We start from the raw sequence: 114,691 nt of genomic DNA on the forward strand, positions 1-114,691 counted from the left end.
GCAGGCAGCGTGTCCGAATGACAGACCTGGCACCGAATTTTAGCCACGCTTGCGCCATTCGATCAGCTCGGCAATCGTCAGGATCGGCATGCTGTGCAGCTGGGCAAATCGTTCAATCGCTTCGCCGCGCATCATGGTGCCGTCGGGGTTCATCAGCTCGCACAGCACGGCGGACGGGGACAGGCCTGCCATCCTTGCCAGGTCGACCGAGCCTTCCGTGTGGCCGGCTCGCATCAATACGCCGCCAGGCGTGGCGCGCAGCGGGAAGACGTGGCCGGGACGCACCACGTCTTCCGGACTTGCGCCATGCGCGGCTGCGGCGCGGATCGTCGTGACGCGGTCTGCGGCCGATACACCGGTTGTGACACCATGCCGCGCTTCGATCGATACCGTGAACGGCGTGCCGTACTTGCTGCCATTTTCCGCGGCCATCGGCGGCAATTCGAGTTCGCGCACCTTTTCCGCGGTGAGGCACAGGCACACGATGCCGCTGCATTCGCGGATCATCAGGGCCATGGTTTCAACTGTCAGGCGGTCGGTGGCGACGATCAGGTCGGCCTCGTTCTCACGGTCGAAATCATCCAGCAGGATAACGGGAACACCGGCGCGCATGGCGTCCAGCGCCGCGTGCATGCGGGCTTCGAGGTCGGTACTTTGAAGGATAAATTCAGGGGACAACATAGGAAACGCTCCTCGCTAAAAGTTAACGAAAAACGCTCCAGGGCAAGCGAATAGGCGCGGCTACCCTTACCGCCAAGGCTGGCAGGGAATACGCGCGACAGCGCACATCTTCTTTCATCCGGACTATACCGTCGGCCCTGGAATCTCACCAGGTCTGCTGACCCTGCCCGTTGCTGCCAGGCAGGCGCTCGCGGGCTCGAACGTTGCCGCTCTTACCGCCGGTGGGGAATCGCACCCCGCCCCGAAGACGTAATTATTTTGCCTGCACGGTGCAGGCGGCGGGATTTTAGCAGTGTTTTTGAAAACCGGTAAAGCCGGGTACGGGCAACATCGCACAACCGCAATCCGCAGCCCGGAAACCGTGCCGGGTTTAGCCGACTGTGCCGATGATCGACACTTCGCGATTCTCGGGCACTTCGTTATACGACAGCACATGCAGCCCCGGCGCGAACAAACGGGCGTAACGCGCCAGCAGGGGGCGGATCTGCGGCAGTACCAGCAGCAGCGGCGGTGTGGCCTGCTGCTTCATCTGCTCGCGCGCCACCGGCATATTCACCTGCAGCTGCGCCAGCAAATGCGGGTCGATCGGGTAGTTATCCAGCACCACCTTGCCGGTCTGGCGAGCCTGGTTCAGGGAACCAAGCAGCATGTTTTCCAGTTCGCCGCCCAGGTTAAACGCCAGCATCTCGGTCTTCTGCCCGAACAAGCCGGACACAATCTGGCGCCGCAAGGCGCAACGCACTTCAGCTGCCAGGAGGATCGGGTCTTTGGTAGTTTCCGAGGAATCGAGCAAGGTCGTGGCAATCGGCACGATATCCTTCAGCGATACCGACTCCAGCAGCAAGACGCGGAATACGCGCAGCAATTGGGTATGGGTCAGCGCTTTGTCGAGCGAGCCCGCCAGCTTGGGCGAGAGCGCGGTCAGGCGATCCATCAGCGCGGCCACGTCTTCATGGCGGAACAACTCGGGCAGGTATTCGCGAATCAGTTTCGACACATGGGTGGCGATGGCGCTCGGCGCTTCCACCACCTGGTAACCCAGGCCCAGCGCATGCGCCTTGTCCTTGGTTTCGATCCAGGTCACCGGCATGCCGTAAGCTGGCTCCACGCCAGGGATCCCGTCGATCTGGCCGTACACATTGGGCGAGGGAATGGCCATCAGGCGGTCGGCAAACACTTCGGACAGCGCGATCGTGGAGCCGCCCAGTACCACCGCGTACTGGGTTGGCTTCAGCGCCAGGTCATCGCGCACATTAACCTGGGGCAGCACCATGCCCATCGCTTCGGACAGGCTTTGGCGCACTCCGCGCAGGCGCTTGGTCAGTACTTCGCCATGCGCCTTGTCGATCATGCCCACCAGCTTGTACCCCAGCGAAACCTGCAGCGGCTGCACCACGGGCAGCGATTGCCATTCCAGTTCCGGCACCTTTTCTTCACGCAGCGCCGCTTCGATGGCGGCGATATTGTCGACCACCGGCGCGCCCTGCCGCAGGTACAGGCGCCAACCGACATAGGCCAGCACCGCCGCGAAGGTAAGGAAACTCAGCTTCGGCATGCCCGGCACCAGGCCGAGGATCACCATCACCGCCGCTGCGCTGAACAGCACGTTGGGCGATGCCAGCAGCTGCTGGCCCACCTGGACTTCGAAATCGGCACCTTCGGTCTCCGACACGCGGGTGACGATGATCGCCGCGGCGGCTGACAGCAGCAGCGCCGGGATCTGGGCCACCAGGCCGTCACCGATGGTCAGCAGCGCGTACTGCTTGAACGCGTCGCCGAAGCTCATGTCCTGCATCACGGTACCGATGGCGACGCCGCCGACGATATTGATGATCAGGATCAGGATCGACGCGATCGCGTCGCCGCGCACGAACTTGGCGGCACCGTCCATGGCGCCGTAGAAGTCCGCCTCGGTCGACACTTCCCTGCGGCGCTGGATTGCCTTTTCCTGGTTGATCAAGCCGGCATTCAGGTCGGCGTCGATCGCCATCTGCTTGCCCGGCAAGGCGTCCAGGGTGAAGCGGGCCGATACTTCCGAGATGCGCTCGGCGCCCTTGGTCACCACGGCGAAGTTGATGATCATCAGGATCACGAACACCACCATGCCGACCACGTAGTTGCCGCCGATGACCACCTGGCCGAACGCCTCGATCACCTTACCGGCAGCGTCCGTGCCTTCGTGGCCGTGCAGCAGCACCACGCGGGTCGAGGCCACGTTCAGCGTCAGGCGCAGCAGCGTGGTGGCCAGGATCACCGTCGGGAACACCGAGAAATCCAGCGGCCGCCTGGCGTTCACGCTGACCAGGATCACGATCAGCGCCAGCACGATATTGAAGGTGAACAGGACATCCAGCAGGATAGGCGGCAATGGCAGGATGATCATCGCCAGGATCGCCAGCAGGAAGACCGGCGTGGCGAATTTGTGGCGTCCCGCTTCTGCGAACAAGCCCTTCAGGAAATTCATGTCGTTGCTGCCTCACTCATGGAAGTTGGAACCGGTACCTGCCCCGCTTCCAGCGGATTTGGCTGCGATGGACGGCGCCCCTCACGGAACGCCTTCAACTGCAGCACATAATGCAGGACCATGGAAACAGCCTGGTACAACTGCACGGGAATCTGCTGGTTGACCTGGCTGGTATTGTAAATTGCGCGCGCCAAGGGCGGCAGCGAAAGCACGTCGACCCCGTGCTCCTGCGCCAGGCGCTTGATGTATAGCGCCATTTCATCGACGCCTTTGGCCAGCACGTACGGCGCCTCGGCGCGCTTGTCGTCGTATTTCAGCGCCACCGCGTAATGCTCCGGGTTGACGATCACCACGTCGGCGCCCGGCACGATCTTGCGCGCTGAGCGTTCGGCCATGGCGCGCTGCAACTGGCGGATGCGCTGGCGCACTTCAGGGCGGCCCTCCTGCGTCTTGTATTCTTCCTTCAGCTCCTGCTTGGACATCTTCTGCTGCTCGCTGAAGAAGTAGGCCTGGGCCGGTACGTCGATGATGGCAAAGATGATGAACACGGCCACCATGGCCATGATCCCGTTCAGCATCTGGTTGGCGCCGGAAGTCAGGGCCTCGCTCAGCCCCAGCCCCTGCAGGCGCGTATATTCATTGATGGTGCTGGTGCCGATGTGCACCAGCACCCAGCCCAGCACAGCTGCCTTGCCGATCGAGACCAGCAGCTCAAAACCGTGCTTCTTCGAGAACAGGCGCCCCAGGTTGGTCACCGGGTTGAAGCGCTCGAACTTGGGCTCGAGGTTTTTGCTGCTCATCACCCAGCCGCCCGGCACCATGGCGCCCAGCACGATAGACAGCGGCACCACGAACAGCGGCACCAGCATCTTCACCAGCAGCAGCGCGGAACTGAGCCAGACGGTGCTCATGACGTTGTCCAAAGCGCCCTCGCCTTCCAGTGGCGCAAACGCCTGGTGGAAGATCTCGCGAAAGTCCAGCAAATAGGTCGGCAGCATGTACACGAACAGCTTGAGCGACACCAGGATGCCGATCGCGGTCGCCAGGTCGCGCGAACGCACCACCTGGCCTTCCTGGCGGGATTTCTTCAGCTTCTGCGCTGAAGCCTTCTCTGACTTGTCGCCGCCGCTGTCGTCAGCCATGTGGCACCATCTGTTGCTGGATCATGTCGAGCACGCGCGCCGACATGCGAATGTAATGCTGCGGGATGAAACGCACCACCTGGCCCAGCATCAGCAGGCCGAAAATGGTAATCACCGAAAAGCCCAGCGCAAACAGGTTCAGCGTCGGCGCCACGCGATTCAGGAAACCGAAGCCAAGCTGCACCACCAGCGCCGAAAACACCACCGGTATCGCTAACAGCATGGCGGCCGAAAAGATCCAGGCCACGTTCCAGGCCACCGTCTGCAGCAGCAGCGCCGAATAGCCGCCGCCCAGCGGCCAGGCCTTGAAGCTTTGCCCGATCACGCCCGCCAGCACCAGGTGGCCGTCGATCGAAAAGAAGATCACGATGGCCAACATGGACAGCAGCGCCGACACCACGTCGGACGAAGTGCCGTTCAGCGGGTCGTTCATCACCGCCATCGAAAAGCCGACCTGGCTCGAGACCAGGTAACCAAGAACGCCAATTACCGACATCGAAAAGTGGAACGCCAGCCCGATCGCGCCGCCGATCACCGCCTGCTCCAGCGTGACCGCAATGCCCTGCACCGAAATCGGGTCGATGCCCTGCACCACCTGGCCCTGGGTCAGCGGCAGCAGGATGACCGCCAGCACCAGCGACACCAGCAGCCGCACCGTGACCGGCACCATCATCTCGCCCAGCACCGGCGCCGCGCTCAGCATGGCCATGCAGCGCACGAAGGGCCACCAGATTGCCGTCAGCCACAGCAGCAGGTTTGCCAGGACCTGTTCCATGGCTCGCTACCCGACCAGTGTTGCCGCGCGCTGGAAAATCGAGACGCAATAATCCATCAGGTAGCTGGACATCCAGCGCCCGGTCAGGACAATGGCCAGCAGCGTGACCAGCAGGCGCGGCAGGAAGCTCAGCGTCTGCTCGTTGATTTGCGTCGCGGCCTGCACCAGCGCCACCAGCAAGCCCGCCACCAGCCCTGGCACCACCAGCACCATGACCATGATCATTACGATATGCAGGGCCTCGACGATCAGGTCGACGGCCACGTCGGGCGTCAGCATCGCATCACCTAAAAGGCCTGTATGCTCGTCACGAGCGTATTGACAGTCAATGTCCAGCCGTCCACCAGCACGAACAGCAGCAATTTGAACGGCAGCGAAATCACCAGCGGCGACAGCATCATCATACCCATTGCCATCAGCACCGACGATACCACCAGGTCGATGATCAGGAAGGGAATGAACAGCAGGCAGCCGATCTGGAATGCGGTCTTCAATTCGGAAAGCACGAAGGCCGCCAGCTTGACGGTGAAAGCATGGCCGGCCGGATCGGTAATTGCGTCCTCACCTGCCAGGTGGGCGATCTGCTTGAGCGATGCCTTGCTGGTCTGGGCCAGCATGAAGCGCGAAATCGGCTTCTCGGCAATCTTCAGCGCATCCTGCAGGCCGATCTTGTCCTGGTCGTAAGGCAGGAACGCGTCGCGCCACACGGCGTCGCCGATCGGCTTCATGACCAGCAGGGTCAGGATCAGGGCTACGCCGGTGATGATACGGTTGGGCAAGCCTTGCTGCAGGCCCAGGGCCTGGCGCAGCAGCGACAGCACGATGACGAAACGGGTAAAGCTGGTCATCATCATCACCATGATGGGCAGCAAGCCCAGCAGGGTCATGATAACCAGGATCTGCATCTTGACCGACAGCTCGGTCTTCGCGCCGGGGACTACGCCCCCCAGCAAGTCCTGCGCCCACGCGGGCGCGCAGGCACATAACAGCACTGCCCCGGCCGCGAGGCCAGGCACCAGGCGGCGCACGGTCATGGCGCCATCATGTCGAGGTTCAACCCGTCCAGATCGATAACCTTCAAGCCGTAATTTTCACCGGCCACCACCACCTCGGCGCGGCCGATTGCGGTGCCGTTGACCTTGATGGTCAGCGGTTCGCCGGCCAGCATGTCAAGTTCCACCACGCTGTCCGGGCCGATCTGCATCAGGTCTTGCAGCGACAGGCGCGCCGAGCCTACTTCCAGCGTCAGCGTGACGGGAATCTTGCGCATCATGGCCGGCAGGTCGCGCCGGCCGGCACGCGGTGCCGGCACGTCGCCCAGATCCTGCGCCACCTGGTCGATGATCATTTCTTCCGACATATCGTCCAGCATGGAGTCGTTGGAACCGTTCGGGTTATTCATCATGGTCATTCGATATCTTCAAAAGAGGTTAAGCAGAGTTTGCCCTTGTGCTCAGTTACCGCGGCTGTAAACAGGCGGGATTCTTCAAGCATAACGTCTGCCCTGTGCAGGCTGACCGGGATGACATCGCCCACACGCAAGTCGAACATGGCGCCCAGCGTGGTTTCCTTGGAAACCAGCCGGCCGCTCAGGCCAACCTGGAGCCGCGCCGCCAGCGGCCCTGGATTCTTGCTGCCCTTCTTGCCGGCATCGCGCTCGGGCATCAGGCCGCCCAGCACATTGCCCATGACCTGCTTGTCGAGTGCAAACCAGGCCTTGCCCTGCAGCTCGCCATCGCTCAGCGAAACGGTGACCACCCAGCTTCCCTTGCCGGGCTGGGTGGCGCTGTTGGCTTTGATGCTTTCTTCTTCGCCAAGTTCGCGGCCGCCAGCGGGCAGGTTACTTTCAATCCGCGCGGCCAGGATGCTGACCAGTTGTTGCCCGAGAACCACAGCCAGGCGCTCTTCGGTAGCGGTAACTCGAACTGCCTGTTCGTCAACATTGGCATCGGCGCGGGTGGCGCGCCCATAACGGTAATTCAATACCCCGAGCAGGATTTTACGCTCCAGCGCGAAAGCGAGTTGTCCGGAAGGCGCGGCAAAACCGAGCCAGCGCTGGCGCGCTTCGCTGCCTTCAAGGCGGCTGAAGGCAACATCGTCCACCTGGAATGTGCCCCAATAGCGGCGATGTACGTTCAGGCGCATGGCCTGGGCCAGGTCTTCGCGCAGCTGCGCGGCAAACTCAGGCAGCCGGTGCACCGGCCGCCCCAGCAAGCAAGGGTCAAGTACTTCGTATCGCACTGTGCTTTGAGAGGTAGTCATATTGGCCATCCGTCTGCTGCAATCCTATCGCAAAGTTATACGCTCAGGATGATCTTGGAAGCGTAGAATAACTCAAATCCCTCAGTATTGCCATGAATCAAGTACCCCGTTGGTCAAAAAGTCTTTACATAAAAGTTTCCAAACGGTAAGCTTAATTATTGTAAGGTAACATCAGTTGGTTGCAAAAACGATCCTTAGTGCATGATTTATAAGATGTTTTGCAATTTGTAAGCGGTTGTTACGATCCCGAAATCGGGTTACTATGCATGTTCCCGTACGGCACCATTTAACATTTAGTCCAGCTTGTTGGTTAGTAACTGGAAGTTAATCTTGTTGTTGTATTGGTAACGACAGTGCGCCGCCTCGGCGCACCCAACCTGAGGTGATTTATGGCAAATGAATTCGCTGGCCTGATCAAGGCCGACCTGGCATCCCTGAATAACGCGGCCGCCGAGCTCGCGCAGCACGCCAACCTCATTGCGCCTGCCGCCCAGTTCAATGCGGCGCAGCCTGGCGCCACCTTTTCCTTTGCCCAAACGATGCAGGACGCCGTTGCCGGCGTCAATGCGCAAGACCTCGATGCCGGTCAAAAAATGGCCGATGTCGATGCCGGCCGCAGCGACGACCTGGTGGGCGCCATGCTGGCCAGCCAGGAGGCCAGCCTGTCGTTCCAGATGCTGATGCAGGTGCGCAACAAGGTAATGGGTGCGGTCGATGAATTGATCAAGCTTCCGCTGTAAGCTGTTGTTTCCGCCTTCCCTCTCGAAAGACCTGACGTGATTGCTAACCTCAAGTCCGCCCTCGGACGCTGGCGCGGCGCTGCGGCACCAACCATGCCGCCTGCTGTCCTGAAGAACCTGTATCCCATGCTGCTGCTGGCCGTCGGCGTCACCGCGCTGGTGCTGATGGTCCTGTGGAAGGACCAGAGCGGCTACAAGCCCATCTTCGGCCAGCGCGAAAAAGTCGCAACGGCCGACATGATGAGCGTGCTCGACACGGAAAAAATTTCCTACCGCATTCATCCGGAAACCGGCCAGGTGCTGGTACCGGAGGGCAAGCTGGGCCAGGTGCGCATGCTGCTTGCGGCCAAGGGCGTGACCGCGCAATTGCCGGCCGGCCTGGAATTGATGGACAAGAGCGACCCGCTGGGCGTCTCGCAATTCGTGCAGGACGTACGCTTCCGCCGCGGCCTGGAAGGCGAGCTGGCGCAATCGATCATGACGCTCGATGCGATTGCGCATGCGCGCGTGCACCTGTCGATCGCCAAGTCGACCTCCTTCGTCGCGAGCGATGGCGAAAAGTCGTCGGCTTCTGTAGTTATCGCTACCAAAGCAGGACGCACGCTGGCGCCTGAACACATCGCCGCCATCGTCAACATGGTGGCCGGCAGCGTTGCCTCGCTCAACCCGGCGCGCGTGAGCCTGGTGGACCAGTCCGGCAACCTGCTGTCTTCGCACGTCGACCTGAGCGAAGCGTTCGACGCATCGACTTCCAGCAACGAGAACGCCAAGCGGCAGCAGGACGAAATCCGCAGCAACATCAAAGGCCTGCTGGGCCCGATCGTCGGCGACAGCAATTTCCGGGTCAGCGTGACGGCCGATGTCGACAACGACAAGGTCGAAGAAACCGTTGAAAAATATGGCGCCGATCCCAAGGTAACCAGCGAGGCCATGCGCGAGGAGCAGGACCGCAACCGCATCGCGATGGGCGTGCCGGGCACCCTGTCCAACCGTCCGCCGCAACAGCAGGCGGCCGATGCCGCGGCGGCCCAAGGCGGCGCTGCGGCGCCGGGCCAGGCCCCGGAAGGCACGGCGCGCAAGAACGCCACCACGCGCCAGTACGCTTACGACCGCAGCATCACCCAGACCAGGCGCGCCCGCGGCCGCCTGGTGCGGCAGAACGTGGCGGTGGTGCTGGCGCAAGCTGCAGCCCCGTTCCCCAAGACTGGCTGGAGCGCGCCCGAAATCGCCAACATCGACAAGGTGCTGCGCAGCGGCCTGGGCATCAACGAAGAGCGCGGCGACAAGCTGGTGGTCAGCGCCATGAATTTCCCGGCCAGGACGGCCGAGCTGCCGTGGTGGCAGGAACGCGATACGGTGGTCGACTCCGCCAACTGGCTCGGTTATGCGGTGGCACTGCTGCTGGCTTACCTGCTGCTGGCGCGTCCGCTGCTGCGCCTGCTGACCGCGCGCTTTGCGCCCGCCGCGCCGGCCCAGGCAGGCAAGCCGGCGCTGGCAGGCGCTGCCGCACGCCAGGCCGAAGCAACGCCGGTGCCGGGCACTGGCGGCGCCGTGCCGGGCGCCGCTGCGCCGGCAGCTGCACTAGGCTCTCCGGAAGCGCCGCCAGCTGCCGCCGCCAAGCCGGGCGCGCTGGAAGGCAGCCAGATGCCGGTGGTGCCGCTGCTGGAAAACTACGATTTGCCGCCGGCCGGTTCGCCGGTGGACGTGATGGTGGACCACCTCAAGGTACTGGCGGAGAAAGAGCCGGAGCGCGTAGCCGAAGTCGTCAAACAATGGATGCAGAAAAATGGCCGACATCAACAATAACCTGGACCAGGAACAGGGCTTGAGCCCGGTCGAGCAAGCCGCCATCGTGCTGCTGTCGATCGGCGAAGAACCGGCTGCCGCCGTGCTGCGCTGCCTGTCGCGCGAAGAACTGCTGGAAGTGACCCAGGTCATGTCGCGCATGAGCGGCATCAAGGTGGAAGAAGTGAAGACTGCGATGCAGACCTTCTTCGACGATTACCGCCAGCAATCGGGCGTGCACGGCGCCTCGCGCTCCTTCCTCAAGCGCTCGCTCGACCTGGCGCTGGGCGGCGATATCGCAAACACCGTGCTCAACAGCATTTACGGCGACGAGCTGCGGCCGAAGATGGCGCGCCTGCAGTGGGCGTCGCCCAAATGGCTGGCCGACTATATCGCCAACGAGCACGTGCAGATGCAGGCGGTGTTCCTGGCCTTCCTGCCGCCGGCGCTGGCCGGCCAGATCCTCGACGCGCTGCCGCTGGAGGGGCGCGACCTGGTGCTGCTGAACATGGCGCGCCTGGACGAGATCGACCGCGACCTGCTGCTGGAACTCGATGAGCTGGTGAACCGCTGCCTGTCCTCGTTCGACTCGCAGTCGACCAGCGTGGAAGGGGTGCGCCAGGTGGCTGAGATCCTGAACCGACTGCCCAGCAACCGGGCCCAGATCGTCGAACTGCTGCGCGCCCACGATCCGGAGGTGGTGCAGCAGATCGAGATGCAGATGTACGACTTCCTGATCCTGTCGACCCAGACCGAAGTCACCCTCACCCGCATCATCGAAGAAGTGCCGCTCGAGCAGTGGGCCATCGCGCTCAAGGGCGCCGAGCAGGCGATCCGCGACGCGGTGCTGAAGACCATGCCGAAACGCCAGGCGCAGGCCTTCGAGGACATGATGCGGCGCGCCGGTCCGGTGCCGATGTCGCGCATCGAAGCGACGCGCCAGGAAATCATGGCCACCGTCAAAGCGCTGGCCGATGCCGGCGAAGTCGAAGTGCAGCTGTTCGCCGAGACGGTGGTGGAATGATGAAACAGTTCCGCCCCTACCGCTTCCCGCCCTTGCAGCAGTACGTGCATTCGCACGGCGCCAACGGCCAGCGCGTTACCGGGCAGGGCCACATGGCCGACGCCGCCCAGTGGCAGGCTTCGGTCAGCGAAGGCTTCGAGCAGGGCCAGCGCGACGGTTATGAAATCGGCTTGCAGCGCGGCCAGGAGGACGGCTTCGAAGCCGGCCGCCAGCAGGGCGTTGAACTGGGCCGTGAAGAAGGCCGCCAGGAAACCCTGGTCGGCTTCGACCACCTGGCGCGCCCGGTCGACGGCATGCTGAAATCGCTGAAGAAGCTGCGCACCGACTACCGCGCGGCGCAGCGCAAGGAAGTGGTGGACCTGGTGGCAAAAGTGGCGCGCAACGTGATCCGCGCCGAACTGGCGCTGCAGCCGGTGCAGATCATGGCCCTGGTCGACGAGACCCTGGCCTCGATGCCGCCGACGCGCGACGAGATCGATGTCTTCCTCAACCCGGAAGAAGTCAAGCGCATCATGGAAGTCGATCCCAAGCGCGCCAAGCGCTGGAACCTGATCGGCGACGCCCGCCTCGACCTGGGCGAATGCCGCATCCGTGCCGGCGACAGCGAAGTCGATGCCGGCTGCCATCAGCGTCTTGCTGCTGTCATGGAACAGGTCGATAATCAGTTGCAGGCCGCCGATGGCGGTGACGACGCCGAGAGTGAAGAATGATTGCCGACGCACTGCGCAAACTGGAACTCGATGACGTACCGCTGGCCACCCCGACCGGGCGGCTGGTGGGCGCATCCGGCCTGCTGCTGGAGGCCACGGGTTGCAAGCTGCATACCGGCCAGCGTTGCCAGATCGAGACAGTCGATGGCGAATGGCTCGACGCGCAAGTGGTGGGCTTCCGCGAAAAGCTGACTTTCCTGATGCCGTTCAAGAAAGCGGCCGGCTTGACCACCGGCGCGCGCGTGCTGCCGTCGGCCGAAAAGTCGAGCCTGCAGATCGGCGACAGCTGGCTGGGACGCATGGTGAATGGCATCGGCGAAGCCATCGATGGCCTGGGCAAGCTGGGCGGCGATTACCCGCTCGACACCCAGCCGCCGCGCATCAACCCGCTCAAGAAGCAACCGGTGGTCGATGCCCTCGACGTCGGCGTACGCGCCATCAATTCCATGCTGACGCTGGGCAAGGGCCAGCGCGTCGGCCTGATGGCCGGCTCCGGCGTTGGCAAGTCCGTGCTGCTGGGCCTGATCACGCGCCAGACCGTGGCCGACGTGGTTGTGGTCGGACTGATCGGCGAACGTTCGCGCGAAGTGCGCGAGTTCATCGAAATGTCGCTGGGACCGGAAGGCTTGAAGAAGGCCGTGCTGGTGATCGCGCCGGCCGATGAGTCGCCGCTGATGCGCATCATGGCCACCGAACTGTGCCATTCGATCGCGGCCCATTACCGCGACCAGGGCAAGAACGTGCTGCTGCTGGTGGACTCGCTGACCCGCTATGCGATGGCGCTGCGCGAAGTGGCGCTGGCACTGGGCGAACCGCCGGCCACCAAAGGCTATCCGCCATCGGTGTTTTCCGCCCTGCCCCAGCTGGTCGAATCGGCCGGCAATGGCGAGAATCCTTACGGCAGCATGAGTGCGATCTACACCGTGCTGGCCGAAGGCGACGACCAGCAGGACCCGGTGGTCGACACCGCGCGTGCGATCCTGGACGGCCACATCGTGCTGACGCGCGAACTGGCCGAACGCGGCCACTACCCGGCGATCAATATTGCCGCTTCGATCAGCCGCTGCATGAACCACGTGATCACGCGCGAGCACATGCTGGCATCGCGCGCCTTGAAAGCGTCGATGGCGCGCCACGAAAGGGTGCGCGACCTGATCCCGCTGGGCGCCTACGTGCCCGGCGCCGACCCGGTCACCGACAAGGCAGTCAACCTGCATCCGCATATCGAAGAATTCCTGTGCCAGGGAACCAAGGAACCGGCCCCCTACGCCAATTGCATAGACCAACTTGAAAGGTTGATGGCATGACGACTACCACGATTCGCAGCCTGTCGACCCTGGTCGACATGCGCAGCAACGAAGTCGACAAACTGCAGTCGGAAATGGCCGCCAAGGAAAGCGTGCGCGAGCGCTACCAGAAGACCCTCGACAAGCTGACCAGCCTGTACGAGAGCAGCGGCCCGTCCGGCCGGCTGCCGATGGCCCTGGCGCTCAATTGCGGCGACTACAAGCAGGGCGTGATGGCCATGGCCGACAGCCAGCGCCTCAACCTGCACATGCATGAAGCCGACATGGCCGTGTCGCAGCGCGCCCTGACCGCCGCCTTCGTCAAGCGCGAGGTGCTGGGCCAGGTGCTGGAGCGCCACCAGGATGCGGCAGCCACGGCGCAGCGGGCGCAAGAGCGCAAGCGGCATGACGAACTGGCAACCCAACTGTGGTACCGCGGACATAAATGAAAGGCTGAACCGAATATTTCATGAAGTCATTACTTTGGTCGCCTCTTACCTTGGTACACTTCATTTTAATTTCTTCGGAGCATGAGAAATGGCAACTTCCGTCCCCACCTACGATCCCAAGACCACGGCCGCCCAACTGGCGCAGATGTATATCCAGGGCCGCCAGTCGATGCTCGACAGCCAGTCCGCCAGCGCGACGGCGATCGACAAGGCGCTGAGCAAACTCAGCTCGGCCCTGGGCACCTTCCGCAGCGCCCTGTCGGGCACCACCGCGTCCGGCTCGGTTGTGGCCAATAAAGCAAGCTTCAGCTCCGATGTCGGCACTGCCACCGCGAATGCCTCGGCTGTTGCCGGCAACTACCAGTTCTACGTCGAACAGCTGGCCACCGTGGGCCAGGTCTCGTACAGCGGCATGACCGATTCCGGCGTGACCGGCGCGGGAGCCGGTAGCCTGGCCGTGAAACTGGCCGACGGCAGCAGCTTCACCGTCAGCCTGGCCAATGGCGACAAGGACCTGAACAACGCACTGAGCGCGAAAGAGATTGCCGCTGCCATCAATATGGAGGCGACCAACAACTCGCGCGTGACCGCCTCCACCCTGACCGTCAACGGCCAGACCCGCCTGGTGCTGACCTCGAACGTGACTGGCCAGGCCAATGGCGTGGCCGGCATCGACACCACCGGCCTGGGCGACCCGGCGCTGCAGGCCCAGCTGGCCGATGCCAACCGCGTACTGCAGAACGGCAGCGATGCCGTGGTCTGGGTCGGCGCCCCGGGCGGCGATCCGAGCAACAAGATCACGCAAGCCTCGAACACCTTCAACGTGGTCGATGGCGTCGCGATGACATTTACCAAAGCCCAGACCGGCGGCGTGCCGGTGACGCTGAGCGTGGCGCGCGACAGCAGCGCCACCGCCACCAATGTGCAGAATTTTGTCGACCAGTGGAACAAGATGCTGGCCTCGATCGGCGAACTGACGGCCGCCGGCAACGTCGCCAAGGGCACGGCCAGCGGCATCTATGCCTCCGACGCCGGCCTCGCTACGCTGAAATCGCGCATGCAATCGCTGCTGCGCACTGCGGTCGGCGGCGTCAGCCTGGTCAACTATGGCGTCAGCGCCCAGCGCGACGGCACCCTGGCGCTGGACAAGACGCGCCTGGAGAAGACCCTGGCCACCAACCCGACCGGCCTGGACGCGATCCTGGGCAAGACCGGCACCATGCCAAGCGGCGTGCTGGGCAACCTCGACACCCTGGTCAGCAGCTGGACCAAGGCCGGTACCGGGCAGCTTGCCACGCGCAAGGATGCCAACACCAAACTGCAGTCCCAGCTGGTGGCCCGCCAGGCCGTGCTGGAAACCCAATATGACAACGCCTACAAGCGCTACCTGAACCAGTTCACCCAGCTGCAATCCCTGCAGTCCCAGATGAGCGGAACCAGCAGCATGTTTGAAGCGATGTTCAGCAACTCCGATTCCTGAAAGCCCTGAACAATGGATCATGACGCCTACGGCAGCTATCACGCCACCAACCTGGAAGCACAGACGGCCCGCGCCACGCCGATCGAACTGGTGCTGGTGCTGACCGACGGCCTGCTGGAAGAGCTGGCCCGGGCGCGCGCCCACATCCTTGGCAAGCGCTACGAACAAAAGGCGGTCAGCCTCGACAAGTGCACCGAAATCATCAACGGCCTGGCCAGTTCGCTTGACTTCGAGCAGGGTGGCGAGGTGGTGGCCAACCTGGGCCGCCTGTACGATTATTGCGCTGCCCGCCTGTACCGCGCCGGCGTCGACATGGACCCTGCCGTCATCGACGAAGTGGTGGGCTTGCTGACCACGATCCGCGCCGGCTGGCAGGGAGTGCAAGACAAACATGGATAGGCAACAGGCGCTGCTGCAACTCGCGCAGCAGCTGAGCGCCGCCACTGCCGCCAGCGACTGGACGGCACTGGCGGCGATGAATACTTTGATGGCCGCCACCCTGCCGGCGCTGGCAGCGCAGGGGGCGTGGACGGCGCCCGAGCGTGCAGCGCTGGCGGCGCTGCATGATTTGCACGTCGCGGCAGTGGCAAAAGTCGATGGCGCCGCCATCGAGACCGGCCAGCACCTGAGCGATATGACCAACAACAGAGAGGGCTGGCTCGCCTATGCCCTCGACAGCGATAGCGCTGCAACCGGAACCTGAGCATGATCAACCTGCCTGCGGCGCCTGCCGCCCCCGCCCAACCTGCAGCCGGCAACGCCGGCCTGCCGCCTCCGGCCGCGAATGGCGCCGCGGTGGCCGATGCCGCCCGTCCCGCTGCCACGGCGGACAGCGCCGCCCCGGCCAGCGGCCTGGCCGCTGTCTTGCAGGAGGTCGGCGTTGCCATCGTGCCGGCGCCGTTCGGGGCCCTGCTGGGCGCCATGACCGGCAGCGCCAGCGACGAAGCAGGCGCGCCAGCCCAGGCCGACGACAAGCTGGCTGCTGCGCAAGCTGTGGCAACCATGCTGCCTGCCATGGGCAGCCTGCCACTGGCCGGCGGCACGCCGGGCGCCACGCCGCACAGCGTGGCCGCGGTGGCCGCGGCCCTGACTGCGCCGGCCGCCAAAGCCCCGGCCAGCGACAGCGCCTTGCTGCTGCGCCAGCAGGCCCAGGCCAGCGCCCTGACCGCCCGTGAAGCCGGTGCCGGCGCCCGGGCCGAAGCGTCCAAAGCGCCGCAAACGAGCCTGCTCGATGCCCGTGCCGCCATGCTGGCCGTGGCCAGCCGCGCGGCAGCCCCGGCAACGCCGGCGGCCAGCCCTGCGCCAGGCCCACGCAGCAGCAGCGAAGCCCTGACGGCCGCCCTCGGCGCCCTGCAGGGCCAGGCCGCCGACAGCACGGCCGCCCCGCTGGCGGCCAAGGACAGCGCCAGCCTGCTGGCCGACAGCCAGCACCAGCCAGCCGATGCCGGCGCCCTGCCTGGTTTTCGCAGCGTGCTGGCCAATGCCGCAGCCGGCGCCCAGGCTTCCGATACGCTGCAACTGAGCGGCAGCCCGGAGCAATGGCAGCAGCCGCTGCGCGCCGCCCTCGGCGACCGCCTGCAATTGCAACTGGCGCGCAACGATGAGCGCGCCGTGATCCGCCTTGAACCGCCCAATATGGGCAGCGTGGAAATTTCCGTGCGCCACAGCGGCGGCACGCTGCAGGTGAATATTGCCGCCAGCCACAGCGAAGTGCTGCGCCAGCTCAACACCATTGGCGACACCGTGCGCCAGGACTTGTCGCAGCGCCAGTTCGGCGAGGTGGCCGTCACCGTTTCTTCAAGCAGCGCGCGCAACCTGGCCGATGGCGGCCAACAACAGCGTCAACAGCAGTCCGAGCATCAGCGCCAGCCAGGCCGCGCCCTGGAAGACACTGATGGCGGCACCACCACATTTGCCATGCTGGGCGAACGGGAGTAAGCGATAGATGAATAAGAAACTGGTTCTGATCGTGGCAGCCGTGCTGCTGGTAGGCGCAGGCGCCGCCGGCGGCGCGGTCTGGTTCATGAAAGGCAAGAGTGCCGAGCCAGCCAAGGCGGCTGCCGAGGAGAAAAAACCGGGCGAGCCGCTGAAGTACCTGACCATCGAAAAAGTCATAGTCATGCTGCGCCGCCAGCCGGGCGACACGGTGCCGCACTATATGTCGGCCGACCTCGTCATCGCGACCACGGCCAAGCAGGAGAAGGAAGCCAAGGAAGCGCTGCCGCTGCTGCGCAGCGTGGCCGTGCGCTCGCTGTCGGCCCTGCCGATGGAAAAAGCGTCCATGATGACCATTGACCAGTTTGTCGAACAATTGAACAAGGCTTACGATGAAGCCTACGCCAAGGAAGTGCGCGAACGCCCGTTCGAACAGGTAATGATCGGCAAGTTGATCCTGGAGTAATGGCCATGGGCTTGGTGGATACGGTTGCAGCGCCATATGCCGAAAGCTACGCGGCAGTCAGCATAGCCGACGAGCAGAAGCACCTGCTCGCCTATGCGCCGCTGGTCAAGCGCATCGTGCGCCAGCTGAACTCGCAGGTGCAGGGCGCGATCGACCGCGACGATATGGAGCAGATCGGCCTGATGGGCCTGCTCGAAGCGCTGCGCCGCTACGGCGAACCCGATACCGGTTTCGGCAGCTATGCCGCGCTGCGCGTGCGCGGCGCCATCCTCGACGAATTGCGCCGCCAGGACTGGCGCCCGCGCGCGGTGCGCCAGCAAAGTCACAAGATGCGCGATGCCGTGCGCGAGCTGACGCGCAAGCTGGGCCGCGAACCGAGCGAGCAGGAAACCATGAACGCGCTCGGCCTCGATACTGACAGCTACCAGGCCTACCTGCTGGACGAGAATGCGGAAACCATTGCCAGCTTCGATGAAATCCTGCAGGACACGCTGGCCGACACCGGCAGCGTGGCCGGCCCGGAAGAGCAGTTGATGATACGGCGCAGCCTGGAGCAGGCGCTGACCGGCCTGGACGAACGCGAGCAGCGCGTGATCCAGATGTATTACGAATTCGAGCTCAGCTACAAAGAAATCGCTGCCGTGCTGGACCTGACCGACGCCCGCGTCTGCCAGTTGAACAAGCAGGCCTTGAACAAGATGAAAGCGGTGCTGGCGGCCTGAGCCGCGGCCCACCTCAAAGACCTATCGAAAGGCATAAACCATGCAGCAACTATTCGGCATCATGATCGTGTTTGGCTCGGTATTTGGCGGCTACGCCATGATGGGCGGCCATTTCACCGCGATCTGGCAGCCGCTGGAACTGCTGGTCATTGCCGGCGCCGGCATTGGCGCCTTCGTCATCGGCAATCCGCGCCACGTGCTGGCCGAGACCATGACCCAGTGCAAGCACCTGATGTCGCGCAAGAAGTACGACTCGGAATTCCAGCGCCAGCTGCTGCTGCTGATGTATGAACTGCTGCAACTGGCGGCCGGCGGCCTGAAGGCCCTGGACGCGCACGTCGAGGCGCCGCGCGAATCGCCGCTGTTCCAGCGCTACCGGCTGATCCTGGACGAACCCAAGCTGCTGGCCTTCATCGTCGACAACTTCCGCCTGATGGCGATGGGCAAGATCAACGCCCACGAACTGGAAGGCGTGCTGGAGCAGGAACTGGAGGCCATCCATGAAGAACTGACCCAGCCGGCCAAGTCGCTGGGCAAAATCGGCGAAGCCATGCCGGGCTTCGGTATCCTGGCCGCGGTGCTGGGCATCGTGATCACCATGGGCACGGTGGGCGAAGGCGCCACGTCGGCCGAGATTGCCGAGCACGTCGGCGCGGCCATGGTCGGCACTTTCATCGGTATCTTCTTCTGCTACGGCGTGCTGGACCCGATTTCGAACATGCTCAAGCAGCTGGTCAGCCAGGAAGCGTCCACCATGGAATGCGTGAAAGTGGTGCTGGTGACCCATGTCGCCGGCAAGCCGCCGCTACTGGCGATCGACGCCGGGCGCCGCCTGGTGCAGCTGAACATCAAGCCAAGCTTCGCCCAGCTGGAAGGCTGGATCAATGCGATGGAGGGCGGCGACGAGCCGGAGACCAACTCGCGCCGGGGAGGTGGCCGTGCTAAAGCCGCATGACAAGCACCATGAGCAGACCATCGTCAAGCGCGGCGGTGGCAAGCACAAGCACGATGAACATGGCGGCGCCTGGAAGGTTGCGTTTGCGGACTTCTGCCTGGCCCTGATGTGCCTGTTCCTGGTGCTGTGGCTGATGGCCGTGCGCAACCAGGAATCGCTGGAACACGTGCTGACCCAGGCCGACGGCAGCAAGACCGACGTCGGCAAGGGCGTGATGCCGGAACAGGTGGGCGGCCCGCGCGGCAGCCTGATCGAACGCTTCCCGATGCCGCGCACCGGCAATACCGATGTCGACGGCAATGCCACCCAGGGCTTCAACAAGAGCCCCACCAATACCGCGGAAAACCGGGTGCGCTACGAGTCGCCGGAAGACCTCAAGCTGCTGGCCAGGACGCTCACCAAAATGAGCGAGGAAACTGGCCTGGCCAGCAACCTTGAATCAGTGATCACGCCATACGGCTTGCGCGTGATGTTGCACGATACCGACAGCCAGGGCATGTTCGTGCGCGGCGCGGCGATCCCGACCGACAAGTTCGCGCGCCTGCTGCAGAGCATGGGCCCGCTGTTTGCGAAGATGGAAAACCAGATGCTGATCGTTGGCCACACCGACTCTTCGCAATACGCCGACACCAGCTACAAGGCTTTCTCCAACTGGAACCTGTCCAGCAACCGCGCCATGGCGGCGCGCTCGCAGCTGCTGGCCGGCAGCATGCCGCAGGACAGCGTGCTGCAGGTGGTGGGCATGGCGGACCGTGCGCCGCTCGATGCCAAACGGGCCGATGCTGGTGTCAACCGCCGCATCGAATTGCTGATCCTGACCACTACGCAGGCGAAAGCCATTGCCGATATGTTTGGCATGCCAAGCAGCAAGACTGCTATCATCCGGGAATCGGATTTGCCCGAACCCGGCCTGTTGCAGCAATTAAGACAACAACTGCTGCCTGGCAAGGGGAAGAGCAATGGCAATTAATGTTAAGTCAAGAGGAAACCGTATGAGGATTTCCGGTTCCACCCCAGGCGCCCCGGTACAGAGCGTGGCCGACAGCGCGCCGGCCGCAGCGGCGCACGCAAGCGCCGCCCCGGCAGCCCAGCGCGAGCTGGAGTCGGCTGTGTTGCAGCCTGCCATGAAAGCCATGCAAGAGATGGGCGACATCGACCACGAGCGCGTCGCCCAGTTGCGCGACGCCCTGGCCAAGGGCGAGCTGCCCTTTGATGCCGGCAAGCTGGCCGGCCTGATCCAGAAGTTCCACCGGGGCGAACAGTGAAAGAGCTGTCCAGGCAAGACGCCATGAAGATGCTGCTCGACGGCATCCAGGCGGACTTGCAAAGTTACCAGCAGATGCTGGACCTGATTGCCCAGCAGTTTGAAGCGGCGATCCGCCACCAGAGCGAACGGCTGGGAGACATCGCGAAAGAAATCGCGGCCTTGGTCGATGTGCTGGAAGCGCGGCGTGCCCAGCGGGTCGATCTGGCGACCCGCCTGGTCGGCTCCCAGCCGTCCATGGAACAAGTATTTACCTTGCTCAAGCCCGAAGCGCGTGCGCGCCTCGAAGCCGACTGGGCGCAATTGGAAGGCATGGTGCAGACGGCGCGCGAAATGGGCCGCCGCAATGCCGACCTGCTGGCGGAACAATACACCATCATGCAGCGCGTGCTGCATGGCGACGATCAAACTTATGAGCCGGTCTGAATTTACGCCTTTCCGGGCCTTTACAGCCGCCACAGCGCCGACCCGGGCCACTGCGGCCACCGTGAGCAATATGAGCGCCACGCGCCCCGTGCTGCCGGCGCCGTTCACCCCTGCCCTGGCCGCGAATGCGGGCATGGCTGGCGCCGGCAGCGCCACTTTCCGCCAGGTCCACGCCGAAGTCGCACGCTACATCTCCGCTGCCGACACCCCGCCGGCCGGCGCATCGGGCGCCGGCAGCGCGCTCACTGCCGACGGCGCTGCCTTGCGCGCCCGCCTTGCCGCGCGCGCCGTGGACGGCGAGGCGGGCGGCGAAGCCAGCGTACCCAACGCAGCCCAGCACGCCTTCCTGGAAGCGATTCGCCCCCATGCGGAAGCCGCTGCCGCCCGCCTTGGCGTGGCGCCGGAACTGGTGGCCGCCCACGCGGCATTGGAATCAGGCTGGGGCCGACACGCTCCAGGCAACAATATGTTCGGCATCAAGGCCGGCGGCAACTGGCAAGGCGCGGTGCAGGCGCTGGCGACGATGGAAGTGGAAGATGGCGTGGCGCAAACCCGCAACGAGCGTTTCCGCGGCTACGGCGATATGGCCGGCTCCTTCGAGGATTACGCCGGCATGCTGCTCGACAATCCGCGCTACCGCCGCGCCCTCCACACCGGCAGCGATGCGCAAGCCTTTGCGCAAGCGCTGCAGGCGGGCGGCTACGCCACCGATCCGGACTATGCCGACAAGCTGGGCCGGGTGGCGGCCAGCATCAGGGCAAGTCAGCAGGCTCAACAGTCCCAGCATCAATAACGCGCGCCCGGATCAGGGTGCCGCTGCTGTTTTTTACGCGGATGGTGGCGCCGCGCGTGCCATTGTCCAGCGCTTCCCCCGCCATCGACACTTCGATCTGCTCGCGCCTGGCGACGATGCGCACCTGGTCGCCGCGCCTGACCAGTTGTGGTGCTGCCAACATATTGGCCCGGATCACATCACCGGCGCGGATGGTACGCCGCGCAGCCATCCCTTCCAGCTCGGCGAAGTCGGAAAAAGCATCAGGAATCAAGGTGATATCGTGGCGCTCCCGCAACAAGTCTAAAGGCGACAGAATTTTTCCGGAAATTAAATCGGTGGCTGCAACAGCAACGTTTGCCGACACCTTGCCCTTGGCAATGAACTCATAACGCCAACCTTGCAAGCTTGGGCAAATCACCACGAAGCGCATGCGCGCAATGCCGCGCCGGTCCAGGCTCTCGACCCGCGCTTCAGAGGGACAGTCCGGGATCACGCGATTGATCCTTACGACTTCGACATCGAACTTCGGCTCCAGCCAGCGTTGACTTTCTGCATTATTTTTCAATTGATTTTCTGCAGCTAGTTTCACTTTGCTTAGCAGTTCTTCCATTGTTGAAGCAGTTGCAACATGGAAATTTAAAATTCCCAAAAGCAATAATCCACCGAAAACCTGTACAATGGGATTGTTGGACATGGGCAATACCTTTAGTATGTAAATTCGCTGGGACATTACCAGAGGAGAGTAACAATGGCCATTAATTTCAAGGACGCGGTAGGTTTGCATGCGGATGCATTGCAGCTGCGTGCGCAACGTACGCGCATCCTGGCATCGAACATCGCCAACGAGAATACGCCGGGCTACTCAGCACAGGATATCGACTTCAAGGAGTCGCTGGCGCGCGTCGAAGCGGAGCTCTCCGGCGAGCCAATCCTCGACGGAGACGGCGAAACCAAGTTCCGCGTGCCCTACCACCCGAGCGGCGACGGCAACACCGTCGAGATTGGCGTGGAGCAAGCAGCTTTCTCGCAAAATGCAACTGACTTCGCAACCAGTTTGACCTTCATTAACATGAAATTGCGTGGCCTTGCCAAAGCCATCAACGGTCAATAAAGGGATTTCCCATGAGCTTTAAAGATATTGCGCAAATTGCCGGATCGGCGATGGCGGCGCAGACAGTGCGCCTGAATACCGTCGCCTCCAACCTGGCCAATGCCGACTCCGTAGCCGGCAGCGAAGCCGAGACCTACCGCGCCCGCAAGCCGGTATTCGCCACCGTCATGGACGACAACCTAGACGCCGCCGCCGGCGGCCGGGTGCAGGTGCTGGACGTGGTCGAGTCGTCCGAGCCGCTACGCAAGGTCTATGAGCCGGGCAATCCGCTGGCCAATGCCGACGGCATGGTGTTCTACCCGAATGTCAACCAGGTGGCCGAGATGACCGACATGATGTCGGCGTCGCGCGCTTTTGAAACCAATGTGGAAGTGCTGGGCCGCATCCGCGGCATGCAGGCTTCCCTGCTCAAACTCGGTGAGTCCTGATGGAAACCAACCTGTTCACTAACGCGGCTGCCCAGGGCAGCAACCCGACCGGCGTGGCGCTGAACGGCGCCTCCAACGAAGGGCGCGACATGTTCACCAAGCTGCTGGTGGCCCAGATCAAGAACCAGGACCCGCTGTCGCCGCAAGACCCGTCCCAGTTCGTTCAGCAGTTGACCCAGCTGTCGCAGACTGAAGCGCTGCAGAACCTGGCCAGCCTGACCACCGCCAACGCTTCCGTGCTGCAGTCGATGCAGGTGCTGGCGATGGGCGCCCAGGTCGGCTCCGACGTGATGGTGCAGTCCAGCCAGGTTACGCTCGACGGCCACAAGGTGGTGGGCGAAGCGACCCTGGGCAGCAGCTCGGCCAAGACCAGCCTGGTCCTGACCGGCAGCAACGGCCAGCAATACGAGATCGTGATGGGCACCCTGCCGGCAGGCACCCACCAGTTCAGCATCGACCCGGTCGCGCTCGGCCTGCCCGCAGGCAGCTATTCGATGCGCATCGCCAGCGAGAGCAACCCGAACGCGCCGCTGGCCGTGCTGGGCCGCCTCGACAGCGTTCAGGTCGGCGCCGCCGGTAGCGTTACCGTCAAGATTGATACCGTGGGCGAAGTGTCGCCTTCCGCCATTACCGCATTCCGGGGCAAAACCCCGACTACCGCTATTTAACGAAAGGTCCTCGCCATGAGTTTCGATATCGCTTTGTCCGGCATCCAGGCCATCAATGAGCAACTGGGTACGATTTCCAACAATATCGCCAACGCCGGGACCTACGGTTTCAAGTCCAGCCGCGCCAACTTCGCCTCGCTGCACGCGGGTACCCAGCCGACCGGGGTGCACGTCGGTTCGACCACCCAGTCGATCGGCCAGAACGGCGGCATCCAGGCCACCAACCGCGGCCTCGATGCGCTGATCAATGGCCGCGGCTTCTTCGTGGCCAAGGATTCCACCGGCCAGACCAACTACACCCGCGTCGGCATCTTCACCAAGGACGCCACCGACTTCCTGGTCAACAGTGCCGGCGGCAAAGTACAGGGCTTCCAGCTGACCCCGCCAAGCCTGGTGGCCGGCCCGATGGGCGACATCAAGGTACCGACCAACCTGCTGACCGCCAAGGCCACCACCAATATCGATTTCGTCGCCAATATGTCGGCCGACTGGACCGTACCGACCGGCAATATCACCACCAAGCTGCCGAATGCCGCAGCCGTGCCGCCGGTGGTGCCGGACGCGAACATGTACAACATGTCCAAGGTAACCGTGGTGCACGACTCGCTCGGCAATGAACACACGGTGACCCAGTATTTCGTGAAAGACGTTGCCGCGCGCACCGTCAAGGTGTATTCGGCAGTGGACGGTACCGACCTGGGCGCCGCCGGCGGTTCCCCCTACACCCTGACCTTCGACACCAATGGCCAGCTCGACCTGACGGCCAATGGCGGCGCGTCCTACGCCCACAACCTGAGCTTCGCCGCAGCCCCGGCCGCTGCCATGACCGTCGAGATCGACTATACCGGCACCACGTTCCAGAAAGGCGAGTCGACCACCTCGACCAATTCCGCCGACGGCTATGCAGCCGGCAGCTACGTGGGCGTGGAACTGGACCAGGCGGGCAATGTGGTGGCCAAATATTCCAACGGCGAAAAGCAAGCGATTGCCCGCCTGGCAATTGCCACCTTCCCGGACGAAGATGCACTGAACCCGGTCAACGATACGTCCTGGACCGCGAACGTCCAGTCCGGTAACGCCAACCTGTCCGAAGCCGGACAAGGCATCGCCGGCGCACTGACCGTCGCCTCGCTGGAAACCTCCAACGTCGACGTGACGTCGGAGCTGGTCAGCCTGATGACGTCGCAGCGCAACTACCAGGCCAACTCCAAGGTCATCACCGCGGAGAACGAGATGCTGCAGTCGCTGATGCAGGCACTGTAAAGGCAAACCGAATGGACGCGCTGATCTACACCGCGATGAGCGGCGCCGAGCGGGCCATGCGTGGCCAGCAGGTGCACGCCAACAACCTCGCCAACCTCGACACCAACGGCTTCCGCGCCAACCTCGAGCTGGCGCAGGCTGCCAAGCTGCCCGGCTACGGCTACGACGACCGCCACATGTCGCAGATGCAGTCGAATGCCGTGACCGACCGCCAGGGCGCACTGCGCCAGACCGGCCGCGACCTGGACGTCGCCATTTCCGGCCCCGGCTACTTTGCCGTGCAGGGCCCGGGCGGCGAAGGCTACACCCGCGCCGGCGCCATCACGCTCGACGCCGACGGCACCTTGACGGTCAACGGCATGCAGCTGCTGGGTGAAGGCGGCCCGATCACCCTGCCGATCCACCGCAAGGTGGAAATCGGCCAGGACGGCACCGTCTCCATCCTGGGCCCGACCGCCAATGCCGAAATGCAGGTGATCGACAAGCTCAAGCTGGTGCGCGCCGAAGCGTCCGAGCTGACCAAGAATGAAGCGGGCTTGCTGGTGGCGCGCGACGGCCAGCTGTTGGCCACCGACCCGGCCGTGCAAGTGAAGGCCGGCCACCTGGAAGGCGCCAATGTCACGGCCGTGGAAGAAATGGTGGCCACCATGAGCCTGAATCGCACCTTCGAAATCCAGATGAAATTGTTCAAGGCCGCCGACGACATGACTTCGGTGGGCAATAAACTGATTAGCGGCTAACAGGAGAATCCCGATGAATCCAGCAATGTGGATCAGCAAGACCGGCGTGCAGGCGCAAGACGCCAAGCTGCAAGCCATCGCCAACAACCTGGCCAACGCCAATACCGTCGGCTTCAAGCGCGACCGCGTGGTGTTCGAAGACCTGTTCTACTCGATCGACCAGCAGCCGGGCGCCCAGCGGGCCGACAACAACACCCTGAACCCGTCCGGCGTACAGATGGGTAACGGTACCCACCTGGTCGGCACCCAGAAGATCTTCACCAATGGCAATGTGCAAACCACCAATAACGCGCTCGACGTGGCCGTGATGGGTAATGGTTTCCTGCAGGTGCGCCGCCCGAACGGCGAACCGGCCTACACCCGCGCCGGCCAGCTGCAAGTGGACAAGGACGGGGTACTGGTGAATGCTTCCGGCCTGCCGCTGGTGCCGCAAATCACCGTGCCGGCCAACGCCACCGCCATCACCATCGGCGAAAACGGCACCGTCTCGGCCACCGTGCCGGGCAATACCACGCCGACCGAACTGGGCCAGCTGACCCTGACCTCCTTCATCAACCCGACCGGCCTGCAAGCGCTGGGCGAAAACCTGTTCGCCGAAACCCCGGCCTCCGGCGCCCCGACCGAAGGCCGCGCGGGCGACGCCCAGTTCGGCAAGCTCAAGCAGGGCGCGCTGGAAGGCTCCAATGTGCAGGTGGTGGAAGAGATGGTGGACATGATCGCTGCCCAGCGCACCTACGAAATGAACACCAAAGTTTTGACAGCGGCGGATAATATGCTGCAGTACCTGGCACAGGCCGCACGCTGATGAAATCCGCCCTGCCCGCGCTGGCCCTGCTCCTGCTGGCTGGTTGCTCCAGCCTGGAGCCGACCGTACGCCCGGCGCCCCACGACGAGGCGCCCGCCCTGACCCGTTCCGCGCCGCCGCGCGGCAGTTCGGGCGGCGTCTTTAATCCGGACAGCAGCATCTCGCTGGTGTCGGACAGCCGCGCCTTCCGCGTCGGCGATATCGTCACCGTGATCCTGCAGGAAACGACGCAGGCATCGAAGAGTGCCGGCACCACCCTGGCCAAGGATTCCAGCGTCGGCATCGCCGCGCCTGGCCTGCTCGGCAAGACGTTCCCGAAAGCCGGCGTCGATATCTCGGCGGAGCGCGGCTTCAAGGGCGATGCCCAGAGCACCCAGCAAAATGCCCTGAGCGGGGCGATTACGGTGATCGTGCAGGAAGTGATGCCGAACGGCTTGCTGAAAGTGGCCGGCGAAAAAGTGCTGACCCTGAACCAGGGCGAAGAATTCGTGCGCCTGCGCGGCTTCCTGCGCGCGGCCGATATCGATGCCAACAATATGGTGTCGTCGCAGCGCATCGCCAACGCGCGTATTGCCTACGGCGCCCAGGGCACGCTGGCCGATACCAACCGTCCGGGCTGGCTGACGCGCTTCTTCCTTGGCCCTTTGATGCCTTTCTGAGGTGACGCGAATGTTCAAAGTCTTTGCAGCATTATTGCTGGCGATCGCGATTCCGGCCTCGGCCGCGCCCCAGCTGCGCAACCTGGTTGCCATTGAAGGCGTGCGCGACAATCCGCTGGTCGGCTACGGCCTGGTGGTCGGCCTGAATGGCTCGGGCGACTCGACCCAGGTCAAGTTCGCCAGCCAGTCGGTGGTCAATATGCTCAAGCAGTTCGGCGTGAAAATGCCGGACGGCGCCGACGCCAAGTCCAAGAACGTGGCCGCCGTGATGGTGTCCGCCGTCTTCCCGCCGGGCTACCGCCGCGGCCAGCCGATCGACGTCACGGTTTCCTCGCTGGGCGACGCGAAAAGCCTGCGCGGCGGCTCACTGCTGCTGACGCCCCTGAAAGCAGCCGACAATGAAGTCTACGCGCTGGCCCAGGGCAATGTGGTGGTGGGCGGCCTGGCGGCCTCCGGCAAGAGCGGCTCCTCGGTCACCGTGAACACCCCGACCGCCGGCCGCATCCCGAACGGCGCCATGATCGAACGCGAAATCGCCACCGACTTCGCCACCAAACCGCTGGTCCACCTGTCGCTGAAGCAGCCGAACTTCGAAACCGCCACCAATATCGTGGAAGCCATCAACCGCAAGTTCGGCGACGTTGCCAGCACGGCCGACGGCACCGGCATCGACGTGCTGGCGCCGGAGAACCCAACCCAGCGCGTCGCCTTCCTGGCCAAGCTGGAAGCGCTGCCGATCGAAGTCGGCCAGGACGTGCCGAAAGTGGTGTTCAATTCGCGCACCGGCACCGTGGTGATTGCCGACGGCCTGCGCGTAAAAGCCGCCGCCGTCACCCACGGTTCGCTCAAGGTTGTTATTTCGGAAAGCTCGAAAGTGAGCCAGCCGGCGCCGTTCAGCCAGGGCCAGACGGCCGTCACGCCGCAATCGAACGTGGCGGTGAACGAAGCCAAGCCGCAAATGTTCAAATGGCCGGCCGGCGCCAAGCTGCAAGCCATCATCGACGTGGTCAACAGCCTGGGCGCAACGCCGGACGACATCATGGCAATCTTGCAAGCCCTCGACCAGGCCGGCGCCATCGAAGGCGAACTGGTGGTGATCTGATGGACAGCCGCTTCCTCCCCCTGCCGGTGCGCAAGCTGGACCTCGGGCAGCCCGAACAACCGAAAATCGGCCAGCCCGCGCCTGCCCCGCAGACCGAGGAAGCGCACTACCGCGACAAGGCAACCAACGCCGCCGTCAAGTTCGAGAGCTTCTTTATCGCCCAGACGCTGCACAAGATGCGTGACGCCACCAAGGCCATGGCCGACGACGACAGCATCTATAAGGACTCGATCAACAGCGACATGCTCGACATGGCCGACAATATGGTGGCCGACCAGCTGGCCGGGCGCCGCGCCTTCGGCGTTGCCGACGCCATCCTGCGCCAGCTGCTGCCGGCCACCCCGGCCGCATCAGCTTCCCCGCAAGAAATTTCAGTTTTACCCAAGAAAAATCCGACCGACGCTTAATCTCCCCACCGGCGCGGTCGCCTTTACTCGTTAACGGGGCAAAGATGCCATTGAGCAACGGCCCAGCCTAAGGGAAGAAAGCACCATGTCGATTATCAACAATGCACTGTCGGGATCGTTGGCTGCCCAGGCCGCCATCAATACGACCAGCCAGAACATTGCCAACTTGCAAACGAAGGGTTATACCCGCCAGGGCGTGCTGCTGTCGGCAGTTGCCCCTGCGTCCGGTTCCGGCGGTCCCGGTTTCGGCGTCGAAGTCAGCAAGCTGATCCGCTTCTCCGACTCCTACAAGAGCCAGCAATTGTGGCGCGCCAATTCCGAACTCGGTTCGCGCACCCAGTCCCAGCCCTACTTCACCCAGCTCGAACGGGTGATGGGCGACGAAAAGACCAGCCTGTCGAATGGCGTCGACCAGTTCTTCCGCGCCCTGAATGCGGCCGGCGTCGACCCGGTATCGACCCCGCTGCGCCAGCAGGTGCTGACGGCTGCCAACGCCATGGCGCAATCGTTCAACAGCATTTACAACGTCACGCGCCAGCAGCAAGTGTCGATCACGCAGCAGCGCGACGCCATGCTGCCGCAGCTAAATACCCTGAGCGCCAATATTGCAGCCCTGAACAACCGCATCACCCAGGCCGGTTCGCTCGGCACCAACACCTCGGCCCTGGTCGACGAGCGCGACCGCGCCATCGATTCGCTGGCCAACCTGGTATCGGTGGAAGTGCTGGAACAGCCGGACGGCACCCGCAGCGTTTCCCTGCGCAGCGGCCAGCCGCTGGTGGTGGGCAACCTGGCCGGCAGCATGTCGATGAATCCATCGACCACGCCCGCCACGCTCGAGCTGAAATTTGCCGGCACCACCTTCGGCCTGGACGACACCAAGGTCGGTGGCCAGCTCGGCGGTATTGGCGACTTCGAAAAGAACACCCTGCAGCCGCTGCAGCAGTCGCTGCTCGACATGGCCAACCAGCTGGCGACTAAGGTGAATAACACCATGGCGCTGGGCTACAAACCGGACGGCCTGCCGGGCCCGCCGATCACCGCCACGCCCGGCAGCGCCCTGTTTGCCTTCAACGCCACCGGCGCCGGCGGCATCCTGGGACTGGTCCCGGGCATCCAGGCCCAGGACCTGGCATTCTCGTCCAATGGCGCGCCTGGCGACAGCAAGAACCTGCAAGACCTGATCGCCATCAAGGGCCAGCCCATTACCCTGGCTTCGGTCGGCACGGTACTGATCGGCGACGCCGACACCCAATTGGTGGGCAAGCTCGGCATCGATAGCGGCCAGAACCAGTCGCTGCTGGACACCGCCAACACCATCCGCCAGCAATCGGAAGACGATTGGGCCGCGACCAGCTCGGTCAATAAAGACGAAGAAGCCATCAACCTGGTCGAGTTCCAGAATATGTACCAGGCGAACATGAAAGTGATCGCCGTTGCCAACACCCTGTTTGACGCCACCTTGGCGCTGTTCTGAGGAATTCGAAATGCGTATCGCTTCCAGCCAGTTCCAGGCATCCATGAACCGCTCGCTGCAGATCAACCAATCGGTGATCTCCAAGCTGACCGAGCAAATGGCCACTGGCAACAAGATCCAGGTGCCGTCCGACGAGCCGATCGCCAATGTCCGCTTGTCGCGCCTGCGCCGCGAAGAGAACATCGTCAGCCAATACGTCGACAACATCAGCGCGGTAAAAATCCGCCTGTCCAAGAACGAAACCTACCTCGGCTCGATGGTCGACGACATGGGCGCGGCGCGCGACCTGTTCGTCTGGGCTTCGGACGGCTCGAACACGCCGGCCGACCTGAACTCCATGGTCAACAGCCTGGTGGCGCTGCGCGACTCGCTGTACTTCAATGGCAATACCAAAGACCAGGAAGGCAAGTTCATTTTCTCCGGCACGCTGACCTCGACCGCCGCCCTGTCGTACGACGCGACCCAGCCACTGGGCGCGCGCTACAGCTATACCGGCAATAACGGCACCCAGGAAGTGGTGGTGGGCAATGGCATCACCCAGCCCGCCAATGTCACCGTGCAAGGCATCGACACTTACCTGAACCAGCTGGACCAGGCGATCAGCATGCTCGGCAGCCCAACCGTCAGCGCCAGCGACCCGGCCCTGCAAGCCGTGTTGAAAACCGCGCTGGATGGCACCGACACCGCGCTGAACCAGGTTTCCAGCAAGATTGCCCAATTCGGCGGCGCGCAGAACGTCATGGAAACCCTGGCCAACAACCACGGCAACGTCAGCCTGTCGAACAAGATCGCGATCACCGATATCGCACAATTGGATTACGGCCTCGCGGCCACCCAGCTGTCTGGTTACAATAGCGCCTTACAAGCGACCTACCAGGCCTATTCGAAGGTCAGCGGCCTGTCGCTGTTTAACGTACTGTAAACATCATGGAAATCGCCCAGCGCTCCAGTACTACCGGCCTCTCCGCCCGCGCCACCGCCAATCCGGCGGCAGGCCAGGCCGAGGCGCCGCTGGCAGATGCGGCCGCGGCGATCGACCAGGCGGCGCCGAGCAAGGCGCCAGCGCCCCTGCGCCGCGGCTTGAGCAATATGGACGCGCCGCTGCAGAATGATGTATCGGGCGCCCAGCAAGCGATTGATTTCCTCGAACAAAGCGCCGCCCAGCTGCGCGCGCTGAAAAGCGACATCGCCGCCAAGCTGGCCACGCGCACCATGCGCGACGGCCAGGTGGAACAGCGCGTGCGCCAGTTCAGCGAAACCTGGCGCGCACGCACGCAAGCCTCCGGCGGCACGCTTGACGCACAACTGAACTACTCCAACCAGCCATCGACCCAGCGCTTCACCGTACGCGGCATGACGCTGGCCAACCTGCGCAACGGCGCCCGCGAGACGCTGGCCATCTCGGTCGGCGGCGGCACAGCCGGCCTGCGCTCGGTGCATCTGGCGCCCAGCCTGTCCGATGCCGAGATTGTTTCCCGCTTCGACCAGGCCATGGCGCCGGCCGGGGTACGCGTGTCGCTCAACAAGGATGGCGAGCTGGTGTTCACCGCACCGGAAAGCGCCTGGCCCGCCATTCGCGATTCGCTGGCCGTACAAGGCTCGGGCATCCGCTTCCCGGCAGGCCAGCTCAACCGCATCAAGGCCGATGCCGAAGCACCGGTGGTGATGCCTGAAGGCTGGGGCACCGGCGACCTTGAAGCCATGCGTGCCACGCTGCAGCAAGTGACGCAGGCGCTGGCCCACGTCGAAGCCGCGTTGTCCAAGGTCCGCCAGGAACTGGCCGCCGCCGCCCAGCGCGTGCAAAGCGAACTGCCGGAGATCGAAGTGGCCGGCATGGGCCAGATGGCCGAAGTGTTCGCCAATGTCGCCCACGAGCCCGGCTACTCAGCCCTGGTCTCCCTCACCTCCGCCCTGGTCGGCATCAACCGCGACCGCGTCGTCTCCCTGTTACGACTAAGTTAAAAGTCGGGGTCAGCTCCGGCAATCAGACATTTCTTGCGCGGACGCAAACCTTGCTTCGCTGCCTGGACCTAAGCTTGGTCCATGAACCGACCTTTGCGAATCGAGCACGACAATGCCTGTTACCACGTGACGTCGCGTGGCGACAGGCGCTCAACCATCTTTCGCACCGATAGCGATCGCCTGACCTGGCTCGCACTGCTCGCAGAAACTTGCGAGCGCTTCAACTTTACCGTGCTTGCGTACTGCCAAATGGGAAATCACTATCATCTCGTTGTGAAAACCCGGCAAGGCAAGTTATCTCGCGGCATGCGCTACCTGAACGGCAACTACTCCCAGTACTTCAACCGGCAGCATCAATTGGCTGGGCACGTTTTCCAGGGGCGCTACCACGCCATACTTTGCCAGGAGAGCGCATACCTGAGGGAACTGTCTCGCTACACCGTGTTGAACCCGGTGCGTGCTGGGCTGGTGAAGCATCCGGGCCACTGGCTCTGGAGCAGCTATGGTGCGTTAATCGGCACAGTCGATGCGCCTGCGTGGCTCGAGCGCAATACCGTCCTCGCCCAGTTCAGCAATAATCGCGCGGATGCCATTCGTGCATTCGAAGATTTTGTCCTGGCGGGAATTGGACAGGAGAGTCCTTTCCGAGCCGTGCGCAACCAGCTATTCCTGGGCAGCGACGAGTTTTGCGAGCAGGCCGCCCACGGCGAAACCCGCGGCAACCTGCTGGAAATCAAGCGCACGCAGCGACGTGCACTTGTACCGCCGCTGGCAGACTACTTCCTCCTTTGTCCGGACCGGCATGCAGCGATGGCGCAAGCTTACCTTTCAAATAATTACACGATGGCCGAGATCGCCGGTTTCTGCGACGTTTCGTCGCGAACGGTCGGCCGCGCAGTGAAAGCCTATCGCAAAATGTCTGATTGCCGGAGCTGACCCCGACTTTTATTCACGAAGCCAATTGGGCGGGGCCGCGGGCCATGGCGGTCATTTGGGCCGGGGGCATGGGGCGGGCGTAGACGAAGCCTTGGGCGTAGTCGCAGCCGGCGGCTTTCAGGAGGTTGAGCTGGGCTTCGGTTTCGACGCCTTCGGCGACTACCTTCAGGCCCAGCTTGTGGGCCATCACGATAATGCCTTCGCATAGCGCGAGGTCGCCGGAATCGCCAGCCAGGTCCATCACGAAACTGCGGTCGATCTTCAGGTAGTCGATGTCGAAGTTCTTCAGGTGCGACAGCACGGAGTGGCCGGTGCCGAAATCGTCGAGCGCGACCTGCAAGCCCATCGACTTGAACTGGCGCAAGCGCTCGACCACGGGAGCGCTGTCGTCCAGCAGCAGGCGCTCGGTAATCTCGATCACGATGCTGCGCGGCGCCAGGTGCAGCTGGTCGACGTAGCGCATCCATTTTTCGAAGCACTCGGGGCCGGTGCGGAATTGTACCGGTGACTGGTTGACGCTGATCTGGAATGGCCGCCCCAGTTCCCCCTGCCAGCGCTTGGCCTGGTCGGCGGCGTTGCGGAATACCCAGTCGCCAATTTCCAGGATGACGCCACTGGCTTCGGCACTGCCGATGAAGTCGACCGGGTTCAGCATGCCACGCTCCGGGTGGCGCCAGCGCAGCAGCGCTTCGGCGCGTTCGATGATGCCGCTGTGCAGGTTGACGATGGGCTGGTAGTGCAGTTCGAACTGTTCGTTGGCGACGGCCATCTGCAAATCGCGCGTGATGCGCAGTCGCAGCTGGGCGGCCGCCTGCATGTCCGGCGTGAAGTAGCTGTAGCGGTTGCGGCCGGCGTTCTTGGCGGCATACATGGCCTGGTCGGCGTTGCGCAGCAATTGCTCGGGGTCGTTGGCGTCCGAGGGATGCAGGGCGATGCCAATGCTGGCCGATACCGATCCGGAACTGTCGCCCAGGAGGAAGGGCCGGTTCAGGCTGGCTATGATTTGCTGGGCGACGCGCTCGGCGCTGGTGACATGGTCAAGGCCGGGCAGGATCACGACGAATTCGTCGCCGCCCAGCCGCGCCAGCGTGTCGGAGGCGCGCACGCAGGCGCCAATGCGCCTTGCCGCTTCCACCAGCAGGGCGTCGCCCATTTCATGGCCGAGGCGGTCGTTGATTTCCTTGAACTGGTCGAGATCGATGAACAGCAGCGCCAGGAACAGCCCGTCGCGCCGGGCTTTCTTCATTTCCTGCGAAAGCCGGTCCTGGAACATATTGCGGTTCGGCAGGGCCGTCAGCGAATCGTAATTGGCCTGGTGCCAGATCAGCTCGGTCGACAGCTTGCGCTCGGTGATGTCGCTGACCAGCGCCAGCGCGCCGAGATAGCTGCCGTCGGAATCGAAGATCGGGTTGGTAGCCAGCGTGGCCCACATATCGCTGCCATCGCGGCGCAGGAATTTGAATTCGTGGCGCTCGGCCATGCCTTGCTGGCGGCGCGCGATATTGCGCTCCAGCAGGGCGCGCCCTTCATCATCCATGAAGTTGACCAGCGGCTGCTCGAGCATTTCCTCGATCGTGTAGCCGAGCATGGCGGCCATCTTGGGATTGACGAAGCTGGTGCGCGCCGCGGCGTCGATTTCCCAGATGCCCTCTTCGGCGCTGTGCACGATGCGGCGGAAGCGTTCCTCGCTCTTTTCCAGCGCTGCCAGCTTGCCCTCGGCCATCTCCAGCACCACGCGCAATTGCGACATGCCCGGCATGCCGCCGCCCAGCAGCGTGACGGCAAAGCCGCGGTCGCCGCGCCCACGGGTCATTTGCAGCGACAGGCGCTGCGGCTCTTCGCTGGCCAGGCTGTTACTGACGAAGGCGTCGAAATCCGCCACGAAGCGCTGCGCGACATAGTTGCGGAACGGGATACCGTCGGGATTCTGGCGCGGCAGGCCGAGCAGGTCGGCGCCGACCAGGTTCATTTGCAGGATGGTGGTGTCGCTGGCGAGGACGAAATAGCCGACTGGGGCCAGGAGGTAGAGGTCGTTGAAGTAGTCCTGGTCGTTGGCCAGTTGCAGCCCGCCGGTGGCGCGCTGCAGGCCGCTGTAGGCGGCGGCCGGGGTGCCGCCCATGGCTGCCAGCACGGCTTCGCCAGGCAACAGTGCATCGAGCCCAGCCAGTCCAGGGACGGCGGGCCGTATGGCGGTCACCTGCTCCGCCTGCCTGGCATGCTGGTCTTTATCCATATGGGTTCCAGCCTAGCATGACCTTGTGACAATGTCGAGCAGCTAACTTTGCCGGTGCGCGCGGTTCAGGCGTTGCTCGGCAAAGCGTTGTAATTGCTCGAATGCCAGGCTGAGAATCCAGTAAATCACGGCTGCCGCGAGGTAGAGCGGCAAGGGACGGAAGGTGGTGGCAATCACTTCCTTGGTGGAGAGCATCAGTTCGGTCATGGTAATCACCGACACCAGCGAAGTATCCTTGATCAGGCTGATCAAGGTGTTGCTCATCGATGGCACGGCAATACGCAGGGCCTGCGGCATGATCACATGGCGCAAGGTCTGGCTATAGCCCAGCCCCAGGCTGTAGCTGGCCGACCACTGGCCCTTATGGATTGAGAGGATGGCGCCGCGCAGGCTTTCCGACAGGTAGGCGCCGGCGTTCAGGCTCAGCGCCAGGATGCCGGCGGTCACCGGCGTGAATTCGATGCCGACCGATGGCAGGCCGTAATAGATGACAAACATCTGCACCAGCAGCGGGGTGCCGCGCATCAGGCTGACGTACACATTGGCCGGCCAGCGCAGCACTTTCCAGGGCAGGATGCGCATCACGGCGGTGGGGAAGCCAAGCACCAGACCGCCCACCATCGCCGCTACCGCGAACACCAGGGTGTAGCCGGCACCCTTCAGCATCACGGGCGCGGCTTCGTGCAGCAGCTCCAGCCACTCCATGCTTAAGGCGCCTTGCTGACGTCGGTGCCGAACCATTTCATGGAAATGGCCTTCAGGCTGCCGTCGGCGGCAGCATCGGCCAGCACCTTGTTGAGCGCAGCCTTGAATTCGGGATTGCCCTTCTGGAAGGGAATACCCATGCGTTCGATGGCGCCGACGCGGGCGCCGGCCTTGATCGGCAGCTTGGTGGTTTTCAACAGGTAGGCCGTCATCAGGCTGTCGTTGAGGGCGGCGTCGATGCGGCCCAGGGCCAGGTCGGTCAGGTTTTCCGGCGCTGCCGGGTAGCCTTTGACGTCGATGCCGGGCACCGCCTTCAGCTGCATCTCGTACACGCTGCCCTGCCCTGCGCCGACGCGCTTGCCTTTCAGCTGCTCGAGCGCGGTCCAGTTGTTCTTGTCATCCTTGCGCACGATCAGCATCGGCGAGGAATAGATGTAGGGCGTACTGAAATCGAAGGCCTGCTCGCGCTTGGGGTTGATGCCGACCTGCGAGATGATCACATCGTATTTCTTGCTGGCCAGGCCGGCCAGGATCGACGCCCACTCGGTGGTCACAAATTCCGGTTTCAGCCCCAGTTTGCCGGCGACCAGGCGCGCCACGTCGACGTCGTAACCTGCCAGCTCGCCATTCTTTTCCTTGAAATTGAAGGGCGGGTAGACGCCTTCCATCGCCACTTTCAGCGTGCCGCGCGCCTTGACGGTTTGCAGCAGGTCAGCGGCATTGGCCTGCAGCGCGGCGGCGGCCAGCAGGAGGGCGATCAAGGGTTTGCGCATCAGGAATCCTTCAGTAAGAACGGCGGCGGCCGAAATGATGACCTACTACGAGGGTGGTGCTGGCAATCAGCACGGACAGGCCAAGGATGAGCTGCACCAGCTTGTCCTCGGGCAGGGTCCAGAGGCTGCCTTTGGGTGGTTCGCAGCCGGCGATGGCGCACAGCAAGGGCTCCACCCAATCGGCTTCAGGAGTAACATCGAGGATAACGGCGCCCTCGGTGGTCTGCATGTAAATCTCGCCGCCTTCGGCCAGGCTGAAACACACGCCGTAACCGGTTTCCTGCTTGCCGACGTGTTCCTTCAGCGCGAGGTCGTGCTCGGCGATCCACAGCTCCACGTCCTGCGGCGTTTCCAGTGCGGTCCACGGCACCGGGCGAAAGCGCGGCTTGGCCGCTTCGTCATCGTGATTAAACATGGGTCAGGAGTGTAACCGAAACGTCAGGAGGCGGTATGAAAGTAAACGAATATGTATCTGAGTTTGATGCGTTCTTCGGCAAGCTGTTGGATGAGCATCCGGAGATGGTGGCAGACCAGCGGGTTGGCTGGAATATCTGGTGGGATCATCAGGTCGACCTGGAGGCGGAGCGGGTAGCCAGGACGGATGCGGTGCCGACGCCGGCGTATTACTACCACTGACACCGATACGCGGCAGCCGCCTGCCCGGTCCTAGCCTTTCCAGCTGCGCTGCAGCCCCGTATCGGCATGAATCCATCCGCCACGCGGCCCCTGGCGGTAGTAGAAGCCTACCCCGCCCTGGCGGAAACTCTGCACCAGGCTCCCCAGCACTTCCGCATTCAAATTCGGAATCCGGATATCGGCCGCCTTCCCGCTCATGTGCAGCGACTGCCGCGCCGCCGGAATCCCCTGTTCGATCAGCTTCTTGTTGGAAGCCGGCGTGCGATATCCCGACAGGATCTCCAGCGGACTCTCGATCCCGAAGCGCTGCACGAAGGCCTGCGCACCCCACAGCGTCTCAAACAGTTTCGGATCAATCGCCGCCGTCTCCTTGCCATTCACATCGCGCAGCAAATGGCACAGTTCCTGGTAGGCCGCGTCGTTAATCTCGCCATCCTTCCAGTAAGTCAACCGGGCCTTCTCACCGCTCTGCGGGCGGATCACGCTGATGGTGCGCGGCTTGAGCCAGAATTCCAGGTCCAGCGTCTGGGCGTCGAAAATATCCGGCGGCGGTTCCGGTTCCGATTGCGGGCCGGCCCGGCCAACCAGCGGCAAGCCCGCCAGTGCGGTACCCGCCATCATGTGGAGGAAGTCTCTGCGTGTTGCCATGGTGATTCCATCTATTGCAATAACGATTACTATAGCAATAGAGAATGAGTTGAGAAACCCCTTTAACAATTTGTCGTAAACTTGGCACCAGGCGCCACGATGACCAGGTCGGACGTTGCAACCGCCACACAGGGCAGGATATAGCCCTGGCGCTTCTCCTCCAGGCTCAGTCCCGGCCATTCAATCAGGTGGCGCGCGGTGCCGTTTTGCACCTGGCAGATGCAGCTGCGGCAAGTGCCATTGCGGCAGGAACTGGGCAGCACTACACCGGCGCGGGCAGCCGACAGCAACAGGCTGGCTTCGCCATCCGTTTCGAACGATAATCCCTTCGGCTCAACTCTTATCTGAAACACAATGCCTCGCTATATTGCCCTGCTCCGCGGCGTCAGCCCGATGAACTGCAAGATGCCGGAACTGAAAGCCGCCTTTGAAAGTGCCGGATTTTCCAACGTCAAGACGCTTCTATCAAGCGGCAATGTAGCATTCGATGCCCGCTCCGCCTCGGAAGCGGCACTCGAGCGCAAGGCTGAAGCTGCTATGGAAAAGGCGCTTGGCCGCAGTTTTTACACCATCATCCGCGCGCAGAAGCAGCTGCAGGATTTGCTGGCCGAAGACCCCTATCCCGGCCTTGGTGCCGATCCGGCCGCGAAGCGCGTGGTCAGCTTTATGCGCGGCACGCCGCCCAAGACCGTCCTGCCACCGCCCGTCAGCGGGGCGCAGATGCTGGGCGTGATCGGAAACCAGGTGTTTTCGACCTATTTGCCCAGCAGCGACGGTCCAGTCTTCATGCGCCTGATTGAAAAGACCTTCGGCAAGGACATCACTACCCGCACCTGGGACACGGTGCGCAAATGCGCCGCAGCCTGATGCCAGTCCAGCTTTGGTCGGGGAGTGCCCTGCTGTCGGCCGGCTTCGGCGCATTCCGCGGCACGGTCGGGGATAACGCGCTGCACGCACATTACGCGCACCAGCTGGTGATTGCGCTGAATGGAGAAGTCGGCGTGGCGCTCCCTTCCGGACCCTTGCGTGCGCCCGGCATTGCCATCCCGGCAGGGCTGGCGCACTGTGTCTGCGCGGAACAGGCCTTGCTGGTCTACCTGGACCCGCTGACGCCGGAAGGCGCGGCTTTGTTCCCGCCGCGCGCCGCCACGGCGTTGCCCCTCGCCGCCGACCTTTGCAGCCAGCTGCTGGCGGCAGCCGATGAAGGCCAGTCCTTGCGTGCCACGCTGCGAGCTGCATGCGGCCTGTCACGCCCGTCAGTACCGGATCCACGCATGGCTGCCGTGGCAGGCGCATTGCGCGCAGGCGTTGCAATGGGCCGCGTAGCGCGCGACGATCTGGCAAGCCTGGCAAACCTGTCGCCCAGCCGCTTTTCCCATTGGTTCGTCGAGCAGACCGGCCTTCCCTTGCGCAGCTACCGCAAATGGCTGCGCCTCGAACTCGCGCTGCACCGGCTGGCGCACGGCGGCAACCTGACCGACGCCGCCCATGCAGCCGGGTTCGCCGACTCGGCCCACCTTTCACGCACTTTCCGTGAGATGTTCGGCCTCAACCCAGCGGCCCTGCTGCAGGGCATTGTGCTGGATAGCTCTTTCGTTCAAGCCGCCTGACGCAGGCGCCTTTACGCTGGCCTCCATTCACACAAGGAGGTCATGATGAAGCAATGGGCAATTCGATACCTGAGCTACCCGCTCGTTTTCGGCGGCGCCGCCGCGGCAATTCTATGGGCCGCCACGCACGGCCTGCCTTACTGGCCAACCATACCGCTGATGGCGCTGGCGGCCATCGCCTGCGTCGCCCTGCTCGAGCGATGGCAACCGTATGAAAAGGCCTGGCTGGCCGACCACGGTGACACAGCGACCGACAGCCTGCACTTCCTGCTCAACGCGAGCGTCCTGTACGGCAGCATCGAGATCCTGTCCTGGGCGCGCGGCCTGCTGCCTGCGCCGGCCGCCTGGCCCATGCACTGGCCAATGCACTGGCCAGTATGGATGCAAGTCGGCGCCGCCATGATCGTGCTCGACTTCGGCTTGTTTTTTATGCATTGGCTAAGCCATCGCCACTACCGCCTCTGGTTGTTCCACGAGGCGCATCACAGCAGCGAGCGCCTGTATTGGCTGAACAGCGAGCGGCGCCACCCACTGCACGCCATGATGATGGGTGCGCCGGGCTTGGCCGTCCTGCTGGTCCTGGGCGCGCCGGCAGCAACGATTGCCAGCGGCCTGGCCATCCTGTCCGTCCACCTGGCCTTCCAGCACGCCAATCTCGACTATTCGCTGGGCCCGCTGCGCCATGCGTTCGGCGTCGCCCAGACCCACCGCTGGCACCATAAGCGGGACTACGCGGACGCCCAGGTCAACTTCGGTGAATGGCTGATGCTGTGGGACCACCTGTTCCGCACCTACCGCCAGCCGCCGGGCAGGATCGGGCGCGACGATGTCGGCCTGGACAGCCCGGACGCCCCGGCTACGTATCATCGCCAATTGTTACGGCCATTCCTGTGAGCTACAATGTCAAGCTTGTCCGGTAGGCCATCGCCACCCGCCATCCACCCCGAGCCGGTCGAATCCGTCCGGCCCAGGCAAGAACATCCAGCGGAAACCATCCGTATTTGAGGGAATAAACATGTCTCAAAAGTCTAAAATCATCTACACCCTTACCGACGAGGCGCCACTGCTGGCGACTTATTCCCTGCTGCCGATCGTGCAGAAATTCGCAGCACCGGCCGGCGTTGACGTCGTGACCAGCGATATTTCGGTCGCCGCCCGCGTGCTGGCCGCCTTCCCGGAATGCCTGAGCGACGCGCAAAAAGTGCCGGACAACCTGTCCGAACTGGGCGCCCTGACCCAGAATCCAGACACCAACATCATCAAGCTGCCTAATATTTCGGCATCGGTATCCCAGCTGATCGCCTGCGTGCGCGAACTGCAGGCCGCCGGCTACAAGCTGCCGGACTACCCGGAAGATGCCAAGACCGAAGAAGAAAAGGCACTCAAAGCCCGCTACGGCAAATGCATCGGCTCCGCCGTGAACCCTGTGCTGCGCGAAGGTAACTCCGATCGCCGCGCACCGAAGGCAGTGAAAGAATTCGCACGCAAGAACCCGCACTCCATGGGCGAATGGAGCCAGGCGTCGCGCACCCACGTGTCGCACATGCACGGCGGCGACTTCTACCACGGCGAAAAGTCCATGACCCTGGACCAGGCGCGTGAAGTGAAGATGGAACTGATCACCAAGTCCGGCAAGACCATCGTGCTGAAACCGAAGGTCGCACTGCAAGCCGGCGAGATCATCGACTCCATGTTCATGTCGAAGAAAGCCCTGCTGGAATTCTACGAGCGCGAAATCGACGACGCCTACAAGACCGGCGTCATGTTCTCGCTGCACGTCAAGGCGACCATGATGAAGGTATCGCACCCGATCGTGTTCGGCCACTGCGTACGCATCTTCTACAAGCAAGCGTTTGAAAAACATGCCAAGCTGTTCGACGAACTGGGCGTGAACGTCAACAACGGCATGGCCAACCTGTACGAGAAGATCGAAAAGCTGCCGGCGTCGCAGAAGGACGAGATCCTGAAAGACCTGCACGCCTGCCTGGAAAACCGTCCGAAGCTGGCCATGGTCGATTCGGCCAAGGGCATCACCAACTTCCACTCGCCGAACGACGTGATCGTCGACGCATCGATGCCAGCCATGATCCGTATCGGCGGCAAGATGTGGGGCGCCGACGGCCGCACTGCGGACGTCAAGGCAGTCATGCCTGAATCGACCTTCGCCCGCATTTACCAGGAGATGATCAACTTCTGCAAATGGCATGGCAACTTCGATCCGAAGACCATGGGCACCGTGCCTAACGTGGGCCTGATGGCGCAGCAAGCCGAAGAATACGGTTCGCACGACAAGACCTTCGAAGTGCCGGAAGCCGGCGTTGCCAACATCACCGACCTGGCCACCGGCGAAGTGCTGCTGACCCAGAACGTGGAAGAAGGCGACATCTGGCGCATGTGCCAGGTGAAGGACGCCCCGATCCGCGACTGGGTCAAGCTGGCCGTCACCCGCGCCCGCAATTCCGGCATGCCTGCCGTGTTCTGGCTCGACACCTACCGTCCGCACGAAGCGGAAGTGATCAAGAAGGTGGAGACCTACCTGAAAGAGCACGACACCAGCGGCCTGGATATCGAAATCATGTCGCAGACCCGCGCCATGCGCTACACCCTGGAGCGCGTATCGCGCGGCCTGGACACCATCTCGGTGACCGGCAACATCCTGCGCGACTACCTGACCGACCTGTTCCCGATCCTGGAACTGGGCACCTCGGCCAAGATGCTGTCGATCGTCCCGCTGATGGCCGGCGGCGGCATGTACGAAACCGGCGCCGGCGGCTCGGCACCGAAGCACGTCAAGCAGCTGGTGGAAGAAAACCACCTGCGCTGGGATTCGCTGGGCGAGTTCCTGGCCCTGGCCGTATCGCTGGAAGAACTGGGCATCAAGTCCGGCAACGCCAAAGCCAAGATCCTGGCCAAGACCCTGGATGAAGCCACCGGCAAGCTGCTGGACAACAACAAGTCGCCATCGACCCGCACCGGCGAGCTGGACAACCGCGGCAGCCACTTCTACCTGTCGATGTACTGGGCCCAGGCCCTGGCAGCGCAGAACGACGACGCCGAACTGAAAGCCAAGTTCGCACCGCTGGCCAAGTCGCTGGCCGAGAACGAAGCCAAGATCGTGGAAGAGCTGAACTCGGTGCAAGGCGTCGCCACGGACATCGGCGGCTACTACAAGCCTGACGCAGCCAAGACCGCCGCCGTGATGCGTCCAAGCGCAACCTTCAACGCAGCCCTGGCAGCCCTGTAAGCCGCCCTCCGCTTCGTAATTAAAAGTCGGGGTCAGGTCTGGCAATCGGACATTCGCGCAGCGAATGTCCGATTGCCAGACCTGACCCCGACTTTCATTTTGCTTGGCTGAAGCTGGCGATGAAGGCGTCGCGGGCGGCGTGGTGGGGGATGTCGCGGCGCCAGACGAGCATCGTTTCGACCTCGGCTACTTCGGGCGGCAGGGTGTGGCATTGGACAGTGCGGCCGAGGCCGCGCTGGCGCAGCACTTCGCGCGGCATCATGGCGACGCCCATGCCGGCGGCCACGCAGCCGATGATGGCTTCGAAGGTGCCGAATTCGGCGACGCGGGTGTGGGCCACGCCGGCGTCGGCAAACCACCATTCCAGCCGGCGCCGGTAGGAGCAGCCGCTGCGGAAGCCAAGCAGTGTGCGCCGTGCAACATCGGCCGGGCCGCTCACGGGGCCGTGCAGCGCGTCCGTCAACAACACCAGTTCTTCGACGAATACCGGCACCTGTTCCAGTTCCGGACGGTCGATCGGCGCAGACACCAGCGCTACGTCGACCTTGTGGTTGGCCACGGCCTGCAGCAGATAGTCGGTCGGTCCGGTATCGAGTACCAGGTCGACTTGCGGGTACTTGCGATGGAAGGCGCCCAGTACGCGCGGCAGGCGCGCCGCGGCGGTGGTTTCAATCGAGCCAATACGCAACTGGCCCGATGGCGCCTGGCCGCCGCGCACCGACATTTGCGCTTCGTCCGCCAGCCGCAGCAAGCGCTCGGCGTATTCCAGCAAACGCGTTCCTTCGGCCGTGATCAGCATGCGCCGCCCCGAGCGGTTGAACAGGGTGACGCCCAGCGATTCCTCGAGCTGGTTGAGGCGCGCCGAGACGTTCGATTGCACCCGGTGCAGCCGGAGCGCTGCCTGGGTCACGCTGCCTTCCTCGGCAACGGTCTTGAATATCCTGAGCGAGGAGAGCTCCATTTGATTCTCCATTTGAGATGGCTAGATTCATTATTATTCATTTTTATTGATGCGTGAAGACATTTATAGTTCAAGCCATACACAGGAGCTTCACCATGAACAAGCCGTCGCCCGCCGTTCTGCTGGCTGCCAGTTTTGCCTTCATCATCGTCCAGCTTGATGTCACCATCGTCAATGTGGCCTTGCCCGGTATCGGCCGCGAACTTGGCGCCAGCGTCAGCGCGCTGCAGTGGGTGGTTGATGCCTATACGCTGGGATTTGCCGTTTTCCTGCTCTCGGCCGGCGTGCTGGGCGACCGCTTTGGCGCGCGCCGCGTTTTCCTGTCGGGCTTTGCACTGTTCACGCTTGCTTCGCTGGCCTGCGCGATGGCGCCGGGTGCGCTGGCGCTGAACCTGGCGCGCGCCGTACAAGGCGTGGGTGCCGCGCTGCTGGTGCCGAGTTCACTGGCAATCCTGAACGCGACCTACGCCCACGACCGCGCGCAGCTGGCCAAAGCCATCGCCTGGTGGACGGCTGCCGGCGGCGTGTCGATTGCGGCTGGCCCGGTACTGGGCGGCTTGCTGATGAGCCTGGCCGGCTGGCGCAGCATCTTCTGGGTCAATATCCCGCTCTGCGTACTCGGTTTCTGGCTGACGCTGCGTGTGCTCCCCGCCCTGCGCGGCAAGGATCCGGCACGCAGTTTCGACCTCGTTGGCCAGCTGCTGGCCATCGTCGGCTTGAGCGCCTTCATCGGCGCCGTAATCGAGTTCAATGCATTGGGCGCCTCGAGCCGCCTGGTGCAGGGCGCGTTGCTGGCGGCCCTGGTGTCGGCCGTGCTGTTCGTGCGCAGCCAGCAGCGCAGCGCGGCGCCGATGCTGCCGCTCGGCCTGTTCCGGGACATCGGCTTCTCCGGCGCGGTACTGTTTGGCGTCCTGGTCAACTTTGCCTATTACGGTGTAATCTTCGTTCTCAGCTTCCACCTGCAGAAGGTGCGCGGCTTCTCCGTGCTGCATGCGGGCCTGGTATTCCTGCCGCTGACCGGCACTTTCATCATCTCGAATATCGCCAGCGGCCGCATGCAGGCGCGCCTGGGCTCTCGCACGCCGATGATTGCCGGTGGATTGATTGCTGCCGCAGGCTATGCCATGCTCGGACTCTTTGGTGTCGCCAGCGATGCCACTTTCTTCGAGATGCTGCCCGGCCTGGCGCTGATCCCCGCCGGCATGGGGCTGGCGGTACCGGCGATGACGACTTCGATCCTTTCGGCCGTCGAGCGCAGCCAGGCCGGCACCGCCTCCGCAGTATTGAATACCGCGCGCCAGGTCGGCGGCGCGATGGGGGTTGCCATCTTCGGCGCCATGCAGGACATCGCGTTTTCCCTTTCCGTTTCAACCACCTTGCTGTTGCTGGGCGCGCTGCTGGCCTGGTACTGCATCAAACACCCACTTCCAAGCAAAGGAGCTTCACTATGCCATACGTAAATTTCCGCATCACTAAAGAAGGCGCAACCGCAGAACAGAAACTGGAGCTGATCAAGGGCGCAACCGAGCTGCTGCAGCGCGTGCTGAACAAGAACCCGGCCACGACTTTCGTCATCATCGACGAAGTGGAGACCGATAACTGGGGCATCGGCTACGACAATGTGACGACACTGCGCGCCAAGGCCGCAGCGGCCAAGTCCAGGGAAGGCTGACTATTCCGGCGCCGGGCCCATGCCCGTAGCGGCCCAGTAAATGCCGCCGTACAGGTGATGGCGAAACAGCGGGTCGGCATACGTCCCCGCCAGGTGGCCGAGCGCAGTGTAAAACGCGCGGCCGCCATCGTAATGCTGGTACCAGCTGACCGGGTGGAATGCGCCCATGCCCTTGGGGCCGGGCTTGTAAGTCGACTCGTCGACTGTCAGCAGGTAGGTGACTTTACTGGTTGCCGGCTTGAAGGCATACCATTCTTCCGTTACCAGGTTGCGCGCAGCGAAACGCTCCATCCCTGGGAAATCGCGCTTCTCCACCTTCAGGATCGCGCTCTGTACCGCCGGATGATGGTCGAACATATGCCCCACCAGCCTGGTGTACCACGGCCAGCCGTATTCAGTATCCGCGGCGCTGTGCACACCGACGTAACCGCCGCCGGAACGGATGTAGCGCTCGAACACCCCCTTCTGTTTCGCATCGAGTATCTCTCCCGTCGTCTGCAGGAAGATCACGGCTTGGTACTTGGCCAGTTCCTGGTCGCTGAAACCGCGATTGGCGTCCTCGGTCCAGAACACACTGAAATCGTGCAGCTTGCCCAGCTCCTGAATTGCCGCAACGCCTGCCGGGATCGAGTCGTGATGCCAGCCAGCTGTTTTCGAGAACACCAGCACGTTGAATTGGGCGCCTTGCGCACAGCAGCCCACCAGTAAAATGATGGCGGCAAACAGGGCTTTCACCAGGTCCGGCCTTAATTGCAGCCGCAGAAGCGCTTCGGCCTGTTGACGTCGCATACGGTGCCGTCAAGCTGCTTCCAGAAGAAGACGGTGTCGACGCCGTAGGGGGAGCGGACATTGCCCGCGCGCAGATAGCCCTGGCGGGCAAAGAATTCCTCGCCGGTGGCGGTGCTGTGAAGTTGCAGGGCTTTGACGCCCCAGCTGCAGGCTTGCTGTTCGACGCAGGCCAGCAGCGCCTTGCCCGCGCCGCGCTGGCGCACTTCCGGCAGCAGGTAGCACAGGGCCAGCTTGCCGGCGGCCGTCAGCAAGGCGACGCCCACCACCGCGCCCTCTTCGACTGCGACCAGCGAATAATTGGTGGGCGAGGCGAACCACGACGCCACCGTCTCGGGCGTCTTGTTTCCTAGCCAGGCGCCAAGGACGGCGGGATCATTTTTATGGTCAAGCACACAACATTCGGCGATTGAGCGTCGCAGCACCTCACAGGCGGCCGTGGCGTCATTCGCTTCCGCGCGGCGAATTTCAAAACTCATGCGTGCTCACAGGTATTCAATAACCGGAATATACACCAGCAGCCAAAACCCCGTACGAGGCCGCGTGCGCACAGCCTTAGCCGGGGCCGATACTAAGCTTATAACGAATAAGTAGTTTCCTTTCGGCGCGAGATTCTAGACCATGCATATCTGTTTTCACAATAGAGATTGCCATGACTTATAACAAATTCGCATTTGCACTCAGCGCCACCCTGGCAGCGGCTTCCATCGGTTTTGCCCCGCTGGCAGCGGCCAATGAAGTGACGCTGCTGAACGTGTCCTATGACGTGGCACGTGAGCTGTATAAGGACATCAATCCCGCCTTCGCCGCCGCTTACAAGAAAGGCACCGGCGTCGACGTCACCGTCAAGCAGTCGCACGGCGGCTCCTCCAAGCAGGCACGCGCCGTCGCCGACGGCCTGGAAGCGTCGGTGGTGACCATGAACCAGGCCAATGACATCGACATGCTGGCCGACCGCGGCCTGGTGGCGCAGGACTGGGCCAGGAAATTCCCGAACAATGCGGCTCCAGCCTATTCCACCATGGTCTACCTGGTGCGCAAGGGGAATCCGAAAGCGATCAAGGACTGGAGCGACCTGGCAAAGCCGGGCGTGGCCGTCGTGATCCCGAATCCGAAAACCGCGGGCAATGGCCGCTACACCTACCTGGCAGCCTGGGGTTCGGTGCTGAAAAAAGGCGGCAATGAAGCACAGGCGCGCGAACTGGTGGGCAAGATCTTCAAGAACGTGCCGGTGCTGGATGCTGGCGGGCGCGCGGCCACCACCACCTTCACCCAGCGCCAGATCGGCGACGTGCTGGTGACGTTCGAGAATGAAGTGAACCTGGTGCGCGCTGAATTCGGCGACAACTTCGAAGTGGTGTATCCATCGTCCTCGATCCTGGCAGAGTCGCCGGTGGCCGTGGTTGACAAGGTGGTCGACAAGAAAGGCATCCGCAAGGAAGCCACCGCCTACCTGAACTTCCTGTACTCCGATGCCGGGCAGGAGATCATCGCCAAGCACTACCTGCGCCCGCGCTCGGACGCAGTGTTCAAGAAGTACGCTGCCACCTTCAAGCCGATCTCGCTGTTCACCGTGGATGAAGTGTTTGGCGGCTGGCGCGCAGCGCAGAAGAAGCACTTCGATGACGGCGGCGAATTCGACAAGATCTACACTTCGAAGTAAGCATCACGCTTTCGTCAGGCGCTCAATCTGCGCCTTCTTCTCGGCCATGTCATGGTCGGAATCATGGAACCGCGCCGCAATGGCGCGGAACTCCTCCTGCAACCCGATGAATGCATCAATCATGTCGGGATCGAAGTGCTTCCCCTTGCCTTCAATGATGATCTGCACCGCCTTCTCGTGCGGCATGCCGTCCTTGTAGACGCGGCGGCTGATCAGGGCGTCGTACACGTCCGCCACCGCCATCAGGCGCGCCGAGACGGGAATCGCTTCGCCGGCCAGGCCTTCCGGATAACCTGAACCATCCCACTTTTCCTGGTGTGAACAGGCGATCTCCTTGGCGATGGACAGGAAAGCCATCGGCGTGCCAAGGGACCGTTCGGCATGCTCGATGGCGGCGCGGCCCAGCGTGGTGTGCGTCTTCATGATCTCGAATTCGTGCGGTTCGAACCTGCCTGGCTTGAGCAGGATGCGGTCGGGAATGCCGACCTTGCCGATATCGTGCAGCGGGGCCGATTTGAACAGCAGGTTGATAAAGCTGTCGGTCAGCACGGCGCTGAAGCGCGGGTGCCCTTTCAGGCGTTCCGCCAGCGCCTTGACGTAGAACTGGGTGCGGCGGATATGGTTGCCGGTTTCGGAATCGCGGGTTTCGGCCATCGAGGCCATGGCGAGGATGGTGACGTCCTGGATCGCCACCACTTCACGCGTGCGTTCCCGCACTTCCTGCTCCAAAAATTCGTTCTGGTCGCGCAGGAAGTCGGCGTGCTCTTTCAGCATCAAGTGGTTGCGCACGCGGGCCAGCGTGATGGGCGGGCTGATCGGCTTGGTGATGTAATCGACGGCGCCCAGGTCGAGGCCCAGTTCCTCGTCTTCCACCTCCGATTTCGCGGTAAGGAAAATAACGGGGATGTCGCGCGTGGCAGGATCGGCCTTCAGGCGGCGGCATACTTCGTAACCGTCCATCTCGGGCATCATCACATCGAGCAGGACCACGTCGGGCGGCTGGCCGGTGGTGGCGATGCGCAGGGCCTTCTCGCCGCTGTTGGCGACCTTGACCTTGTACAGGTCTTTCAAGAGGTCGTTCATCAGCACCAGGTTGTCGGGCGAGTCGTCGACCAGCAGCACGGTTTTCTTTGCGATCAGTTCCAGTTCCATCTCACTTTCCCTCCAGGCTTACCATTGCTTCCTCCAGCGCCGCCAGCGCGGCTTCAAGGTCCAGGTTACCAATTCCATTTGCAATACGGCGCCAGTGCTCGGGCAAGGCAGCTTTGAATTGCGCCAGTTCCGCATCCCACAGCTCGGCTGCCTGCGAGTCGCTATCGGCCAGCAGGTGGCGCAGGCGGTCAAGCGGCGGCGCAACGGCCGGGACGACGGGCGCCAGCGCAGGGTGCACGGCACCGCCGCGCGTCTCCGCATTAACCGCCCGCAGCGCGGCCAGCAGCGGGTCCAGTTCCACCAGCACCATCGCCAGCAGGCGTTCCAGGTCCGCCCGTGGAACGCCTTGCTGGCAAGCCTGCTCCAGTGCCTGCGCGGCCTCCTGAACGCTGCGCGCACCGATATTGCCTGCCACGCCCTTCAAAGTATGCGCCAGGCGCTCGGGCGCCGTCGCATCGCCGCCCATCAGCGCTTGCACGAACATTGCGGCAAAGTCCTGCTGGCCATCGCGGAACTTGACCAGCAAGCGTCGGTAAAGCTTTTCGTCGCCCATGGAGGTGGCGAGACCTGCCCGCACGTCGACCGTCGGCAACGCGGGAAGCGGAGCAGGCTTGTCGCCCGCTGCAGCGGCGGAGGCAGCGTAAGCCTTTTGCACGGCCGCCACCGCGGCGGCCTGCCCCCCATCCGGCTCCGGCCGCAGCCAACGCGCCAGCGTGGCGTACATTTCGGCCACGTTGACCGGCTTGGCGATGTGGTCCTGCATGCCGCTGGCCAGCACCTTTTCCCGGTCGCCCGCCATGGCGTTGGCCGTCATGGCGATAATCGGCAATTTGTCGAAGACAGGATTGGCGCGAATCGCGCGCGAGGCCTGGAAACCATCCATCACGGGCATCTGGCAGTCCATCAGCACGCCGTCGAAACGCGCATCCTGCGCCAGGATATCCAGCGCTTGCTGACCGTGGCAAGCCAGCACCGCTTCCATACCCGCCTTGCCCAGCAGGTCGATTGCCAGTTCCTGGTTCATCTCGTTGTCTTCAACCAGCAGGACGCGCGTGCCGGCCAGGCGCGCCATGATTTCGCCCTGGTGCAGGTCGCGCTCAGCAAAGCGGCGGCCTTCGACCAGCACGCCCTTGCCTAGCGCCTCGCCGACCGCTTCCAGCAAAGCGGACGGCGTCACCGGCTTGGTCAGCACGGACTTGAGCTGGACCCGGCGTTCTTCTGCGCTGGTCAAGGCTTCTTCGCGGCCATAAGCGGTCACCATGATGACGGCAGGCAGGCGGCCGGCCGGCGCTGACTGCAGGCGACGCACGGTTTCAACGCCGTCCATCGAAGGCATTTTCCAGTCCATCAGGATCAGGTCGTAAGGCATAGCCTGTTCTTCCGAGCGCGCCGCCATGTCCAGCGCCTGCTGTCCGCTCAGCGCCACATCCACCGCCAGCCCGAAGGATCGTGCAACGGTGGAAAGTATTTCGCGCGCCGAGGCATTGTCGTCCACCACCAGCACGCGCACGCCGAGCAGCTCGTCGGCGCGGAACATGCGGCGCGGTTTGGGATTGGCCTGCAGCCCGAAGCGTGCCGTGAAATGGAAGGTGGAGCCCTTGCCTTCCACGCTCTCGACCCAAATGCGCCCGCCCATCAGCTCCAGCAGGTTTTTGCTGATCACCAGGCCAAGCCCGGTGCCGCCGTACTTGCGCGTGGTCGAAGCATCGGCCTGGCTGAAAGACTGGAACAATTTGGCGCTTTGCGCTTCGCTCATGCCGATTCCGGAGTCGCGCACCCAGAAATGCAGTTCGACACCCTCTTCGTCCCGGCCCGACTGTTCAATACCGACCACCACTTCGCCATCGGCGGTGAACTTGACCGCATTGTTGGCAAGGTTGACCAGTACCTGGCCAATGCGCAGCGGATCGCCAACCAGGCCGGTCGGCAGCTCCGGTGCCACCTGGAACAGCAGTTCCAGGCCCTTGTCCTCGGCCTTGAAGGCGATCAGGTTGGCCAGGTTGTCGAGCACGTCGTCGAGGTCGAACTCGACCCGCTCCACTGTCATCTTGCCGGCCTCGATCTTCGAAAAGTCGAGGATATCGTTGATGATGCCGAGCAGGTTTTCGCCGGCGCGCTGCACCTTCTCGACGTAGTTGCGCTGGCGCTTATCGAGGTTGGTCTGCAAGGCCAGGTGCGACATGCCGATGATGGCATTCATCGGCGTGCGGATTTCATGGCTCATATTGGCCAGGAAATCGCTCTTGGCCCGCGTTGCGGCCAGCGCCTGCTCCTTGGCAATGCGCAGTTCGTCCTCGGCGGCTTTTTGCGCGGTGACGTCCTGGTACACGCCATACATGAAGCGCGGCGCGCCGCTCTCCTCGTCGCGCACCACGGTGCCGACCGCGTGCAGCCAGATGATGCGCCCGTCCAGCGGGCGCCTGTAGGCATACACGGCATCGAACTTGTCGCAGCTGCCATCGAGTGCTCCCTGCACCCTGGCGGCAACCCGCAGCGCGCCTTCGGGATCGGCTTCCACCACGCGCGCAAACCATTCGTCCTGCAGGTGGTAGCGGCCATCGGTGCGCGGCGGTTCGCCCAGCAGGCGCGCGGCGCGCTCGGACTGCGTATAGTATTCGGGATCGCTGTAGTCGACCACCCAGTAGCCGCAGTCGGTCATTTCCAGCGCGATATCGCCCAGGAAGTTGCTGCGCTTGATTTCCTCCTCCAGCACCTTGCGCTCGGTGATGTCGCGGAACACCACCACCGATCCGACTTGCGCGCCGTCCTTGTACATGGGCCGGTCCATGCAATCGACAGGGAAGGTGCTGCCGTCCTTGCGCTTCAATTGCTCGCTGTCCTGCTGCCATTCGGCGCCCACCATTTCACCTTCCGCGTAGCCCAGCAAGGCCAGCGCCGCCGGGTTGACGAAGGTGATGCGGCCGCCCAGGTCAAGGCCGACGATGCCGTCGCTGACCGTACCCAGCACCAGCCGGCTGCGCTCTTCCAGCACCCTGGTGCGTTCATTGCGCTCCAGTATTTCCATGTTCATGGCGACCACCGGCAGTGCGCCATCCAGCAGCGACTGGGCCTGGTCGCCGTAAGGCTCCAGTGTCGCCAGTTCCAGCACGCCCAGCAAGCGCTCATTGCGCACCACCGGCACGATGGCGATACTGGCCGGGTCGGCTTCGCCCAGCGCGGAGCCGATGCGGACGTAGCCGGCCGGCGCCTGGCGCAGGATAATCGGCTTGCGCTGCGCCGCGCATTGTCCCACCAGGCCTTCGCCAAGCAGGAAACGCTGCTGCGCCGCGGACCTGCCGCGCATGGCGTAGCCGGCCAGCAGCGCCAGGCTGCCCTCCTCCGCCTCATGCCGGTAGAAGGCTGCGTGGCCGGCCTGCACCAGCGGCGCCAGTGCCGCCAGCGTGCGCGCGGCCAGGTCTTGCGCGCTATCAGCCGATTGCAGGTCGTTGCCGATTGCCGCCAGGTGGGTCTTGAGCCAGCGCTGCGCCTCCATCTTGCAGGCTTCTTCCTGCAGCACCTTGATCGAGCGCGCCAGGCTGCCCATCTCGTTGGGAAAATCCGTCAGCGGCACTTCGGCGCTGAGCCTGCCCTTCGCCAGTTGCTGCACGGCGCTGCGCAAGCGCTCCGAAGGCAGGCGCACCGAGCGCCCCACCAGGTAGCTGAAAAGCACGCCCAGCACCAGGCTCAGTCCCAGCAAAGCGTAGGTGAGCTGCTTCTCATAGCGCGACAGCGCCTGCATTTCTTCGATCTGGCGGCGCGCGCTGTCTTCCTTGATTTCGGCAATGCGCGTCAAGGCGTTGTTGGCGCGCAGGGCGTGCTCCTGGAATTTTGGATCCGCCACCACGGCTGCCGCCTGCTCCGTCTGGCCGGCGCGCAGCAGGCGCACCGTTTCGTCAACGCGCAGGTGATAGCCGGCGTAGGCTGTTTCGAACTCGGCCAGGTTCTTGCGGTTCTCCTCGCGGATGATGCGCGGGCGCAGCTCCTCCAGCGCACGGTCTTGCCGGCGCTGCGCCTCGTCGACCATGGACAGGGCATAATCGCGGCCGGCCCTGTCGCGCGCCAGCAGGGCTTGCTGCAAGGCGCGGCCGCGCTGGGCAAACTGGATCAACGCGTCCTTGGCGTCGGAAATGCCCAGCAGGTCGTTCTTGTAGATGCCGAGAATCTCGTCGTGCAGGCGGGCCTGGGTGGTGACGTTGTGCAGACCGAACGCCAGCGTGATCAGCAGGCTGCCGCCGAAACCCAGCGCGAGTTTCCACGTCAGGCCGAGTTTTTCAAGTCGAGTCAGTAAGCCTGCCACGCTCCCCCCCTACTCAGTCATATTGATCGCCAGCAGGTCAAGCGCTGACAGGAATTGTTCATACGCCGCGGCGTCAGGCGCCTGCAGCAGCGCCAGTTCCACCGCGCCCAGCAGGCGTCCCCGCAACTGGACTGGCGCCAGCAGCAGGGCGCCCGGGTTTGCGCCGCCCAGGCCGGAGCGGATGCTCCATGCGGCGCCCGCGGCGCCGGCGCCGACGATGCGCGCCTGGCGTTCCAGTGCGCATTGGCCAAGCAAGCCCTCGCCCAGCGCCAGGTGTTGCGGCGGCGCCGTGCTGGCATAGCTGGCGGCCAGCGCCAGGCCGTTCGCATCGGCGCCGTAGATGGCGCCCTGCATGGCGCCAAACAGCCGATGGCATTGATCGAGGAAGGCTGCAAGGCGGGCTTGGCGATCCTCAGCCTGCTGCATCTGCAGCGCCACCTGGGCCAGCTGCATCTTGCGTTCGGCGCGCAGCTCCTGCTCCTGCGCCACGCGTTCCAGTTCGACATGGGCGCGCTGCTGCGCCGCCTGGCTGCGCACGGCGCGCAAGCCGGCCGCCCCGAGCAGGACCACCACGGCCGCCGCCATGGCCGCGGCCGGCACGCCGCTGCCCGCAGGCACGCTCTGGCCCAGGTCTTCCAGCACCACCAGTTGCCAGCTGCCGGATGGATCGTGCCAGTCGACGGTAGCCGAAGCCACCGCATAATGCCGGCCCTCAGCCGTCACCATGCCCGGCGCGATATCGAGCGGCAGCCGGCGCGGCTCCCTCTCTTCGAACAGCTTGCCGAACTGGCGCACGGCGCGGATTTGCGCCACCCTGGCCAGCGTCACCTCGCCCGCCAGCATGCCGCGCCATTCGCGGCGGCTGCTGGCGAACACCACGCCCTGCGGCGACAGCAGGATGGCGGCCTGGCCGCTGCGCGCCAGCAGGCGCTCGAGCTTTTCCATGTCGGTGCGCGCCACCACCACCCCAACCGGATCGCCGCTGCGCGCCATGCCGGCATACACTGGCGCGGCAAAATACAGGGCATGGTCGCCGCGCGCCAGGCTGACGGCGGCGTAGATATTGTTGCGCCCGGCCATCGACTCCTTGTAATAGGGACGGAAGCGCACGTCGATGCCGGTCGACGGTCTTCCGCTTTCGTCCCAGGACGATTTGACGAAGCCATCCCGGCCCACCACGAATAAACCCTGGATTTTCTGGCTGCGGGCGACGTTTTCCAATAAGGCCAATATATTCGGCTGGTTGGGGGGAATTGGCTCGGTGCTTTCCTTCTTGATATCCGGCTCAATCAATCCGAGCAGGGAAATCGCCCCCATCAAATTACTGTCCAGCGTTAATGACATGGCAGAAATTGCATCGCGCTGGACATCGATATTCAATAATTCCAGCCGTCCCCGTTCCAGGTTATCGCGGTAGCGGCTGCCGGCCAGCGAGGCCGCCGCCATGGCCAGCAGCGTGACCACGGCCCAGGCGCGCAAGGGATGTTTTGCAATTCTCTCAATTACCAACATGGCAAATTTCAAGAAGGAAATATTATCGAATAACAATACCAGTATTCCCGCCGTGCGTGCCGCACGCCATGGTTTTTATTGTTCAGTTGCGCATGATTGACGTTTGCTGGACGAGTTAACCCGATAGTGATATTGTCCATATTTAGAATATTGCTCTTGATCCAGCATTATTCCGCCCCGAACGAACGCACCAATCCGACCATGTTCAAGAAAATAACCGCAGCCCTGCTGATGTCGATCTCCGCAGCCGCGTTTGCCGTGCCTTTGGGCTCGCAAGCCGTGCTTGTCGTCGAGGATGAGACCGGCAAAGTGCTGGTCGAGAAGAACGCCACCGCCGTTGTTCCGATCGCCTCCCTCACCAAACTGATGACCGCAATGGTCGTGCTCGACTCCAAGCTTGATATGGAGGAGCAGATCAGCATCGACAAAGACGACGTCGATACGCTCAAGCACAGCACCTCGCGCGTGCCGGTCGGCGCCACCATTTCGCGCGGCGAATTGCTGCAGCTGGCGCTGATGTCCTCCGATAACCGCGCCGCTGCCGCGCTGGCGCGCACCTTCCCGGGCGGCCCGGCCGCCTTTACCGCCGCCGTCCATGCCAAGATCCAGCAGCTTGGCATGAGCAGCACACAGATCGATGAACCGACCGGCCTGTCGCCTAACAATACATCGAATGCAGCCGACCTGGTGAAAATGGCCGCGGCCGCCGCCCAGTACCCCGAGATCCGCCGCATCACCACCGATACCGAGGAAGTGATCAATATGAAAGGGCGCATGGTGCAGTACCACAACACCAATCGCCTGGTCGGCGCCAAAGGCTGGGATATCGGCCTGTCCAAGACCGGCTATACCGAAGAAGCGGGCCGCTGCCTGATCATGCGCATCACCGAAGCCGGCCGCGCCGCCACCCTGGTCCTGCTGAACGCCGGGGGCAATTCGGCGCGCCTGATGGATGCGCTGAACATCCGCCGCCTGCTGGCCGGCGACAACGCACCCAAAGTGATGAAAGCATCGAGCCCGCGCAAGAAAGCAGTGCGCACAACGGAACGCCGTCGCCGCCGCATGTAAAACACCTGACGGGGTTCGCTGCCGAGAGGCACCATGGACCTGCTGCGCAACCTGCGCTTCGCACGCCGCCTGGCGATCCTGGTGGGGATCTTTGCCGGCGGCTTCCTGCTGTACGGGTTCTGGTCCTTCCGTACCCTCGATGAACTGCGCGTCAACGGCCCGCTGTATGGCGACGTGATACAGGGCAAGGACCTGATTGCGGACGTGCTGCCGCCGCCGCTGTACATCATCGAGTCCTTCCTGGTGGCGCAGCAATTGGCGGCGGCCAGCAGCCAGGTGGAGCGCGAGCAGCTGGCGCAGCGCCTGCGCACCCTGCACGCGCAGCAGGTGGCGCGCGTACATTACTGGCAGAGCCGCCAGCTTGACGGCAGCCTGGCGGAATCGCTCAAGCAGGCGAATATACAGGCAACGGCCTTCTATAACGAAGCCTTCGGCCAGCTGGTGCCGGCGCTGGAGCTGGGCGAGCGGCCGCGCGCCGAACATGCGCTGGCGAAAATGCAGCGCCATTATGAACTGCACCGGCAGGTGGTGGACGACCTGGTCGACCTGGCGGCGAGCCGCGCCCGTTTCACCGAGGTCAAGGCGGCCGACCGCATCCGCTCCGACAGCGCCCTGCTGCTGGCGATCCTGGCCGGTTCGCTGGCCCTGGCAACCGGCATGGCATGGCTGGTCAGCCGCAGCATCACGCAGCCGCTGGCGCAGGCCCTGGCCATAGCGCAGCGGGTTCGCAGCGGCGAGCTGTCGTCGCCGGCCCCGCAGCCCTTCGAAGATGAAACCGGCGAGCTGCTGTCGTCCCTGCATGCGCTGCAGGAGAGCCTTGCCGCCGCCGCCGCCGCCCGCAGTGAATCGGAGCGCAAGCTGCGCTGCACGCGCCAGCTGCTGGAGCGCCTGTTGAACAGCGCCGATTTGCTGGTGCTCGGGCTTGGGCATGAAGGCGAGGTGCTGATTTTCAATGAAACGGCAGCCCGGGTTACCGGATGCAGCCGCGACAGCGTGCTGGGACGCGTGTGGCGCGACTTGCCGCTGCTGCCCATGTCGGCCGTCTCGCAATGGCCGGAAGGCGGACAGCTGGAACAGTTCCGCGCCATGCCGGCCGGCCAGGAACACTTGCTGCATACGGCATCAGGCGATGAACGCCGCATCGCCTGGCATCACAGCGCACTGGAAGAAGGCGAAATCGCCTTGCTCAGTTTCGGTATCGACGTGACCGAATTGCGCCAGGCCGAGCGCGCCATTGCGACCGCCCACGAAGCTGCGGACCATGCCAACCGCAGCAAGAGCGCCTTCCTGGCCAATATGGGCCATGAACTGCGCACGCCGCTGAATGCCATCATCGGCCTGACCGAGCTGGCCCTGCGCGGGCCGCTCGATGCGCGCCAGCGCAGCTACCTGGAGCAAGTCGACGGCGCGGCTGCCAGCCTGATGGCAATGTTCAACGACATCCTCGACTTTTCGCGCATCGAGGCGGGCAAATTCCGCATGGAGGAATGCGTGTTCAGCGTGCGCCACGCCGCCGCACAGGCTTGCGCCGAATGGCAGGCGGCGGCACAAGGCAAGGGTTTGCAGCTCGAATGTACGGTGGAGGCATCGCTGCCGGAAGAACTGGTGGGCGACGCGGCGCGCCTGCAGCAACTGCTGCAGCACCTGCTGGCGCATTCGGTCAAGTTCACGGAACGGGGCAAGGTGCAGCTGCTGCTGCGCCGCGAAGACGCCGGCAGCGCGGAAGGTACGGTGCTGCGCTGGGAAGTGCGCGACAGCGGCGCGGCGCGCGACGCGGCAGTCCAGCTATATGAACCGGTCGGCCCCGGCGACTCGGCGGCAGGCCTGGGCCTGTCGGTGGCGCGCCAGCTGGCGGCCATGATGGGCGGCCATTTGCTGCTGGAGAGCGACCCGGCCGAAGGCAACCGCTTCGTCTTCACCGCCCTGTTCCGCCACCCGCTGCCGGGCGCCGTCGCATGCGCCGAAGCGCAGGCGACGGCGCAAACCCTCTTCCCCGCCCTATGCGCCCTCGGCGTGGATATGGCCGGGGCGATGGTGCGCCTGCAGGGCAACCGCACGCAGCTGCGCAAGATGCTGTGCCAGTTCCTGCAAGGCCAGGCCGCGCTGCATGCCGCCATTGGCGATGCGGTGGCGCAGGGCGACCGCCAGCGCGCGCAGCGCATGGCCCATACGCTGGCCGGACTATCGGCACAACTGGGCATGGAAGATTTGCGGCAGGCCGCGGCAGGCGTGATCAATGCGCTGCGCGCCGGCGGCCCGCTGGCAGCCGAGCTGGCGCAGCTGGCGCCGGCACTGGACGCGGTGCTGCAGGCGATCCACGCCGACCTGCAAGGCGCCGGCGAATCAGGCGAGCAGGCTGCGTAGGCCGCTGGTGCGTTCGGTGCGGCGGCGGATTGCGTCCGGCAGCACGCCGGGATTCGGCGTCAGCAGCGTAAAGCGCTGGCGGGCACGGGTGATGCCGGTGTAGACCAGTTCACGCGCCAGCACGCTGAACGCTTCGCGCGGCAGCACCAGCACGGTATGGCTGAACTCCGAACCTTGCGATTTGTGCACCGTCATGGCGAATGCGGTTTCCACATTGCGCAGGCGGGTTGCCAGCACGCTGCGCACCTGGCCGCCGTCCGAGAAGTACACACGCAGCGAGCCGCTGCGCGCAGGATCGGGCAGCACCAGGCCGATATCGCCGTTATAGACCCCCGTGGCGTAGTCGTTGCGCGTCACCATGACCGGGCGGCCCACATACCAGTCGCCGCGCCGCTTCAGCAAATCCTGCTCTTCAAGGCGCTGCGCGATGCTGTCGTTCAGGCCCGAGACGCCCCATTCCCCTTCGCGCACGGCGCATAGCAGGCGGAAGCCCTCGAAAGCCGCCAGCACGCCGGCAGCCCAGGCGTCGTGGCCTGCCGTGCCGGCGCCTTGCTTGACCATTTGCAGGAAAGGCCGGTAGCCCTCGGCTGCCAGCTGCAACATGTCCTCCTGCTGCGCCGCCTCGTTCCAGTGCAGCTGCCCGCCGCTGTCGGAGCGCAGCACGGCGCGCGCAGCGTCGGCATCGCCGTCGTTGACGGCAACGGCCAGCTGGCCGATCGGGCCGCCGAAGCGGCGGCTCTGGCGCAGCATGACCGTTTGCTGCGCCAACGCGCCTGCATTGCCAAGGAATTCCGGCGGGATGCGCTGGCCGGACGCCGCTTCCACGAAGGCCGCCGTCGCAGCGCCGTAGCCGCCGGCTTGCGCGTCGTAGCACAAGTCGCCCAGCACCGAGCCCGCCTCCACCGACGCCAGCTGGTCCTTGTCGCCCAAAAGGACCAGGCGTGCGCCGTCCGGCAGTGCATCGAGCAGGGCCGCCATCATTTCCAGGTGCACCATCGAGGCTTCGTCCACGATCAGCACGTCCACGTCGAGCGGATTGCCGGCGTTGTGGCGGAAAGCGCGGGTATCCGGGCGCGCACCAAGCAGGGAATGCAGGGTACGGGCGCCACCCATGCGCTGCGCCAGTTCGCGCAGCGGCAAGGCGCCTCCCAGGCTTTGCTCCAGGTCTTCCAGGGCGCCGTCAATGGCTTGCTTCAGGCGCGCGGCAGCCTTGCCGGTCGGCGCCGCCAGCGCCACGCGCAGCTGGCCGGCATTCTCGCCTGCCAGCGCGAAAAGCAGGGCCAGCAAACGGGCCACGGTATAGGTCTTGCCGGTGCCGGGACCGCCGGTAATGACTGCCAGCTCGCCGCGCGCGGCGACCGCGCAGGCGATCTTTTGCCAGTCCGCCCCGCCCTCGCGCGTCGCATGGGTGAACAGGCGGTCCAGCCATTGGCGCACCAGCGCCGGCGACGGCCCCGGATTGCCCCGGGCTGCCTCGCCAGTACCTGTCCTTGAACGCACAGCATCGGCTACGGTATTTTCGTCCGACCAGTAGCGGCGCAGGTACAGGTGGCCGCCGGCCAGTACCAGCGGCTGGCCCCGATCGGCGCCGCCCGGCCAGGCCAGCACTTGCGGGCAAGCCTGCAGGAATTCGTGCCACGCCGCCAGCCCTTGCGGCAATTCGCCGGCTTCCGTGCACAGCCCTTGCCAATCGTCCTCGCCCCAACCCAGCATGGCCGAAGGATCGCCGGCCAGCGCCGACAATTGCAGGCAACTGTGGCCGCGGCCCTCGAGCTCGGACAGCAGCAGGCAGGCCAGGGCCAGCGGGTTACCCGCCGCCGCGCTGCCGCTTGCTGCAAGCGACGTTGCGAAGCGTGCAAAGACGGGGCCCAGGCGGCGCAGCATGCCGCCTTCGGCCAGCATGTCGATATGTTCGTAAAAACTCATTGGCAAAGCCCGTCCAGTCCATCCAGCAGTTCCGGGTCAGGCGGCAGCAGGTAGCAGCCGCGCGTCTGCTCGTTGCCGACGCCGCGCAGGAAGTAGAAGATCGCGCCGCCCAGTTGCGCGGCGGGGTCGTAGGCATCGCCCAGGCGCGTGCGCAGCAGGCGGTGCAGGGCCAGCATGTAGATCGCACCCTGCACGTCGTAGCGGTGGGCTGCCATGCCGTGCGCCAGCGCTGCCTTGTGGTATGCCGCGTCGCCGCCGCCCAGCGCGTTGGATTTGTAGTCCAGCACCCAGTAGCGGCCCTGGTGTTCGAACACCAGGTCGCAGAACCCTTTCAGCATGCCGTGCAGTTCGCGCTGCGGCAGGCCGGGGCGCGCTATGCCGTCCAGCAGGTGCTGGCGGCACAGGCGGTCCAGCCGGCCCGTGTCCAGGCGCTCGCTTGGGAACCAGAACTCCATCTCCGGCAGCAACTGCCCGATGGCGTCCAGCGCGCCGCCCAGCGGCGGCAGTCGGGTGGTGGCGATCACCCGCAGCCATTCCAGGGTATCTGCTTCGCGGTGGCCCCAGCCTGCGCGCTTGACCAGGCGCGCGGCGCGCTCCGCAAAATGCTCCTGGTGGATCGAGGCGAAACCGTCGCGCGCCAGCGATTCAAGCTGGTCGTGCAGGAAGTTGCCGGGTACCGAACCGCGCGGGAAGCGGTGCCAGGGCGTGTCTTCGATGCGCAGGGCAGCCCCCTCATTTTCGCCTTCGAGCAGCGTTTCCTGCGCGGCGTGCATCGGCGCCGGCAGCGCATCGCTGCTGCTGCGCCTTGCCAGCGAAGTGAAACTGCCAACCGACCAGTCGCGCTCGAAACTGCCTTGATAGCCCAGCGGCGCCTGCAGCGGTGGCAGTTCTACCGCACGCGCCAGGCGGGTCAGCGGCACGCCAGGCTCCAGCAGGGCGACGGAAATAGCGTCGCAGCCGGCGCGCAGCTGCTGCCAGCTTTCCAGCAACTGGCCGGAGGGCAGCGGTGTCCCGCCTGTCAGCAAATACCCCAGGGCCGAATCGTGCAGCGTGTTTTCATCCTTCTTGCGCGCCGGCAGCGCGGCCACGCCGAGCCACAGGAAATACCGGGCGCGCGTCAGCGCGACATAAAGCAGGCGCAGGTCTTCCTCGATGCGGGCGGCTTCCACCGCTTCCTGGCCCTCGTCGGACAGGCGCATGTCAAGGCGGCGCTCGCCCTCGGCATCGGTGTACTCGAAAAAGGTGCGGTTGCGCTTATCGACCTTGCGCACCGTGACCGCAAACGGCAGGTACACCAGCGGGTATTCCAGGCCCTTGGACTTGTGTACGGTGACGACCTTGACCAGCTCCGCGTCCGACTCCAGGCGCAGCACGCGTTCATCGCCGCCGTCGGTTTCATCGTTGATCTGCTCGGCCAGCCAGCGTATCAGTGCCTGCTCGCCTTCCAGTTGCCGGCTGGCCTGCTGCAGCAGCTCGGCCAGGTGCAGCAGGTTAGTCAGGCTGCGCTCGCCGCCCGGGCGCGCCAGCAGTTGCGCCGGCAAGCCGAGGTCGTGGATGAAGCGGCGCAGCATGGCCAGCACGCCCTGGCGCTGCCAGACCACATGCAATTCCTTGAGCTGTTCGACGCGGCTTTCCCACGCCAGCTCGTCGGCGGAGAACTGCGCCAGTTCGGCCAGCGGCAGGTTGGCGGTGCGGGTTGCGAAAGCAGTCCGCGCCAGCTGCCCATCGAGGGGGTTGGCCACGGCCGCCAGCCAGCGCAGCATATCGGCCGCTTCGTCGCTCGATAGCACCGAATCCTTGTCCGACAGGTAGACGCTCGGCACCAGGCGCCGCTGCAGCGAACGGCGCACGGCTGCCGCCTCGCGGCGGTCGCGCACCAGGATGGCAATATCGGCCGGCTGCAGGCGCCTGAAGCCGTCGCCGCCCTGGAAGCCGGTGGCGGGGTCATTGAGCAGGCAGGCGATATGCTCGGCGCATTGCTCGGCAAAGAACTCGCGGTAAGCGTCGGCCCCCAACTGCTCCAGCGTGCAGCCGGCTGTCAAGGCCTGGATGTCGCCCGCCGGGCCGACCAGCCGCTCGGCACGGCCGCGCGCAGCCACCGCATCGAATGGCAGCGGATTGGCTTGGCCGCTGCGGAAGCGGAATGCGCCGCGGGCAAAACCGCCCTGCCCGGCCACGCCTTCCGCATGCAGGAAAATCTGGTTGACTGCAGCCACCAGCTGCGCCGTGGAGCGGAAGTTGGTGCCGAGCTGGTAGTGGCGCCCTTCGGTGGCGCGCCGCGCATCGAGGTAGCTGTGGATGTCGGCGCCGCGGAAGCCGTAAATCGACTGTTTCGGGTCGCCGATCAGGAACAGGCCGAGTTCGGGATCATTGGCGGCAACCTGGTACAGCAGGTTGAAAATGCGGTACTGGCTGGGGGCAGTGTCCTGGAATTCATCCACCATCGCCACCGGGAATTGCGTGACGATGCGCTGGCGCAGTGCCGCGCCGTTGGGCCCCTCCAGCGCACTGCGCAGGCGCTCCAGCATGTCGGCAAAACCGAACAGGCGCTGCTGGCGCTTCAACTCCTCCATGCGCGCGGCGACCGTGGCGGCGGCATGGCGCAAGATATGGTGGCGCAGCGGCTCGATAGCGTCCAGCGCGCGCCGCAGCGGCGCGACCTCGTCAAAGTCGGCCGGGATGTCGGGAGCGAAGCCTTTGGCGCAGGCATCGACCAGGCCGGCCGACGTCAGCCGCATCCACGGCGTGGCGTTCATGTCCGGCTCGGCCAGCGCGGGATCGCCGGCCCAATCGCGCAGGGCCGCAAACCATTTGACGACCGAGTCGGCACGCAGCTTGGTGCCATTGAAGCATTTCGGATTGGCTTCGCGCTGCGCCGCGATCCAGCCTTCCATGCGCCCGGCCCGCTCGGCCCAGCCCTGCTTGAGGCCTGCCAGTAGCGCTTGCTGCTCGCGCTGTACGCGGCCGATCATTGCACCCAGCTGCTCACGGCCAGCCGGCGCGGCTGCATCGGGCCGGCGCGCCAGGTCGCGCACGCTGCGCCCCAGCGCCGACACGTCGCGGCAAGCGCCGAGCAGCACGCGCAAAGCCTGCTCGCCCAGCGGATAGACTTGCTGGCGCCAGTAATCGTGCACTGCGTCTTCGTACAGCGCCGCTTCGTCGCTGAGCAATTCTTCATCGAACAGGTTGCCGCTGTCGAAGGCATGTTCGCGCAGCATGCGCTGGCACCAGGCGTCGATGGTGAAAATCGCCGCCTCGTCCATCGTTTCAGCCGCCAGCTGCAGGCGATAGGCGGCCTGCTGGCGCGCGGCCTGGCCGGGCAGTTCTTCCAGCAACGCGTCCAGGTAAGGATCCGGCGCCAGCGCCGTCTCGGCACGGAAGTAGGCCGCAGCTTCCACCAGCCGTTCGCGCACCCGGTTGGACAATTCGCGCGTGGCCGCGCGGGTGAAGGTCATCACCAGGATTTCGTTCGGCATCAGCGCCCGCCGGTAGGCATACTCGCCGCCGTGGCCCAGCACCAGCCGCACATACAGGGCGGCGATGGTCCAGGTCTTGCCGGTGCCGGCGCTGGCCTCGATCAGGCGCGAGCCATGCAGCGGGAATTCGAGCGGGTTCAGCGCGATGCTCATTCCTCGCCCTCCGCGCCGCCCTCAATAGGCTGCACCAGCACCGATTGCGCCAGCCAGTCCGCCAGCGGCTGGTACAGCGCGCGGCTGTCGCCTGCATGGCCCGGCTCACCGGCCAGGGCGGCGAAGTCCGGCCACAAGCGGGCCAGGCACGGATCGTCGTTTTCGCCGGAGAGCTCAAAGCCGCCATCGTAGACGCTGCGCGGGTCGCCCTCCATCACCAGCGCAAGCCCGGTCTTGCAGGCAACGGGCAACGGCCGGTCCATGCCGGCCCGCCACAGTTCGACGATGCGGGCCAGTGCCGCAAGCGCGGCCTGGGGATCAAGCGGCGCCATGATGACGATGGCATCGCGCGCCACCAGGAAGCCGGTCACGGGCTGGCCCTGGGCGGCTGCGGCGAGCTGGCGCAGCCACATCGGGATCAGCTTTTCGCCACGCGGTGCGCCGGATTTGTCGCATACGCGCGAAGACATCTGCATCAGCCAGACCGTTGCCCCTTCGGCGCGATGCAACTGGTCGATCCAGTCTTCCAGCAGCAGCCCGGCCAGTTCCAGCTGGACCGCCAGCTTGGGCGCTTCATCGCGGTAGGTGCCGCGCAGGGATAGCCACGCTGTCCGCACCGGCACCAGTTCCTCCACCAGCTCATCGAGCACGCGGTCGCCGATCAGGCCGATCGGCAGCACGCCCTGGCGCCGCAAACGCTGGCCGCGCTGCTGCAGGCTGGCGCGCACGTCCTCCAGCGCCTCCACTTCGCCGCTGTCCGCCAGCATCGCATCTTCCAGGTTGTAGCGTTCGAGGCCATTGAGCTGGAAGGGTTCCTCGTCCTCGCCTACCATCGCCGATTCCGCAAAATAGACGCCGAGGCGCTGGCGGAAGAAATGCCGTACCGGCTGGCGCAGGAAGGCCGCCAGCGTAGAGAGCCGCAGCCGGAAAGTCTCTTCCACCTCATACGGGGGCAATGCGGCTGCGCCGGCGTCGCTGCCGCCGGCATCATGCGCCGCGCGCCATTCGCCGGCATAGGTCAGCAGGCCGCCGCGCTCGAAGTAGGCGCGGCTGAACGGCTGCAGCGCATGCATCGTGGTGCGGGCGGCGAGATCCAGGTTCCAGCCCGCCTGCAGGTAATCGCGCAACTGCGCCACCAGCACCGAAGGCGGCTGTTCGCTGTTGTCGCGCACATTGCGCCCGACCCAGCTCACATACAGCTTGTCGCGCGCCGCCAGCACCGCTTCCAGCATCAGGTAGCGGTCGTCGTCGCGGCGCGAGCGGTCGCCGGGGCGCGCCATGCCTGGCATGGCCAGCAAGTCGAAGTCGGCGCGGCTGGCGCGGCGCGGGAAGTCGCCGTCGTTCATGCCCAGCAGGCACACCGCGCGGAACGGCACGGCGCGCATCGGCATCAGGGTGCAGAAGGTGACGCCGCCGGAAACGAACTGGTGCTCCAGCGACGGCTCGTCGAGCCCTCCCATCCAGGCTTCGCGCAAGGTGGCCAGCGGCACCGCCTCGTCAAAGCCGGCGTCCTCGCAGGTCGCCAGCCATTGGTCCAGCGCATCGTCCAGGCGTGCCAGCGTCAGGCGGTCGGCTTCGTCGCGGTCGCTGAAGAAGCCGGCCAGCAGCAAGCGCGCCTGCTCGGCCCAGTCGGCCGGACTGCGTGCCACGCCCAGGTGTTCGCGCCAGGCCAGCAGGGCCTCGATCAGCTGCGCCAGCGAGCCGGCCAGCGCGGCATCCAGCCCGCCCACTTCCGAATAGGGCTCAATACCGATGAAGGCTTCGCCCTTGCCGGCGGCATAGCCAAGCAGCATGCGGCGCACGCCAAACATCCAGGCATTCTGCTCGCCGGCCGGCGCCAGGCCCAGGCCGGCACGGTGCCCGGCATCCAGTCCCCAGCGCACGCCGGCGCCCTCGATCCACTGGCCCAGCGTCGGCAAGTCGTCTTCGGCCAGGCCGAAACGGCGCGCCAGGGCCGGCACGTCCAGCAGGTCGCGCACCTCGCTCTGGCGGCAGCGCTGCTGCGGCAGGCGCAGCAGCCACTCCAGCGCCACCAGCAGCGGATTGACGCTGCGGTCGTTGACGTCGCCGATTTCGTGCGGGATGAAGCGCGGGTCGTGGCGCCGGTGCTGGCCGAACACGGCGCGGATCGAGGCGGTGAAGACCTCGATATCAGGCACCATCACCACCACATCGCGCGGGCGCAACGAGGGATCGGCGGCGAACATGGCCAGCAGCTGGTCGTGCAGGATCTCGACTTCGCGCTGCACGCTGTGCGCCACGTGGAATTCGATCGAACGGTCGCTGTCTTCCGGCGCCAGCCGCGCATGCTCGGCCAGCGGCAGCATGTCGCGCACGGCGGCCTGCACCTGGGCCAGCAAGCTCTGGCCTGCTTCATCGCTGAACAGGTCCACGCGCAGCTTGTCGCCGCGCCCTTCCAGGTCGCCGGCGGTATCGAATTCGTCGAGCATGCGGATGTAGTCGCGCCCCTGCCGGCCCCAGCTCGCCAGCAGCGGATGGCTGTGGGCATGCAGCGCCTCCAGCGGCACAGCCGACAGGTCGATGCCCTTGCGCGCGGCGTGGCGGTGGCGGGCCGCGCGCAGCAGGTCGCGCCCTTCGATGATATCGCCCCAGTAGTAGCGGCAAGGATTGGGCACCGCGATCACCACCTGGGTGAAGCGGGCCAGCGAGGCCATGGCCTGCAAGGTCTGGTACGGCAGCGCGGAGACGCCGAACAGCACGATGCGGCGCGGCAGGCGGCCCAGCGGCATGTCGCCGCGCTGCACCGCTTCGACGAAGGCGGCGTGCACGCTGGCGCGCCCCAGGCCGCGTTCTTCTTCCGGCACGCTGGCCGCGACCGCGCGCCACAATTCGGCCTGCCAGCGCTGGTCGGGCGCCAGCGGCGCCGCCTCGCCGCGCGCGTTGCGCAGCTGGTCAAGGCCGGCGGCCCAGTCCTGCAGCCAGTCGGCGCGGTACACCTGGTACTGGTCGAACAAGTCGGCCAGGCGCTCGGCAAGCTGCAGGCGCCGTTCGGGATCGCCGTCGCGCAGGAAATGACGCAGCGGCGCAAACGCTTCCTGCGCCAGTAATTGCGGCAGCAGGCGCATCAGGCGCCAGGTCAGGGGGCCTTTATCGAAGGCGGAAACGGCCGGCACGCGCGCATGGCCCAGCATGCCGCGGTAGATTTCCCACAGCAGCCGAGCCGGCAACGCAACGCGGGTAGCGCCGCACAGGCCGGTCTCCTCGGCCAACGCGATTTTCAGCCATTCGGCCACGCCATTCGATTGCACCAGGAAAATCTCCTGCTCCAGCGGCGCCAGCGGCTGCCCGCGCAACCACTGGAACACGGCGCTGCGCAACTCTTCGAGCTGGTTGCCGTGCAAGATCAGGAGTCCGGGTTGGATGCTTTGAGCCATGTAAAAGCAGCGAAATAGCGTGGAGTGCCATTATCGCCGCAAAGACGGCTATCCGGGAATATTGACGTTCATTTCCTGCGCAATATGCTCGCGCAGGCGGTCCAGCAAAGGCTGCATCTGGCTCACGGTGGCGCGCGCGCGGTCGATGCCGTCGCCCGGGGCCATCTTCTCCAGCGCCAGGCACAGGTCGGCAAAGCTCATGGCCCCCACGGCCCGCGCCGAAGACTTGATACGGTGCCCCAGCTCCGACAAGCGCACGATATCGCCCGCCTCCAGTGCCTCCTGCACTTCGCGCAAGCCATCCTGCGCCGAGTCGAGGAACATATTGGCGTACTTGCGCATTTTTTCAGGCTTGTTGCCGAAGGTCTGGGCCAGCGCCCGCATATCGAACAGCTCGGACTCGGCGCCGGCGGCGCCCTCCGCTTCCGGCTCGGCAGCCGGTACCGGCGTCGGCGCCGGGGCAGGCAGCGGCGCCGACGCCGACGCCGGTACCGGCTGGCCCGGCATGGTCGTGCTGCGCACCTGCGCCATGCGCCCTTCTGCAGCGCGCTGGCTCATCCACTTGGACAGCACCGAGAACAGCAGGTTCGGTGCGATCGGCTTGGTCACGAATTCGTCCATGCCGGCCGCCAGGCAGCGCGCCTGGTCTTCGCGGCCGGCGTTGGCCGTCATGGCAATGATCAGGGTGCCGGACAGTTTTGGATGGGCGCGGATGATGCGCGTCGCCTCATAGCCATCCATCACCGGCATTTGCACGTCCATCAGCACGCAGTCGAAATGCTCCTTGACCAGCAGGTCGATGGCTTCCTTGCCGTTGTTGGCCACCACCACCGTGGCGCCGGCATCTTCCAGCAATTCCTGCCCCACTTGCTGGCTGAAGATGTTGTCCTCCACCAGCAGGATCGAAGCACCGTGGATCGGCGCCAGCATATCGGGCTGCAGCGCATTGGTATCGGTCGCCTGCAGCAGGTGCGTGCCTTTCTGCAGTTTGGCCGTGAACCAGAAGGTCGAACCCTTGCCCGGCTCGCTCTCCACGCCCACCGTGCCGCCCATCAGCTCCGCCAGCTGCTTGCTGATCACCAGGCCCAGGCCGGTGCCGCCGTATTTGCGCGTGGTCGAGGTATCGCCCTGATGGAAGGACTGGAACAGGCTGGACACCTGGGCCGGCGTCATGCCGATGCCGTTGTCCTGCACCTCGAAGCGCACGACGGTGTAGTTGTCGCGGTCCTCGACCGGCCGCGCGCGGATATAGATCCGGTTATTTTCCGAGAACTTGATGGCATTGCTGGTGAAGTTCAACAGCACCTGCTCGAGGCGCAGCGGGTCGCCGCGCAGCTGGTGCGACAGGCCAGGCCAGATCTCGAACACCAGTTCCAGCCCCTTGCGGTTGGCCGCGTCGCCCAGCTGGCCCGAGATATTGGTCAGCAGCGACTCGAGCGCGAAGTCCAGTACTTCCAGGTCCAGCTTGCCCGCCTCGATCTTCGAGAAGTCGAGGATGTCGTTGATGATGCCCAGCAGGTGCTGGCCGGAATGGTAGATCTTTTGCAGGTAGTCCTTCTGTTTCGGATTGGACGCGCCCTTCAGCGCCAGGTGCGCCATGCCGATCACGGAATTCATTGGCGTGCGGATTTCGTGGCTCATGTTGGACAGGAAATCGCTCTTGGCCTGGTTCGCCGCGCGCGCCTGCTCTTTCAGCATGTGCAGTTCGGTGACGTCGGTGGAAAGTGCGATCACCACCGTCATATCCTTTTCCAGCCGCACCGGGGCCTTCACCGTCCACAGGTGGTGCACCACGCCCTGGCGGTCGGTATAACTGGCCTCGCCCGAGCGCTTCTGCTGGTCGGCCAGCACCACGCCGTCCTCCTGCCAGGCCTGGTCCGCATCGCGCTTATGCATGACTTCCACGTCCAGGCGGCCGATGATTTCTTCCACCGGCAGGCCGATCACCTCCGCCATCTTGGCGTTGACATAGACGTAGCGGCGGTCCTGGTCCTTCATGTAGACGTGCGCCTCGACGTTATCGAGCACGCTATCCAGCAGGCGGCGCTGCTCCAGCGCGTTGCGGCGCTGCGAGTACATGGTGAACAGGTAGCCGTAGATGAGCAGCGTACCGACAAAGCCGGTGATCAGCGCCAGGTACGGAACCCAGCGGTCAAAGCCGACGATCATCGCGTCCTTGCGCGCGTAGAACTGGGCCTTCCACAGGCTGCCGTTGAAATCGATCGGCAGCACGGAAATGAAATAGTCGCCCGCAACACCCGGCAGCGCGGCCGGCTTGTCGATGGAACCGTTATCGTTGAACAGCAGACGGTCGTCGGCCTCGATGGTGAGGTTGCGCTTCTCGGGATCGGTCGACGCGTCCGAATACAGGATCATGTGCACCTGGCGATCGGCCATCTCGTCGATCGCGCCCTGGATCAGCTTCGACACCGAAAAGCCGATCCCCACCGAACCGATGAAGCTGGCACGGCGGCTGCTCACGTCATCCACCGGCATGCCGCGCCTGTAGACCGGCAGGCGCATGCCCAGCCCGATATGCGGCAGCGGCTGCTTGAGCAATACCGGCTGGCCGGAAGCGCTGATTTCGCCCGTATCGCGCGACAATTGCATGGCGCGCTCAATATTGGGGTTGGCAGTAATGTCGACGCCGAACTTTTCCATCATCAAGCCCATCGGCTCCAGGTAGGTCAGCGGCGAATATTGTTCGCGCTTGCCAGGCGGCTTGATGTCGAACTTTGGATAGCCGCCAGGCGCCAGGCTGGTGTCGGCGCGCACCGCCGCCACAAAGGCATCGCGCTCCGCCTGCGGCACATTCGGCGCAAAGTTGATGGCCTCGATTGCCGGATAATGCTTGCCGATATTCAGCGACGTCACGTACTGCCGGAATTGCAGGCGGCTCACATGGTCGGAAGTCTGGAACAGCGCCACCAGGCCGCGCACCACGTCCGAATAAGCCTTGACGCGCGCCGAAATGCTGTATTGGGTAGCGCGATTCAAATTGTCAAAGCGCGCCTGCGCCTCGTCCTCCACGGTATTCGACGTGGTGGCAAACAAGGTGGCGCCAACTGCCGATGCCAGCGACAGGCCGAGGAACCATAGCAAAGCCCGCCCGTTCACCAGGCCACGCAACTTACGCCTCATCCATTGAGAAAAGTCTTGCATCTGAGCAGCATACTATTAAAGCAGCCCTGAACGGAACCAATTCATATCCTCCTGGTCCAAAGCGCGACAGGAGGGCTCATCATGAAAAATGGATTCCACATCTTACCGGCATCCCGGGCTTGCCGGAATTTCTTAGCCTGCAAGTGTGTCGCGGCACTTTGCCTTGCCGCAGCTGCGGGCGCCGCGCCGGCTGGCCAACGGCACCCGCCACCCGCGCCGGCATTGGAACACCGCGAATTCGATGCCATGCTGGAGGCCGCGTTCCAGCCGCCGGCAACAGGCAAAAATCGGACTTTCATAGTGCACTTTACACTTCCCGGTGCAATCGCGCCGCACAAGGTGAACTGGACTTTAGGACTGTATCGCGCCGACGGCAGCCTGCTGCGCCAGTGGCGCGGACGCCACGTCTTGCAAGGCGGCAGCGGCCAGGCCGTGGTCCATTGGCACGCTCCGCCTGCGCTGTCCGCCGGGATCTACCAGCTTCGCCTGCAAGCCGGCAATATTCTCCAGCACCGGCCCGTCGCAGTCGGCAAGCCGCTGCCGCTGTTGCCCGCCAGCGCCGCGCTGGATGGCGCTGGCATGGCCGCGCCGGCCCGTATCGACGGCCTCGGCTTCGACATCGTCTACGGCAACCTGCATAGCCAGACCAACCATAGCGACGGTGGCGGCGATCCGGCAAGCTGCCGCGGCGCCCAGGCGCCCCGCTCCGGCGCTTTCGGCCCCGATGACGCTTACCGGTTCGCCCAGCAGCACGGCTTGCAGTTCCTGCTGGTGTCGGAACACAACCACATGTATGACGCCAGCGACGGCAGCGATCCCCATGCCGACCCGCTGGCGGCGCGGCAGCTTTACCGGCTGGGCATTGCCAGTGCCGAACAGTACAGCACCGGGCACCCCGGCTTCGTCGCGATGTACGGCCTGGAATGGGGCGTGATCAGCGGCGGTGGCCACCTCAACATCCTCAACAGCCCGGCCCTGCTGGGCTGGGAACGCAGCGCCAATGGCGAGCCCTTCGCCGACGTGGTGACGCCAAAGAACAATTACGCAGCGTTGTACGCGGTAATGAAGGAGCAAGGCTGGCTGGGCCAGTTCAACCACCCGGGCGCCAGGCAGTTCCCGATCGACGGCGTCCCGCTGGCCTTCAGCGAAGACGGCGGCGCCGCCATGGCCCTGTGCGAAGTCATGAACAGCAACGCCTTCTCGAAACGCCTGGATGAAGGCGAAACTCGCCACAGTTTTTACGAGGAAGCCTGCGACAAACTGCTGGAAGCGGGCTACCGCCTGGCGTTCAGCAGCAACCAGGATAATCATTGCGCCAACTGGGGCGCTGCCTACAGCAACCGCACCGGCATCCTGCTGCCCGCCGCTGCCGCGCCCACTGCCGAAGCCCTGCTCGACGCCATCCGCGCCCGCCACGTGTTTGCAACGATGGACAAGCAGTCAGCCATTGCGCTCACCGCCAATGGAACCATGATGGGGGCCCGGATCGACAACAGCGGCCCGCTCACGCTGCAAGTGCACTACACCAGCAGCACAGGCCGCGGCATCGCCGCGCTGGACATCATGGAAGGGGTTCCCGGCCGCCACGGCGAAGTCAAGCCGGTGCGCGGCGTGAACGGCATGCAGCACAGCTTCACGCCGCAGCCCGGCGCGCACTTCTATTACGCGCGCCTCACCCAGGACGACGGCAAGCAGCTATGGTCAGCCCCGGTCTGGGTCAATCAACGCTGATGCGGACCGGATTGATTTCGCGCGCCAGCATCTGCCGCACGGTTTCCGCCTCCTTGCGGACAAAGGCCGGCACCGGCTGGCGGCGCTCGCATTCTGCCAGCAGCTGTTGCGCCGCCTGGGAATCGAGCTGCGCCCCGTCGCGCGACAGGCGCAGCATGCCAAAGCGCAGCGCCACCTTGCACAGGCCCGCCCCATCCGGGGCCGCCAGCAGGTCGGCCGGCACCAGGGCGCGCGCCGCCGCCATATCGGCCGGCGCACATGAACCGCCAAGGCGGAAATTCAGCGCCTCCAGGGCCGGCGCCGCCGGCAACAAGGCCTGCGCCTCTTCGAGCGTGAACGGCCCCGCCGTACCGCACGAAGACAGCACCCGCTTGAGCGCCCGCGGCTCGCCCAATTTTGCAGCAGCCCTGGTCCAGAGAATCGCCTGCGCCGGCTGGCGTGGTTCGAAATATTCCACCAGGGCCGCCATTGCAGCCCGGTCGCCGCGGCCGGCGGCCGCCTGCGACTGTGCCAGGCAATAAGGACTGTAGCCGGAGGGCGGCTGCTGTGCGCACGGCACGCTGCCGCGCTCCTTTTGGCGCTGGTAGTACCAGGCGCCCGCCGCAGTTGCCAACAACATCACAGCGGCCAGCAGCAGGACAATAGTTTTGCGTTCAATCTTCATGGCCAGCATTCTACGTGCGCCTGCGCTGCGCACCAATGCGTTACACTTAGCGAAAACAAACAAGGAGTTAAAAAATGCGTTGGGAAGGTAACCGGGAAAGCGATAACGTCGAAGATCACCGTGGCGAAGGCGGCGGTGGCGGCGGATTCGGTTTCGGCGGCCGATCGATCGGCATCGGCACTATCGTAGTTGCATTGATTGGCGGCTGGGTCTTGGGCGTCAACCCCATGACCATCCTCGGCCTGCTGAGCGGCGGCGGCCCGGTCCAGGTAAGCCAGCAGCAGCAACAGCGCCCGCGCAGCGAAGGCAATGACCGCGAATACAAATTGATGAAGGTGGTGCTGGCCGACACCGAAGACGTGTGGACGGACCTGTTCCGGCGCAACGGCGGCACCTACCAGATGCCCAAGATGAAGGTATTCAGCGGCGCGATCCAGACCGCCTGCGGCGCCGGACGCTCGGCCACCGGCCCGTTTTACTGCCCGGGCGACCAGGACATTTACATCGACCTCGATTTCTTCCGCCTGCTGGAGCAACGCTTCCACGCACCGGGCGAGTTTGCGCAAGCCTACGTGGTTGCGCACGAAGTCGGCCACCACGTACAGAACCTGATGGGTTTGAGCGACAAGGTGCACAACGCCCAGCGCAATGCTTCCGAACGCCAGGCCAATGCCCTGTCGGTGCGGCTGGAACTGCAAGCCGACTGCTTCGCCGGCGTCTGGGCCTATCACGCCAACCGCGCCCGCAGCATCATCGAAAAGGGCGATGTGGAAGCAGCGCTGAACGCCGCCACCGCCATCGGCGACGACGCGCTGCAAAAGCAGTCCGGCGGCGAAGTGATGCCGGATTCCTTCACCCACGGCAGTTCGGCGCAGCGCGTGCGCTGGTTCAACCGCGGCATTGAATCGGGCGAAATTGCCCAGTGCAACACCTTCGAGGCCCGCCAGCTGTGAAGCCGGCGTATCGGAAAATGGCCTCCGGCGCAGTGCTTGGCCTGGCGGCGGCGGGCGGCGCGCACGCTGAGAAAACCGATCCCTATCTCTTGCTGGAAGACGTGGGCGGCGACAAGGCGCTGGCCTGGGTCAAGGAGCAGAACGCTGCCGCCCTCAAGGAATTGCAAGCGCAGCCGGACTACCCCGGCATTCACGAGCGCCTCAAGACCATCCTCAATTCCCAGGAACGCATCCCCTACGTCACCAGGCACGGCGACTATTACTACAACTTCTGGCGCGACGCCCGGCATACACGCGGCATCTGGCGCCGCACCACGCTGGAGCAGTACCAGAAGGCCGAGCCGCAATGGGAAACAGTGCTCGACATCGACAAGCTGGCCGCCGATGACAACGAAAACTGGGTATGGCACGGCGTATCGTGCCTGTACCCGAAAGGCGAGCAATGCCTGGTGCAGCTGTCGCGCGGCGGCGGCGACGCGCACGTCGTGCGCGAATTCGACATCGCCAAGCGCCGCTTCGTCAGCGACGGCTTCAACCTGCCGGAAGCGAAAAGCGATATCGGCTGGATCGACGCCGACACCATCTTCGTCTCGACCGACTTCGGCGAAGGCAGCATGACCACCTCCGGCTACCCGCGCATCGTCAAGGAATGGAAGCGCGGCACCCCGCTGGCCGCAGCCGCCACGCTGTATGAAGCCAGGGCCGACGACCTCGGCGTTGGCGCCTACAAAGACTTCACGCCCGGCCACAGCTACCAGTTCATCAATCGCCAGATCGGCTTCTACGCCAGCGAACTGTTTGTGCGCGAAGGCGACAAGCTGGCCAAGGTCGACAAGCCGGACGACGCCAACGCCTACACCGTGCGCGACCAGCTGATCATCGACCTGCGCTCCGACTGGACCGTCAACGGCGCCAGCTACAAGCAAGGCTCCCTGCTCGCGGCCGACTTCAAGCGCTTCATGGCCGGCGAACGGCAATTCGCGGTACTGTTTGCGCCAACGCCAAGCAGCTCGCTTGACGGCGTCTCCGCCACCCGCTCGGCATTACTGCTCAACGTGCTCGACAACGTGAAGAACCGCCTGCTCGAACTGCGCCACGTGGACGGTAAATGGCAAGCGCGCGAGGTCGATGCGCCAGCCTTCGGCACGCTGGCCGTGCAGGCGCTCGACCCGATCGAATCCGAGCAATACTTCCTGACGGTGACGGACTTCCTGACCCCGACCACGATGTACCTGGCCCATGCCGGCAGCGACGAACGCACCTCGCTGAAGTCCCTGCCCGCCTACTTCAACGCCAAGCCCTACACGGTGCAGCAGCACATGGCCGTATCAAAGGACGGCACCAAGGTGCCCTACTTCGTCCTGATGGACAGGAAGGCCAGGCTGAACGGCAAGAACCCGACCGTAATGTACGGCTACGGCGGCTTTGAAGTCTCGATGAAGCCCTTCTACAGCGGCACCACCGGCGAAGCATGGCTGAAGCAAGGCGGCACCTACGTGCTGGCCAACATCCGCGGCGGCGGCGAGTTCGGGCCGCGCTGGCACCAGGCCGCGCTGAAAGGGAACCGCCAGCGCGCCTTCGACGACTTCATCGCCGTCGCGCAGGACGTCATCAAGCGCAAGATCAGCAGCCCCCGCCACCTCGGCATCATGGGCGGCAGCAATGGCGGCCTGCTGGTCGGCGCCGCGCTGACCCAGCGCCCCGACCTGTTCAACGCCGTCGTGTGCCAGGTACCGCTGCTGGACATGCAGCGCTACAGCAAACTGCTGGCCGGCGCCTCCTGGATGGGCGAATACGGCGACCCGGACGACCCGGAGCAATGGGCCTATATCAGCCAGTACTCGCCATACCAGAACGTGTTCAAGGACAAGCATTACCCGCGCGTCCTGTTCACCACATCGACCCGCGACGACCGCGTGCACCCCGGCCACGCCCGCAAGATGGTAGCCAAGATGAAAGACCAGGGCCACGACGTGCTGTACTGGGAAAACACCGAAGGCGGCCATGCCGGCGCAGCCAACAACGACCAGCAAGCCCAGATGTGGGCCTTGACCTACGCCTTCCTCCTCAAGCAACTGAAATGAAAGTCGGGGTCAGGTCTGGCAACCGGACCTGACCCCGACTTTCAATCTGCTCGCCTCAATCGTGCGCGTTGGAAAATTGCGCGTCATTATGCTAAGGAAAATGTTTCCCAGCGTGTTGCATAGTTGACAAAGTGAAGCATTTGCCCACGGTTGTACTTGACTGTCGCAGCCGCCGGAGTGACATTAAGCCTTCCCCTCGCATTCCATCTTCATACCTGAGGTATCGTTGAATGAACGACATGACCGAACTGCCGGAAGAGTTGGACCTTAAGCTGATCCTGTCCACCCTGATGGCCCTGAAAAAAGGTGATTTCTCGGCGCGCCTGCCCTCCGATTGGACCGGCATGTCGGGCAAGATCGCCGACACCCTCAACGACATCATCGAAACCAACGAACGCATGGTCAAGGCGGTGACGGAGGTCAGCCGCGTGGTGGGCCGCGAAGGCCGCCTGACGCAGCGCGCGAACGTCCACGTATCCGGCGGCTGGTCGACCATCATCAGCGCGGTCAATACCTTGATCGATGACCTGGTGCGCCCCACGACCGAAATGGCGCGTGTGATCGGCGCCGTGGCGAAGGGCGACCTGTCGCAAACCATGGCGCTGGAGGTCGATGGCCATCCTCTGAAGGGCCAGTACCTGCGCGCGGCCATGACCGCCAACACCATGGTGGAGCAGCTGACCTCCTTCTCTTCCGAGGTGACCCGCGTGGCGCGCGAAGTGGGTACCGAGGGCAAGCTGGGTGGCCAGGCGCAGGTGAAGGGCGTGGCGGGTACCTGGAAGGACTTGACCGACTCCGTGAATTCGATGGCGGGCAACCTGACTTCCCAGGTGCGCAACATCGCGGAGGTGACGACCGCGGTGGCGAACGGCGACCTGTCCAAGAAGATCACGGTGGACGTGCGCGGCGAGATCCTGCAATTGAAAGACACCATCAACGTGATGGTGGACCAGCTGCGCTCCTTCGCCTCGGAAGTGACCCGCGTGGCGCGCGAGGTGGGGACCGAGGGCAAGCTGGGCGGCCAGGCATACGTGCCCGGCGTCGGCGGCACCTGGAAGGATTTGACCGATAACGTGAACTTCATGGCGTCCAACCTGACCGGCCAGGTGCGTAATATCGCGGCGGTGACGACGGCGGTGGCAAACGGCGACTTGTCCAAGAAGATTACCGTGGACGTGAAAGGTGAGATTCTTGAACTGAAAAACACCATCAACGTGATGGTGGACCAATTGTCTTCCTTCGCGTCGGAAGTGACCCGCGTGGCGCGCGAGGTGGGTACCGAGGGCAAGCTGGGCGGCCAGGCGCAGGTGAAAGGCGTGGCCGGTACCTGGAAAGACTTGACCGACTCCGTGAACTCAATGGCGGGCAACCTGACTTCCCAGGTGCGGAATATCGCGGAGGTGACTACCGCGGTGGCAAACGGCGACTTGTCCAAGAAGATCACCGTGGACGTGAAGGGCGAGATTCTTGAACTGAAGAACACCATCAACGTGATGGTGGACCAGTTGAACTCTTTCGCGTCCGAAGTGACCCGCGTGGCGCGCGAGGTGGGTACCGAGGGCAAGCTGGGCGGCCAGGCTAACGTGTCCGGCGTCGGCGGCACCTGGAAGGATCTGACCGACAACGTGAACTTCATGGCGTCCAACCTGACCGGCCAGGTGCGTAATATCGCGGAGGTGACGACAGCGGTGGCAAACGGCGACCTGTCCAAGAAGATTACGGTGGACGTGAAAGGCGAGATTCTTGAACTGAAGAACACCATTAACGTGATGGTGGACCAATTGTCTTCCTTTGCTTCCGAGGTGACCCGCGTGGCGCGCGAGGTGGGCACCGAGGGCAAGCTGGGCGGCCAGGCTTATGTGCCGGGCGTCGGCGGCACCTGGAAGGACTTGACCGACAACGTGAACTTCATGGCGTCCAACTTGACCGGCCAGGTGCGCAACATCGCGGCGGTGACCACCGCTGTGGCACGCGGCGACTTGTCGAAGAAAATCACCGTGGACGTGAAGGGCGAGATCCTTGAGCTGAAAGACACCATCAACGTGATGGTGGACCAGTTGTCCTCCTTCGCTTCGGAGGTGACCCGGGTGGCGCGCGAGGTGGGTACCGAGGGCAAGCTTGGCGGCCAGGCGAACGTTTCCGGCGTGGCCGGCACCTGGAAGGACTTGACCGAGAACGTCAACCAGCTGGCGGCGAACCTGACCAACCAGGTGCGTGCAATTGCGGAGGTGGCGACCGCCGTGACGCGCGGCGACTTGTCCCGTTCCATCCAGGTGGAGGCGCGCGGCGAGGTGTCCTACCTGAAGGACAACATCAATGAGATGATCCGCAACCTGAAGGAAACCACGCAGAAGAATGCGCAGCAGGACTGGCTGAAGACCAACCTGGCACGTTTCACCCGTCTGCTGCAGGGCCAGCGCGACCTGCAGGCGGTGACGAAACTGATCCTGTCCGAACTGGCGCCGCTGGTATCGGCGCACCACGGCGTGTTCTATATGATGGACTCGCAACTGGCCGATGCCCGCCTGCGCATGATCGCGAGCTACGGCTACCGCTCTTCACGCAAGCTGCCGACCTCCTTCCTGCCTGGCGAAGGCCTGGTGGGCCAGTGCGCGCTGGAGAAAATGCGGATCTGGCTGACCGACGTTCCGCGCGATTACATCGTGGTCAGTTCGGGGCTGGGTGCGGCGCCGCCAACCAATATCGTGGTGCTGCCTATCCTGTTCGAGCAGCAGGTGAAGGCGGTGATCGAGATCGCTTCGCTGGACCGCTTCACCGAGACCCACCTGTCCTTCCTCGACCAGTTGATGGAATCGATCGGCGTGGTGCTGAACACCATCGAGGCAAACAGCCGTACCGAATCGCTGCTGACCCAGTCGCAGTCGCTGGCACAGGAGCTGCAGCAGACCAACCAGGAGCTGGCCGAGAAAGCGCGCCTGCTGTCCGAACAGAACATCGAGGTGGAGCGCAAGAACCGCGAGGTGGAGCAGGCGAAACTGGCGCTGGAGGAAAAAGCCACCCAGTTGGCGCTGTCTTCCAAGTACAAGTCCGAGTTCCTGGCCAATATGTCGCACGAACTGCGCACGCCTTTGAATTCGCTGTTGATCCTGGCGCAGCAACTGGGCGACAACCCGGAGGGCAACCTGTCAGGCAAGCAGGTGGAATTCGCGAAAACCATCCACGGTTCCGGTTCCGACCTGCTTACCCTGATCAATGACATCCTGGACCTGTCGAAAATCGAATCCGGCACCGTTACGCTGGACGTGTCGGAGTACCGCTTCGCCAACCTGCGCAGTTATGTGGAGCGTACTTTCCGCCACATGGCGGAAGCCAAACACCTGGGCTTCACGGTGGAACTGGGCGAGAACCTGCCAGCATGCCTGATGACCGATACGACGCGCTTGCAGCAGGTCCTGAAAAACCTGCTGTCGAATGCGTTCAAGTTCACCAACCATGGCCAGGTGTCGCTGGGCATCACGCTGGTCCACAGCGGCTGGAGCACCGACCACCCTAACCTGGGCAATGCCGATGCAGTGCTGGCGTTCTCGGTCAATGACACGGGCGTCGGTATCGCAGGCGACAAATTGCAGCTGATCTTCGAGGCATTCCAGCAGGCCGACGGTTCCACCGCGCGTAAATACGGGGGTACCGGCCTGGGCCTGTCGATTTCACGCGAACTGGCGCGCCTCTTGGGCGGCGAGATCCGCGTGGAATCGACGGTGGGCGCCGGTTCCACTTTCACCCTGTTCCTGCCGTATAACCGTTCCGGTTTCGTGTACTACGAAACCGCACGCCAGCCGGCCATGCCACGGCTGCCGGCGCCCGGTTCACTGCCATCGACAATCATTACGACGCCGACGGTGGTGTACAAGCCGGCGGCACAGGAACAGCTGGTCGAGCAGGACGACCAGGTCTATGGCTCCACCCTCGATGACCGCGGGATCACCACGCCGGGCGACCCTTCGGTCCTGATCGTCGAGGATGACGAACGCTTTGCCAAGGTGGTGCTGGACTTTGCCCGCGAAAAGAACTTCAAGGGGGTGGTGACGCACCAGGGCGACTGGGCCCTGAGCCTGGCCCGCGACTACCTGCCATCGGCCATCCTGCTTGACCTGGATTTACCGGATATCGACGGTTTCACGGTGCTGGAACGCCTGAAACGCGACCCGAGCACGCGCCATATCCCGGTACACGTGATGTCCAGCCTGCGCGAGCGCGAACGTGCCCTGCGCTCCGGCGCCATCTCTTACCTGAATAAGCCGGTCAGCAAGGAAGACCTGAACGAAGAGTTCATGCGTATCCAGCGCTTCCTGATCGGCGGCAAACGCAACCTGCTGGTGGTGGACGATGAGGAAAACCAGCGCGACGCCATCGTCAAGCTGATTGGCGACTCCGACGTCGACATCACGGCAGTAGGCACAGGCCAGGATGCGCTGGCGGCGCTGCATGCTTCGCACTTTGACTGCATGGTGCTGGACCTGACCCTGCCCGACATCAGCGGCTTCGACCTGCTGGACCTGATCGGCAAGGACCAGCGCCTGCGCGACCTGCCGATCGTGATCAACACCGCCAAGGAGTTGAACCGCAAAGAGGTGGCGAAGCTGAAGCGCTACGCCAAGACCATCGTCATCAAGGATGCGCGTTCGCCGGAGCGCCTGCTCGATGAAACGGCCCTGTTCCTGCATCGTTCGCAGGCCAACCTGCCCGAGGCCCAGCGCCGCATGCTGGAGGAAGTGCATGCTGCCGATGCCGGCCTGGCCGGTCGCAAGGTGCTGATCGTCGACGATGACCTGCGCAATATCTTTGCCCTGTCCTCGCTGCTGGAGCGCCAGCAGATGCTGGTCTCCTTTGCCGAGAACGGTCGCGACGGCATCGAAGTACTGGAGCGCGACCCGACCATCGAGATCGTCCTGATGGACATCATGATGCCGGAGATGGACGGCTACGACACCATGCGCGCCATCCGCCGCATCCCGAAATTCCGCTCGCTGCCGATCATCACGCTGACCGCGAAGGCGATGAAGGGTGACCGCGACAAGTGTATCGCCGCGGGCGCCTCGGACTACATCACCAAACCGGTGGACGTGGCGCAGCTGCTGTCCCTGATGCGCGTCTGGTTGCACTGATGGGGGCCAACGATGAACTGCGCCGCAGCACGGCGCCTGACCTGGAGGAGCTCGAACTGGAACTGCTGCTGGAGGCGGTTGTGCGCCGCTTCGGCTTCGACTTCCGGCTACACGAACGCGCGCCGCTGAAACGCAAGCTGTTCGGCTTCATGCAGCAGCGTGGGCTTTCCACCTTGTCGCAGTTGCAGGATCGCGTGCTGCACGATCCTGCCACAGCCGGTGACCTGCTGCGCGCCCTGCACGTGCCGCCCTCCGGCATGTTCGACGATGCGGCGGAAGTGCTGATGCTGCGCGAAGCCGCCCAGCATTCCTTGCGCGGCGTCGCCTTGCCCCGCATCTGGCTGGCCGACTGCGCCGGGGCCGGACAAGCCTGGACGCTGGCCATCATCCTGGCGGAAATGGGCCTGCTGTCCCACGCCGAAATCCACGCCACTGTTGCCAGCGACGACATGCTGGACGAAGCCACCTCGGCATGGCTCCCTGAAACCGACCTCGAACGGGCGCAGGAGCGCTACGTCCTGGCTGGCGGAAAAGGCCGGCTGGCCAATTACTTCAACCTCCAGGGCGGCCGCGCCATCCTGGCGCCATCGCTGCGCAGCCACATCACCTGGGCCCAGTACAACCTGGTCACCGACGCTTCGTTCAACGAATTCAACCTGATTGCCTGCCAGCGCGCCCTACCCGACTTCGGTCCATTGCTGCGCCAGCGCGTACTGCAACTGTTCCACGACAGCCTGGTCCCGTTCGGCTCCCTCGGCCTGGACCGCGAACTTGACCCTTCAGAATCCATCGGTTCCGACTACCAGCTGCTTCAGGCCGGCCAGCCATGGTATAAGCGCGTCGCCTGATCGAGTCCGGCCGCGCATTCTGCTTGACATGCGCCATTGGGCGGCCTAAATTCACCCATATGGATGAATATAATGCAGACCAGCGGCTCGATAATATGTTCACCGCGATGGCCGACCCGACCCGGCGCGCGATCCTGGCGCGGCTGACCCATGAAAGCGCACGGGTAACGGAGTTGGCGCGCGAGTTTCCCATTTCCCTCAACTCCACCTCGAAACACATCAAGATCCTGGAGCGGGCCGGCCTGGTCATCCGTACCATCCACGGACGCGACCACCTGCTGTCGTTGAACGCTGCGCCGCTGGCCGAAGCGGCACACTGGGTAAGACACTTCGAAAGTTTCTGGGAAGAGCGCCTGGCTGCGCTTGATCACCTGGTCAGCGCTCGCCGCAAGCGGGCGAAGGGGAAGGCACATGGCTGAACATGCAGCGCGGCACCAGGTCTGCGTGCGCCACACGATAGGCGCACCGGCGGCGGAAGTGTTCGATGCCTGGCTGGATGCCAACTTGCTGGCGCAATGGATGAAGACCCGCGCCTTTACGCATGCCACCGCCGAATGCGACGCCCGCGAAGGGGGGGCATTCGAGATCGTGATGCACGCGCCCGATGGCGCAATACATCATAGCGGCCAATACCTCACTATCGACAGGCCGCACAAGCTGGTATTCACCTGGCGCTCACCCGCTACCGGCCAGCGTGATTCGCTTGTCACTGTCGAATTCTTCGGCCACGCCGGCTCCACCGAGGTCGTCGTCACCCATCGCCAGCTCCCAGGCCAGACATATGAATCGCATATCGATGGATGGGGCGATGTGCTGATACTGCTTGCCCAACTGCTCCCACACTGAAGCACGCCTGTCATCCTGGAGGCCGCCATGATCTTGCAAGGCAAACGCTGCATCATCCACGGCGCCGCCGGCGCCATCGGCAGTGCTGTTGCGCGCGCATTTGCGCGCGAAGGCGGCCAAATGTTCCTGGCCGGCCGCACACTGGAGAAACTCGAAGCATTAGCACGGGAATTGCGAGCTGAAGGCGGCAGCGTCCACGCCGCCCGGGTCGACGCGCTCGATCAGGAATCGGTCCGGCTGCACGCCCGTGCCGTCGCCGAACAGGCTGGCGGCATCGACGTCATGCTCAATGCGGTAGGCTTCCCCCATGTCCAGGGCATTCCGTTTGCGGAGTTGTCATACGATGATTTCCAACTGCCAGTGCAAGCCTGCACACGCACCATCTTCCTCACCGCGCAGGCGGCGGCGTTTTATATGGCACCGCGGCAGTCGGGCGTCATATTGACCCTGTCCACGCCGGGTGCACGTCTCTCAGGGGCCGGTTTTCTCGGCAACGGCACGAGCAGCGCGGCGGTCGAAGCCATGTCGCGCATCCTGGCCGGCGAACTGGGGCACCAGGGAATCCGGGTGGTATGCATCCGTTCCGATGCCATCCCGGAGGCCGTTCCCGTTTCCCATGCCAGGGCAGCTTTCGAGGGCATGGCGCGCAAGATGGGCATCAGCGTGGCAGAGTTCCTGCAGGCGCGCGCGGACAGCGCCACCCTGCTCGGGCGCTTGCCCACGCTGGCCCAGATCGGCGCATTCGCGGCTTTCGCGGCATCCGACGGCGCGGGCGCTATGACCGGCGCCATTGCCAATCTTACCTGCGGCTCCTTGCCGGATTAGCCTTCCCGATGAGAGGAGCACCGCTCATGCCAGCGCCCAGTCATGCAACCGGATCCGCTTCCAGCACGAAGGCCGCAGCCTGGAAGTCCCCCTCCAGCATCACCTTGATGCCATGCCCCATCCAATACGCGCCGCTGGCCTTGCCCACCGTTCTGGGCGCAGCAGCGCCGGCGATGCTGCGCAAAGAGTAGAGGGTGCCAGGCTCCAGCCCGCGCAACTGGATGATGTGCTGCGCGCTGCGCATCGTGCTCGAATGCAGGAAGGTGAATAACACCGCCTGCCGCCGGTCCTGCGAAACCGAAAGCGTGGCTGAGCGCTGCGAACCGTTCCCGGGGGACACCAGGCGGTACAGGTTCCCCAACTGCACCGTGGCGCGGATCCGCTTGTATTCCCCGACCATACGGCTGGCCGTCGCGAAATCCCCTTCGCCCCAGTGTTTGAGGTTCGCTCCGATTCCCAGTCCGCCCTGCATCGCCGACAGGAAGCGGTACTCCAGCGAAGTCTCGCGCTTGTTTACGAAGTTCGGCGAATCAGTCACCCATGCCATCATCGCCGCTGGGGCGTAGGCGTGGCTGAAGCCATCCTGGATCACCAGGCGGTCATAGGGGTCCGTATTGTCCGAGGTCCAGACCTGCTCGGTGAGCCGCATGATTCCCAGGTCCACACGCCCGCCGCCGCTGGCGCAGGATTCGACTTCCAGCGTCGGGTGGCGGCGCCGCAATTGGGCCAGCAGCTGGTACAGGTTATCCACGTAGGCCACGTAAAGCTTCTGCTGCTCGTCAGGTGCTACTTGCGGCCAGCCGGGTTCCGACCAGGCCCGGTTATGGTCCCACTTCAGATACGCGATATTGTGGCTGGCGAGCAGCCCATCGAGCACTTTCAGTAAATGCTCGCAGACCTCCTTGCGCGCCAGGTTGAGCACCAGCTGGTTGCGCGCTTCGGAGCGCTGCCGGCCGGGGAAGTTGATGACCCAGTCCGGGTGGGCGCGATACAGCTCGCTGTCCGGATTTACCATCTCCGGCTCAACCCAGAGCCCGAACTGCATACCGAGGTCATTGACGCGTTTGATCAGCGGCGTCAGTCCATTCGGGAACTTCTTGCGGTTGACCACCCAATCGCCCAGGCCTTGCCTGTCGCTATTGCGCTCGCCAAACCAGCCGTCATCAACGACGAAGCGTTCAACGCCGATGCGGGCCGCCTTTTCTGCAAGCGCCATCTGCCCTGCTTCGGTGATGTCAAAGAAAGTCGCTTCCCATGAGTTGTAAAGCACCGGGCGCAAGCGCGGTGTTGGCGCGTGCGGCAGGATCTTCTCGCGCTGGTAGCGATGGAAAACACGCGACGCACCGCCGAAACCTTCATCGGAAAAGCCAGCGTGGAAGACGGGCGATGCCAGGCTCTCGCCATGCTTCAGGCGGTAATTGAAGTCGAATGGATTGTAGCCGGCGCTTGCGTGCACGCCGCCCATTGCATCCATCTCAACGTGGATACGCCAGCTGCCACTCCAACCCAGCGCCGCGAACCATACCGCACCGGATTCCTCGCCGGTCGCGGCATGGCTCACTGCGATCCATGGATTGGCCTGGTGCGAGGTGACGCCCTTGCGGCTCTCCAGCACGAATGCGCCCGGCGACATCGCGCGGGATTGCAGCATGAATTCGCCGGCCCACCTGCCGGACAGGAAGGATAAATGGTAATCATCACTGTAAGGCAGGTTCAGGCAGGCTGCGGCCATCTGGTCTACCTGAAGCCAGTTGCCGGTCCTGTTTTCCACCACGGCGGAGCGAGCCAGGATGCCGGTAGCCTCATCCATCGCGTAAGTCAATGCGACGTGGACTGCCCGTTTCATGTCTTTCAATTGCAGGATAAGGCGATCGCCCTGCTCCTGGTGGCCGGCATAGCGCAGGTCCAGGTCGCGCACGCCGTCCGGAAAGCGTACCTTCAATGCCGGCTCGGTCGTCAAGCCGCCGCCAAAACCGGCATACTCGTAGGGCGAAACGCTCACCGGCATCTCGTTCGACGAATTGCCTTCGGCCAGGACCGCCGCCGGGAGCTTGTCGCTGGCAGCCAGCGCGGCCCCCCAATACAGTGTTTGCACCTGTCCGACCGCATTGACGCCAAAAGCATAGGTCACGCCGCCACCGTCCAGGCGGAATACCTTGCTGGCTTCATCGACCAGCACGCGGGCCGCGGCACCACCGCCGAAGCCCAGGCCTGCGGCCCCGCCCAGCAAGCCCAGAAAGAGCTTGCGCCGGGTTTCATTTGTCGCCGCCATATGCCTCCTCCGCCATGTATTTGCGGCAGAGGATAGCAAGCGGGCATACCGCAAACTCCCAGCTATATCAGGACGGATTAGCTCTTTCTGAATTTGAAATATCACTAGTGGCGAATCTGTGCAAAATTGCACAACGTGAGTGCAACCCTGTCAGTTTCGCACAGTTGGCAAAACATGCACACTCCTCGCATAACAAAACCTGAGGAGACTTTGATGCGTGTGTCGAAAGATAATTTCATGCTGCGACGCTCAGTAGCAGCGGTGATGATGACGCTTCCCGCCATTTATTCCCACCCTGCCCTGGCGCAAAGCGCCGGCGGTGAGAAAGCCGAAGGCGCGATGGACCGGGTTATCGTCACCGCCCGCAAGCGCGAAGAGCTGATCCAGGACGTACCGGGCGCCGTGACCGCATTGTCCGGCGCGCAGCTGGAAAAAAAGGCGCTGCCTGACATTACCGCGCTGACCGACATTGTGCCCAACACCACGCTCAAGGCTTCACGCGGCACCAACACCACCCTCACCGCCTTCATTCGCGGCATCGGCCAGCAAGACCCGGTGGCCGGCTACGAGCAAGGCGTAGGCATCTACCTCGATGACGTCTACCTGGCCCGCCCGCAAGGCGCGCTGACCGACATCTATGACCTGGAGCGTATCGAGGTCCTGCGCGGCCCGCAAGGCACCCTGTACGGACGCAACACCATTGGCGGCGCGGTCAAATACGTGACCCGCAAGCTGTCGCCCAACCCGACCTTTGAAATCAAGGGAGCGCTGGGCAACCACAGCCAGCGCGACCTGGTGCTGAAGGGCAGCACCCCGCTCAGCGATATCCTGCGCGTCGGCGGCACGGTGGGTACCTTCAACCGCGACGGCTTCGGCAAAAACGTGATCAACGGCCGCGAGAACTACAACAAAGACGTCAACGCCGCCCGCATCAGCGCTGAACTGGTACCGAACAGCGACCTGTTTATCCGCCTCGCCGCCGATTACACCAAGGACGATTCAGAGCCGAAGCAAGGCTACCGCCTGCTGAACGGCCCGCCACCGGGCAATGAGGCGCCGCTGGCAGGCGCCTACGACACGCGCGCCAACCTTTATAAAGTGAATGGCCATGAGCAGCAGGTCACCACAAAGGGCGCTTCGCTGACCATCGACTACAGCATCAACGCCGAAACGATGTTCAAATCGGTGACCGCGCACCGCTCGTCCAAGTCGTATGCGCCGATTGATTTCGATTCCCTGAGCGCGCCACTGTGGGAAGCGCCCGCCATCTACAGCGACAAGCAGGACAGCCAGGAATTTCAGCTCACCTATAGCGGCTCCAAATGGCAAGGCGTGGCGGGCCTGTTCTACATGAAAACCAACGCTTTCAACGAATTCGATGTGCTGTACAACGCCGCCGGCGGCCTGTCGCTGCTGACCCGCGACGATATCGACTCCAAAACCTGGGCCGTATATGCCGACGCCAGCTATAGCGTATCGGACACCTTCAGCGTCAGCGCAGGCGGCCGCTGGACCGATGACGAGCGCGAAGCCGCCATTTTCAAGCGCACCTACCTCGGCCTGGCCGGTTCGCCCAACCTGGGCAACCCTGCAGCCGTGGGCCTGGCGCCGAACACGGACCTCGGCAAGGGCGAGTTGCGGCGCAAGGACAAGAAATTCACCCCGAAACTGGGCTTTGGCTGGAAGCTGTCGCCGGAACACAACGTGTACGGCACCTACCAGAGCGGCTTCAAAGGCGGCATGTTCGACCCGCGCATGGACCTGGCGGCAACCGGCGGCCCGAATACCCCGGCCTCGCTGGAGAAGCGCAAGGGTGTGAATCCGGAGGAGGTCGACTCGGTTGAACTGGGCCTGAAATCGTCGCTGAACGGCGGCCGCCTGCAGACCAATGCGGCCGTGTTCTATACCGACTACAAGAATGTGCAGATCCCCGGCTCGATCCCGACTTTCAATGCGCAAGGCCAGGTTAACGGCTTCGCCGGCACCCTGACCAACGCCGGCAAGGCCAAGCTCAAAGGCCTGGAACTGGAAGCGATTGCCCGCGTGACGGATGGTCTGTCGCTCAACGGCATGTTGAGCTACATCGATGCCGAGTACAAGGAATGGATGGTGGCCAGCGGGGCAACGCTGGTCAATGTGGCGAAAAGTGCGGAGTTCCAGAACACGCCGAAAAAGTCGGCCAACGTCGGCGCGACGTATGAATGGCCGGTCAGCCTGTTCGGCCGCGGCGGCACCATGAGCTTCAACAACAGCCTGTCCTACAAGGACAAGGTGTACCAGGCCGAGATTGTCCGCCCGACCGGGATCGCATCGATGGACGCACTGGTAGCGCAAAACCTGATGCTGGCGCAAGGCGGCTTCACCTTGTGGGACGCCGGCCTGGTATGGACGAGTGCCGACCGCCGCCTGCAGATCGGCCTGCACGGCCGCAACCTGACGGATAAGCGCTACAAGGTCGCCGGCTATGCCTTCGGCGGATTCTTCAACACCGTTACAACGTATTACGGCGATCCACGCACCTACAAGCTGACCGCTTCGTACAAGTTCTAACGCGCGTTACGATTGGTGAGAATCCTTTTGCGCTGACAGGAATATGATGGCAGTGAGGAGAGCCAGATGCTGCTCGAGCGCGAAAGGCAATTGCAGGATTTGCAGCGGCTTGCCAGCCGCGTTAGCTCAGGTGCGGGCGGAATGGCCCTGGTGCTGGGTGAAGCCGGCATCGGCAAGTCTTCATTGCTGCAAGCCTTTGCTGCGCCGTTGAAGGGCGAGTTCTTCGTCCTGCAAGGCGCCTGCGAAGACCTGTCCACGCCGCGCGTGCTCGGCCCCTTGCGCGACTTCGCGCCTGCTTTGGGTGCGGACGTGGTGTCCACCATCGATAACGCGGCCAGCCCCGATATCCTGATGCCTATGCTGCTGGGCCACCTGGCCGCCCAACCGCGGCCGGTGCTGGTGATGTGCGAGGATTTGCATTGGGCCGACCAGGCTACGCTGGACTTGCTCAAATACCTGGCCCGCCGCATCGCCGACCAGCACATCATGCTGTTGGCCAGCGCCCGCAATGACGAGCTGCCGCCCGACCACGCCTTCTGGCGCTGGGCCGGCGACCTGCCGCCAGCCAGCACCCAACGCCTCGACTTGCCGCCTTTGTCGCCCGACGCTGTCGCCACGCTGGCGCGCGACACCGATTGCGATCCCTGCGAGTTATACCGCGTCACCGGCGGCAACCCCTTCTTCCTCTCCGAACTGCTGACCGACTGCAGCCGTGATCCCGGCCATTTGCCTGCCTCGGTACGCGACGCCGTCTGGGCACGCACATCCCGTCTGGAGGCTGAGGTGCGCACCGTGCTGGAACTGGTCAGCGTCAGTCCCGTGGCCCTGGAGGAGCGCCTGCTGGAAACCTTGCTGGGCGACGATGGACACGACGTGATCGACGCCAGCGTCGATAGCGGCTTGCTGCAGCGCGCCAGTCCCGGCCTGTTGTCGTTCCGCCACGAACTGGCGCGCCAGGCGGTGTTGAGCGGCCTGCGTCCCGGCGCCACGCGCGCCCTGCACAAGCGCTTGTGCAAGGCCTTGACCGAACAGGCGCCGGCCCATGCGCGCATTGAACTGGCACGGCTGGTGCATCATGCGACCGGGGCCCAGGATGCGCACATGGTGCTGCAACTGGCGCCGCGTGCAGCCCGCCAGGCGGCACGGCTGGGCGCACATCGCCAGGCAGCGGCCCACCTGGCCAGCGCCCTGCAATTCGTCGACGCGGTAGGCTGGACCGGCGAAGCTGCCCAGCTTTACGAAGACTGGGCCTACGAAGCGGGCCTGCTGCGCATCGACGAGCGCCTGATTGAAGCACGGCAGAAAGCCATCGCCCTGTGGCAAAGCGTGGAGCGCCCGGACAAGGTCGGCTTGAACCTGCGCTGGCTGGCGCGCACCCACTGGTACCGCGGCGAAGCGAAAGAAGCCGAGCGCTATGGACTGGAGGCGATCCGCACGCTCGAGCAACTGCCAAACAGCAAAGAGCTGGCCATGGCCTACAGCATGCGTTCCCAGCACCAGCTGTTGCAGGACCATCCCGCATCGGCCATCGAGTGGGGCCGGCTGGCGCTGGAACTCGCGACGGCGCTCGATGACCATGACACCCGCGTCCATGCGCTGACCAATATCGGCAGCGCAAAACTGTTCCTGGGCGACGACAGCGGCCAGCAAGACCTGGCCGAGGGACTGCAATGCGCCCTGGAGCAGCACCTGCACGAACACGCGGCCCGCATTTACAGCAACTGGGTTGAATTTTCTGTCGTATTCAAGCAGTTTGCACTGGCCGAACGCCTGCTGGCCGAAGGATTGGCCTATCACTGCGAGCATGAGCTGGACGCCTGGGTGCATTACCTGACGGGCTGGCAGGCGCAACTCCACCTCGACAAGGGCGAATTTGCCCAAGCCGCCGCGCTGGCACGGCAGGTGCTCGCCCTGCCCGACCTGAGCCTCGTGATGCGGCTGCCGGCATTGACGGTACTCGGGCGTACCCTGTCGCGCCAGGGCGGGCAGGATGCCGTGCGCTGCCTGCAGGAAGCACTGCAATGGGCGCGCGCCACGGGCGAATCGCAACGCTTGCTGCCGGTGCTGCTGGCCCTCACCGAAGCGGCCTGGCAAGTGCAGGACCTGGAGAGCTGCCGCCGCTGGCTGGGCGAAATCGGGCAATTCGACCTGTCCGGCGTCAACGCATGGGACCTGGCGGAAGTCGGTGCCTGGCGGCGCCGGGTGGCCGTGGCAGCCCGGCCAGATGGCGAACAGGCTGCAGCAGCCCCGCCGCCGCGCGCCGCGGAGGCAGCCGGCAACGGCCAGGCCGCGTGCGACAACTGGCTGGCACTGGGACTGCCGTTCGAGGCGGCGCTTGCCCTGCTTGACCTGCCTGGCGATGCTGCCGCGCAGGCCATGCCCAAGGCCGTCGCGCTGCTGGAACAGATCGGCGCCGCGCCGGCAGCTGCGCTGGCGCGGCAGCGCGCCCGCGCCTGCGGCGCGCAAGCGCAGTTGCCCAAGTCGCGGCGCGGCCCGTATGCGGCGGCACGCGAACACCCGAGCGGCCTGACGCGCCGCGAAGCCCAGGTGCTGGAGCTGCTGCTCGATGGCCTCAGCAACCTCGAGATCGCCCAGCGCCTGTGCCGCTCCGAACGCACCGTCGAACACCACGTTTCAACCCTGCTTGGCAAACTGGGCGCCACCACGCGCCTTGACCTGCTGCGCCGCTCGCCAGCCCCACTACATAAAATTTAGGTGCTGGCGCCCCGGAATCTGGGTGCCAGTACCAATTCGCCGCGCCGTCCCTGCGCCTAAAGTGACTTCCATGGAAAGCACGGGGCGCGGTCCATAGCCTGGTCCGAAGGGCCCGCCCCTCTTCAATACCGGACCGACTGGAGAACGTCATGGAAGAGCTGCGCCACATCAATTCCAAGAAAAACCATATCAAAATCGTCGTCAGCGAAGGCAAGGTCACACTGGAAGAACTGCATAAGGCACTCGATATCGCCGTTGCCCAGATGGTGCCCAAGGGCGGTTGCAACTGCGGCCTGACGGGTTTCGACCTGACCTTCCTGCGCGGCGACCCGTCGATCGGCCGCGTGCTGCGCGAGGTGCCGCACATCGAAGGCGCGGTGCTGGAAAATGAATTCCGCGGCTGAACTGCTTTCGCCTGCCCCACGCCCTGCCTTGGGCGTGGGCGTCAGCTACGAGGGGCGCGATCCGGCCTTGCTCGAGATGATGCTGCCGCACGTCGACATCATCGAAGTGACGCCGGAAACCATGTCGGTGGCCGACGGCGACAGGATTTCGCTGGACCAGGGCATCCTGGCGGAACTCAAAAATATCGACCGCGAGAAAACCATCGTGGTGCATGGGGTCAGCCTGTCCATCGGCTCGCATGACGGCTGGTCGCCGACCTACCTTCATTTACTGGATGAACTGATGGACCAGGTGCGGGTGCGCTGGCACAGCGAACACCTTGGCTACACGCGGGTCGACGGCGAACACCTCGGCATCATGCTGGCCATGCCGCGCACCGAGCAGGCCGCGGAGCTGGTGGCGCAAAGGGCCTGGTGCCTGCAGCAACGCTACGGCCTGCCCTTCCTGCTGGAGAACATCGTGCACGTGGTTCCCGACTGCCCTGCCGACTACAGCGATGCCGGCTTCCTGAACGCGGTTGCACGCGACAGCGGCTGTGGGCTGATCCTGGACGTGTACAACCTGGAATGCGATGAACATAACCACGCGCTCGATATCCACGCCTTCCTCGCGGAACTCGATGGCCGCCATGTGAAAGAGCTGCATGTCGCCTGCGGCGTGCAGCATAACGGCCTGATGCTGGACGTGCATTCGCGCCTGCCGCGCCCCTGCACCATGGACCTGGCGCAGCAGGTACTGCGCGAAGTGGCGACCGAGGCGGAGGTGATCGTGTACGAATTCATGCCGGAAGCCGTGCCCGGCCTGGGCAATGCGGCTATCGCAAACACCCTGCAGCATATGCGGCAACGAGAATGGAGGTAGACATGGACCTGGCCAGCCACCAGCGCATCCTGCTTGGCCTGATGCGCGCCACTTACCAGCCCGGCGCCGCCGACGCGCCCTATTACCACCGCATTGCAGGGTCACCGGACTTGCAGGAAGCGCGCGGCAACGTGCTCTTATGGCGCATCTATGTGCTGGAGCGCACTTGCGTGCTGACAGTCGAATTGCTGCGCCAGGCCGATTTGCTGGAAGACGCGCTGCAAGCTTTCATCCGGCAGGAAAACATTTCGCCGTTCCGCGAATACCAGCCGCTGGCCTTCCTCGATTTCCTGGCCGGCCACGAAGACCCGCTGGTGGTGTCGGTATCCCGGTTCGAACTGGCCCTGATGAAGGTGCGCGAAGGAGATCCTTGCCGCTACATGGTGGACTGGAGCTACGACCCCGCACCGATCCTGCAAGCGCTGGCGCAGCGGGAGGCGCTGCCGGATCGGGCCGAGCCCGACCTGCACCGGACCGAGATCTCGGGCGAACTGCCTTACTTGTTCGAGATGAAAAGGCTGGCGCGCGATTCGGCGAACGAGCGAAGCAAATTCCACACGGCCCTGACGCGCGGCAGCCTGTACAAGTCGACCGGCGCCACCAGCCAGTAAGCGCGCTCCACGAACACTTCGTCCTGCAGCACCGGCACCAGGCGGCCATCGGTCGCCATATACGGCGGCGCCATCATCAGGCCCAGGCCGGCGGCGGCGGCTTCGGCCTGCGCCAGCATGCCGGTGCAGCACAGGCGGCGGCGCGGATTCACGCCCAGTTCATCGAGGAAGTTCAGCTCGTTGCTGGCCAGCCGGTCCTGCACGTAGTCGACAAAGTCGTGCCCTGCCAGGTCGCTGCGCTTCAGGATCGGCGCGTGGCGCGCCAGGTAGTCGGGCGAACCGTACACATAGAGGCGGAAGGACGCCAGGCGCGTCACCATATAGCGCCCGGTGTTGGGCGCATCGAGCGTCACGCCAAGATCGGCCTCGCGGCTGGCCAGGTTGGCGAAGCGCGGCTGCACCAGCAGATCGACCGACAGCTCAGGATAGTCCTGCAGGAACTGCGCCAGCAGCGGCGTGATGAAGCGTACGCCCAGGGCTTCCGGCACGCCCAGGCGCACCACGCCGCGAATCGCGACTTCGGTGCCGGACAACTGGCCTTGCGCGGCCAGCACCGCGCTTTCCATCGCCTCCGCATGCGGCAGCACCGCATGCCCCATCTCCGTCAGTTCATAGCCTTCGCGCGAGCGGTCGAACAGCGTGGTGCCCAACTGCTGTTCCAGGCGGTCGATGCGGCGCGAGACGGTGGTGTGCTCCACCTCCAGCCGGCGCGACGCCCCGGACAGGGTGCCGGAGCGCGCCAGCTCCAGGAAGAAGCGCAGGTCAGTCCATTCGGGCAGTGTTTTCATGCGGCCTATTGTGCATCATTTTCCCGCCCCGCAGTGCCGCTGTGCAAAATTGCACACACAGTGGGCGCCGCCTCCGGTTCCCGCCTTGATGCATTTCTTGCACACTGCACGCTCCTGCAACGCTGCCCACGAGGACTATGTATTCCGAGATCAGCTACACCAGCGAAGACGGCCTGCGCCTGTATGCGCGCGACTACCCGGCCGCCAGCGGCCCTGCGCGCCTGCCCGTGATCTGCATCCACGGCCTGACGCGCAATTCCGCCGACTTCGAAGACGTCGCGCCGTGGATCGCGGCCCAGGGCCGGCGCGTGATCGCCGTCGACGTGCGCGGCCGGGGCAATTCCGAATACGATTCGCAGCCGGACCGCTACACGCCCGTGGTCTACGCCAACGACGTGGTCAAGCTGGCGCGCGACCTGGGCATCGAGCGCGCCGTATTCATCGGCACCTCGATGGGAGGCTTGATTACCATGACCCTGGCCTTGCGCAAATCGACCCTGATCGCAGCTGCGGTCCTGAACGACGTAGGCCCCACGCTGTCCGAACGCGGCCTGTCGCGCATCCGGGGCTATACCGGCAAGGACGAACAGTTTACCGGCTGGCGGCAGGCGGCCGATTACATCAGCGGCATCAACGCGGTCGCCTTCCCCCACAATACCGCCCAGGAATGGGAGCGCTGGGCGCGCCGCGCCTTCCGCGAAGAGCGCGATGGCACGCTGGCCATGCGCTACGACCCGAATATCGCCGTGCCTATCCGCGCCAACAAACTGCGCTCCACGTCGATGGCTGCGCACTTCGCTTTCCGCCGGCTGGCGCGACGCCGCCCGACCATGCTGATTCGCGGCGCGCTGTCGGACCTGATCGAACCGGCGCAGGCCAATGCGATGCGCGCAGCAGCCCCGCGCATGCTGTATGCTGAGGTGCCCGGCGTCGGCCACGCGCCGATGCTGTCCGAGCCCGCTGCGCAAGAAGCGCTGCGCAACTTCCTCGCCAGTGTGGACTGATTGATGAAAAAACTGATTTCCCTGGCGCTCGCCCTGGCGCCGCTCGCGGCCACAGGACAGGAACTCAAAGTCGCACTCATCGCCGGGAAAACCGGCATCCTCGAGCCATACGCCAAGGAAACCGAGGCCGGCTTCATGATGGGCCTTGAGTACCTGACCAACGGCAGGATGGAGATCAACGGGCGCAAACTGAAAGTCCTGGTCAAGGACGACCAGAGCAAGCCGGACCAGGGCCGCACCCTGCTGGCCGAGGCCTATGGCGACGACAAGGTCGATATAGCTGTCGGCACCAGCTCCTCCGGCTCGGCCATCGCCATGCTGCCCATCGCGGCGGAGTACAAGAAGATCCTGATCGTGGAACCTGCAGTGGCCGACGCGATCACCGGCGCAAAATGGAACAAATACATCTTCCGCACCGCCCGCAATTCCATGCAGGACGGCCTGGCCGCGGCCTCCACGTTCAAGCAAGGCAGCGTCGCCTTCCTGGCGCAGGACTATGCTTTCGGCAAGGATGCCGTGGCGGCCGCGCGTGAAGCGCTCCAGCTGACCGGATCCAAAGCCAACATCGTGCACGAGGAATTCGCGCCGCAGAATGCGACCGATTTCACCGCTTCGGCGCAGCGCCTGTTCGACAAGCTGAAGGATGCGCCGCCGCCGCGCGTGCTGCAGATCATCTGGGCCGGTCCCAACCCGATGAACAAGATCGCCGACATGAAGCCGGAGCGCTACGGCATCACACTGGCGCCGGGCGGCAATATCCTGCCGGTGCTGAAGACCTGGAAGTCGTTCGGCGGCACCGAAGGCACGATCTATTACTACTACGACTTTCCGAAAAATAAAATGAACGACTGGTTCGTGGCCGAACACCGGAAACGCTACGGGAAACCGCCGGATATGTTCACGGCAGGCGGCTTCACGGCAGCCAGCGCGGTCTACACCGCCCTTGCCAAGACCGGCGGCGGCGATACGCAGAAGATGATCGCCGCCATGGAGGGCATGGAGTTCGACACCCCCAAGGGGAAAATGAGCTTCCGCAAGGACGACCACCAGGCCATGCAGCCGATGTACCACTTCCGCATCAGGAAGGACCAGAAGACCGAATGGGACTTGCTGGAACTGGTGCGCGAGATTCCGGCCTCCGAGTTGCCGGTCCCAATCAAGAACAAGCGGCGTTGACCTGATGACTCCATTGCTGTCCACACGCGGGCTGACTATCCGCTTCGGCGGCCACACGGCCGTTGACAACGTCAGCGCCGATTTCCATGCGGGCCAGTTGACGGTGATCGTCGGCCCGAACGGCGCCGGCAAGACGACTTATTTCAACCTGATGTCGGGGCAGTTGCCGGCCACCAGCGGCCGGGTGCTGCTGCGCGGCGAAGATATCACGCGCAGCGGCCCGGCGTCCCGGACCCGCAAAGGCATCGGCCGCGCCTTCCAGCTCACCAACCTGTTCCCTCATCTTTGCGTCCACGAGAACGTACGATTGGCGGTACAGGCGCGCGCCAACGCCGGCATGAAGCTGTGGTCGATCTGGTCCAGCCACAAGGAGCTGATCGAGCGCTCCGACCATTACCTGGCACGCGTGTCGCTCGCTGCGCGGCGCGATACGCCGGTGGCGGCGCTGTCGCACGGCGACAAGCGCAAGCTGGAAGTGGCCATCATGCTCGCCCTGGAGCCGGAAGTGATGATGTTCGACGAACCGACCGCCGGCATGAGCGTGGACGAAGTGCCGGTGGTGCTGGACCTGATCCACCAGGTGAAGGCGGAGCGCAACAAGGCTGTGCTGCTGGTCGAGCACAAGATGGACGTAGTGCGCGCGCTGGCCGACCGCATCATCGTACTGCACAACGGCGCCCTGGTGGCCGATGGCGAACCGGCCACGGTCATGTCCTCGGCCATCGTGCAGGAAGCTTACCTGGGAACCGCTAGCCATGACTGACGCCCTGCTCAAACTATCCGGCGTGCACACGCACATCGGCGAATACCACATCCTGCAAGGCGTCGACCTGGCCGTGCCGCGCGGTGGGCTGGCAGTCCTGCTGGGCCGCAATGGAGCCGGCAAGACCACCACGCTGCGTACCATCATGGGCCTGTGGCAGGCCAGCGCCGGCAAAGTCGAATTCCATGGCCGCGACATCAGCAAGCTGCGCACGCCCGACATCGCGCAGGCCGGCATCGCCTACGTACCGGAATCGATGGCCGTGTTCAGCGAGCTGACAGTACGCGAAAACCTCTACCTTGCTGCGCGCAGCGGCCCAATGGATACCGCGCGCCTGGAATGGATTTTTTCGTTCTTCCCCGCACTGAAGAAGTTCTGGAATTACCCGGCCGGCAACCTGTCCGGCGGCCAGAAGCAGATGGTGGCCATCGCGCGCGCCATTATCGAACCGCGCGAACTGCTGCTGATCGACGAGCCGACCAAGGGCCTGGCCCCCGCCATCATACAAAGCCTGGCCGATGCGATGCGTCAGCTCAAGGGCCAGGCCACGGTGCTGCTGGTCGAACAGAATTTCAACTTTGTACGCCAGCTCGGCGACACCGTGGCCGTGATGGACGACGGCCGCATCGTCCACAGCGGTTCCATGGCCGAACTGGCTGCCGACCGCGCCCTGCAAGAGCGCTTGCTCGGCCTGGCCCTCGATTCACACCAATAAGGAGTCGTTCGACAATGCCTACGGTCCCGCGCGACTACATTCCCATGCTGCTGGTGCCGGTCCTGATGCTGGCCATGCTGCCGCTGGTGGGCAGCATGCCGACCTGGATCACGCTCACCGTGGCCGGGCTGGCGATGGGGATGATGATCTTCATCATGTCCAGCGGCCTGACCCTGGTGTTCGGCCTGATGGACGTGCTCAATTTCGGCCACGGCGCCTTCGTTTCCGTCGGCGCCTTCGCCGCCACCCTGGTACTGGTGCCGATGCAAGGCTGGATGGAGGCCGATTCGCTCGCCATGAACCTCGCTGCGCTCGGCCTGGCAATAGCGATGGCGATGGCCGTGACCGCGGCACTGGGCCTGGTCTTTGAGCGCATCATCATCATGCCGGTCTACGGCCAGCACCTGAAGCAGATCCTGGTCACCATGGGCGGCATGATCGTGGTTGAGCAATTGATCCACGTCGTCTGGGGCGCCGACCATAAACCAATGCCGCTGCCAACCGCCCTGCGCGGGGCCTTTGTATTGGGCGATGCCGCCATCGAAAAGTACCGCCTGCTGGCCGTCGCCGTCGGCATCCTGGTATTCATTGCACTGACACTGGTACTGAACCGCACCAAGCTAGGTTTGCTGATACGCGCCGGCGTCGAAAATGGCGAAATGGTCGAAGCACTTGGCTACCGCATCCGCCGCCTGTTCGTGGCGGTGTTTGCAGCCGGCTCCGCACTGGCCGGCCTGGGCGGCGTGATGTGGGGCCTGTACAAGGAAACGCTGACCGCCTCCATGGGCGGTGAAGTGATGGTCATGGTCTTCATCACCATCATTATTGGCGGCCTCGGTTCGGTCGGAGGCTGCTTCATCGGCGCGCTGCTGATGGCGCTGAGCGCCAACTACGCCGGCTTCCTGGCGCCCAAACTGGCGCTCGTGTCCCATATCGTGCTGATGATCGCCATCCTGATGTGGCGTCCCGCCGGCCTGTCGAGGAAATGAAATGCTGAACTCCCTGCTCTCCGGCGACCTGCCGCGCAGCCGAACCTTGTCCATACTGCTGCTCGTGGTCGTACTGGGGCTCGCGCTGGCGCCCTTCATCACCAGCGGCGCGCGCCCGCTCAACACCGCCGCCACCATTTGCATCTACATCGTGCTGGTAGCCTCGTACGACCTGTTGATCGGTTACACTGGCATCGTGTCCTTCGCACATACCATGTTCTTCGGCATTGGCGCCTACGGCGTCGGGCTCGGGTTCGACAGCCCGACGCCAGCCTGGGGCGCCATGGCGCTGGGCCTTGTCGCGGCGCTGGCATTGACGCTGGTCATGGCTCTCATCATCGGCCTGTTTGCTCTGCGCGTGCGCGCCATCTTCTACGCCATGATTACACTGGCGGTGGCGTCTTCGTTTGCCGTCCTGGCATCGCAGATGTCTGGATGGACCGGCGGCGAAGACGGCAAGACTTTCGACGTGCCCGACCTGCTATCGCCGGCCAACGAGTTCGGCGAATTCATGGGGCGCATCGTGGACGGCAAGGTGCTGACCTACTACATCGTGTTTGTCTGCGCGGTGCTGATCTTCCTGGCCCTGCTGCGGGTGGTGAACTCGCCGTTCGGGCGCGTGCTGCAGGCCATCCGCGAAAATGAATTCCGTGCCGAAGCGCTGGGCTACCGCACCGTGGTGTACCGCATCGCCGCCAACTGCATTGGCGCGGTCGCCGCGGCATTGGCCGGCGCTCTGATGGCGCTGTGGTTGCGCTACGTCGGCCCCAGGACCACGCTGGGCTTTGAAGTGATGACCGACATCCTGCTGATCGTCGTCATCGGCGGCATGGGCACCCTGTATGGCTCGGTGATCGGCGCCGCCCTGTTCATCCTGGCGAATAATTACCTCAAGTCCCTGATGGCGCAAGCAGCGGGTGCCGTGGCCGGCGTGCCGTTGCTGGAAGCGGCCCTGCATCCGGATCGCTGGCTGCTGTGGCTTGGCATCCTGTTCATCCTGGCCATCTACTTCTTCCCCAGCGGGATTGTCGGGAAATTCAGGCAGAAGGCAGCCCGGCAAGGTACTTAGCCAGAAGAGCATCGGCCTTGCCGCTGCTGCGCAATTCATGTACCGCGCGCCGCAACTCCGTCGCCAGCGCTTCATCGGCGTTATGGCGACTCAGGTGCAGGTGGATTTCACGCGATTGCACCGCCAGCGTGGCCCCCAGCCGCGCACGCGGCACGCCCAGCAGGCGCATGGCGTGGAAGAGCGCCAGGCGGGTACCGATCGATGCATCGAGCCGGCCTTCCAGCAGCATGCGTACACCCTGCAGCTGGTCGGTAATTTCGTGCTTGCGGTATTCGCGGTCGTCCAGGAAGGCGGCGCCGTAATCCGAGCCGCGCAGCATGCCCACCGTGCGGCCCCGCAGGTCCTGCAAGCCTTCCAGCTTGACGCCCGCGCGGCCGATGGCGATGACTTCCGTGGTCCACAGCATGCCCATGGGTTCGGCCGTCCCCGCAATGGCGGAATTTGATGTCGCGATCATCAGGTCGGCCTCGCCCGAACGCAGCATGGCGACGGCGCGGGCGTACGGGGCGACAGTGATTTCGATCTGGCGCTGCGACTCGCGGCCGATCAACTCAATGGCTTCCACGAAAAGGCCGGTCTTGCGGCCGCTCGCGTCAAGCATGGCGAAAGGAGCTATGGCCAAGGCCACGGCGCGCAATGGCCGCGGCTTGGCGACAGCGCGCAGCGGCCAGCTTGCCGCCGCCATTGCAGCAAAAGAAGCGGCAGCGCCGGACCAGCGGGCCATGCGGCCCAGCCAGCGCCGGCGCTGCGCCGCTTTCATCGCTCAGGCCCCGGCAGTGGCGCTTGGACGCTCGGCGATGCGGTCGCGCCAGGCCTGCAAGTGCGCCAGACCGTAGTCGGACGGACGGAATTTCATCAGCCCGCGCGCAAACTCGATTGCGCAAAAACCGGTGATGTCGGCAATCGTGAAACGCTGCCCCGCCACGAAGGGCTGCCTGGCCAGCACGCCGTCCAGCCACTTCGCGTTCTCACGGAACTTCTCGCCCTGCGATGCGCCGAAATCCGGGAACTGGGGATTCTCGATCGGCGCAAAGCCGGGATGCGAGTGGCGGATGCTGTTGGCCGCGATGGCAAACAGGTGCAGTTCCATGCGACGGTCGGCCATTTCGATGAAGGCACGCTCCTCGGCGCCCTCTCCCATGAGGTTCGGCGCCGGATGCAGGCCTTCCAGGTAGGTGCAGATGGCGCGCGTTTCGCACAGGATGCGGCCGTCGTCCAGCTCCAGCGCCGGCACGCGGCCGAATGGGTTCACCGCCAGGTAAGCGTCGCCGCGATGTTCGCCCTTGCCCAGGTCGACCGCTTGCGAATCCAGTTCGATGCCCTTTTCCGCCATGAACATGGCGACGCGGCGCGGATTGGGGGCACGGGGGGCGGTGTACAGCTTCATCAAGTCTCCTTTTGCTTCAATTAATCAGCGCGACTGGCCGGTTTCCAGCATTTTGCGCGCCTCGGCGGCAAATTGCTCGACTTTATCCTGGCTGTCCGCCCGTTCCAACACATTGCTGGACGGCTGCTCGATCCCACGCAGCACGGCAGGACGGGAACGAATCTGGCGAATCCAGCGCTGCAGGTGCGGCAAGCCTTCGGTTTCAACGCCGGACCAGCGGTGGGTACGCACCCAGGCCCAATTGGCGATATCGGCGATTGAATAGTCGCCGGCCAGGAACTCGTGACGCGCCAGGCGGTCGTCCAGCACGCGGAACAGGCGGCGGCACTCGCCCTGGTAGCGGTCGATAGCCGGCTGGATCTTTTCAGGGAAATAGCGGTAGAACACATTGGCCTGGCCCATCATCGGGCCGACCCCGCCCATCTGGAACATCAGCCATTGCAGCACCAGCGAGCGGCCTTTGGCGTCCTGCGGCATCAGGCGTCCCGTCTTTTCGGCCAGGTAGATCAGGATGGCGCCGGATTCGAATACCGCGAAGCTGTCGTTCGCGCGGTCGATGATCGCCGGGATGCGGCCATTCGGGTTGATGGCCGTGAACCATGGCTCCTTCTGTTCATTCCTGCCCAGTTCGAGCAGGTGCAGCTCGTAAGGCAGCGCCAGCTCTTCCAGCGCGATAGAAATCTTATGGCCGTTCGGCGTTGCAGCGGTATACAGGTCGATCATCGGGAATCCTTAATTCGCGTCGAGGCGCAAAGGATAACCCGCACAGGCAAAAAAAACCGGCCAATTTGGAGCGGCCGGTGAAAACGCTTTTCAGGGCGTGGGGATTGAAGAAATCGTGCCGGATTGAGGAATCCGGCAACCCGGCGTACAGGGATGCTGTACGCTATGGACGTACTTTGCCAGCTTTTCCGCGCCCAAGGCTTAGGAGTTCATTAAGGAATAAATAAACCCGGCAAAAAAATACCCGCGTCTTTGCGCGGGTAAAAGAATTCAAATCGGGAGAGATTTGAAAGTGCAAGGGGGATATTCTCAACAGCGAAAACATCACGACTTCGTTTAAGATAGTACAATTTTTATAATAGAAACTCTCCAATAGTCACAATGCGAAAAAAAATTTGCAAATGGACTTTTCGAGCCGCGATTTCAGCGGCAGTTCTGGCCATTTCCGCTTGCGCTACACAGCCGCCCGCGCCACCTGCCGCCCAAGCTGCAGCGGTGATTCCGGCGCTGCAGGCCAGCCAGTCCGCGCACCGCATTGTGGGCGGCGACTCGCTGGTCGCCATCACCGTTCGCCGCGGCGGGCCTCTGGCGCGCATGGGCCACGATCACGTCGTCGCCACCCGCCAGCTTGAAGGTTTCGTGGACCTGGACCAGGGCCGTACTGAACTGCGCTTCCGCCTCGACCAGCTCACTGTGGATGAGGCCGCGCTGCGCAAGGAAGCCGGGCTGGATACACAACCGTCGCTCGATGCCATCGATGGCACCCGCCGCAACATGTTCAGCAAGGTGCTGCAAGCGCAGGCCCACCCTTGGGTGCTGGTGCGCGCCGCATTTGAAGCGGGAACGAAGGACAGGCTGCGCGCCGAAGTCACCCTGCACGGCGTGACGCGCGAGTACAAAGTGCCTCTGCACCTGCGCGAAGAAGGCGCCACAGTGCTGGCCAGCGGCACCTTCACAGTCAAGCAGACGGACTTCGGCATCACGCCGTTTGCCGTCTTCGGCGGGGCACTGGCCGTGAAAGACGAGCTGGAACTGAGATTCGCGATCAGCGCGCGACGATAAGGCGCAGGCCCAGGCCGACAAAAATCGCACCGGCGCCGCGATCCAGCCACAAGCCGGCGCGCGGGTTGCGGTTGATCCACTTGCCCACGGCGCCGGAGAAGTAGCCCAGCATCCCGAACAGCAGGCAAGCCTGCAAAGTAAAGACCAGGCCGAGCTGGGCGGTCTGCCAGCTGGCATCTCCGCGCCCTGCCACCACGAACTGCGGCAGGAAGGACAGGAAGAACAGCACCACCTTCGGATTGATCGCATTGGCGAACAAACCTTTGGCAAACAGCTTGCCCAAAGACTCCTGCGGCAAGGCCACCTGGCCCACCTGCGCACCGCCCTTGCTGCGCAGTGCGCCATAACCCATCCAGATCAGGTAGAGTCCACCCGCAACCTTGAGCGCGGTAAACGCTGTCGGGGATGCGGCAATCAGCGCGCCCACGCCCAGCGCAGCCAGCAGGGTATGGCTAAGGCAACCCAGGGCGCAGCCCAGGCCGAAAACCACGCCCTGCTGGCGTCCACGAGACATGCCCATACTTAATACCATCAGGTTATCCGGCCCTGGGGAAACAGTAATCAGCATGGCGGCGGCCAGGAAGGCCAGCCCTTGTTCAGGAGTAATTAACATAGCCGGGATCATACACGAGTGCGCCGGGGCATAACAATTCAGTATCACACCATGTTTATTTGTCCATTACAATAATTACTATTGAGGAGATCATTAATATTTTGCTTTCTTCGTTTGCATCGTCTATTGAACTAGTTGCGCCCCTCTTATTAATTCTGGGGTTGGCGGCGCTTATCCTGTTGATATGGGAGAACCGCAGCCTAAAGAAGCAATTACAAGCGCGGGAAGCCGCGCTGAGGCAAACCCAGATTCAAAATGAGAAACTGGGCCGCCACCGCATCGACTTTCTGGCGGCCATGAGCCACGACATCCGTACGCCACTGGCCGGCGTGATCGGCATGTTGAAATTTGCCCTGCGCGACCGCACCATCGCCGACCGCACAGGAGAATACCTGCGCATCGGCCTGAAGAACAGCGAAGCCCTGCTGGCCATCCTGAACGACCTGCTCGATTTCTCCCGCATCGACGCCGGCCGCCTGTCGATCAACACCCAGGACCTGGACCTGATCGACATCATCGACGAAGCCATCACCATCCTGCGCCCGCAAGCCGATGCCAAGGCCCTGCTGCTGCGCTGCGAGCTGGCGCCGGGCCTGCCGCGCCACGTGCAGGGCGACCCCAACCGCATCCGCCAGATCCTGCTCAACCTGCTGGGCAACGCCATCAAATTCACGGAACGCGGCGAAGTAAGGCTGCGCGCCTCCGGCGAGACGACCGACGGCCTGGCACGCGTCAGCTTCAGCATCAGCGATACCGGCCCCGGCATCCCGCTGGAAATGCTGCCGCGCCTGTTCCGCAAATTCGAGCCGGCCGACCTCTCGTCCACCCGCCGCGCCGACGGCCCAGGACTGGGCCTGGCCATCTGCAAAGAGCTGGTCGACCTGATGGGCGGCCAGATCGAAGCCGATACCCGCCTCGGCAAAGGCACCACGCTGCGCTTCTCGCTGCCGCTGGCCCTGGGCGGACCGCCGGAGCAGGATCCGGTCAAGATCCCGGCCCACCTGCGCCATGCCTACCGCTTGCGCGTGCTGTGCGCGGAAGACGTGCGCACCAACCAGATCATCATCAGCACCCTGCTGGAAGGCATGGGCCACGAAGTAACTGTCGCCGAAAACGGCCTGGAAGCCCTGCGTGCCCTGAATGAAAAGGACTTCGACGTGGTGCTGATGGATGGCCGCATGCCGCAAATGGACGGCGAACAGGCGGCGCGCCTGATACGCCGCGGCGGCAGCCAGGACTACCCCTCACGCGACCCGCTGATACCGATCATCGCCCTCACCGCCAATGCCAGCGACCTCGATCGCGCACGCTACCTGTCGGCCGGCATGGACGCCTTCCTCAGCAAGCCGGTCGACGAACGGCTGCTGTTCGACCAGCTTGAAAAAACCATCACCCAGTTGCTCAATCGCGGCCGCAGCCTGCCGCGCACCACGCCCACCCTGGCGGAACTGGACGACATGTTCGGCGTGGAGCCAGCCAGCCCGGCCATCCACATCCTGCCGCTCAGCGGCATGACCGCGCGCCACCAGCAGCGCATCGCGCAAGCCTTCCTGGAAGAAGCCCCGCGCCGGCTCGACGAAGGCCGCCTGGCGCTGCAGAACGGCGATGGCGAGGGCGCCACCAGCGCCTTCCACGCCCTGAAAGGCAGTTGCGGCTACCTGAGCGCCCCCGAACTGCACACCCTGTGCCATCAAATGGAAAAGGCCAGCGCGGCCGGCGACCTGGAAGCAGCCACCGCCCTGTTGCCGGAACTCGGGACACTGATCCTGCAAGCTTGCGCCGACCTGCGTCGCGACGATACGATAGCTGCATGACGACACAACGCGCCTGGGTGCGCATGCCATCCGGCCGCCGGCTGGACTTGCTGGACCCCACGCCCTTCGATTGGGACGACGCCGACCTCGCTCTGGGCCTGGCGCGCACCTATCGCTGGGGTGGCCACTCGGCCTGGCCCTTGCCGCTCTCCGTCGCCCAGCATTCGATCACGGTACTGCAATTGCGGCGCCTATGGTCGCCCACCCCGCTCGACCCGCTGCGCTCCTTGCGCGAACTGCTGCACGATGCGGAAGAAGGCTTGCTGGGCTTTGACTGCATCTCGGTGCTGAAACCCTTCCTCGGCGACAGCTTCCGCGAACTGAGCCAACGCCTGGAACAGGCCGTATTCCTGCGCTACGGCTTGCCGGCCTGGACGCCGAAGGAATACCAGGTCCACAAGCGTGCCGACCGCCTGGCCGCCGCCAGCGAAGCGGTCCACGTGGTGGGCTGGAGCGACGAGGAAGTGCGGCGCACACTGAAAATCACCGCCGTGCCCCTCGCTGAAGATCCACTGCAGGCCTTGTACGGCGAGCCGGCGTGGGAGCCCTGGCCGCCAGGGTTGGCCTGCGAGCGCTTCCTCGACGAACTGAACCGGCTCAAGGCGGCAGCTTGATAGTCCGGATGATAAAATTGCTGTAATACGAAGTTTTTAAAGACGAAATTACAGTTATCCACTTCTACTGTGGATAAACGTGTGGAGAAGCCGGGCTTGACAGCCCGTTTCGCCTGTAACGGCGCGGCTTTCAATAAATTGCCCAATTCTTTGGCAATCGATTAGTATCAATAAAATCAATGACTTAGCCAAGTCGAGTGCATGCCATTTTGCAACTCACTGAGCCTTCGGAAAATATTTTGACAAAAGTTCTGGCGCGGAATAGTGTGTCCACAACCGACAAAGGAAAATGCATGGACGTGAAAGTTCCTGACGACGATTCAAGCGAAGGATGGATGATCGACGACGAGGCGCAAGCCAGCTCCGCCGAGCAGGCTCCAGGCGCCAATCCCGCCCCGTGGCGGGTGCTGATCGTTGACGACGACGTCGACGTCCACGTGGTCACGAAATTCTCGCTCAGCAATGCATGCTTCATGGGGCGCCGCCTCAGCTTCCTGCATGCCTACTCCGGCGAAGAAGCCTTGACCACCCTGCGCAACAATCCCGACGTGGCCCTGGTGCTGCTCGACGTGATCATGGAAACCAGCGATGCCGGCCTGCGCGTGGCGAACCAGATCCGCTCCGAACTGAAAAATGAACTGGTGCGCATTGTGCTGCGTACCGGCCAGCCGGGCCAGGCGCTCGAGCACAGCATTATCCTCGACTACGACATCAACGATTTCTGGTGCAAGACCGACCTCACCACGCGCAAGCTGTTCACCACGGTGATTTCTTCGCTGCGCAACTACTCCGACCTGCAAATCCTGCAGTCGCAACTGGCCAAGTACAACCAGCATCGCGAACAGTTCGCGGCGATCCTGCAAGGCCTGCAGAAGGGTGAAGCCTGGTCGGGCCAGCTCGTGATCGGCCAGCCTGCCTCAACTGTGGATATCCAGGTCCAGCCGGGCGCCGAATCGGGCAGTTTCAAGGCCTCCGGGCACATCCTGAAGTAATGACTGTATGCACGTACAGTAGTTATCCTGCAGTGATTTGCCCTCGAATTCCCGGCAAGTTGCCGTAAGTGGCGGATTGAAAAGGCCTTTTCCGATTATCCACATTGTTTGTGGATATCTTTGTTGATAAGAGGGTCTTGACAAGGCAAACAGCCCTCAACGACGCCATTTCCAACAAACTGCCTGTTCAATGTGCAGAAAAAATCACCTTAAAAATCAACGACTTAAAATCTCACGAATTACCACGAGCGTTCTTTAACTAATTAAAGTCGCTCGTTACTTGTCGTCAATTCTTGTGCATAACCTGAGCAGCTGTACGCCGTTGGGCGGGTTGCAGCAGGACGCGCTGGATGATGTGGGGAGCGATGTTATGGGACTTCATATACTCGACTGCGCACAAGGTGCTGAAACTGGCTTGCACCTCAATGCCACGGTCGACGATTTCACTGCGCGCAGAATCGACGCGAGGCAGGAATTGCAGCAGATCCATAAGGACACCTTCAGGCGGGATGGGCGGTCAGGGAAGTATTGACCATGACGCCAATAAGTCAATAGCCCGCCCGCAACACCAACAGCCGAGGCCGTGTCACACCATGGGGTCACACCCTAGGTGTGACACGAACCCAGCCGTATAACAGCCGGGACCGTGGAGACTTAGCGGTTCTGGTAACCGCCATAGTGCTTGACCGGGCTCCACTCCGGCTGCACGAGGGGCAGTTCGGGGGCGTATTGGCCGAAGTCGGCGCCGGCGTGGACGATGCGGCCATTCACAACCGTCAGCGCGCTTTCCAGTGTCTTGATCTCGGCTTCGGGAATGCTGAAATAGTCCTTCGGCAGGATCACCAGGTCGGCATATTGGCCTTTGCTGATCTGGCCCTTCAGCTTTTCTTCGCCGCTGAACCAGGCGCTGCCTTGGGTCATCAGCTTGAGCGCTTCGTAGCGGCTCAGGCGGTCCTTGGCCTGCCACATCGGCAGGCCGCCCGCGGTCTTGCCGGTCACCGCCCAGTAGATCGAGGGCCATGGCCCGTAGCTCGACACGCGCGTGCCGTCCGTGCCGAGGCCGACGGGGATCTTCATCTCCAGCATCTTGCGGATCGGCGGCATCTGGCGCGCCTGCTCGCCATAGCGTTTCCAGTAATGCTCGCCCTGGAAGTACATGCGGTCCTGCACCGCGACGCCGCCGCCCAGTTTCTTCACACGCGCCAGCTGTTCGTCGGTGATGGTCTCGGCGTGATCAAAAAACCAGCGCAAGCCGTTGAACGGCATGTCGCGGTTGACCCTTTCGATCACGGCCAGGTCGCGTTCGATCGATTCGCCATACGTGGCGTGGATGCGGAACGGCCAGCGGTTCTTCACCAGCAGCCGCAAGACGGGTTCCAGCTCGCTTTCCATATGGCCCGGCATGTCGGGACGCGGTTCGAGGAAGTTCTCGAAGTCTGCTGCGCTCCACACCAGGTTCTCCCCCGCCCCTTCGGTGTTGTAGCCGTTGGGGTAGAACATATGGTCGTTGTGGCCAGGCTTGGTCATGGCCAGCCAGCGCTGGTAGTCTTCCAGCTCCTTGCCCGGCTTTTGCGCGAACAGGTAGTAGGAGGTGCGCACTGTCAGCTTGCCGCCCTTGGCCAACTCCAGGCTGACTGCGTAATCGTCGGGATAGGCCTGGCCGCCGCCGCCCGCGTCGATAGCGCTGGTCACGCCAAGTCGGTTCATCTCGCGGTAGTACTGGACGGTGGAATTCAGTTGCTGCTCGCGCGGCAGCGCGCCGGTCTTGCCCAGCGTGGAGTACAGCACCATAGCGTTCGGCTTGGCCACCAACAGGCCGGTCGGCTTGCCGTCGGCGCCCAGTTCCACCACACCGTCCTTGTATTTGGTGTCCTTGTCGTAGCCCAGGACTTCAATGCCCTTCCTGTTCACAAAGCCAAGGCCGTACAGGTAGAGGATGAACACCGGCTTATCCGGCACCGCCTCATTCAGCTCTTCCAGCGTCGGCAGGCGCTTTTCTTCGAACTGGAATTCATTGAATCCGCCCACCACCTTGATCCACGCACCGTCCGGCGTACGGGCCGCCTGCTCGCGCAGCATCTGCATGGCGCGTTTCAACGAGGTGACGCCATCCCAACGCAGCTCGGCGTTGTAGTTGAGGCCCTGGCGGATGATGTGGAGGTGGGAGTCGTTCAGACCAGGAATGACCGTGCGGCCGCCGGCGTCGATTACCTGCGTGCCCGGCTTCTTCAGCTTGAGCACCTGGGCATTGCTGCCCACCGCGGCAATCACGCCGCCCTTGACGGCTACTGCCTGCGCGAAGCTGCCTTCACGCGCCATCGTGGCGACTTTGCCATTGGTGATGATGATGTCCGTCGCATGGGCATGCGACAGGCCGGCAGCCAGCAAGGCTGCGGCCAGCAACGGTCTGGTCATGGACTTTATTCCTTGATCGATTCGATCGAGAAGCCGAGGGTCAAGTCGTCGCTGACGTGCGGTGCGTACTTACCGGCGCCGAAGTCGGAGCGCTTGATCTTGGCGATCGCATTGGCGCCGCAAGCGTCTTTCTTCACCATCGGGTGCGGCATGCATTGGAAGGAAGTCACTTCCAGGTTTACTGGCTTGGTCACGCCCTTGATGGTCAGGTTGCCTTCCACGCCGACCACCTTGTCGCCGTTGAACAGGAATTTGGTCGACTTGTAGGTAATGGCAGGATATTTGGCCGAATCGAGGAAGTCAGGACCTTGCAGGTGCCCGTTGAACAGGTCGGAGCCGGTATTGACCGATTTCGGGTCGATGCTCACTTCCACCGAGCCGGTCTTGGCGGCGCGGTCGAGCTGGATCTTGCCGGTGGTGCTATTGAACTTGTTCACCTGGGTCGAATAGCCGAAATGGCTGTATTCGAAGCGCGAGAAGGAATGAGTTGGATCGATATTGTAGGTTTCAGGGGCGGCCGATGCGGCGAGCGAGAAACCAGCGGCGAGGGCAAAGGCGATCAGTTTTTTCATTGTCTAGACTCCAAGTAGGGGATGGTGGCCCATTATGCGACGACTGCCGATCAGTGTAAAACGCATAATGTGCGCGCTACTGATCGACTTTTTCGATAGTAGGCACTAGCCTGGAGCGAAAAACAATCACCCTTTCGAGGTAGTGGGCCGCAACAGGCGCGCCAGCAAGCGCTGCTCGAGGGCGGCAAAGGCGGCGCCGCCGCGCTGCCTGGGACGCGGCAACGGTACCGGCAGGTCGAGGGCAATGCGGCCGTCTTCCACCAGCAGCACGCGGTCGGCCAGGGCCAGCGCCTCTTGCACGTCGTGCGTCACCAGGACGGCGGTGAACCCGCGCTGGCGCCACAGGGATTCGACCAATTGCTGCATTTCGATACGCGTCAGTGCATCGAGCGCGCCCAGCGGCTCGTCCAGCAGCAGCACGTTCGGTTCGTGCACCAGCGCGCGCGCCAATGCCACGCGCTGACGCTGGCCACCGGACAGTTCGGCCGGCCAGTCGTCGGCGCGTTCAGCCAGGCCTACGGTGGAAAGCGCTGCAGCGGCGCGCCCCAGGCCATATGGCAGCCCGAGCGCGACGTTCTGCAGCACCGTCTTCCATGGCAGCAGGCGCGGTTCCTGGAACATGATGCGCAGGCTGGCATCCGCGACGCCGTTACCGACATGGGCGGTGCCCTCGTCGGCCTTTTCGACGCCGGCAATTGCGCGCAGCAGCGTGCTTTTGCCGCAGCCGCTGCGCCCTACTATTGCGACGAATTCACAGGCCTTCAGGTGCAGGTCGACGCCGTGCAGCACGCGCCGCGCCCCGTAGGCCTTGCCCAGTCCTTCCAGCGCGATACTTGCACCCAGCCGCGCTACTGGCTTCCGCTCGGGCGGGGAATTTTCCTGGCGCGCATAGGCCAGCAGATCACAGTCGATGGAGGTGGGTGCCAGCAACATGGGTGCTCCTTATCGGTAGGCTGGGTTCCAGCGCAAATAGTATTTTTCGAGTCCGCGCGCCAGCATGTCGGCCAGCTTGCCCAGCACCGCGTACAGCAGGATGCCGACCAGTACCACGTCGGTCTGCAGGAATTCACGCGCATTCATCGTCATGTAGCCGATGCCGGCTTGCGCGGAAATAGTTTCGGCAACGATCAGCAGCACCCACACCAGTCCAAGCGAGAAACGCACTCCAACCAGTATCGAAGGCAAGGCCGCCGGCAGGATCACTTCGCGGTACAGCGGCCAGCCGCGCAATCCGTAGCTGCGCGCCATTTCAACCAGTCCGGCATCGGTGGAGCGGATGCCGTGGAAGGTGTTCAGGTAGACGGGGAAGAACACCCCTACCGCCAGCAGGAACAGCTTGGCCGTCTCATCGATGCCGAACCACAGGATCACCAGCGGTATCAGGGCCAGGGCGGGAATGTTGCGCACCATCTGCAGCGTGGTATCGAGCAGCGTCTCGGCAAGGCGCCAGGTCCCGGTCAGCAGGCCGAGCGCCAGGCCTGCACTGGAACCGATGGCGAAGCCACTGGTGGCGCGCCATAAGCTGGTTTTCAGGTGTTGCCACAGTTCGCCCGATACTGCCAGCGTCCAGAAGGCTTGCACCACCGCCAGCGGTTCGGGCAGGATGCGGCTGGACAGCCAGCCGATGCGCGCCGCCAGCTCCCAGGCCAGCAGCAAAGCAAGCGGCAGTGCCCAGGGCGCCAGCGCCTTGCGCCAGTCCATCTCAGGCCGCCTTTTTTGGCACGATGTTCGACGCCATGACTTCGCCGAATGGACCGCTCAGCGACTGTTCTCCAGGCGCCTTGCCTTTGCCCAGCAGCGGGAATACCAGTTCGGCGAAGCGGTAGGATTCTTCCAGGTGCGGGTAGCCAGAGAAGATGAAACTTTCGATGCCGAGCGCTTCATATTCGCGAATGCGCGCCACCACGGTTTCCGGATCTCCTACCAATGCAGTTCCCGCACCGCCGCGCACCAGGCCCACGCCAGCCCACAGGTTCGGCGAGACTTCAAGCTTGTCGCGGCTGCCACTGTGCAGTGCTGCCATGCGGCGCTGCCCCACCGAATCCATCTTGCCGAATGCCGCCTGCGCCTTGGCAATGACGTCGTCGCTCAGGTGGCTGATCAGCTTGTCGGCAGCGGCCCAGGCTTCCTCATTGGTTTCGCGCACGATTGCATGCAGGCGGATGCCGAAGCGAATCTTGCGGCCATGGCGTTCGGCGCGGGCACGCACATCGGCGATCTTTTCGGCCACGGCGGCAGGCGGCTCGCCCCAGGTCAGGTAAACGTCGACCTGCTCCGCCGCCAATTCGTGCGCCGCTTCGGAGGAGCCGCCGAAATACAGCGGCGGGTAGGGTTTCTGCATCGGCGGGTACAAGGTGCGCGCGCCTTTGACGGTAATGTGTTTGCCGTCGAAGTCATAGCCCGCCTCTCCGCCCTCGCCTGCCAGCGCGGCGCGCCAGACACGCAGGAATTCGTCGGAGATCTCATAGCGCTGCGCATGGTCGGCAAATACGCCGTCTGCTTCCAGTTCCTGCTGGTCGCCGCCGGTGACGACGTTTACCAGCAGGCGGCCATTCGACAAGCGGTCGAAGGTGGAAGCCATTCGTACGGCCAGGCCAGGCGTGGACAGGCCAGGGCGCACCGCGACCAGGAATTTGAGCTGTTTCGTCACCGGGATAAGCGTGGAGGCGACCACCCAGGCGTCCTCGCAGGATCGGCCTGTGGGCAACAACACGCCGTCATAACCCAAGGTATCGGCCGCTATGGCGACCTGGCGCAGGTAATCGGCATCGACCGCGCGCGCACCTTGCGCAGCGCCGAGGTAGCGGCTGTCGCCGTGGGTTGGAATGAACCAGAAAATATCGGAAGTCATTTGTTGTCCTTCAAGGCTTGAGCAGGGCTTCCCTGACAATGATCGGTTTCGGAATCAGTTTGAGCGCGGCGAAGGCATCTGCCACCTTCTGCTGTTCCTGGATGACTTGCGGGGTCACGGGAAGCACGCCGTAGGCATAGCGGGTTGCTGCCAGTTCAACGACAGGCGGCGCCAGGCCCGTCTGCGCCGACAGAATGGCCGCCACCTCCTTCGTATTCTTTGCGCCCCATGCATCCACCTTGGCCAGTTCGTCGATCACGATGCCGACGATTTCAGGATTCCTTTGCGCATAGCCACGCGACGCCAGGTAGAACTGGTGGTTGGCCACCAGGCCTTTGCCATCGGCGATCACACGCGCGCCCAGCTGCTTTTCGGCTGCGGCAAGGAAGGGATCCCATATGACCCAGGCATCCACGCTGCCACGCTCGAATGCGGCACGTGCATCGGCTGGCGGCAGGAACACGGTTTGCACGTCTTTGTATTGCAGGCCGGCCTTCTCGAGCGCCTTGAGCAGCAGGTAATGGACATTCGAACCTTTGTTCAGCGCGATCTTCTTGCCCTTCAAATCGGCCACGCTGCGCAACGTGGATTGCTTCGGCACGACAATCGCTTCGCTGGCCGGGGATGGCGGCTCATTGCCGACATAGACCAGGTTGGCGCCTGCGGCCTGCGCGAAAATCGGCGGCGCTTCGCCAACCGTACCGAAATCGATGCTGCCCACGTTCAGGCCCTCCAGCAACACCGGGCCGGCCGGGAACTCGGTCCATTTCACATCGACGCCCTTCTCCGCAAGGCGCGTCTCCAGTGTGCCTCGGCCTTTGAGCAAAGTCAGCGTGCCGTATTTCTGGTAGCCGATACGCAGCACAGGCCTGTCTTGCGCCAGCGCGGCGGAAGGCAGCAGGCCGGCCGCTACGCCGGCGAGGAAAATGCCCACGGCAAAGAGTCCAAGGGTGCGGCGGCGCGCCACCCGTGCTAGCTGGTACTGGTTCATGGCATTCCTTATGCAGATTGAAAATCGTTGAGTTCACCGTGCCGCGGCAGCAATGCTTGCGAGAGCGCCGCAACACCGCCATCGACCCGCGCAGCTATCGGCAGCGCGAGCAGCAGGCCGTGCTCTTCGTTCCATTGCAGCTGCTGCGCCGTGGCGAAAATACCGGCCAGAACATGGCGCGCGTCCAGGGCCTGCAGTACGGGCCGCAGCGCGTAATCGAGGGCCAGCAAATGGGCCTGGCTGCCGCCGGTCGCGATGGGCAGCACCACCTTGCCTGCCAGCCCGTCCTGCGGCAGCAGGTCGAGGAAGGCCTTCAGTATGCCGGCAAACGAAGCCTTGTACACCGGCGTTGCGATCACCACCGCATCGGCATCGCGCACTGCCTGCAAGGCACGCTGTACGGAAGGATCTTCCGTCAACCCATGCAGCAAGGCGCGCGGCGGCAGGTCGCGGACGTGGATGCGGTTATACCGGTGTCCGAGCACTGCGAGTCGCTCGCCGATGTGCTGCAGCAGGCGGCTGGAACTGGATGGTTGTGCGGGGCTGCCGCTGATAAGCAAGATAGTCATGGGCCTAGCGTAAGGCGCACGGTTCGCAAGGCAAACGAATTGTTTCGCAAATGGTTATTCAATTTTCTTCGTGGACGCTTGCTTGCGTCGGAGGCAATACTAAAAAGCATCGCAACCCGAAAGACATCCCATGACCAGCGCTCTACTCAAGCCGCAACCAACCGATCCCCTGGAAATTGCCGAGGAACTGGCAAGCACCTTCGCTGCCAGCGCCGTAGAACGCGACCGCCAGGGCGGCCATGCGGCACGCGAACGCCGCCTGCTGCGCGAATCCGGACTACTTACCCTCTCTGTGCCGCGCGAATTCGGCGGCGCCGGCGCCAACTGGAGCACGGTGAACCAGGTGATCCGCATCCTGGCGCGCGCCGACAGCGCGCTGGCTCACCTGTTCGGCTTCCACCACCTGCAACTCGCGGGCATCCAGTTGTACGGCAATGCGCGCCAGCAGCGCGAACTGCTAACGGCCACTGTTGAGCAAGGCCTGTTCTGGGGCAATGCACTGAACCCGCTCGACCAGCGCACCGTCGCGAACGAACAGGGTGATGGATTTGTGCTGAAGGGCGTGAAAAGCTTCAGCTCAGGCTCGGTGGGTTCGGACTGGCTCACGATCTCGGCATGGCATGCACCAACACAAAGTGCGCTGATCGGAGTACTCCCCAGCACCACCGCAGGAGTTTCGATCCGCGCCGACTGGGATGCCTTCGGCCAGAAGCAGACAGATAGCGGTACCGTGGAATTCCGCGATGTCGCGCTGCCGG

104 protein-coding genes and 1 riboswitch (1 of these 105 running past the window's edge) are annotated in these 114,691 nt (G+C 63.8%); of the genes, 64 read left to right on the forward strand and 40 right to left on the reverse strand.

The window, feature by feature from the left end; genetic code table 11:
* Positions 1-39: 39 nt before the first annotated feature.
* The 8 genes from ribB to ASD07_RS02330 all read right to left on the reverse strand — a co-directional run bounded on the left by ribB (position 40) and on the right by ASD07_RS02330 (position 7,324).
* A complete protein-coding gene (gene ribB / locus ASD07_RS02295) occupies positions 40-681 on the reverse strand; it encodes a 3,4-dihydroxy-2-butanone-4-phosphate synthase (RefSeq protein WP_055924544.1) in 642 nt (213 codons plus the stop codon).
* Between the two features lie 102 nt (positions 682-783).
* Positions 784-934, reverse strand: a riboswitch (FMN riboswitch).
* A gap of 117 nt (positions 935-1,051) precedes the next feature.
* Positions 1,052-3,145: a flagellar biosynthesis protein FlhA gene (locus ASD07_RS02300; protein WP_055924547.1), complete on the reverse strand. Its 2,094-nt coding sequence runs from the start codon at positions 3,143-3,145 to the stop codon at positions 1,052-1,054.
* The gene (gene flhB / locus ASD07_RS02305) at positions 3,142-4,287 is read right to left on the reverse strand and encodes a flagellar type III secretion system protein FlhB (protein ID WP_055924550.1); all 1,146 of its coding nucleotides are present in this window, start codon (positions 4,285-4,287) and stop codon (positions 3,142-3,144) included. The genes ASD07_RS02300 and flhB overlap by 4 nt, the downstream gene beginning before the upstream one ends.
* Entirely contained in the window at positions 4,280-5,062 is a 783-nt protein-coding gene (locus ASD07_RS02310; RefSeq protein WP_055924553.1) for a flagellar biosynthetic protein FliR, read from the reverse strand. The genes flhB and ASD07_RS02310 overlap by 8 nt, the downstream gene beginning before the upstream one ends.
* Positions 5,063-5,068: 6 nt before the next feature.
* On the reverse strand, positions 5,069-5,341 hold the full coding sequence (gene fliQ / locus ASD07_RS02315; RefSeq protein WP_055924555.1) for a flagellar biosynthesis protein FliQ: 273 nt from the start codon (positions 5,339-5,341) through the stop codon (positions 5,069-5,071).
* An 8-nt stretch (positions 5,342-5,349) separates the two neighbouring features.
* Complete coding sequence (fliP, locus tag ASD07_RS02320; RefSeq protein ID WP_055924558.1) at positions 5,350-6,096, reverse strand: flagellar type III secretion system pore protein FliP; 747 nt, start codon at positions 6,094-6,096, stop codon at positions 5,350-5,352.
* Complete coding sequence (locus ASD07_RS02325; protein WP_055925283.1) at positions 6,093-6,467, reverse strand: FliM/FliN family flagellar motor switch protein; 375 nt, start codon at positions 6,465-6,467, stop codon at positions 6,093-6,095. The genes fliP and ASD07_RS02325 overlap by 4 nt, the downstream gene beginning before the upstream one ends.
* A gap of 2 nt (positions 6,468-6,469) precedes the next feature.
* On the reverse strand, positions 6,470-7,324 hold the full coding sequence (locus ASD07_RS02330; protein WP_229207026.1) for a hypothetical protein: 855 nt from the start codon (positions 7,322-7,324) through the stop codon (positions 6,470-6,472).
* 389 nt (positions 7,325-7,713) lie between these two features.
* Between ASD07_RS02330 and ASD07_RS02335 the strand changes: the two genes are divergently transcribed.
* From ASD07_RS02335 to ASD07_RS02415, 17 genes are all read left to right on the forward strand, one after another.
* On the forward strand, positions 7,714-8,064 hold the full coding sequence (locus tag ASD07_RS02335) for a flagellar hook-basal body complex protein FliE (RefSeq protein WP_055924561.1): 351 nt from the start codon (positions 7,714-7,716) through the stop codon (positions 8,062-8,064).
* A gap of 36 nt (positions 8,065-8,100) precedes the next feature.
* Positions 8,101-9,870, forward strand: a complete 1,770-nt coding sequence (gene fliF, locus ASD07_RS02340) for a flagellar basal-body MS-ring/collar protein FliF (protein ID WP_055924564.1) — start codon at positions 8,101-8,103, stop codon at positions 9,868-9,870.
* On the forward strand, positions 9,851-10,873 hold the full coding sequence (locus ASD07_RS02345) for a flagellar motor switch protein FliG (RefSeq protein ID WP_055924567.1): 1,023 nt from the start codon (positions 9,851-9,853) through the stop codon (positions 10,871-10,873). The genes fliF and ASD07_RS02345 overlap by 20 nt, the downstream gene beginning before the upstream one ends.
* A complete protein-coding gene (gene fliH, locus ASD07_RS02350; protein WP_055924569.1) occupies positions 10,873-11,583 on the forward strand; it encodes a flagellar assembly protein FliH in 711 nt (236 codons plus the stop codon). Before ASD07_RS02345 ends, fliH begins: the two co-directional genes overlap by 1 nt.
* Complete coding sequence (fliI, locus tag ASD07_RS02355; protein ID WP_055924572.1) at positions 11,580-12,890, forward strand: flagellar protein export ATPase FliI; 1,311 nt, start codon at positions 11,580-11,582, stop codon at positions 12,888-12,890. Before fliH ends, fliI begins: the two co-directional genes overlap by 4 nt.
* Entirely contained in the window at positions 12,887-13,318 is a 432-nt protein-coding gene (gene fliJ, locus ASD07_RS02360; RefSeq protein WP_055924575.1) for a flagellar export protein FliJ, read from the forward strand. The genes fliI and fliJ overlap by 4 nt, the downstream gene beginning before the upstream one ends.
* Before the next feature lie 88 nt (positions 13,319-13,406).
* Positions 13,407-14,798, forward strand: coding sequence for a flagellar filament capping protein FliD (gene fliD, locus ASD07_RS02365; protein ID WP_055924578.1), 1,392 nt, complete (start codon positions 13,407-13,409; stop codon positions 14,796-14,798).
* Between the two features lie 12 nt (positions 14,799-14,810).
* Positions 14,811-15,197, forward strand: coding sequence for a flagellar export chaperone FliS (gene fliS, locus ASD07_RS02370; RefSeq protein WP_055924582.1), 387 nt, complete (start codon positions 14,811-14,813; stop codon positions 15,195-15,197).
* On the forward strand, positions 15,190-15,501 hold the full coding sequence (locus ASD07_RS02375) for a hypothetical protein (protein ID WP_055924585.1): 312 nt from the start codon (positions 15,190-15,192) through the stop codon (positions 15,499-15,501). The genes fliS and ASD07_RS02375 overlap by 8 nt, the downstream gene beginning before the upstream one ends.
* A gap of 2 nt (positions 15,502-15,503) precedes the next feature.
* Complete coding sequence (locus ASD07_RS02380; RefSeq protein WP_055924588.1) at positions 15,504-16,736, forward strand: flagellar hook-length control protein FliK; 1,233 nt, start codon at positions 15,504-15,506, stop codon at positions 16,734-16,736.
* 7 nt (positions 16,737-16,743) lie between these two features.
* A complete protein-coding gene (locus ASD07_RS02385) occupies positions 16,744-17,199 on the forward strand; it encodes a flagellar basal body-associated FliL family protein (protein ID WP_055924591.1) in 456 nt (151 codons plus the stop codon).
* 5 nt (positions 17,200-17,204) lie between these two features.
* A complete protein-coding gene (locus tag ASD07_RS02390) occupies positions 17,205-17,921 on the forward strand; it encodes a FliA/WhiG family RNA polymerase sigma factor (RefSeq protein ID WP_055925289.1) in 717 nt (238 codons plus the stop codon).
* Positions 17,922-17,961: 40 nt separating this feature from the next.
* A complete protein-coding gene (gene motA / locus ASD07_RS02395) occupies positions 17,962-18,876 on the forward strand; it encodes a flagellar motor stator protein MotA (protein ID WP_055924594.1) in 915 nt (304 codons plus the stop codon).
* Positions 18,860-19,846 (forward strand): flagellar motor protein MotB, encoded by a 987-nt coding sequence (locus ASD07_RS02400; protein ID WP_055925292.1) that lies wholly within the window; start codon positions 18,860-18,862, stop codon positions 19,844-19,846. The genes motA and ASD07_RS02400 overlap by 17 nt, the downstream gene beginning before the upstream one ends.
* A gap of 22 nt (positions 19,847-19,868) precedes the next feature.
* Positions 19,869-20,141 (forward strand): flagellar biosynthesis anti-sigma factor FlgM, encoded by a 273-nt coding sequence (gene flgM, locus ASD07_RS02405; protein ID WP_055924597.1) that lies wholly within the window; start codon positions 19,869-19,871, stop codon positions 20,139-20,141.
* 23 nt (positions 20,142-20,164) lie between these two features.
* The gene (flgN, locus tag ASD07_RS02410; RefSeq protein WP_055924601.1) at positions 20,165-20,566 is read left to right on the forward strand and encodes a flagellar export chaperone FlgN; all 402 of its coding nucleotides are present in this window, start codon (positions 20,165-20,167) and stop codon (positions 20,564-20,566) included.
* Positions 20,553-21,359, forward strand: coding sequence for a glycoside hydrolase family 73 protein (locus ASD07_RS02415; protein WP_055924604.1), 807 nt, complete (start codon positions 20,553-20,555; stop codon positions 21,357-21,359). The genes flgN and ASD07_RS02415 overlap by 14 nt, the downstream gene beginning before the upstream one ends.
* Here the strand turns inward: ASD07_RS02415 and flgA are convergent.
* On the reverse strand, positions 21,319-22,035 hold the full coding sequence (gene flgA / locus ASD07_RS02420) for a flagellar basal body P-ring formation chaperone FlgA (protein ID WP_229207027.1): 717 nt from the start codon (positions 22,033-22,035) through the stop codon (positions 21,319-21,321). The genes ASD07_RS02415 and flgA overlap by 41 nt on opposite strands.
* Before the next feature lie 54 nt (positions 22,036-22,089).
* Here flgA and flgB point away from each other — a divergent pair, with 54 nt between their 5' ends.
* The 13 genes from flgB to ASD07_RS02485 all read left to right on the forward strand — a co-directional run bounded on the left by flgB (position 22,090) and on the right by ASD07_RS02485 (position 32,899).
* Positions 22,090-22,452 (forward strand): flagellar basal body rod protein FlgB, encoded by a 363-nt coding sequence (gene flgB, locus ASD07_RS02425; protein ID WP_055924607.1) that lies wholly within the window; start codon positions 22,090-22,092, stop codon positions 22,450-22,452.
* An 11-nt stretch (positions 22,453-22,463) separates the two neighbouring features.
* Positions 22,464-22,880 (forward strand): flagellar basal body rod protein FlgC, encoded by a 417-nt coding sequence (gene flgC / locus ASD07_RS02430; protein ID WP_055924610.1) that lies wholly within the window; start codon positions 22,464-22,466, stop codon positions 22,878-22,880.
* Positions 22,880-23,548, forward strand: coding sequence for a flagellar hook assembly protein FlgD (locus ASD07_RS02435; protein ID WP_055924611.1), 669 nt, complete (start codon positions 22,880-22,882; stop codon positions 23,546-23,548). Before flgC ends, ASD07_RS02435 begins: the two co-directional genes overlap by 1 nt.
* A gap of 15 nt (positions 23,549-23,563) precedes the next feature.
* On the forward strand, positions 23,564-24,811 hold the full coding sequence (locus ASD07_RS02440) for a flagellar hook protein FlgE (RefSeq protein ID WP_055924615.1): 1,248 nt from the start codon (positions 23,564-23,566) through the stop codon (positions 24,809-24,811).
* Between the two features lie 11 nt (positions 24,812-24,822).
* Positions 24,823-25,551 (forward strand): flagellar basal-body rod protein FlgF, encoded by a 729-nt coding sequence (flgF, locus tag ASD07_RS02445; protein ID WP_055924618.1) that lies wholly within the window; start codon positions 24,823-24,825, stop codon positions 25,549-25,551.
* Positions 25,552-25,564: 13 nt separating this feature from the next.
* Complete coding sequence (gene flgG, locus ASD07_RS02450) at positions 25,565-26,356, forward strand: flagellar basal-body rod protein FlgG (RefSeq protein ID WP_200953743.1); 792 nt, start codon at positions 25,565-25,567, stop codon at positions 26,354-26,356.
* Entirely contained in the window at positions 26,356-27,015 is a 660-nt protein-coding gene (gene flgH, locus ASD07_RS02455) for a flagellar basal body L-ring protein FlgH (protein ID WP_055924620.1), read from the forward strand. The genes flgG and flgH overlap by 1 nt, the downstream gene beginning before the upstream one ends.
* Positions 27,016-27,025: 10 nt before the next feature.
* Positions 27,026-28,117, forward strand: a complete 1,092-nt coding sequence (locus ASD07_RS02460) for a flagellar basal body P-ring protein FlgI (protein ID WP_055924623.1) — start codon at positions 27,026-27,028, stop codon at positions 28,115-28,117.
* Positions 28,117-28,524, forward strand: coding sequence for a rod-binding protein (locus ASD07_RS02465; protein ID WP_082507063.1), 408 nt, complete (start codon positions 28,117-28,119; stop codon positions 28,522-28,524). Before ASD07_RS02460 ends, ASD07_RS02465 begins: the two co-directional genes overlap by 1 nt.
* A gap of 85 nt (positions 28,525-28,609) precedes the next feature.
* Positions 28,610-30,001, forward strand: a complete 1,392-nt coding sequence (flgK, locus tag ASD07_RS02470; protein ID WP_055924626.1) for a flagellar hook-associated protein FlgK — start codon at positions 28,610-28,612, stop codon at positions 29,999-30,001.
* A 10-nt stretch (positions 30,002-30,011) separates the two neighbouring features.
* A complete protein-coding gene (gene flgL, locus ASD07_RS02475) occupies positions 30,012-30,923 on the forward strand; it encodes a flagellar hook-associated protein FlgL (protein WP_055924629.1) in 912 nt (303 codons plus the stop codon).
* Positions 30,924-30,928: 5 nt separating this feature from the next.
* Entirely contained in the window at positions 30,929-31,963 is a 1,035-nt protein-coding gene (locus tag ASD07_RS02480; RefSeq protein WP_055924632.1) for a hypothetical protein, read from the forward strand.
* A gap of 81 nt (positions 31,964-32,044) precedes the next feature.
* The gene (locus ASD07_RS02485; protein ID WP_055924636.1) at positions 32,045-32,899 is read left to right on the forward strand and encodes a transposase; all 855 of its coding nucleotides are present in this window, start codon (positions 32,045-32,047) and stop codon (positions 32,897-32,899) included.
* A gap of 13 nt (positions 32,900-32,912) precedes the next feature.
* Here ASD07_RS02485 and ASD07_RS02490 read toward each other — a convergent pair whose 3' ends face one another.
* The 4 genes from ASD07_RS02490 to ASD07_RS02505 are packed head-to-tail and all read right to left on the reverse strand — an operon-like array spanning position 32,913 to position 37,025.
* Positions 32,913-35,132 carry a bifunctional diguanylate cyclase/phosphodiesterase gene (locus tag ASD07_RS02490; RefSeq protein ID WP_229207028.1) on the reverse strand — a complete coding sequence of 740 codons (2,220 nt, stop codon included), beginning with the start codon at positions 35,130-35,132 and terminating at the stop codon, positions 32,913-32,915.
* A gap of 42 nt (positions 35,133-35,174) precedes the next feature.
* Positions 35,175-35,837, reverse strand: coding sequence for an amino acid ABC transporter permease (locus tag ASD07_RS02495; protein ID WP_055924639.1), 663 nt, complete (start codon positions 35,835-35,837; stop codon positions 35,175-35,177).
* A 2-nt stretch (positions 35,838-35,839) separates the two neighbouring features.
* A complete protein-coding gene (locus tag ASD07_RS02500) occupies positions 35,840-36,610 on the reverse strand; it encodes a transporter substrate-binding domain-containing protein (RefSeq protein WP_055924641.1) in 771 nt (256 codons plus the stop codon).
* Positions 36,611-36,620: 10 nt separating this feature from the next.
* A complete protein-coding gene (locus tag ASD07_RS02505; RefSeq protein ID WP_055924647.1) occupies positions 36,621-37,025 on the reverse strand; it encodes a hypothetical protein in 405 nt (134 codons plus the stop codon).
* A 35-nt stretch (positions 37,026-37,060) separates the two neighbouring features.
* Between ASD07_RS02505 and ASD07_RS02510 the strand changes: the two genes are divergently transcribed.
* Positions 37,061-37,246, forward strand: a complete 186-nt coding sequence (locus ASD07_RS02510) for a DUF3460 family protein (RefSeq protein ID WP_055924650.1) — start codon at positions 37,061-37,063, stop codon at positions 37,244-37,246.
* Positions 37,247-37,276: 30 nt separating this feature from the next.
* On the opposite strand, the gene ASD07_RS02515 is transcribed toward ASD07_RS02510, so the two are convergent.
* Entirely contained in the window at positions 37,277-37,864 is a 588-nt protein-coding gene (locus ASD07_RS02515; RefSeq protein WP_055925307.1) for a DUF882 domain-containing protein, read from the reverse strand.
* A 92-nt stretch (positions 37,865-37,956) separates the two neighbouring features.
* Entirely contained in the window at positions 37,957-38,247 is a 291-nt protein-coding gene (locus ASD07_RS02520; protein ID WP_082507065.1) for a 2Fe-2S iron-sulfur cluster-binding protein, read from the reverse strand.
* Between the two features lies 1 nt (position 38,248).
* Here ASD07_RS02520 and ASD07_RS02525 point away from each other — a divergent pair, with 1 nt between their 5' ends.
* The 4 genes from ASD07_RS02525 (at position 38,249) to ASD07_RS02540 (ending at position 42,748) form a co-directional block, all read left to right on the forward strand.
* Positions 38,249-38,761 carry a DUF1697 domain-containing protein gene (locus tag ASD07_RS02525; protein WP_055924656.1) on the forward strand — a complete coding sequence of 171 codons (513 nt, stop codon included), beginning with the start codon at positions 38,249-38,251 and terminating at the stop codon, positions 38,759-38,761.
* A complete protein-coding gene (locus ASD07_RS02530) occupies positions 38,746-39,504 on the forward strand; it encodes a helix-turn-helix transcriptional regulator (RefSeq protein ID WP_055924659.1) in 759 nt (252 codons plus the stop codon). Before ASD07_RS02525 ends, ASD07_RS02530 begins: the two co-directional genes overlap by 16 nt.
* A 42-nt stretch (positions 39,505-39,546) precedes the next feature.
* Complete coding sequence (locus ASD07_RS02535) at positions 39,547-40,398, forward strand: sterol desaturase family protein (RefSeq protein ID WP_055924661.1); 852 nt, start codon at positions 39,547-39,549, stop codon at positions 40,396-40,398.
* A gap of 121 nt (positions 40,399-40,519) precedes the next feature.
* Positions 40,520-42,748, forward strand: coding sequence for an NADP-dependent isocitrate dehydrogenase (locus tag ASD07_RS02540; RefSeq protein WP_055924663.1), 2,229 nt, complete (start codon positions 40,520-40,522; stop codon positions 42,746-42,748).
* A 94-nt stretch (positions 42,749-42,842) separates the two neighbouring features.
* Here the strand turns inward: ASD07_RS02540 and ASD07_RS02545 are convergent, their stop codons facing one another.
* A complete protein-coding gene (locus ASD07_RS02545) occupies positions 42,843-43,709 on the reverse strand; it encodes a LysR family transcriptional regulator (RefSeq protein ID WP_055924672.1) in 867 nt (288 codons plus the stop codon).
* A gap of 95 nt (positions 43,710-43,804) precedes the next feature.
* Here ASD07_RS02545 and ASD07_RS02550 point away from each other — a divergent pair, with 95 nt between their 5' ends.
* Complete coding sequence (locus tag ASD07_RS02550) at positions 43,805-45,169, forward strand: MFS transporter (protein WP_055924675.1); 1,365 nt, start codon at positions 43,805-43,807, stop codon at positions 45,167-45,169.
* A complete protein-coding gene (locus ASD07_RS02555; protein ID WP_055924679.1) occupies positions 45,157-45,381 on the forward strand; it encodes a 2-hydroxymuconate tautomerase family protein in 225 nt (74 codons plus the stop codon). Before ASD07_RS02550 ends, ASD07_RS02555 begins: the two co-directional genes overlap by 13 nt.
* On the opposite strand, the gene ASD07_RS02560 is transcribed toward ASD07_RS02555, so the two are convergent.
* Both ASD07_RS02560 and ASD07_RS02565 read right to left on the reverse strand, forming a co-directional pair.
* Positions 45,382-46,170 carry a ThuA domain-containing protein gene (locus ASD07_RS02560; protein ID WP_055924681.1) on the reverse strand — a complete coding sequence of 263 codons (789 nt, stop codon included), beginning with the start codon at positions 46,168-46,170 and terminating at the stop codon, positions 45,382-45,384.
* On the reverse strand, positions 46,128-46,646 hold the full coding sequence (locus tag ASD07_RS02565) for a GNAT family N-acetyltransferase (RefSeq protein WP_055924684.1): 519 nt from the start codon (positions 46,644-46,646) through the stop codon (positions 46,128-46,130). Before ASD07_RS02565 ends, ASD07_RS02560 begins: the two co-directional genes overlap by 43 nt.
* Positions 46,647-46,819: 173 nt before the next feature.
* Here ASD07_RS02565 and ASD07_RS02570 point away from each other — a divergent pair, with 173 nt between their 5' ends.
* A complete protein-coding gene (locus tag ASD07_RS02570) occupies positions 46,820-47,830 on the forward strand; it encodes a sulfate ABC transporter substrate-binding protein (protein WP_055924687.1) in 1,011 nt (336 codons plus the stop codon).
* A 3-nt stretch (positions 47,831-47,833) separates the two neighbouring features.
* On the opposite strand, the gene ASD07_RS02575 is transcribed toward ASD07_RS02570, so the two are convergent.
* The 3 genes from ASD07_RS02575 to ASD07_RS02585 are packed head-to-tail and all read right to left on the reverse strand — an operon-like array spanning position 47,834 to position 54,791.
* Positions 47,834-48,982, reverse strand: a complete 1,149-nt coding sequence (locus ASD07_RS02575) for a two-component system response regulator (RefSeq protein ID WP_055924691.1) — start codon at positions 48,980-48,982, stop codon at positions 47,834-47,836.
* A 1-nt stretch (position 48,983) separates the two neighbouring features.
* Positions 48,984-53,279: a response regulator gene (locus ASD07_RS02580; RefSeq protein ID WP_055924694.1), complete on the reverse strand. Its 4,296-nt coding sequence runs from the start codon at positions 53,277-53,279 to the stop codon at positions 48,984-48,986.
* A gap of 9 nt (positions 53,280-53,288) precedes the next feature.
* Entirely contained in the window at positions 53,289-54,791 is a 1,503-nt protein-coding gene (locus tag ASD07_RS02585) for a cache domain-containing protein (protein WP_082507066.1), read from the reverse strand.
* 201 nt (positions 54,792-54,992) lie between these two features.
* Here ASD07_RS02585 and ASD07_RS02590 point away from each other — a divergent pair, with 201 nt between their 5' ends.
* Both ASD07_RS02590 and ASD07_RS02595 read left to right on the forward strand, forming a co-directional pair.
* Positions 54,993-55,859, forward strand: coding sequence for a serine hydrolase (locus tag ASD07_RS02590; protein WP_055925310.1), 867 nt, complete (start codon positions 54,993-54,995; stop codon positions 55,857-55,859).
* Between the two features lie 33 nt (positions 55,860-55,892).
* Complete coding sequence (locus ASD07_RS02595) at positions 55,893-58,223, forward strand: histidine kinase dimerization/phospho-acceptor domain-containing protein (protein ID WP_055924699.1); 2,331 nt, start codon at positions 55,893-55,895, stop codon at positions 58,221-58,223.
* On the opposite strand, the gene recD is transcribed toward ASD07_RS02595, so the two are convergent.
* The 4 genes from recD to ASD07_RS02615 are packed head-to-tail and all read right to left on the reverse strand — an operon-like array spanning position 58,203 to position 70,314.
* Positions 58,203-60,149: an exodeoxyribonuclease V subunit alpha gene (recD, locus tag ASD07_RS02600; RefSeq protein ID WP_055924702.1), complete on the reverse strand. Its 1,947-nt coding sequence runs from the start codon at positions 60,147-60,149 to the stop codon at positions 58,203-58,205. The genes ASD07_RS02595 and recD overlap by 21 nt on opposite strands.
* Complete coding sequence (recB, locus tag ASD07_RS02605; RefSeq protein WP_055924705.1) at positions 60,146-63,778, reverse strand: exodeoxyribonuclease V subunit beta; 3,633 nt, start codon at positions 63,776-63,778, stop codon at positions 60,146-60,148. The genes recD and recB overlap by 4 nt, the downstream gene beginning before the upstream one ends.
* Positions 63,775-67,173, reverse strand: coding sequence for an exodeoxyribonuclease V subunit gamma (gene recC, locus ASD07_RS02610; RefSeq protein ID WP_055924710.1), 3,399 nt, complete (start codon positions 67,171-67,173; stop codon positions 63,775-63,777). The genes recB and recC overlap by 4 nt, the downstream gene beginning before the upstream one ends.
* Positions 67,174-67,221: 48 nt before the next feature.
* Complete coding sequence (locus ASD07_RS02615; RefSeq protein ID WP_055924713.1) at positions 67,222-70,314, reverse strand: CHASE domain-containing protein; 3,093 nt, start codon at positions 70,312-70,314, stop codon at positions 67,222-67,224.
* Positions 70,315-70,635: 321 nt separating this feature from the next.
* On the opposite strand from ASD07_RS02615, the gene ASD07_RS02620 reads away from it, so the two are divergent.
* Positions 70,636-72,066: a CehA/McbA family metallohydrolase gene (locus ASD07_RS02620; RefSeq protein ID WP_229207029.1), complete on the forward strand. Its 1,431-nt coding sequence runs from the start codon at positions 70,636-70,638 to the stop codon at positions 72,064-72,066.
* Here ASD07_RS02620 and ASD07_RS02625 read toward each other — a convergent pair.
* Positions 72,053-72,730, reverse strand: a complete 678-nt coding sequence (locus tag ASD07_RS02625; protein ID WP_156397820.1) for a hypothetical protein — start codon at positions 72,728-72,730, stop codon at positions 72,053-72,055. The two genes, ASD07_RS02620 and ASD07_RS02625, sit on opposite strands and share 14 nt — an antisense overlap.
* A gap of 74 nt (positions 72,731-72,804) precedes the next feature.
* Here ASD07_RS02625 and ASD07_RS02630 point away from each other — a divergent pair, with 74 nt between their 5' ends.
* The 7 genes from ASD07_RS02630 (at position 72,805) to ASD07_RS02660 (ending at position 83,412) form a co-directional block, all read left to right on the forward strand.
* Positions 72,805-73,683, forward strand: a complete 879-nt coding sequence (locus ASD07_RS02630) for a neutral zinc metallopeptidase (RefSeq protein ID WP_055924719.1) — start codon at positions 72,805-72,807, stop codon at positions 73,681-73,683.
* A gap of 17 nt (positions 73,684-73,700) precedes the next feature.
* Positions 73,701-75,767: a prolyl oligopeptidase family protein gene (locus ASD07_RS02635; RefSeq protein WP_055924722.1), complete on the forward strand. Its 2,067-nt coding sequence runs from the start codon at positions 73,701-73,703 to the stop codon at positions 75,765-75,767.
* 230 nt (positions 75,768-75,997) lie between these two features.
* Positions 75,998-80,893 (forward strand): HAMP domain-containing protein, encoded by a 4,896-nt coding sequence (locus tag ASD07_RS02640; RefSeq protein WP_055924725.1) that lies wholly within the window; start codon positions 75,998-76,000, stop codon positions 80,891-80,893.
* Entirely contained in the window at positions 80,893-81,741 is an 849-nt protein-coding gene (locus ASD07_RS02645) for a CheR family methyltransferase (RefSeq protein ID WP_055924728.1), read from the forward strand. Before ASD07_RS02640 ends, ASD07_RS02645 begins: the two co-directional genes overlap by 1 nt.
* Positions 81,742-81,800: 59 nt before the next feature.
* On the forward strand, positions 81,801-82,160 hold the full coding sequence (locus ASD07_RS02650; RefSeq protein WP_055924731.1) for a helix-turn-helix transcriptional regulator: 360 nt from the start codon (positions 81,801-81,803) through the stop codon (positions 82,158-82,160).
* The gene (locus tag ASD07_RS02655; protein ID WP_055924734.1) at positions 82,153-82,587 is read left to right on the forward strand and encodes an SRPBCC domain-containing protein; all 435 of its coding nucleotides are present in this window, start codon (positions 82,153-82,155) and stop codon (positions 82,585-82,587) included. The genes ASD07_RS02650 and ASD07_RS02655 overlap by 8 nt, the downstream gene beginning before the upstream one ends.
* Before the next feature lie 27 nt (positions 82,588-82,614).
* Entirely contained in the window at positions 82,615-83,412 is a 798-nt protein-coding gene (locus tag ASD07_RS02660; protein WP_055924737.1) for an SDR family NAD(P)-dependent oxidoreductase, read from the forward strand.
* A 40-nt stretch (positions 83,413-83,452) separates the two neighbouring features.
* On the opposite strand, the gene ASD07_RS02665 is transcribed toward ASD07_RS02660, so the two are convergent.
* Positions 83,453-85,684, reverse strand: coding sequence for an alpha-galactosidase (locus ASD07_RS02665; protein ID WP_055924739.1), 2,232 nt, complete (start codon positions 85,682-85,684; stop codon positions 83,453-83,455).
* 213 nt (positions 85,685-85,897) lie between these two features.
* Between ASD07_RS02665 and ASD07_RS02670 the strand changes: the two genes are divergently transcribed.
* From ASD07_RS02670 to ASD07_RS30615, 5 genes are all read left to right on the forward strand, one after another.
* A complete protein-coding gene (locus tag ASD07_RS02670; RefSeq protein WP_055924742.1) occupies positions 85,898-88,234 on the forward strand; it encodes a TonB-dependent receptor in 2,337 nt (778 codons plus the stop codon).
* 66 nt (positions 88,235-88,300) lie between these two features.
* Positions 88,301-90,949, forward strand: coding sequence for an AAA family ATPase (locus ASD07_RS02675; RefSeq protein ID WP_055924745.1), 2,649 nt, complete (start codon positions 88,301-88,303; stop codon positions 90,947-90,949).
* Positions 90,950-91,098: 149 nt separating this feature from the next.
* On the forward strand, positions 91,099-91,353 hold the full coding sequence (locus ASD07_RS02680) for a hypothetical protein (protein ID WP_055924748.1): 255 nt from the start codon (positions 91,099-91,101) through the stop codon (positions 91,351-91,353).
* Positions 91,337-92,215, forward strand: coding sequence for a DUF692 family multinuclear iron-containing protein (locus tag ASD07_RS02685; RefSeq protein WP_055924751.1), 879 nt, complete (start codon positions 91,337-91,339; stop codon positions 92,213-92,215). Before ASD07_RS02680 ends, ASD07_RS02685 begins: the two co-directional genes overlap by 17 nt.
* A 2-nt stretch (positions 92,216-92,217) precedes the next feature.
* The gene (locus ASD07_RS30615) at positions 92,218-92,826 is read left to right on the forward strand and encodes a hypothetical protein (protein WP_156397822.1); all 609 of its coding nucleotides are present in this window, start codon (positions 92,218-92,220) and stop codon (positions 92,824-92,826) included.
* Here the strand turns inward: ASD07_RS30615 and ASD07_RS02690 are convergent.
* Positions 92,712-93,614 carry a LysR family transcriptional regulator gene (locus ASD07_RS02690; protein ID WP_055924754.1) on the reverse strand — a complete coding sequence of 301 codons (903 nt, stop codon included), beginning with the start codon at positions 93,612-93,614 and terminating at the stop codon, positions 92,712-92,714. The genes ASD07_RS30615 and ASD07_RS02690 overlap by 115 nt on opposite strands.
* Before the next feature lie 137 nt (positions 93,615-93,751).
* Between ASD07_RS02690 and ASD07_RS02695 the strand changes: the two genes are divergently transcribed.
* Genes ASD07_RS02695 through ASD07_RS02720 form a run of 6 tightly spaced genes read left to right on the forward strand, consistent with a single transcriptional unit; the run spans position 93,752 to position 99,330 of the window.
* Positions 93,752-94,618, forward strand: coding sequence for an alpha/beta fold hydrolase (locus ASD07_RS02695; RefSeq protein WP_055924757.1), 867 nt, complete (start codon positions 93,752-93,754; stop codon positions 94,616-94,618).
* A 3-nt stretch (positions 94,619-94,621) separates the two neighbouring features.
* A complete protein-coding gene (locus tag ASD07_RS02700; RefSeq protein ID WP_055924761.1) occupies positions 94,622-95,794 on the forward strand; it encodes a substrate-binding domain-containing protein in 1,173 nt (390 codons plus the stop codon).
* 13 nt (positions 95,795-95,807) lie between these two features.
* On the forward strand, positions 95,808-96,557 hold the full coding sequence (locus tag ASD07_RS02705) for an ABC transporter ATP-binding protein (protein WP_229207048.1): 750 nt from the start codon (positions 95,808-95,810) through the stop codon (positions 96,555-96,557).
* On the forward strand, positions 96,550-97,272 hold the full coding sequence (locus ASD07_RS02710; RefSeq protein WP_055924767.1) for an ABC transporter ATP-binding protein: 723 nt from the start codon (positions 96,550-96,552) through the stop codon (positions 97,270-97,272). Before ASD07_RS02705 ends, ASD07_RS02710 begins: the two co-directional genes overlap by 8 nt.
* Positions 97,273-97,286: 14 nt before the next feature.
* Positions 97,287-98,261 (forward strand): branched-chain amino acid ABC transporter permease, encoded by a 975-nt coding sequence (locus ASD07_RS02715; protein ID WP_055924770.1) that lies wholly within the window; start codon positions 97,287-97,289, stop codon positions 98,259-98,261.
* A 1-nt stretch (position 98,262) separates the two neighbouring features.
* Positions 98,263-99,330 (forward strand): branched-chain amino acid ABC transporter permease, encoded by a 1,068-nt coding sequence (locus tag ASD07_RS02720; RefSeq protein ID WP_055924773.1) that lies wholly within the window; start codon positions 98,263-98,265, stop codon positions 99,328-99,330.
* Here the strand turns inward: ASD07_RS02720 and ASD07_RS02725 are convergent.
* Genes ASD07_RS02725 through ASD07_RS02735 form a run of 3 tightly spaced genes read right to left on the reverse strand, consistent with a single transcriptional unit; the run spans position 99,299 to position 101,440 of the window.
* Positions 99,299-100,090 (reverse strand): ABC transporter substrate-binding protein, encoded by a 792-nt coding sequence (locus ASD07_RS02725; protein ID WP_055924776.1) that lies wholly within the window; start codon positions 100,088-100,090, stop codon positions 99,299-99,301. The genes ASD07_RS02720 and ASD07_RS02725 overlap by 32 nt on opposite strands.
* A 3-nt stretch (positions 100,091-100,093) precedes the next feature.
* Entirely contained in the window at positions 100,094-100,717 is a 624-nt protein-coding gene (locus tag ASD07_RS02730; RefSeq protein WP_055924779.1) for a glutathione S-transferase family protein, read from the reverse strand.
* A gap of 24 nt (positions 100,718-100,741) precedes the next feature.
* Positions 100,742-101,440: a glutathione S-transferase family protein gene (locus ASD07_RS02735; protein WP_055924782.1), complete on the reverse strand. Its 699-nt coding sequence runs from the start codon at positions 101,438-101,440 to the stop codon at positions 100,742-100,744.
* Positions 101,441-101,935: 495 nt separating this feature from the next.
* On the opposite strand from ASD07_RS02735, the gene ASD07_RS02740 reads away from it, so the two are divergent.
* Positions 101,936-102,502, forward strand: a complete 567-nt coding sequence (locus ASD07_RS02740) for a YceI family protein (RefSeq protein ID WP_229207030.1) — start codon at positions 101,936-101,938, stop codon at positions 102,500-102,502.
* Here the strand turns inward: ASD07_RS02740 and ASD07_RS02745 are convergent.
* The gene (locus ASD07_RS02745; RefSeq protein ID WP_055925319.1) at positions 102,486-103,115 is read right to left on the reverse strand and encodes a LysE family translocator; all 630 of its coding nucleotides are present in this window, start codon (positions 103,113-103,115) and stop codon (positions 102,486-102,488) included. The two genes, ASD07_RS02740 and ASD07_RS02745, sit on opposite strands and share 17 nt — an antisense overlap.
* A 179-nt stretch (positions 103,116-103,294) precedes the next feature.
* Here ASD07_RS02745 and ASD07_RS02750 point away from each other — a divergent pair, with 179 nt between their 5' ends.
* The 3 genes from ASD07_RS02750 to ASD07_RS02760 all read left to right on the forward strand — a co-directional run bounded on the left by ASD07_RS02750 (position 103,295) and on the right by ASD07_RS02760 (position 106,535).
* Positions 103,295-104,929, forward strand: coding sequence for an ATP-binding protein (locus tag ASD07_RS02750; protein WP_255356974.1), 1,635 nt, complete (start codon positions 103,295-103,297; stop codon positions 104,927-104,929).
* Positions 104,926-105,543 (forward strand): hypothetical protein, encoded by a 618-nt coding sequence (locus ASD07_RS02755; RefSeq protein ID WP_055924789.1) that lies wholly within the window; start codon positions 104,926-104,928, stop codon positions 105,541-105,543. The genes ASD07_RS02750 and ASD07_RS02755 overlap by 4 nt, the downstream gene beginning before the upstream one ends.
* Before the next feature lie 293 nt (positions 105,544-105,836).
* Complete coding sequence (locus ASD07_RS02760) at positions 105,837-106,535, forward strand: hypothetical protein (protein WP_229207032.1); 699 nt, start codon at positions 105,837-105,839, stop codon at positions 106,533-106,535.
* A gap of 286 nt (positions 106,536-106,821) precedes the next feature.
* On the opposite strand, the gene ASD07_RS29880 is transcribed toward ASD07_RS02760, so the two are convergent.
* The 8 genes from ASD07_RS29880 to ssuE all read right to left on the reverse strand — a co-directional run bounded on the left by ASD07_RS29880 (position 106,822) and on the right by ssuE (position 113,933).
* The gene (locus ASD07_RS29880) at positions 106,822-107,025 is read right to left on the reverse strand and encodes a hypothetical protein (RefSeq protein ID WP_082507069.1); all 204 of its coding nucleotides are present in this window, start codon (positions 107,023-107,025) and stop codon (positions 106,822-106,824) included.
* Between the two features lie 164 nt (positions 107,026-107,189).
* Positions 107,190-108,950, reverse strand: a complete 1,761-nt coding sequence (locus ASD07_RS02770; protein ID WP_055924794.1) for an amidohydrolase — start codon at positions 108,948-108,950, stop codon at positions 107,190-107,192.
* A gap of 5 nt (positions 108,951-108,955) precedes the next feature.
* Positions 108,956-109,522, reverse strand: coding sequence for a YceI family protein (locus ASD07_RS02775; protein ID WP_055924797.1), 567 nt, complete (start codon positions 109,520-109,522; stop codon positions 108,956-108,958).
* A gap of 126 nt (positions 109,523-109,648) precedes the next feature.
* Positions 109,649-110,455, reverse strand: a complete 807-nt coding sequence (locus ASD07_RS02780; protein WP_055924800.1) for an ATP-binding cassette domain-containing protein — start codon at positions 110,453-110,455, stop codon at positions 109,649-109,651.
* 9 nt (positions 110,456-110,464) lie between these two features.
* Positions 110,465-111,223, reverse strand: coding sequence for an aliphatic sulfonate ABC transporter permease SsuC (ssuC, locus tag ASD07_RS02785; protein ID WP_055924801.1), 759 nt, complete (start codon positions 111,221-111,223; stop codon positions 110,465-110,467).
* Position 111,224: 1 nt separating this feature from the next.
* A complete protein-coding gene (gene ssuD / locus ASD07_RS02790) occupies positions 111,225-112,373 on the reverse strand; it encodes an FMNH2-dependent alkanesulfonate monooxygenase (RefSeq protein ID WP_055924804.1) in 1,149 nt (382 codons plus the stop codon).
* A 10-nt stretch (positions 112,374-112,383) separates the two neighbouring features.
* Positions 112,384-113,364 carry a sulfonate ABC transporter substrate-binding protein gene (locus ASD07_RS02795; protein WP_055924808.1) on the reverse strand — a complete coding sequence of 327 codons (981 nt, stop codon included), beginning with the start codon at positions 113,362-113,364 and terminating at the stop codon, positions 112,384-112,386.
* Between the two features lie 8 nt (positions 113,365-113,372).
* Positions 113,373-113,933, reverse strand: a complete 561-nt coding sequence (gene ssuE / locus ASD07_RS02800) for an NADPH-dependent FMN reductase (protein ID WP_055924811.1) — start codon at positions 113,931-113,933, stop codon at positions 113,373-113,375.
* Between the two features lie 130 nt (positions 113,934-114,063).
* Here ssuE and ASD07_RS02805 point away from each other — a divergent pair, with 130 nt between their 5' ends.
* Positions 114,064-114,691, forward strand: partial view of an acyl-CoA dehydrogenase family protein gene (locus tag ASD07_RS02805; RefSeq protein ID WP_055924814.1) — the 5' portion only. Its footprint extends 560 nt past the window's final position; 628 of the gene's 1,188 nt are visible here — the first part of the coding sequence; it begins with the start codon at positions 114,064-114,066; its stop codon lies beyond the right edge, outside the window.

The sequence above is a fragment of the Duganella sp. Root336D2 genome (genome assembly GCF_001425005.1).
Classification (GTDB): Bacteria; Pseudomonadota; Gammaproteobacteria; order Burkholderiales; family Burkholderiaceae_D; genus Rugamonas.

Bases quoted from the DNA above. Each gene is read 5' to 3' on its own strand.
- ribB (WP_055924544.1), bottom strand. From the start codon at position 681: ATGTTGTCCCCTGAATTTATCCTTCAAAGTACCGACCTCGAAGCCCGC.
- ASD07_RS02300 (WP_055924547.1), bottom strand. From the start codon at position 3,145: ATGAATTTCCTGAAGGGCTTGTTCGCAGAAGCGGGACGCCACAAATTC.
- flhB (WP_055924550.1), bottom strand. From the start codon at position 4,287: ATGGCTGACGACAGCGGCGGCGACAAGTCAGAGAAGGCTTCAGCGCAG.
- ASD07_RS02310 (WP_055924553.1), bottom strand. From the start codon at position 5,062: ATGGAACAGGTCCTGGCAAACCTGCTGCTGTGGCTGACGGCAATCTGG.
- fliQ (WP_055924555.1), bottom strand. From the start codon at position 5,341: ATGCTGACGCCCGACGTGGCCGTCGACCTGATCGTCGAGGCCCTGCAT.
- fliP (WP_055924558.1), bottom strand. From the start codon at position 6,096: ATGACCGTGCGCCGCCTGGTGCCTGGCCTCGCGGCCGGGGCAGTGCTG.
- ASD07_RS02325 (WP_055925283.1), bottom strand. From the start codon at position 6,467: ATGATGAATAACCCGAACGGTTCCAACGACTCCATGCTGGACGATATG.
- ASD07_RS02330 (WP_229207026.1), bottom strand. From the start codon at position 7,324: ATGACTACCTCTCAAAGCACAGTGCGATACGAAGTACTTGACCCTTGC.
- ASD07_RS02335 (WP_055924561.1), top strand. From the start codon at position 7,714: ATGGCAAATGAATTCGCTGGCCTGATCAAGGCCGACCTGGCATCCCTG.
- ASD07_RS02345 (WP_055924567.1), top strand. From the start codon at position 9,851: ATGGCCGACATCAACAATAACCTGGACCAGGAACAGGGCTTGAGCCCG.
- fliH (WP_055924569.1), top strand. From the start codon at position 10,873: ATGAAACAGTTCCGCCCCTACCGCTTCCCGCCCTTGCAGCAGTACGTG.
- fliI (WP_055924572.1), top strand. From the start codon at position 11,580: ATGATTGCCGACGCACTGCGCAAACTGGAACTCGATGACGTACCGCTG.
- fliJ (WP_055924575.1), top strand. From the start codon at position 12,887: ATGACGACTACCACGATTCGCAGCCTGTCGACCCTGGTCGACATGCGC.
- fliD (WP_055924578.1), top strand. From the start codon at position 13,407: ATGGCAACTTCCGTCCCCACCTACGATCCCAAGACCACGGCCGCCCAA.
- fliS (WP_055924582.1), top strand. From the start codon at position 14,811: ATGGATCATGACGCCTACGGCAGCTATCACGCCACCAACCTGGAAGCA.
- ASD07_RS02375 (WP_055924585.1), top strand. From the start codon at position 15,190: ATGGATAGGCAACAGGCGCTGCTGCAACTCGCGCAGCAGCTGAGCGCC.
- ASD07_RS02380 (WP_055924588.1), top strand. From the start codon at position 15,504: ATGATCAACCTGCCTGCGGCGCCTGCCGCCCCCGCCCAACCTGCAGCC.
- ASD07_RS02385 (WP_055924591.1), top strand. From the start codon at position 16,744: ATGAATAAGAAACTGGTTCTGATCGTGGCAGCCGTGCTGCTGGTAGGC.
- ASD07_RS02390 (WP_055925289.1), top strand. From the start codon at position 17,205: ATGGGCTTGGTGGATACGGTTGCAGCGCCATATGCCGAAAGCTACGCG.
- motA (WP_055924594.1), top strand. From the start codon at position 17,962: ATGCAGCAACTATTCGGCATCATGATCGTGTTTGGCTCGGTATTTGGC.
- flgM (WP_055924597.1), top strand. From the start codon at position 19,869: ATGAGGATTTCCGGTTCCACCCCAGGCGCCCCGGTACAGAGCGTGGCC.
- flgN (WP_055924601.1), top strand. From the start codon at position 20,165: ATGAAGATGCTGCTCGACGGCATCCAGGCGGACTTGCAAAGTTACCAG.
- ASD07_RS02415 (WP_055924604.1), top strand. From the start codon at position 20,553: ATGAGCCGGTCTGAATTTACGCCTTTCCGGGCCTTTACAGCCGCCACA.
- flgA (WP_229207027.1), bottom strand. From the start codon at position 22,035: ATGTCCAACAATCCCATTGTACAGGTTTTCGGTGGATTATTGCTTTTG.
- flgB (WP_055924607.1), top strand. From the start codon at position 22,090: ATGGCCATTAATTTCAAGGACGCGGTAGGTTTGCATGCGGATGCATTG.
- flgC (WP_055924610.1), top strand. From the start codon at position 22,464: ATGAGCTTTAAAGATATTGCGCAAATTGCCGGATCGGCGATGGCGGCG.
- ASD07_RS02435 (WP_055924611.1), top strand. From the start codon at position 22,880: ATGGAAACCAACCTGTTCACTAACGCGGCTGCCCAGGGCAGCAACCCG.
- ASD07_RS02440 (WP_055924615.1), top strand. From the start codon at position 23,564: ATGAGTTTCGATATCGCTTTGTCCGGCATCCAGGCCATCAATGAGCAA.
- flgF (WP_055924618.1), top strand. From the start codon at position 24,823: ATGGACGCGCTGATCTACACCGCGATGAGCGGCGCCGAGCGGGCCATG.
- flgG (WP_200953743.1), top strand. From the start codon at position 25,565: ATGAATCCAGCAATGTGGATCAGCAAGACCGGCGTGCAGGCGCAAGAC.
- flgH (WP_055924620.1), top strand. From the start codon at position 26,356: ATGAAATCCGCCCTGCCCGCGCTGGCCCTGCTCCTGCTGGCTGGTTGC.
- ASD07_RS02460 (WP_055924623.1), top strand. From the start codon at position 27,026: ATGTTCAAAGTCTTTGCAGCATTATTGCTGGCGATCGCGATTCCGGCC.
- ASD07_RS02465 (WP_082507063.1), top strand. From the start codon at position 28,117: ATGGACAGCCGCTTCCTCCCCCTGCCGGTGCGCAAGCTGGACCTCGGG.
- flgK (WP_055924626.1), top strand. From the start codon at position 28,610: ATGTCGATTATCAACAATGCACTGTCGGGATCGTTGGCTGCCCAGGCC.
- flgL (WP_055924629.1), top strand. From the start codon at position 30,012: ATGCGTATCGCTTCCAGCCAGTTCCAGGCATCCATGAACCGCTCGCTG.
- ASD07_RS02480 (WP_055924632.1), top strand. From the start codon at position 30,929: ATGGAAATCGCCCAGCGCTCCAGTACTACCGGCCTCTCCGCCCGCGCC.
- ASD07_RS02485 (WP_055924636.1), top strand. From the start codon at position 32,045: ATGAACCGACCTTTGCGAATCGAGCACGACAATGCCTGTTACCACGTG.
- ASD07_RS02490 (WP_229207028.1), bottom strand. From the start codon at position 35,132: ATGGATAAAGACCAGCATGCCAGGCAGGCGGAGCAGGTGACCGCCATA.
- ASD07_RS02495 (WP_055924639.1), bottom strand. From the start codon at position 35,837: ATGGAGTGGCTGGAGCTGCTGCACGAAGCCGCGCCCGTGATGCTGAAG.
- ASD07_RS02500 (WP_055924641.1), bottom strand. From the start codon at position 36,610: ATGCGCAAACCCTTGATCGCCCTCCTGCTGGCCGCCGCCGCGCTGCAG.
- ASD07_RS02505 (WP_055924647.1), bottom strand. From the start codon at position 37,025: ATGTTTAATCACGATGACGAAGCGGCCAAGCCGCGCTTTCGCCCGGTG.
- ASD07_RS02510 (WP_055924650.1), top strand. From the start codon at position 37,061: ATGAAAGTAAACGAATATGTATCTGAGTTTGATGCGTTCTTCGGCAAG.
- ASD07_RS02515 (WP_055925307.1), bottom strand. From the start codon at position 37,864: ATGGCGGGTACCGCACTGGCGGGCTTGCCGCTGGTTGGCCGGGCCGGC.
- ASD07_RS02525 (WP_055924656.1), top strand. From the start codon at position 38,249: ATGCCTCGCTATATTGCCCTGCTCCGCGGCGTCAGCCCGATGAACTGC.
- ASD07_RS02530 (WP_055924659.1), top strand. From the start codon at position 38,746: ATGCGCCGCAGCCTGATGCCAGTCCAGCTTTGGTCGGGGAGTGCCCTG.
- ASD07_RS02535 (WP_055924661.1), top strand. From the start codon at position 39,547: ATGATGAAGCAATGGGCAATTCGATACCTGAGCTACCCGCTCGTTTTC.
- ASD07_RS02540 (WP_055924663.1), top strand. From the start codon at position 40,520: ATGTCTCAAAAGTCTAAAATCATCTACACCCTTACCGACGAGGCGCCA.
- ASD07_RS02545 (WP_055924672.1), bottom strand. From the start codon at position 43,709: ATGGAGCTCTCCTCGCTCAGGATATTCAAGACCGTTGCCGAGGAAGGC.
- ASD07_RS02550 (WP_055924675.1), top strand. From the start codon at position 43,805: ATGAACAAGCCGTCGCCCGCCGTTCTGCTGGCTGCCAGTTTTGCCTTC.
- ASD07_RS02555 (WP_055924679.1), top strand. From the start codon at position 45,157: ATGCCATACGTAAATTTCCGCATCACTAAAGAAGGCGCAACCGCAGAA.
- ASD07_RS02560 (WP_055924681.1), bottom strand. From the start codon at position 46,170: ATGCGACGTCAACAGGCCGAAGCGCTTCTGCGGCTGCAATTAAGGCCG.
- ASD07_RS02565 (WP_055924684.1), bottom strand. From the start codon at position 46,646: ATGAGTTTTGAAATTCGCCGCGCGGAAGCGAATGACGCCACGGCCGCC.
- ASD07_RS02570 (WP_055924687.1), top strand. From the start codon at position 46,820: ATGACTTATAACAAATTCGCATTTGCACTCAGCGCCACCCTGGCAGCG.
- ASD07_RS02575 (WP_055924691.1), bottom strand. From the start codon at position 48,982: ATGGAACTGGAACTGATCGCAAAGAAAACCGTGCTGCTGGTCGACGAC.
- ASD07_RS02585 (WP_082507066.1), bottom strand. From the start codon at position 54,791: ATGTTGGTAATTGAGAGAATTGCAAAACATCCCTTGCGCGCCTGGGCC.
- ASD07_RS02590 (WP_055925310.1), top strand. From the start codon at position 54,993: ATGTTCAAGAAAATAACCGCAGCCCTGCTGATGTCGATCTCCGCAGCC.
- ASD07_RS02595 (WP_055924699.1), top strand. From the start codon at position 55,893: ATGGACCTGCTGCGCAACCTGCGCTTCGCACGCCGCCTGGCGATCCTG.
- recD (WP_055924702.1), bottom strand. From the start codon at position 60,149: ATGAGTTTTTACGAACATATCGACATGCTGGCCGAAGGCGGCATGCTG.
- recB (WP_055924705.1), bottom strand. From the start codon at position 63,778: ATGAGCATCGCGCTGAACCCGCTCGAATTCCCGCTGCATGGCTCGCGC.
- recC (WP_055924710.1), bottom strand. From the start codon at position 67,173: ATGGCTCAAAGCATCCAACCCGGACTCCTGATCTTGCACGGCAACCAG.
- ASD07_RS02615 (WP_055924713.1), bottom strand. From the start codon at position 70,314: ATGAGGCGTAAGTTGCGTGGCCTGGTGAACGGGCGGGCTTTGCTATGG.
- ASD07_RS02625 (WP_156397820.1), bottom strand. From the start codon at position 72,730: ATGAAGATTGAACGCAAAACTATTGTCCTGCTGCTGGCCGCTGTGATG.
- ASD07_RS02630 (WP_055924719.1), top strand. From the start codon at position 72,805: ATGCGTTGGGAAGGTAACCGGGAAAGCGATAACGTCGAAGATCACCGT.
- ASD07_RS02635 (WP_055924722.1), top strand. From the start codon at position 73,701: ATGGCCTCCGGCGCAGTGCTTGGCCTGGCGGCGGCGGGCGGCGCGCAC.
- ASD07_RS02640 (WP_055924725.1), top strand. From the start codon at position 75,998: ATGAACGACATGACCGAACTGCCGGAAGAGTTGGACCTTAAGCTGATC.
- ASD07_RS02645 (WP_055924728.1), top strand. From the start codon at position 80,893: ATGGGGGCCAACGATGAACTGCGCCGCAGCACGGCGCCTGACCTGGAG.
- ASD07_RS02650 (WP_055924731.1), top strand. From the start codon at position 81,801: ATGGATGAATATAATGCAGACCAGCGGCTCGATAATATGTTCACCGCG.
- ASD07_RS02655 (WP_055924734.1), top strand. From the start codon at position 82,153: ATGGCTGAACATGCAGCGCGGCACCAGGTCTGCGTGCGCCACACGATA.
- ASD07_RS02660 (WP_055924737.1), top strand. From the start codon at position 82,615: ATGATCTTGCAAGGCAAACGCTGCATCATCCACGGCGCCGCCGGCGCC.
- ASD07_RS02665 (WP_055924739.1), bottom strand. From the start codon at position 85,684: ATGGCGGCGACAAATGAAACCCGGCGCAAGCTCTTTCTGGGCTTGCTG.
- ASD07_RS02670 (WP_055924742.1), top strand. From the start codon at position 85,898: ATGCGTGTGTCGAAAGATAATTTCATGCTGCGACGCTCAGTAGCAGCG.
- ASD07_RS02675 (WP_055924745.1), top strand. From the start codon at position 88,301: ATGCTGCTCGAGCGCGAAAGGCAATTGCAGGATTTGCAGCGGCTTGCC.
- ASD07_RS02680 (WP_055924748.1), top strand. From the start codon at position 91,099: ATGGAAGAGCTGCGCCACATCAATTCCAAGAAAAACCATATCAAAATC.
- ASD07_RS02685 (WP_055924751.1), top strand. From the start codon at position 91,337: ATGAATTCCGCGGCTGAACTGCTTTCGCCTGCCCCACGCCCTGCCTTG.
- ASD07_RS30615 (WP_156397822.1), top strand. From the start codon at position 92,218: ATGGACCTGGCCAGCCACCAGCGCATCCTGCTTGGCCTGATGCGCGCC.
- ASD07_RS02690 (WP_055924754.1), bottom strand. From the start codon at position 93,614: ATGAAAACACTGCCCGAATGGACTGACCTGCGCTTCTTCCTGGAGCTG.
- ASD07_RS02695 (WP_055924757.1), top strand. From the start codon at position 93,752: ATGTATTCCGAGATCAGCTACACCAGCGAAGACGGCCTGCGCCTGTAT.
- ASD07_RS02700 (WP_055924761.1), top strand. From the start codon at position 94,622: ATGAAAAAACTGATTTCCCTGGCGCTCGCCCTGGCGCCGCTCGCGGCC.
- ASD07_RS02710 (WP_055924767.1), top strand. From the start codon at position 96,550: ATGACTGACGCCCTGCTCAAACTATCCGGCGTGCACACGCACATCGGC.
- ASD07_RS02715 (WP_055924770.1), top strand. From the start codon at position 97,287: ATGCCTACGGTCCCGCGCGACTACATTCCCATGCTGCTGGTGCCGGTC.
- ASD07_RS02720 (WP_055924773.1), top strand. From the start codon at position 98,263: ATGCTGAACTCCCTGCTCTCCGGCGACCTGCCGCGCAGCCGAACCTTG.
- ASD07_RS02725 (WP_055924776.1), bottom strand. From the start codon at position 100,090: ATGAAAGCGGCGCAGCGCCGGCGCTGGCTGGGCCGCATGGCCCGCTGG.
- ASD07_RS02730 (WP_055924779.1), bottom strand. From the start codon at position 100,717: ATGAAGCTGTACACCGCCCCCCGTGCCCCCAATCCGCGCCGCGTCGCC.
- ASD07_RS02735 (WP_055924782.1), bottom strand. From the start codon at position 101,440: ATGATCGACCTGTATACCGCTGCAACGCCGAACGGCCATAAGATTTCT.
- ASD07_RS02745 (WP_055925319.1), bottom strand. From the start codon at position 103,115: ATGTTAATTACTCCTGAACAAGGGCTGGCCTTCCTGGCCGCCGCCATG.
- ASD07_RS02755 (WP_055924789.1), top strand. From the start codon at position 104,926: ATGACGACACAACGCGCCTGGGTGCGCATGCCATCCGGCCGCCGGCTG.
- ASD07_RS02760 (WP_229207032.1), top strand. From the start codon at position 105,837: ATGGACGTGAAAGTTCCTGACGACGATTCAAGCGAAGGATGGATGATC.
- ASD07_RS29880 (WP_082507069.1), bottom strand. From the start codon at position 107,025: ATGGATCTGCTGCAATTCCTGCCTCGCGTCGATTCTGCGCGCAGTGAA.
- ASD07_RS02770 (WP_055924794.1), bottom strand. From the start codon at position 108,950: ATGACCAGACCGTTGCTGGCCGCAGCCTTGCTGGCTGCCGGCCTGTCG.
- ASD07_RS02775 (WP_055924797.1), bottom strand. From the start codon at position 109,522: ATGAAAAAACTGATCGCCTTTGCCCTCGCCGCTGGTTTCTCGCTCGCC.
- ASD07_RS02780 (WP_055924800.1), bottom strand. From the start codon at position 110,455: ATGTTGCTGGCACCCACCTCCATCGACTGTGATCTGCTGGCCTATGCG.
- ssuC (WP_055924801.1), bottom strand. From the start codon at position 111,223: ATGGACTGGCGCAAGGCGCTGGCGCCCTGGGCACTGCCGCTTGCTTTG.
- ssuD (WP_055924804.1), bottom strand. From the start codon at position 112,373: ATGACTTCCGATATTTTCTGGTTCATTCCAACCCACGGCGACAGCCGC.
- ASD07_RS02795 (WP_055924808.1), bottom strand. From the start codon at position 113,364: ATGAACCAGTACCAGCTAGCACGGGTGGCGCGCCGCCGCACCCTTGGA.
- ssuE (WP_055924811.1), bottom strand. From the start codon at position 113,933: ATGACTATCTTGCTTATCAGCGGCAGCCCCGCACAACCATCCAGTTCC.